Consider the following 115343-nt stretch of genomic DNA (forward strand, 5'->3'; position numbering starts at 1 on the left):
AACTTCCCCGCCGGAAGACCAAGGTTTCCTGTCCCATGCTAATCAGGGCAGGGTGAGTCGGCCCCTAAGGCGAGGCAGAAATGCGTAGTCGATGGGAAACAGGTTAATATTCCTGTACTTATGTATATTGCGATGGAGAGACGGAGAAGGCTAGGCTAGCACGGCGATGGTTGTCCGTGTTTAAGGTGGTAGGTTGAGAGCTTAGGTAAATCCGGGCCCTCTTAAGACCGAGAACTGATGACGAGTCCTCTTTTGGACGAAGTAGTTGATGCCATGCTTCCAGGAAAAACTTCTAAGCTTCAGATATACATGAACCGTACCCCAAACCGACACAGGTGGTCAGGTAGAGAATACCAAGGCGCTTGAGAGAACTCGGGTGAAGGAACTAGGCAAAATGGCACCGTAACTTCGGGAGAAGGTGCGCCGGTTAGTGTGAAGGATTTACTCCGTAAGCATTGATCGGTCGAAGATACCAGGTGGCTGCGACTGTTTATTAAAAACACAGCACTCTGCAAACACGAAAGTGGACGTATAGGGTGTGACGCCTGCCCGGTGCTGGAAGGTTAATTGATGGGGTTAGCGTAAGCGAAGCTCTTGATCGAAGCCCCAGTAAACGGCGGCCGTAACTATAACGGTCCTAAGGTAGCGAAATTCCTTGTCGGGTAAGTTCCGACCTGCACGAATGGCGTAACGATGGCCACACTGTCTCCACCCGAGACTCAGTGAAATTGAAATCGCAGTGAAGATGCTGTGTATCCGCGGCTAGACGGAAAGACCCCGTGAACCTTTACTATAGCTTCACAGTGAACTTTGAACCTACTTGTGTAGGATAGGTGGGAGGCTTTGAAACTAGGACGCCAGTTCTAGTGGAGCCAAACTTGAAATACCACCCTGGTATGTTTGAGGTTCTAACTCAGGTCCCTTATCGGGATCGAGGACACTGTGTGGTGGGTAGTTTGACTGGGGCGGTCTCCTCCCAAAGAGTAACGGAGGAGCACGAAGGTGTGCTCAGCATGGTCGGAAATCATGCGTAGAGTGTAAAGGCAAAAGCGCGCTTAACTGCGAGACAGACACGTCGAGCAGGTACGAAAGTAGGTCTTAGTGATCCGGTGGTTCTGTATGGAAGGGCCATCGCTCAACGGATAAAAGGTACTCCGGGGATAACAGGCTGATACCGCCCAAGAGTTCACATCGACGGCGGTGTTTGGCACCTCGATGTCGGCTCATCACATCCTGGGGCTGAAGCCGGTCCCAAGGGTATGGCTGTTCGCCATTTAAAGTGGTACGCGAGCTGGGTTTAGAACGTCGTGAGACAGTTCGGTCCCTATCTGCCGTGGACGTTTGAGATTTGAGAGGAGCTGCTCCTAGTACGAGAGGACCGGAGTGGACGAACCTCTGGTGTTCCGGTTGTCACGCCAGTGGCATTGCCGGGTAGCTATGTTCGGACGGGATAACCGCTGAAAGCATCTAAGCGGGAAGCCTCCCTCAAGATGAGATCTCACTGGGACATAAGTCCCCTAAAGAGCCGTTGAAGACTACGACGTTGATAGGTTGGGTGTGTAAGTGCTGTGAGGCATTGAGCTAACCAATACTAATTGCTCGTGAGGCTTGACCATATAACACCAAAGTGGTTTTGAGTGATAAAGAGAGACTGAGAAAACTCGTAAAGAGAAGGGTCAAACGGCATCATGAAAAGATCATAGAGACACAGATTACGACAGCATCAGCAATGATGTGGCTGGTTTGATACTTGGTTATCGCTATTTCAAAAAAAGCATTGTTAAAGATTCAAGCACGTATTGGCGTGTTGTGAGTGAACCTGCTGGATTAAGCCTAACGGCTTAACACAGACACTCAGAACGAACGCAACCCGTTTGCTTGACGATCATAGAGACGTTGAACCACCTGATCCCATCCCGAACTCAGAAGTGAAAAGCGTCATCGCCGATGGTAGTGTGGCATTCGCCATGTGAGAGTAGGTCGTCGTCAAGTTTTATTTAGAAAGCCCTGATTGCTCACGCAGTCAGGGTTTTTTTCGTCTGTAGGTTGGCCTTTAGGCCAACAATAATGCCACACAGCATACCTATATCGACTAACATGATACTTTTTGTCGGGATGAGTCCCGACTTACATCTCCTGTAGGTTGGCATTAGTGATAACTTCAGACCGACAATGTGTGTGCGTAATAAGCTCCGACCTGTATTGTTCTTCAAGAGCTACCAATCAACTTATCCTAATGAGCCTCTTTTTGTCGGCATCAATGCCGACCTACCTTTCAAACCGTTACTCCAGCTATTTGCTGTGCACATTCAGCCATACCGTCCAGTAAGTGTTTCTGCCAGAGGCTTTTAAAGGGCTTCTCTTTCGTTAAATTGATATTGTTTCAGTCAAAAAACATCTATATTCTGCATTCTCATACAATACTCAATACTTTTGATGACCCATATATTATGACACCTGAAATTTATATTAAGAGACAACTGACCGCCTCTTCTGTTGTGTATATAGAGACTTTACAAGCGCTTTGGAGTGGCTGCGGTGTTATCGTGAGATATTCTGTTTCAGGAGTAGAGGGAGTCTCTTCTGTGATTCTTAAACGTATAAAGGTTCCTGATCATATTTATCATCCTAAGGGGTGGGATTCGGAGTATGCAACTCAACGGAAAATTTATTCCTATCAGGTAGAAAAAAACTGGTATGAAAGTTGGTCAAAACTTTGTGATTCTAGCTGTTATATAGCGAAATGTTATGGTGTATTGAATCTAGATAAAACCAAAGAAGTATATATTCTGTTGGAGGATTTGGATTCCATTGGTTTTTCTAAAAGACATGCAGGCTTAAGTGTATCCGAGAGTTTGCCTTGCTTGCATTGGCTTGCCGCATTCCATGCTCGTTTTATTAGAGAGCGTCCTAATAAAGAATGGCCTGCTGGTTTATGGGAAAAGGGAACGTACTGGCATTTATCGACTCGGCAACCCGAATGGGAAAGTATGCAAGAAGGCGTATTTAAGACGGCCGCTCCACATATTGCTCATACACTAGATCAGGCACGTTTTCAGACACTCGTGCATGGAGATGCAAAAGTGGCTAATTTCTGTTTTTCTGATGATGGCTTGTGCGTGTCAGGTGTCGATTTCCAATACGTTGGAAAGGGAGTAGGCGTTCAAGATCTAGCGTATTTTTTAGGCAGTTGTTTAGATGAACAATCATTGCAGGAGCATTTAGATTATCTTTTAGATGTGTATTTTACTGAGTTATCTCGTTCTATCATTAGCACTGGTGAATCACCTGATTTTGCTGAAGCGGTCACTCAAGAATGGTTTCATCTTTTTCCAGTCGCCTGGGCCGATTTTCATCGATTTATATTAGGCTGGTCTCCTAAACATAAAAAAAATACACAGTTTAGTCGTAAATTAGCATTGAAGGGGTTATCTGAATGCACTTTATAACTAGTCAGTTTCAGTTTTCCATTCCAGTGTTCTGCTTTGTTGTGTGATCCATTGTTTCAGTTGATTTATTCCTGCTTCATTACGGCGGCTTGTTTTAAAGACAAAACTAAATTTATCGTTAGTTTTTAAAGAATGAATCGGGAGTGTAATTAAATTACCTTCGGAAGACTGCTCCTTAAGCATGTAGTCATTAATTAGTGTAATACCTTGATCGTATTTGGCTGCTTCATAGGCAAGCAGTAAGTGACTGAATTTTTGAAAGCGAACTTCTGACGGAAGTTCAACACCTTGTTCTTGAAACCAAAGTTTCCACTCTATTGCGTAACCCTTGTAGATACTATATGTTGTGATAAGCGGATATTTTAATAATAAAGAGGGTGTAGCAATCAATAACTCTTTTATTTTATTTATGTCATTTGTTCCTAGGTCAATTTGAATTTGAGCAAGCATAGCAGGACTACATGCTGGGAATAAGCGTTCTTCATATAAGGTTTCAAAGCTAAAACCTCGTTTTTGCTCTTCTGTTGTTACAAAACAATCAGCAATCCTATCTGATAGCTCTGGTGTAAAATGAGTCATTTCAATTGAGACGTCTAATAAGGGGTACTGCCTTTTAAAGTCATTCAGTCTAGGGATCAGCCATGAAATAGCAAAGGAGCTGTATAAAGCTAAGCGAATTTGAGTTTGTTCCTGTCCTTTTATTTGATTACTGGCGCGGCTGATAAGCTCAAGTGATGTGCTAATGCTGTCTAAATAGGCTTTACCCTCATGAGTCATGCTCAAGTTTCTTCCTTGCCTAATAAATAGACTTTCCCCCAAATAGTTTTCTAATAGTTTAATTTGATGGGAAACGGCGCTTTGGGTGAGATTAAGCTCTTCTGCGGCTTTGGAAAAACTGTTTAACCGAGCTACGGTTTCAAAGATAGGCAAAGATTTTAATGGCGGTAAAGACATACTATTTTAGTATCGAAATAATTAATGGCAGATGTGTTTTTATCATTATATTTTATGTTAACCGATCTTTATACTGTCTATCAATATAATGATACAAACAGTGTGGAGGGGCGTATGTCAGGTAAAACAGCAAGCAGTGCAATCTTATTACTTATACTTGGTAACTTTGCCGCAACACTTTGCGATGCTTTCATTAAAATGGCGGGAGCGGATGTCCCCGTTTTTCAATTTACTTTAATGCGATGCCTTTGCATGGTGCTTTGTCTCTTACCATTTTTAGGTCAGGTGAATTTGTCTAATCCATTAGAAGGAGTAAAGCTTCATTTTATTCGTGGCAGTATTTGGGTGCTTACGACTGTATTTCTTGTACTTGCTTTAGCGGAATTGCCTTTAGCTACAGCAAATTCGATTTTTTATACGGCGCCTTTATTAATAACCTTATTGGCGGCTGTCTTTTATAAAGAAAAGCTTACTGGTATGGTCATTTTGGCTGCTATTTTAGGTTTTATAGGAATCCTAGTTATCTTAAGGCCTACGGTAATCAGTACGGGGATGACCAGTGCATTATTGTTTGCTCTAGGATTGGCGGTAAGCAGTCTATTGATCAGGAAGCTACCTAAAGGTCAGTCTTTGTTCCATGGAATGTTGCTGACGCATCTATGTGCATTACCTTTTGCTGGTGGTTTGGCTTTATTTGAAGGTGCTGAGTGGGATTGGTCTTTAGCAGGCTTTGCTCTTATATCATCAATTTGCTCAATTCTGTATGGTATGTCTTGTTTGCTAGCTTATCGATTTGTTGCTTCTAGCGAAATTGCCAGTGCGGAGTACTCTGGACTGATTTTTGCTATGATTCTTGGATGGTTGCTGTTTGGTGAAAATATTGATCTATTTGTGGGTATTGGAGCCGTCTTTATCATTGCTCCATTAGCCTATATTAGTCATAGGGACAGTCGTAAAAGGCGTTTGTTACTGGCTCAGGAAACGTTTGTTTGATTTTTATGTGTCAGTAGGTTTATAGCGCTTTGAGTCATAATTGCTAGATCTTGATTATCAAGGTAAATACCGTCTATCAGTAATCGACACATACCGTGTAATGTTGCCCAAGTAGTTTGAGCTACCCTTAATGGTGGGTCTGTCTTGGGCAAAACCTCTTCTTTTTGTAATATCTCTACCCATTGAACCCAGAGTTTAAAGCTATTTTTAGATTCACTTTTTAATGAGTCAGTAATGTTTTCTGCTTTCCAAATATCACGGCCAAACATGAGGTCGTAAGTTTCTCTATGTTCTTCAGCAAACTGAATATAGGAATAAACATACTCTTTGAACAAAGTAAGACAATTACTCTTTTTGGGATTTATAATGTAGGTTGAAAGGTTTTTGCTTTGTAGCAGGAAGCCTTGTTCCGCAATGTTGCAGAGTAGTGCCGTTTTGTCTTTAAAGTGATGATAGGGTGCTGTTCTCGATACGCCAACCTGATCTGCTAGTTTTCGCATTGACAGTCCATCAACACCATCTTCTTTTAAAATTTTAGTGGCGGTAAGGACAAGCGATTGTTTGAGATCGCCATGATGGTAAGTCGATTTGGTATTTTTCATTTGCTAAATATATCAATTGATCTTGACGCCGTCAAAATTCAATATTAATCTTGACGGTGTCAAGACTTGTTTTTTTGTGTTTAAGTCGCCTAATAAAATAAAAAAGAGATTATTCCTATGACCCATTCCCAGTACCCTCATCTTTTTGAACCTTTGGATCTTGGTTTTACGCAGCTAAAAAACCGTGTGTTAATGGGGTCTATGCATTTGGGGTTGGAGGAAATGAAAAATGGCTTTGAACGAATGGCCGCTTTTTATGCTGAAAGGGCTCGTGGTGGAGTAGGGTTAATTGTTACCGGTGGTATTGGACCAAATTCTGAAGGAGGGGTACATGCGTCTGCCGCACAAATGTCTTCTTTGAAAGATGTCGAAAATCATCAGCAAATTACTCAGGCTGTACATGCAGAAGGTGGTAAAATCTGTATGCAAATATTGCACGCCGGACGCTATGCTTATAACCCTAAAGCCGTTGCCCCTTCTCCCATTAAAGCGCCGATTAATCCATTTGAACCAACCGAATTAACAACTGAGAATATAGAAAAACAACTACTTGCCTTTGAGAATAGCGCCAAACTAGCTCAAGAAGCTGGGTATGATGGTGTTGAGATAATGGGGTCAGAAGGCTATTTACTGAATCAATTTATTGTGGAACGCACCAATCAACGCCAAGATTCATGGGGAGGTACGTATGAAAATCGAATGCGTTTTCCTGTGGAAGTGGTGCGTCGTGTCCGTGAGGTGGTAGGTAATAACTTTATCATTATATATCGTCTTTCCATGTTAGACCTAGTTGAAGATGGAAGCTCTTTTGAGGAAATTATTGCTTTAGGTAAAGAGATAGAAGCCGCCGGTGTCTCTATAATAAATACGGGAATCGGCTGGCATGAAGCGCGTATACCAACTATTGCGACCAGTGTTCCTAGAGCGGCTTTTACCTGGGTTACGGCGAGAATGCGTAAAGAATTGACTGTACCTTTGATTACATCGAATCGAATTAATATGCCTGAAGTGGCTGAAGCTGTGCTGGCGAGAGGTGATGCGGATATGGTGTCAATGGCTAGACCTTTCTTAGCCGATCCTGAATTTGTTATTAAGGCCGAAGAACTGAGGGCGGATGAAATTAATACTTGTATTGGTTGTAATCAAGCTTGCTTAGATCATGTTTTTGCGAATAAATTAACCAGTTGCCTAGTGAATCCTCGGGCATGTCACGAAACAAAAATGGTGAGTATTCCTGCTGTAGTTAAGAAAAAGCTGGCGGTGATTGGGGCTGGGCCTGCAGGATTGGCTTTTGCAACAAATGCAGCAAAGCGCGGTCATGATGTTACTTTATTTGATGCCGCTACTGAGATTGGGGGGCAGTTTAATATTGCAAAACGTATCCCTGGAAAAGAAGAGTTCTATGAAACCTTACGTTACTATTCTCGACAAATTGAGTTGACTGGTGTGCATTTGTCATTGAATACGAAGGTGACGGTGGAAACGCTAAATCAGAGTGATTTTGATGAGGTCGTTCTCGCAACTGGGATTTTGCCTAATACTCCGGACATTGATGGAATCGATCATAAGAAAGTAATGAGTTATTTAGAGGTTATGCAAGGCGCTAACGTAGGTAACAAAGTCGCTGTAATTGGTGCAGGTGGTATAGGTTTTGATATCAGTGAAGTGTTATTGCATCGAGGGTCATCAACGAGTCAAACCATTGCCAGCTTTATGTCGGATTGGGGGGTGGATATGACTTTAGCGTCCCGTGGTGGTGTTACTTCGGTAGAGAGAAGTGAAATACCAAAGAGAGAGATCTTTTTATTGCAGCGCAAAACATCTAAAGTAGGTGGGAAATTAGGTAAAACGACGGGTTGGATTCATCGAGCGAATTTATTAAAAAAGGGGGTGAAAATGCATTCTGGTTGTGAATATCAAAAAATTGATGATGATGGATTGCATTTATTAATAAATGGCGAGGAAACCGTATTAAAGGTGGATAACGTGGTTGTTTGTGCAGGACAAAACGCCAATACGACCTTGATTGATGAGTTAACTAAGCCTTATCACTTGATCGGTGGTGCGGACATAGCAAAAGAGTTAGATGCAAAAAGAGCGATACATCAAGGGACAACGCTTGCACTGGAGATTTGATTCTTTCTTCTATTCAAAAGGCTAGAGTTACGGTATTTCCAACTCATTAGGTTGTGAAATGCCGTAACTTTTTACTTAGTAGGTTCTCCTGTCTTTAGCAAGACTAGAAGTTGCTCCCTTTTTTGGCTTTGTTGAATGGCAATATTAAGTTGATTATCATAATCTCGTTGCCAGTCATCGGCACGGCCTACTATGACGGACAAATCTCTCATACTGGCTTTAAGAACGACTAAAAAGGATTGAATGTTTTTCTCTTGATTTAACATAATATTTTTCAGGGAGTTTGCACTGCTGTGTCTTAGGTAGGTTTTAAGCTCTGCAGTATTGCCTGCAACTTGCTGCAGTATGGCATCTTGCTGGGTTATTCTTGCTTCAAGCGTCGCTATTTTTTCTTGAGATTCAAGTTCTTTCGTTTGAGTGGTACTGCTGCCTTTTATCAAGAATAGAGTTGTACTCACGGACGCCGCAACAGAAATTATAATAGTAAGTAAAAAAGCCAACATTAAGAATAGTTTTTTGAAACGCTTAAAGACACTTTTTTTAGACTTAATATCTAATGATTCCTCTACTGGCTTTGCGCTCGTTTTTTTATCTACCATGGTTGGATACCCCTCTCTTATGTCTTTAAAGTGTTTTCTAATTTAGTAAAAGGTAGGTTGTTTATTGAAAAACGATCACTAAGAAATATAAGTATAGGTGATGAATTTTTATTGGCCTTAATTTAGATGAAATTTTAATTGTGAGTCGGTATCGCTTTCCTCTTAAGAAGGGGTTTTGTTTTCGTTTTCTAACTCGTAAAATACATGGGAAAATATCATCTAGATGATTGAGTACATACCACAGTATTTTAGTAGGTTATATACTTGACTAAAATAGTAGGTTTTGATTGAATAGGCGACCATTAAATTGCTTAGCGGATGAACTATGCGCCTGACAACAAAAGGCCGATATGCGGTAACAGCCATGCTAGATCTTGCATTGCATACCAATAGTGGTCCAGTCTCTTTATCTGATATTTCACAGCGACAAGGCATTTCTCTTTCTTATTTAGAGCAATTGTTTGCTAAATTGCGTAAGCAAAGTTTAGTGACGAGTGTTAGAGGGCCTGGAGGCGGCTATCAATTAAGCCGTCCTAATCAAGATATTTTTGTTGCTCAAATCGTTGATGCTGTCAATGAATCAGTAGATGCAACAGGTTGTAGAGGCCGTAGTGATTGCCAATCGGGTGCTACCTGCTTGACGCATCATTTATGGTGCGACCTGAGTGATCAAATTCATGATTTCTTAAGTCAAATAAGTTTAGAGCAATTGGTATTGAGGCAAGATGTGCGCATTGTCGCAGAGCGTCAAAACCATGAGCAGTATAAAAACTCGAAAGAGTCCTTAAAAGACAAAATTGATGCATCAATAATTAATTAGAATTTATAAAAGTAGCAATGAAATAGGCAACACACCTTTTTGTTCTATTTAAAAAAGTGAGTTTTATGTTATGACTGAACAAATTGACAAAGCGCTTGAACGGGAATATGAAGCCGGTTTTGTGTCTGATATTGAATCAGAAACGTTTGAACCTGGGTTAAACGAAGACATCATTCGTCGTATTTCAGCTATGAAAAATGAACCGGAATGGATGCTTGAGTGGCGCTTAAAAGCGTTTCGCGTTTGGTTAGAAATGGAAGAGCCTGATTGGGCGCATATAAAGTATTCGAAAATAGACTTTCAATCTATTTCTTATTATTCAGCACCAAAAAGTATGAAGGATAAGCCTAAATCGCTTGATGAAGTGGATCCTGAATTGATTCGTACTTATGAAAAGCTAGGTATTCCTCTAATAGAGCAACAAATGCTTGCGGGTATTGCCGTTGATGCGGTGTTTGATTCTGTCTCAGTTGTAACAACATTTAGAGAGAAGTTGGAAGAAGCTGGCGTTATTTTCTGTCCAATATCTGAAGCGGTTCATCGCTTTCCTGATTTGGTTAAAAAATACCTTGGTACCGTTGTGCCTACAAAGGATAACTATTTTGCCGCTTTAAATTGTGCTGTGTTTACTGATGGCTCATTTGTTTATATTCCTAAAGGTACGCGTTGCCCAATGGAGTTGTCTACATATTTTCGTATAAACGAGCAGAATACTGGTCAATTTGAAAGAACGCTCATTGTTGCAGATGAGGGCAGCCATGTTAGTTACCTTGAAGGCTGTACGGCACCTCAACGAGATGAAAATCAGTTGCATGCGGCGGTTGTTGAACTGGTTGCCATGGACAATGCAGAAATCAAATATTCTACTGTACAAAACTGGTACCCAGGCGATGAAAATGGCAAAGGTGGTATTTACAACTTTGTAACAAAACGCGGGATCTGCCATGAGAGCGCAAAAATTTCTTGGACGCAAGTAGAAACTGGCTCTGCTGTTACTTGGAAGTACCCAAGCTGTATTTTGAAAGGTGATAATAGTGTTGGTGAGTTTTACTCGGTTGCACTAACTCGAAGTGCTCAACAAGCGGATACCGGAACGAAAATGATTCATATTGGTAAAAATACCAAGTCGACTATCATCTCGAAAGGGATCTCAGCTGGACGGAGTAATAATAGCTATCGAGGCTTGGTTCGAATGAATCCTGGCGCTCAAGGGGCACGTAACTTTACTCAGTGCGATTCCTTGTTAATAGGTGACCAATGTGGTGCGCACACTTTTCCTTATGTGGAAAGCCGCAACCCATCAGCGATTGTTGAGCACGAAGCGACAACCTCTAAAGTAAGTGACGAGCAAATGTTTTTGTGTCGTCAGCGCGGAATCGAGCCAGAAAAGGCCGTTTCAATGATTGTAAATGGCTTCTGTAAAGAAGTATTCAAAGAATTACCAATGGAATTTGCCGTCGAAGCGGGCAAGTTACTTGAAATCAGCCTTGAAGGCTCAGTAGGTTGAGGAACCCCAATATGTCTAATATCACACCAACGACAGAGAAAAGCATGCTTACGATTACTGATTTACATGCAAGTGTTGAAGAAAAAAACATTTTGAAGGGCCTAAACCTAGATGTTAAGCCAGGCGAAGTTCACGCAATAATGGGACCGAATGGCGCGGGTAAAAGTACAACAGGTTATGTACTGTCTGGCCGTGACGGCTATACAGTCGAAAAAGGTTCTGCCGTCTTAGATGGTGTAGAAATTCTTGAAATGGAAGCGGAAGAAAGAGCTCGTGCGGGTTTGTTTTTAGCATTTCAATATCCTGTTGAAATACCAGGCGTTAGTAATCTTGAATTTCTAAAGGCGTCTGTAGATGCGCAAAGAGAAGCGCGTGGTGAAGTGGCTTATACCTCAGCTGAGTTCCTTAAGTTAGCCAAAGAAGCCTGTAAGCAAGTTGATTTGCCTCTCGCTTTCTTGAAACGTGGTGTTAATGAAGGCTTCTCCGGCGGTGAGAAAAAACGTAACGAATTGATGCAAATGATTTTGTTGAAACCAAAACTTTGTATTCTGGATGAAACGGATTCTGGTTTGGATATCGATGCGATGCAAGTGGTAGCTAACGGTGTCAATAGCCAACGATCTCCTGATCGTAGCTTTATTATCGTCACCCACTATCAGCGCCTTTTAGATTACATTAAACCGGATTTTGTTCATGTTTTGTCTGATGGCAAAATTGTAAAAAGCGGTGATGCATCTCTTGCTAAAGAGCTTGAAGCAGAGGGTTATGCTTGGATACACAACGAACCTAAAGATGAATTGGAAGGTGATTTGCTATGAGTGTATGGCTAGAAAATGCCATCGCTCGTGCTAACTCGACCAGCGATTGGTTATCCCCCATTAGGTCTGTTTCTCTTGCTGCATTGAAAGATACTCCTTGGCCAACACGTAAAACGGAGGCCTGGAGATATACTTCGCTAAAATCTCTTGAGAGAGCAACGCTTTCGCCTTCACCGTCAGTAAATCAAGATACACCGGAGCAAATTGATGGCTTTGAAAGTTTCAATCTTGTATTTAGAAATGGTGAGTTTGATCTTGATTCATTAACTCAACCTCTGCCTGCTGGTTTAATGATTAGCTATTTACCTACGGCCTCAGAGGAAATGAAACAAGCCAGCTTAGATGAGTTTTCCCAGATTAAGCCTGGACGACATTTATTTGGCTTAATTAATGATGTGCTTGCGCAACATGTTGTGCGTATAGAAGTGGCGGAAGGGGTCTCTATATCTCAGGCGATTCGCATTACGTCATTGATAGGGCTTAATTCTGAATCGCATACGCGAGTGTTTGTAAAGTTAAATAAAGGCGCTAGTTTAACCGTTTCTGAGCATTATCAGGGTAATGTTGAGAGCTTAAATACGGGGTTTGTAGAATACGATATCTGTGCTGAAGCAAAGCTTGAACATTATCGTTTTGCACTGCAAACAGACAAAGCTATTAGCCTAGGCGGCTGCCACTTTAAATTGGGTGAGCGCGCGGACCTGAACAGTACTCTTGTAGGCTTTGGTAGTGATTTAAGTCGTGTTGATACTGATATTATCTACGATGGTGAGTTTGCTACTGCAAAATTGAATGCATTTTATCTATTGGATGGTAAAGAGTTATTTGATTTGCATGCGACGGTGGAGCATGCCGTACCAAATTGTACAACCTTAGAAAATGTTCGAGGCATAGTTGCCGATCGGGCAAAAGCGGTTTTCAATGGCCGAATTCATATTCATAGGCATGCACAGAAGACTTTGGCGGAGTTGAATAACCGCAACTTATTGTTATCCGATAAGGCGGAGATAAATACTAAGCCTGAGTTGGAAATTTATGCTGATGATGTGCGTTGTGCCCATGGTGCGACGGTAGCAGAGATTGATAAGCACGCTTTGTATTATCTTGAGTCACGCGGAATTTCACGCAGTAAGGCTCAAGTAATGTTGAACTTTGGTTTTATTAATGAGTTGATTGATCAAATGCCAAATCAAGTGTTGGCAGAGTGGATTCGTCCTCAAATACGTAACCGTTTTGCTGAAATGGAAGTTACTCGATAAATTATTGAGTGATTCACAGTTGTCAATTTAGATTTAGTGAGAAAAATATGAGTTTTGATGTTCTAGCTGTTCGTAAAGAGTTTCCTATTTTAACTAGAACGGTAAATGGGAAGCCTTTGGTATACCTTGATAATGCAGCTACGACTCATAAGCCTCAGTGTGTTATTGATGCGTTAGTGGATTATTATTCTACATGCAACTCTAATGTACATCGTGGCGCTCATAAGCTTGCCGATGAGGCGACACGTCGGTTTGAAGGAGCAAGAGATATCATTGCTCAATTTATTAACGCTCCTTCTCGTAATTCTGTTATCTGGACGAGCGGTACGACCGAGTCTATTAACATTGTCGCTAATGGTTTGTCCCAATTGCTACAAACTGGCGATGAAGTGGTTGTGACGTCGATGGAACATCATGCGAATTTAGTGACTTGGCAACAAGCTTGTGCGAAAAACGGTGCAAAGTTAAAGATTGTTCCTGTTAATGATTTGGGTGAGCTTGATGTTGTTGAGTATACAAAATTAGTTAGCCCTAAAACAAAGTTGGTTGCTTTTCCTCATGTCTCTAACGCGTTAGGAACGGTTAACCCGATTGTGGAATTAACTCAAATAGCGAAAGAAGTAGACGCACTGGTTCTTATTGATGGAGCTCAAGGCATTGCGCATGGTGATGTTGATGTTCAGGAAATTGGCTGTGATTTCTATGTGTTTTCTGGCCATAAGGTCTACGCCCCTATGGGAGTTGGGATTTTATGGGGTAAAGAACCCGTACTTGCGGAGTGGCCTGTCTGGCAAACGGGTGGCGAAATGATTTCAACGGTGAGTTTCACCGATGCAACTTGGAATACCTTGCCCTTTCGGTTAGAAGCTGGAACGCCTAATGTAGGCGATGCGATTGCTTTCGGGGAAGCCATTCGTTGGTTTTCGTCATTTGATTTAGCATCGCTACAAAAGCATGAAAAGGCGCTAATAGATTATGCGACGAAAAGAGCAAAAGAATTTGAAGGGTTAACCATTATTGGTGACGCCAGTAATAAAGTGGGGGTTTTAAGCTTTGTTTTAGATGCAGGGCATCCTGCTGATGTCGGCTTCTTATTAGACAAACAAGGAATCGCTATTCGTACTGGTGATCATTGTGCTCAACCTTTAATGAATCGTTTTAGCGTGCCAGGTACAGCAAGAGCATCCTTTGCTATTTATAATACCTTAGATGAAATTGATGTGTTTTTTGATGCGTTATGTAAAGTAAAAGCCATGTTGGCTTAGGAGAGAAATATGTCTGCAACGACATTTGATCCATCGGTTGATTTAGCTCAACCTGTTACCTTAACTCAGGCCGCAGAGCAGTATTTTGCAAAGAAGCTTGCTTCTCAAGCAGATAAACTCATTAGAGTGAGTACTAAAGTGAGTGGTTGTACGGGGTTTGCCTATGTACTTGATATGGTAGAGAGTATCGAAGACGGTGATCAGTTATTGCATTTTGGCGATGTGACTGTCGCGGTTGATATGAAGGCAATGGACTTAATAAAAGGTACTGAAATAGATCTTGTGCAGGAAGGTATCAATCACGTTATAAAATTCAATAACCCTAACGTTGTAGCTGAATGTGGCTGTGGCGAAAGCTTTAGTGTGAGTTAAAACAGCATGCAAAAAATGGTGGTTACCCAAACTGAATGTCCTGCACGAAGAGTGCCTAGTGGCATTCCTGCTGTTATACCTGAGGGGCAGTTTATTACCATTAACCAAGCGTTAGGTGGTAATTATACTGTGACTTGGCAGGGTAATATGCTGCGCATTGATGGGCTGGATGCGGCTGCAATTGGTCAAGAACCTGAAGTGCTTACTTTTACTCAATCTGGCTCAAGTGAGATTTCAGAGGATCAAGTTTGGCAAGCGTTGGATTCGATTTACGATCCTGAGATTCCAATCAGTTTGGTGTCCCTTGGCTTGATTTACGCCGTGAGTATTGAGCAAGGTACTCAAAAAGTGTCGGTAAAAATGACATTGACGGCTCCGGGGTGTGGTATGGGACCCGTCCTAGTAAGCGATGTAAAGTATCGTGTTACTAAAGTTCCTAATGTTGCGGATGTTGATGTTGAATTGGTTTTTGATCCACCATGGTCTCGAGATATGATGAGCGAAGAAGCTCAGCTCGAAGCAGGTTTGTTTTTCTAATTGTATTTTATAAAATACGGTTAAGAGAAGGTTATGTTTAAGCCTCGCTTGTTTTCAATCGAGGCTTTTTTATTTTTTAATGGGCGTGTTTTTGCTTGTTTATTGATGCTTCTAACTAGATAAGGATGAAGCATCTATTCATATATTGAGGTGTTATGTCTTTACCAACGAAAGAAGAGATCATTGAAGATTTAGAGTTTTTTGATGATTGGGAAGATAGATACAAATACATAATAGATCTTGGGAAAATGCTAACGCCTTTTGATCCTAGTTTACGGACAAATGAGAGGTTAGTTCGAGGTTGTCAAAGCAATGTCTGGATCGACTTTGATAAAGAGGGTGAGTCCCTTTTATTTAAAGTAGACAGTGACGCCATTATAGTGAAAGGCTTACTGGCATTAGTTATGGTGGCTTTTGACAAGAAAACGCCTGCAGAGATTGTGGTCTTTGATATTGATGGTTTCTTTGCTGAATTAGATTTAGAAAGCCATCTTAGTCCTACACGTGGTAATGGTTTGAAAGCCATCGTAGCGAAAATACAAGTTATTGCAAAAAACGCTAATCTATAGATTTTGACGGAGAAAACTTAATGGGAATGCCTATATATTTGGATTACTCTGCAACTACGCCGGTAGATCCTCGTGTGGCTAAAAGAATGTCTGACTGTTTGACTCTGGACGGTAACTTTGCGAACCCTGCATCTCGTTCCCATGCGTTTGGTTGGCGAGCAGAAGAAGCGGTGGAAGAGGCCCGTCAGCAGGTGGCTGATTTGATTGGGGCTGATGCGAGAGAAATTGTTTGGACGTCTGGCGCGACGGAAGCAAATAACTTGGCGTTGAAAGGGGTTGCCCATTCCTATTCTAAGCAAGGGAAGCATATTATTACTTCTCAAATTGAGCATAAAGCGGTTTTAGACCCTTGTAAGCAGCTTGAAAAAGAAGGCTTTGAAGTGACTTATTTAAAACCGGATTCTCAAGGTGTGATTTCTGTCGAAGCGGTGCAAGCCGTATTAAGAGAGGATACGATTTTAGTATCCTTAATGCATGCTAATAATGAAATTGGCGTTGTAACCGATATTGATAAAATAGGTGCCTTGACGCGGGCTAATGGCACTTTTTTTCATGTGGATGCAGCACAGTCAACGGGAAAGTTGGCTATTGATGTGAAAGCCATGCAAGTTGATTTAATGTCTTTAACGGCTCATAAAACGTATGGCCCAAAAGGGATCGGTGCCTTGTATGTTCGTCGAACCCCAAAGGTGAAAGTTGCAGCTCAAATACATGGTGGTGGTCATGAACGAGGTATGCGTTCAGGGACCTTAGCAACCCATCAGATTGTTGGTATGGGGGAGTCGTTTGCGATTGCTAAAGAAGAAATGGATTCTGATATTGCCAAGATCTCTGTGTTACGGCATCGGCTTTGGGAAAAAATACAAACATTACCCGATGTTCATCTGAATGGGCACCCCACTCAGAGCGTTGCTGGGGTTTTGAATGTAGGGTTTGCCGGTGTGGAGGGGGAATTATTGTTGATGTCACTGGCGGATATAGCGGTTTCTTCTGGCTCTGCTTGTACTTCGGCGAGTTTAGAGCCTTCTTATGTTTTAAGAGCAATTGGCTTATCAGATGAGTTAGCACACGGTTCATTGAGGGTATCTATAGGTCGATTTACTACGGAAGAGGATATTGATCGTGCGGCAGAAGTGATTGTTAATGCGGTCTCAGCGCTACGCCAATAGATAAGAATAGGCAGGATGATTCTATAAAAATGAATGAATAAAGAAAATGTACAGTAAGTTTGACATTTTCTATAAAGAATCTCCTGAAAAGCATACAACTTTAATAAATAGGTGCGTATAATCCACGCGCTTAACTTTTTTTGGTCTAAGCGGCTTATTAATGACTTTTTTGTTAAAGAGCCATTAAAGCGGCTTACTTTATATATTATTTTGGAGTTTAACATGGCGTTGGAACGTACTCTTTCTATCATCAAACCAGATGCAGTTGCTAAAAATGTTATCGGTGAAATCTACTCTCGTTTTGAGCGTTCTGGTCTTAAAATTGTTGAAGCTAAAATGGTTCAACTAGATGATGAACTAGCTGGTGGTTTTTATGCTGAGCATAAAGAACGTCCTTTCTACAAAGATCTAGTTGCATTCATGACTTCTGGTCCTGTTGTTGTTTCTGTTCTTGAGGGTGAAGGTGCTGTATTGCGTCACCGTGAATTGATGGGTGCGACTAACCCTGCTGAAGCGGCGGCGGGTACTTTACGTGCAGATTATGCGGCATCTATTGATGCGAATGCGGTTCATGGTTCTGATTCTGTTGAATCTGCAACTCGTGAAATTGCTTATTTCTTCGGTAAGTAATTGATTTGAGCTAATCTTCTTTAGTTCTACATATAAGAAATGGGCTGATGCTCATTTCTTATTAGAAGCTTCTGAAAAGATATTTCTTTTCAGAAGCTTTTTTCGTTTACACTTAATGTAATTTTGAACATGCGATGAATTGATTATGACAGATACAAATAAGGTAAACCTACTTGGTTTACCACCTAGAAAGTTAGTGGAATTTTTTGAATCTATTGGTGAGAAAAAGTTTCGGGCGACACAAGTATTGAAATGGATTCATCAAAAAGGTGCTGAGAGTTTTGATGAAATGACGGATGTTAGTAAAGCTTTGCGTGCGAAATTACAAGAGATTGCGGAGGTGAGAGCGCCAGAAATTGTCAGTCAAAATATTTCTCAAGATGGCACCCGAAAATGGATTATTCGTACCGAAGGTGGTGGTAATAATTGCGTAGAAACGGTTTTGATCCCAGATGGGGATAGAGCGACTTTGTGCGTTTCTTCTCAGGTTGGTTGTTCCTTGGATTGCAGTTTTTGTTCAACGGGCAAGCAAGGTTTTAATCGTAACCTAACACCGGCTGAAATTATTGGACAGGTGTGGATTGCGATAAAATCGTTTGGACCAATGGAGCCGAATGGGCCTCGACGTGTGACGAATGTTGTTATGATGGGGATGGGTGAGCCTTTGATGAACTTCGAGCCTGTTGTGGATGCGATGACATTGATGATGGATGATAACGCCTATGGTTTATCAAAACGCCGAGTGACATTGAGTACATCCGGTGTGGTGCCTAAAATGTATGAGTTAGCGAAAAGAACAGATGTTTCTTTGGCGGTTTCTTTACATGCCCCAAATAACGCTTTACGAGATGTCTTGGTGCCAATTAATAAGAAATACCCAATATCGGAATTGCTCGAGGCTTGCCAGCATTACTTAGACAGCCTACCGGATAAACGTCATATTACTATTGAGTATACTATGATGGCCGGGGTAAACGATCAGGAAGAACAAGCTTATGAGCTCGCTGAATTACTGAAAAATTTAGAGTGCAAAATCAATTTAATTCCATTTAATCCGTTTCCAAATTCTGGTTATGAAAAACCGTCTAACAATCAAACTCGCCGATTTCAAAAAATATTGGCCGATGATGGCTACACGGTTACCGTTAGGACGACTCGAGGTGAAGATATTGATGCCGCGTGCGGTCAATTAGTCGGAGATTTTCATGATAAAACGCGCCGTAGCCAAAAATACATTGAGCTTAGAGAAGTAAATTCTTAAATTTATTCGAGTATCTGAAAACCGTTTTAAAATAGAGACAAGGATGTCTGATGAAATCTTATATAAAGAAGACGCTATGGATAGCTGGGTGTGTTTTTTTGTTTGCGTGCTCCGTACAGCCTGTAGAAGAGCTGCAAAAAAAGATAGGGCTGTGCTGTCTTTAGCCCAGGAATATATTTTAAAAAATAGAATCGAAAAGGCGGCGGCTTTTCTTGATAAAATCGATGCTTCAGAAAAACAGACAGCTGAATTTTATCGGTTGAGATCACTATATTTATTGAAAGCTAATCGGTTAGAAGACGCTGAGGAATACCATAAAAAAAGTATTAAAAAATTTCCTCAAGATGTTTTTTTATTGAATAATTATGGTGTGCTTTTAGTTCGCTTAGGAGACTATGCAAAAGCGTGTGAGCTATTTGAAAAAACACTTAAAATAAGTCGCAACCGCTCGCAAAGCGGATTAATAAATTACTCTCGTTGCCTAATAAGTAAAGATGATGTAAAAAAGGCGAGCATACTGATAGATCAAGCAAAAGAATTAGGAAATTTACCCTATATAGGTTTGCTGACAGAGCTCAATCTTGTTTTAATACAAGGTAATAAATTTAAGGCGAGCCAAATAAACAAAATTATCCAGGCTAACACCAATTATGCTCAGATTAGCGAGTATAAAAAGGAATATGAATGTCTGTCGCGGCATATTAACGCCAGTGAAACTGACCTTACTTCATCTTTCTTACATTCGCCTTCTGCCTGCATAGTACCAAGGTACAAAACATAATGAATACTAATTTTTCTTCTGACGCCCTGACTGACGGTGATGGCGCAGGTATTGATATCGGTAATGAGCTGCTAATTAGACGCTTACATTTAAATTTAACGCAAGGGCAGATATCCGATCAATTAAAAATTCCTCTAAATCAAATACAAGCCTTAGAAAACAATCATTTTGATGTGTTTCGAAGTCCTGTGTTTGCTCGAGGCTATCTAAAAAACTACATCCGTGCCCTTGGATTGGATGAAGTGTATTTGTTATCTCATTTTGACACTCTCCAGAATAGTAAAAAAACCGTTCTAGAGCCTATTGATAAAGTTAAAAAACAAGCTCATTTAACGGATCCTATTGTTTTATTCATATCCGTTGTTTTAATTTCAGTGCTTGTGTTCTTAGTTTTTTGGTGGCCAACAATGGAAGCCGAAGACGCTCTTGAGATGACGATGGCAGAGGAAAACGTAACAATAGAAAATGACATTGTCGATGAGGATATTCTCTCACCTTCAGCCTCTGTTTCTGATACAGAGAGTGTTTCAGATAGTGAGTTACAAAAGGAATTAATTACAGAAAAGTTAACGATCAAATCGAGTGATAGTGTCGAAGAAAGTGCAAGCGATACGGATATTGTTACTGGACTTTCTGCAGAAACAAAAGCCCTTTTAAAAGAGGCTGGAGTGAGCGTTGATGCGGTCGCTTTAGAGACTCAGTCCATAACGAAGAACTCCGAACAAGCAAAAATAGACACACTTGCTCAGGAACAATCGCCTACAACAGACGTGACATATAGAGATGATGTGGTTGTTAACTTTAAACAAGATTGTTGGACTGAAGTTCGTAACCAATCGGGCAAAATTTTATTTTCTGGAATTAAAAAAGGTGGATCGACTCTTACCTTGTCTGGCTCATCGTCTTATCGTGTTGTATTGGGTTACGCTCCCGGTGTGAGTGAACTTCTTTTCAAAGGTAAGTCATTTGATTTTACTTCATTTATTCGTAAGGATTTGGCTCGCTTTGAGCTCAAATAGGAAACAGCATGCATTTTGAATCGCCTATTAAACGTCGTAAGTCTCGTCAAATAATGGTTGGCAACGTCGCTGTTGGTGGTGATGCGCCTATTAGTATACAAAGCATGACAAATACTGAAACATGTGATGTTGATGCTACCGTAGCTCAAATTAGGGCCATTGCTAACGCTGGCGCTGACATTGTCCGGGTTTCTATTCCTTCAATGGATGCGGCGGAAGCGTTTAAACATATCCGTAAGCAAATTAGCACACCTCTGGTTGCAGATATTCATTTCGACTATAAAATTGCCCTTAAAGTAGCTGAGTACGGTGTTGATTGCTTACGTATCAATCCTGGTAATATCGGGAACAAAGACCGTGTTCGAGCTGTTGTGGATAGTGCTCGTGATAAGAACATACCTATTCGCATTGGTATTAATGCCGGCTCTCTTGAAAAGGATTTACAGAAAAAATATGGTGAGCCAACACCTGATGCCTTAGTCGAATCCGCATTTAGACAAATTGACTATTTTGATGCATTTGATTTTCAAGAGTTTAAAATAAGCCTAAAAGCTTCTGATATTTTTATGACGGTGGAAGCGTATCGAAAAATAGCCTCTCAAATAGATAATCCTCTTCATTTAGGTATTACTGAGGCGGGTGGTTTACGCTCAGGAACGGTTAAGTCATCCATTGGTCTTGGACTTTTATTGATGGATGGTATTGGAGATACGTTACGAGTATCTTTAGCCGCTGACCCTGTGCAAGAAGTGAAGGTCGGTTGGGATATGCTGCGTAGTCTAAAGCTACGTAGTAGAGGTATTAACTTTATTGCTTGTCCAAGTTGCTCTCGTCAAAACTTTGATGTTATTAAGACAATGAACCAATTGGAAGAACGGTTAGAAGATATTACTATTCCAATGGATGTTGCGGTAATTGGTTGTGTTGTAAATGGTCCTGGAGAAGCAAAAGAAGTGGATTTGGGGTTAACTGGTGGCACGCCAAATAATTTAATTTACCTAGATGGTAAGCCTGATACAAAAGTAAAGAATCCCGAATTAGTTGATGAATTAGAAAGAATGATTCGTGAAAAAGCAGCTAAAAAAGAAGCTGAAGCAGCGAATCTCATTTTAAAAGTATAAGGAATAATGTTTTGAGTCGTAAAGTACAAGCTATTCGTGGAATGAATGATATTCTGCCTGGTCAGTCTTCAATTTGGTTGTACCTAGAGAAAACCGTTGCAGAAGTAGTTCACGGATACGGCTATCAACAAATTCGCTTTCCAATTGTAGAAAGTACTGATCTGTTTAAACGAGGTGTTGGGGAGACAACCGACATTGTTGAAAAGGAAATGTACACTTTTGATGATCGTAATGGGGAGTCTTTAACGCTGAGACCAGAAGGCACCGCGAGTTGTGTTCGTGCTGCAGATCAAGCTGGCTTACTGTATAACCAAGTACAGCGTTTATGGTATACCGGTCCTATGTTCCGTTATGAAAGACCTCAGAAAGGACGTTACCGTCAATTTCATCAAATAGGGGTGGAATCATTTGGTATATCTACTCCCGATATTGATGCTGAACTGATTATTCTTTCTGCTAGGTTATGGAAGAAGCTAGGGTTATTAGAGCATGTTGAATTACAGTTAAATACGATTGGTGTCGCCGCTGCTCGTGAGTCCTTTAAATTAGCATTAGTTGAATACTTATCTGAATACAAAGAAAAGTTAGATGCTGATAGCCAGCGTCGTTTAACAACTAATCCTTTAAGAATTTTAGATTCTAAAGATGAAGGTACACAATCGGTATTACAAAATGCACCGAGTTTAGAAGAGTTTATCGACGAAGAGTCTCGTTTACATTTTGAACGCCTAAAAAGCATTCTAATAGATAACGGCGTTCCTTTTACTATCAACCCTAGTCTGGTTCGTGGATTGGATTATTATGGTAAAACGGTATTTGAATGGGTTACAACTCATCTAGGCGCTCAGGCAACAGTATGTGCCGGTGGTCGTTATGATGGACTGGTTGAACAGCTAGGAGGACGATCTACACCTGGTGTTGGTTTTGCGATGGGGATTGAGCGTCTTGTTTTATTATTGGAAGTTCTGAACTTAATACCTGAAGTCGCAAAAGAAAAAATCGATGTGTTTTTAGTCAGTGTAGGAGAAACGGCTGAGCTAGCATCGTTTAAATTAGCAGAGCAATTAAAAGATACTAATGATCAGTGGGCGGTATTACGCCATTGCGGTGGTGGTAGCTTTAAAAGTCAAATGAAAAAGTCAGATAAGTCAGGCGCCCGTTTTACGTTGATTCTAGGGGAAGACGAACTTGTTAAAGGTATTTGTCAAATTAAAGACATGAGTACTGGCGAACAAATAGAATGTAGTTTAGATTCTGTTGCCAATTATCTTTCTCAACAATTTAGTAATTAATCTATAGAGTGAGTGACCCATATCTAATGAGGGTTATTTTATATAAAGGGGCCAACTGTGTCAGAGTTAAAAACAGAAGAAGAACAAATAGAAGCGTTTAAAGAGTGGTGGAAAAAGAATGGAACTTCATTAGTTCTTGCTGTTTCTATCGGTGTTGCTGGTTATTTTGGTTCGCAAGCTTGGTTTCAGAGTCAAGAAAATCATATATCTGAAGCGTCTGCTTTATATCAAAATATGATGGAAGCGGCGGCGGACTTAAGTGCTGAAAGCAATCAAAAAACCGTTACTTTTATCGCTAATCAATTGTCAGATGATTACTCTGATACTGGCTATGCTGCTTTTGGGCAACTTTATGTTGCACGTATTGAAGCGGAAAAAGGTGAGTTTGATAACGCTATATCCTCGTTAAAACAAGCTCAAGAAAAAACAGAAGATGTGTCTTTAAATGCTATTGCCAATTTACGTATTGCTCGTTTACTTCTTGAGAAACAAGATTATGATGCGGCTCTAACTCAAGTTGAAAAAGTTACTTATGAAGAGTTTACTGTACAAAAGCAAGAGTTGAAGGGCGATATTCTATTGGCTTCTGGTAAGAAAGAAGAAGCAAGAGTAGCCTATGAAGCGGCTAATAATGCCTTGGAAAGTGGGAGTTCTCACCCTCTACTTAATATTAAATTGCAGGATTTGGTGAAGAGCTAATGACGTTTAAAAAACTCATCTTTAGTATGACCATCTTTTCTGTATTTTTGCAAGGGTGCGCATTAACTCGCCCACCATTACCTGAGCCAGAGTCTATTCGAAATAAAGTAGACTTACGAACTGATTGGCGCAAAGGAGTTAATGGTGGTTTTGGGGAGTCGAGTGAACGTTTTACTATCGTTCCACAAGATGAATTCCTTTACTTTACGACTAAAACTGGGGTTGTTTATAAGTTAAGTAAAGAGACGGGTAAGCGTATAGAGTCTTTTGATACAGACCTTGATGTAAGTACTGGAGTGGCTCTAAATGGGGAAACTGTCTACTTAGGCACTTATGAAGCAGAGTTAGTAGCGGTGTCTCTGACGGATAAAAAAGTGTTATGGAAAAAGCTATTAACATCTGAAATTCTATCTGAACCGGCTCAAGTGGCGAATAAACTAGCCGTTCAAACCGCAGACGGTTGGCTAAGCTTATTAAATGCAAATGCTGGCGATACCCTTTGGCGTATTAAAGAGGACTTGCCTGCATTAACTGTTAGAGGTACAAGCTCTCCATTGATCGCCGATGGAAAGGTCGTAGCTGGTTTTTCTAGTGGTAAAATTAAAGCATTTGGCTTGTTAAATGGTGAACAACAGTGGGAATACGAAGTTGGTAAGCCTACAGGACGTTATGAAATAGAACGTTTGAGTGATGTTGATGGCCGTTTAGTTATTGTAAATGGTATTGTGTACGCTACGGCCTATAATGGTACAGTGACGGCCGTTAATTTATCTAATGGCCGATTATTGTGGCAACGTAGTATTCCTAGTGCATTAAGTGTCGCAATACAAGATAATGTACTTATCGTTGTAGATCTAGACAGCCGAGTGGTTGCTCTAAATGCACAAAATGGCTCAGAGTTATGGATCCAAGAGTCGCTAAAAGACAGAGACTTAGGTTCTCCTGCGTTTTTACGTGAACATGTTGCTGTTATAGATAGAGCTGGATATGTACATTTGTTAAACAGCAAGAGTGGTAAGATTGATGCAGTAAAACTTGCTGATCTAAATTTACCACCAGGCAGTCGAATGGTGTCGGATGGACAGCAATTGTTTATACTTACACGTAATGAACAAGTAACCGCACTTACTTACTAAAAAGTAGGTAATAGAACGGTATTTTTAAGTGGCGACTGCGTTACAAATGAAGCAGTGGCCACTTTTTATATTTTATAGGTAAAAGAATGATCCCAGTTATTGCATTGGTTGGTAGACCCAATGTTGGCAAGTCTACTCTGTTTAATCAGATGACTCGCTCTCGTGATGCCCTAGTAGCAGATTACCCAGGCTTAACCCGTGACCGTAAATACGGCGATGGCAAAGTGGGTGAACATGAATTTATCGTGATTGATACTGGTGGTATCAGTGGTGATGAAGTTGGTATCGATGAAAAAATGGCGCGTCAGTCATTGTTGGCTATCGAAGAAGCCGATGCCGTATTGTTTTTAGTGGATGGTCGTCATGGTCTAAACCCAGCAGATGAGATGATTGCGGATCATTTGCGTCGTTCAAATAAACCTATTTATTTAGTAGTAAATAAAACCGACGGTATAAATGAAGATATAGCGTTAGCTGACTTTTATTCTATGGGGCTTGGCGATCTACATCCTATTGCCGCTTCTCATGGTAAAGGGGTGCATGTTCTTGTTGATAAAGTATTGTTACCATTTGCTGAACGCATACAAGAAGCGCGAGATCAAATTGATATTGAGTCAAAAGGTATCCGTATAGGTGTCGTTGGCCGTCCGAATGTCGGTAAGTCCACCTTGGTAAACCGCATGCTTGGTGAAGACCGAGTCGTTGTGTTTGATATGCCTGGTACCACACGAGACAGTGTCTATATTCCTTATACTCGCTACGATAAAGAATATACCTTGATTGATACTGCAGGGGTTCGTCGTCGTAAGCACATAAAAGAAGCGGTAGAAAAATTTTCTATCGTAAAAACCCTAAAAGCCATTCAAGATGCTAATGTTGTTATCGTGGTTATTGATGCACAAGAAGACTTAGTAGAACAAGATTTGCACATGATTGGTTATGTCTTGGATGCAGGTCGTGGGGTTGTTATCGCTATTAATAAATGGGATGGCATGACAAAAGATGATCGTGAACATATTAAGAAAGAGGTTGAGCGCCGTTTAGGCTTTATCCCTTATGCGAAAGTGCATTATATCTCTGCGCTGCATGGTACGGCGGTTGGTGACCTGTATGACACCATCGAAGACACTTATGAGTCTTGTTATGCAAAATGGTCTACAAACCGTTTAACTCGTATTCTTGAAGATGCGGTTGCAGAACATCAGCCCCCTATGGTTAAAGGTCGCCGTATTAAACTTCGTTATGCACACCAAGGTGGTTCAAATCCTCCAAGGATTGTTGTGCATGGAAACCAAACAGGCTCATTACCTGGAAGTTATAAAAAGTTTTTAGAGAATAAATTTCGTCAAGTATTGCATATCATGGGGACGCCGATTTCGTTTGAATTCAAGTCTTCAGACAACCCTTTTGCTACGACTAAGAAATAATCTTATTAGTTAATGGATTGACATTATTAAGACACGAAAAACCACTCTTTTATAGTTAAGGGTGGTTTTTTTATGTTTGCTTATTCGCGTTGCCAGCCTCTTGCTCGGTTACTTGCTTCTTCTTAAAATCATTAAGAACGATTTCCAGTGCTTGAACGGCTATATGGGCCTCAATTTGATTCGTTTCTAAAAGATCAATTAAATCTACAGCGAGCTGAATGTGTTTGGGCGCTTTTTTAAGTGACATATTGTTTTCTACTATCAGGGAATTTAGGTTAATGTTTGGCGTGGTAGTTTAGCTTACGTTGAGCTTCATTTTTCAAAATGGTATCGGCGTTAAGAGAATTAATGGGGGTATGTGCATTCATAGGAATATCGCCATTTTTCTGTAAAGAGAGATAGCGCATTGCACATACACGCAAGAACGAGGTGAAGTTACCTAAATCATGGCCTGCGTCAATCGACTCATGATAAAGCCTAGTCACCATTTGGGGAATGTTCATTTCGTCTCGGGATGCAATTTCTTCGAGAATTGTCCAAAAGGAATTTTCAAGTCGAATACTGGTCACCATTCCATCAATACGTAAGGATCTGGTTGAACTTCCCCATAACTCAGGGTCGGCATTAATAAAAAGTTTGCACATATCGAAGCCTCTTATTGTTTTAGTGTGACTACTTGGCTGTTTTATAAACTATTTATAGGATTATGAAGAGTGTAAAGGTAATAGCGTCCTTTTGACAAATTTAAATAAAAAGTCTATTAACGCTATTACCTTAATTAGATGATGTTATGTCCCTAACAAATATTAGGCTTCTAAAAGGATGTAGAGCTGAGATAGCCAAGCAGGGTGTGCTGGCCAAGCAGGGGCGGTTACTAAGTTGCCATCAGTAATGGCTTGATCAACAGGAATATCTGCGTATTTGCCCTGTGCTGCTTCGACTTCATATCGACAGGCAGGATAAGCAGAGCAGGTTCTGCCTTTCAATACTCCCGCGGCACTTAGTAGTTGAGCGCCATGGCAGACGGCCGCTACGGGCTTATTGGCATCAAAAAAATGACGAATGTGTGATAAGACGGTTGGGTTGAGTCGTAAATACTCAGGGGCTCTGCCACCAGGAATCACTAATGCATCATAATCCTGAGGGTCAATTTCATCAAAGGTGGCATTCAATGCAAAGTTATGACCTACTTTTTCGCTATAAGTTTGATCACCTTCAAAGTCATGAATGGCTGTTTTGACACTTTCTCCAGCTTTTTTATCAGGACAAACCGCATCCACTTGATAGCCATTGGCAAGCAGGGCTTGAAAAGGCACCATAGTTTCATAGTCTTCAGTGAAATCACCGGTAATCATCAGGATTTTTTTATTTTTCATTGTCTCGTCCTATTGTTTAGTAATAATCAGGAACTTATTTGTAACAACAAAAGGATGTCAGTAGGTATTATTCTATTAATACATTGGAATGAAGTAAGTGAAAAAACTAAGAAAACGCCTCTTGTATAATATAAGAGGCGTATGCATTTTGTTATTTAAGCGGCGCTTTCCAGAATGGCTTGAGTGACTTTTAATGTGATGGCTTGATGTTCTCCCAATGCTACTGCTCCATGTTTTTCGAGGGAATTAAGGATGGTTGGGATAGCTTCGACGGCATCGATATTCGCATCTTTTAAATGAGTGGCCACACCTAATGAGTTATATAAGGCTTCAATTGCATCGACGGTATCTAGCGCTAGGGTATCAGACTCAGGTAAATCAAAGACATTTGCTCCCATTTGTTCTAACTTATCTTTCTTTACTTCAATTTGGTTACGCAGAAGTGATGGTTGTACTAAAGCAAGGGTGCGAGCATGGTCTACACCATAGTGAGCCGTGAGTTCATGACCAATCATATGGGTAGCCCAATCTTGCGGACCTCCTGTTCCAATTAATCCATTTAAGGCCTGATTTGCTGTCCACATAAGGTTATTACGCCATTTGGATGAATCTCTATGTTGGTAATCTTTTGCTAACCTAATTAGACTACGAAGCAGAACTTCCGCATAGCCTTCCTGTACCCATGAGTCTGTTTTGATGGTTAAGTATTGTTCACACACATGAACAAAAGCATCCACTATGCCATTGATTAATTGTCTCTCTGGTAACGTTTTGATTACATTTGGATCGAGTACTGCAAAAACGGGTAAGACGTTTGGATTCATAAATGCCAATTTATCTTGAGTTGATTTTTTAGTAATGACGGCCGCTGCATTGGATTCAGACCCAGTGGCAGGTAGCGTTAGGATAGTGCCTAGAGGAATGGCTTTTGTTACTTGATGTTTCCCTGTCAATATATCCCAGCCTTCGCCATCATAACAAATAGCTGCCGCAACGTACTTACTGCCATCAATTACGGAACCTCCACCGACAGCAAGAATAAAATCGGCATTTTCATTACGAGCCAAGGCAACAGCCTTATCAAGTGTTTCAATAGTCGGATTTGATTCAACGCCAGAAAACTCAAGCCAGACATGATTTTTTAAAGCGTTACTTACTTGGTCGTAAACACCGTTACTTTTAATTGAGCCCCCGCCATAGATAACCAATACTTTTTTATCGGTGGGAATCAAAGTTTCAATGCTCGAAATGCTGTTTTCGCCAAATTGGATCTGGGTCTTATTAGAATAACTAAAATTCATGAATATAAACTCCTTGAAAAACGGTTAGTTGTAGAAGGTCACAAAGCCTTACAAATAAAAAAATCACCCTAGTATGGTACAGAATAGTGAAACTTACTCTGTTAATGGGGGCTTTTTGTGTCTATTGAAGCATTCAATAAGTCATTAAATGTGTAAACAAGTTTTTATCGACTCAATTAGATGGTTCTATTCTGGGAAACGAAAATTCTAGACGACTAAGTAAGAACGTCTTGTTATTTGCTTATCTTAAGAGGAATGCTGTATACCTGAGTGTTTTTCTGGGATAATGCTTGGTATTCATCTAATCTAAACATCTATTTGTTACCGCTTATTCTGGTAAGCCCATCAAGAGCAAAATCATGATAAAAAAACACAAAACAGCCCCTGATCTATTCTCATACCCACAATACTGGGCTGAGTGCTACGGTGTGTCACCATTTCTACCGACTTCACGAGAAGAAATGGATCAATTAGGTTGGGACAGCTGTGATGTAATTATCGTAACGGGTGATGCCTATGTTGATCATCCAAGCTTCGGTATGGCCGTAATGGGTCGTTTATTGGAGCGACATGGTTATCGAGTAGGTATTATTGATCAGCCGGATTGGCGTAGTGCAGAAGACTTTAAGCGTTTAGGTGAACCGAACCTTTTCTTTGGTATTACTGCGGGTAACATGGACTCCATGATTAACCGTTATACAGCAGACTTAAAAGTGCGTAACGATGATGCTTACACGCCTTATGGTGCAGGAGGCAAACGTCCTGACCGTGCTGTTATTGTTTATTCTCAACGCTGTAAAGAAGCCTTCCATAAAGTACCTGTCATGATAGGTGGTATTGAAGCCAGCTTACGTCGTATTGCACAATATGATTATTGGAGTGATGAAGTTCGTCGTTCTGTGCTCATTGACTCAACAGCGGATATATTACTATACGGTAATGCTGAGCGAGCCATGGTCGAGGTCACGCACGCCATCGCGAATGGCCGCAAAATGTCTGAATTAACCGACATCCGTGGCACAACGATTATCCGTAATGCCCCTCCAGGAGGCTACACTGAGATAGATTCGACCCGCGTTGACTGGCCAGGCAAAGTTGAAAAAATTTACAGTCCCTATGAATACATTCCTGAAGGGAAATGCCAAGATGGTGAAGAAGATTCGGATGTGATGCCTATTCGAGTTATTCCAGCTCCTTTGCGTCGTGGTAATAAATTAGACCCAGCCAAAACCTATGTACGTTTACCGTCTTTTGAAAAAGTTTCGAAAGATCCTGTTCTATATGCCCATACATCGCGAATTTTGCATTTAGAGTCTAATCCTCATAATGCTCGAGCGTTAATTCAAAAGCACGGGAAAAAAGAGATTTGGGTTAATCCACCGCCAATTCCACTAGAAACGCCAGAAATGGACGGAGTGTTTGATTTACCTTATGCCCGAGTACCGCACCCTAAATACGGGAAAGCGCGAATTCCAGCCTATGATATGATTAAAACCTCCATAAATATTATGCGGGGTTGTTTTGGCGGCTGTACTTTCTGTTCTATTACGGAGCATGAAGGTCGCGTTATTCAAAGTCGTTCCCACGAATCGATCTTGAGTGAAATAGAAGACATCAAAGCAAAAGTGCCTGGTTTTACTGGTCATATCTCGGATCTTGGTGGTCCAACCTCAAATATGTACACATTGAACTGTAAAGATGATGAAATACAAGCGTCTTGCCGTAAGTTGTCTTGTGTCTTCCCTGTTATTTGTGAAAATCTAAATACGGATCATAGCCCAACTACAGAGCTGTATCGTAAAACGCGTGCGGTAGAAGGAGTACACACGGTTTCTATTGCGTCTGGGTTACGTTACGACCTAGCTGTAGAGGATCCTGAGTATGTACGAGAGTTAGTGACTCATCATGTTGGTGGCCTGTTAAAAATTGCGCCAGAACACTCTGAGAAAGACACGCTTTCTAAAATGATGAAGCCAGGTATGGGAACTTATGATACGTTTAAACGCATGTTCGAAAAGTATTCTAAAGAAGCCGGAAAAAAACAGTACTTGATTCCTTACTTTATTGCGGCGCATCCGGGCAGTAATGATGAAGACATGATGAATTTGGCATTGTGGCTGAAGAAGAATGACTTTAAACCGGATCAAGTGCAAACGTTTTATCCATCGCCTATGTCATTGGCAACCGCTATGTATCATTCAAATAAAAACCCATTGAAACCAGTTTCTTATAAAAGTGAAATGGTGCATAACACCAAAGACGCGGCCCAGCGTGTAACGCAAAAAGGCTTTTTACGTTATCATGATTCTAATAACTGGCCTGCCTTACGTAAAACCCTAAGAGAAATGGGACGCGAAGATTTAATTGGTAGCGGGAAAGATAAGTTAGTGCCTGCAGAAGAAGCCGATAACCGTCAGGGGCGTCGACCAGTGAAAGCCAAGCCTGGACAACAAACTGGTGCGTCACATTCCAGTAATCGACCAACCCGAGAAAACATTGAAGCGAGAGAAAGAGCGAAAAGAAAACAAGAAGCGGAAGAAAGAAGGAGAGCGGCTAATACGAGTTCGAGTAGTACGCCAAGTACCGTGAAAAGAAAACCCAAACCTAAATCAAAGGTTAAGCGTCGAACAACGGGCTAAGTTAAGTCCTTCCAAGTTAAATCAAAAGCCGAATAAGTATTATGTGTACTTATTCGGCTTTTTAATTTTCAGATGTTCTGTTATTCAGTTTGGTTTTGGGCCTGTAAATACTTTAGGATATTCTCAAAGGCGACCTTAAAATAGAGTTGGTAGCTATTGTGTTCCACATATCCTAAATGGGGGAGGGCAAGGACATTTTCTAGCTGAATTAGGGGCTCTATTGCTGGCGTTGCCGGCTCGATATCATAAACATCAATGGCGGCTCGCTTTGTCTGTACTCGAGTCAGTTCCTCTAAGAGCGCATTTTTCTCTATTAATTCCGCTCGGCTGGTATTTACCAATAAAGAATCCGCTTTCATAGATCGTAGATCGGATTGAGTAACACAACTTCTCGTTACTTCATTGAGTCGCAAATGTAAGGTGACAATATCCGATGCAGTAAAAAACGCGTCTTTTGATACCGCCGAGGAAAAACCATCTTGTACGGCTTTCTTCCTTGAAGGTTCTCTTCCCCATATGAGTACTTCCATCCCAAATGCTTTTGCATACTGAGCAATGCGTTGACCGATTTTTCCATACCCCCAAATACCTAATGTGAGTCCATTCAGTGTTCTTCCTAAACCTAGGATACCTGATTGCTGCCATTGCCCTTGCTGTAATCGGTCTGCATAAGAGGGGATATGACGAGACGCTGACATAATGAGTGCCCAGCATAATTCTGATGGAGCGACAGGCGAACCAATACCTTCAATTACGTCAACACCGTACTTTTTACAAAGCTCAACATCAATGTGATTACTGACTTTGCCCGTTTGACTGATGAGTTTTAATTGAGGAAGCCCAGCGAGAAGGGATTCCGTTATCAGGGTTCTCTCACGAATTAAAACGATAGCCTCTACATGTTGTAACTGCTCTATTAGCGTTTCTTCGGAGTAGCTAGCAGTGAGTACGGTTACATCATGGTCGGCTAATAGGGTAAAGCAATCTAACTGTCGAACCACATCTTGATAGTCGTCTAATATGGCTATTTTCATAGTAATGTTAACCTCTTTTTAGACCGTATTAAATATTCAGGGCCGTTTGTTATGTTTATTTTTTATTCATTATTCATTATTGAGCTGCTTAATCACTCTTTGCTTGAGCTGAGAACTAGAGATTCCCTTGGTTTCAGGTGCATAAATAACATGAACACCTATTGCGTTTAAGCGTGGTTCTAATGTATTCCAGCGGGGGAGTTATTCCAATTACCGCCACAAACAACCAGATCAACTTCTAAGCTTTGAATCCATTCTATCGCGTTATCTGTGTCATCCATCCTCGCTGCTACAAGGACAGTTTGGTCGACAAAATCTAAGGACTCAATAAACTGACGGCGTTCAGATTGTGTCAGAATAGGATGATAGCCCTTGGTTATTTTACTGAATTCATCGGGCGATATACCGACAGTAAGGTGGTCTCCCTGTTTTTTCGCATAATGCAAATAGTTCATATGACCGATATGAAATAAATCGAAATAGCCCAGAGCCAAAACCTTAGTTTTCTTTGATGTTAAGGGGGAATCGGTAAGTGTCGTGTGGTTAAGCTTGTTTTGAAAATGCGTTAATAACTTTCTTAAAAAAGTATCGTTTGGCTGTTTTTGAACTAGGGTTTCCAAAATTCGTAGGCATTTTTGTATGTTATTTTTGCCCCAATGTGCATATAAACGAGAGTAAGCATAACAGCGAGCTAGAGGAGAAAAGACCGGCATATTTTTGGCGCAAATAATAGTATCAAACCAGGGATCTTCTTCTTTCCACTCTTCACCATAGAGTGACTCTAAGAAAGGCTTGGGTTCTTTTAAATAATAGATTGAGCCGCTGGGGGAGGGTCTCGTTTCCAACTGAATTGCTGGGAAGTAAGTAATTCGGTTCCATTCGAAGGGAACATTTTTCATCCATAAACCAGAAATCGCTTTGCCGCTTTTTTCTTCTGTGCCAAAACCACATAAATCGATAACAATACCAGAGGAATGCTGAAAGCAGCGCGGATTGATTAAATCATAGGATCTTGATACTTCTCGCCAACCGTTTTCTTTTATAAGTTCAATGGCTTTTGGCATTTGTAACCAGTCAATACCAATATCAATGTCTTTATCGTTGGGCAATAGCTTCTCTGTACGTTCGAGACCTAGTAAGGTTCCGGCTGTTGGAAAAGCATAGATTCCAGCTTTATAAAAAGCCGCTAATACTTGCCATAATAGGTGTAAGGCTGCACCAGAATCAAAGTGTGGATTTATCTTATCCTTTTCTTTGAACTTTTGTTCATGAATAACATCGTGATTTTCGGAAGCCCATTTTGCCATCAATGCATTGTAGAAAAACTCAGCCGATTTAATCAATTTACCTGTTTGTCGATAGTGCTGGGCGAGTACAAAATGGGAATCTGCAATGTGTGGGTAATGGGTAATGATGGACGTTAATTCATCTAAATAACCATCACCTTCACCTTTTGTAATGGCAACTTGAGCCAAATATAAACGAATTAATATATGTTTAGGGTGTTGCTTAGTAAGAGATTGTAACAGCTCCTCCGCGGCATCAAGTTGCCCTTGCTCCATAAGCGATAAAGCGTATTGAAATTGTTTTGTAAATGGCATGTTTATGGAAATCTTTGATTTAAAAAGTGACTTAAACTCTAATCCCATTGAGATAGTAAAGTCTAGAATTAAACCAGATTTATTCTTTAGCAATAGTTCTTTTATATTAGATAATAAAACCGTTCTTTCAATTCTGTTATTCGCTTATTTAAAGAGAGGGCCGATTGGTTATTAAGTATTTAAGCGAGTTTGATATCAATAAAAAAACCAGATTCTTTAAAAAGCAATCTGGTTAAAAAGGAACCTTGGAAAAGAGGGGGAACGTTTCGCTAATTCAATAGGTGTTGCTAGAGGTTTTCATTGAACTGTCTTGTTGGCTTTTATCAAGTGAGTGAAGTAGATTAACTTTGTCTTGAATAATGTTATTCGGCAATTTACTTAAGCTCAGGTAAACTGTACCTCATGATGGTTTTGACTGTGTTATCCCAACGCATCAAACAATGAAAACTGCAGTGTAAAAGGTTCATAATGGCTGTTTCTGAACGTAAAGAATTCCCTTTCTCCGCCGTTGCTGGGCAAGATCAATTTAAATTAGCATTGATTCTAGCCGCTATAAATCCATTAATCGGTGGTGTATTAGTCAGTGGTCCTAGAGGGTCCGCTAAATCTACTTTGGCAAGAGGCATTGCCGGTATTTTACCTCAGGATGACAGTGGTGTTGATGCCGCGTTTACTACTTTACCTTTAGGTGCAAGTGAAGAGCGTTTGTTGGGGACGTTAGATCTACAACAGGTACTTAATGATAAAAAAGTTGCGTTTCATCCTGGGTTATTAAGTAAGGCTCATGGTGGTGTCTTATATGTAGATGAAGTAAATTTATTGGCGGACAATCTAGTTGATCAGTTATTAGATGTAGCCGCGAGTGGCGTTAATCGCGTTGAAAGAGATGGTATTAGCCATGAGCATGACGCTCGCTTTTTGTTGGTGGGTACAATGAACCCGGATGAAGGCGAGCTTAGGCCACAGCTGCAAGACCGATTTGGTTTAATGGTTCAGTTGACGAATCAATATACTCTTGATGAGCGTATGCAGATCGTGCAATTAAGGGAAAAATTTGATAATGATGCCGTGGTATTTTGTGAGGCATTTCGTTTTAAACAGAAAAATTTAAGACAAAGTATTCAAGTTGCACGTACTCAGCTTAAAAAAGTGACATGCAGTGATGCTATTCGTATGGAAATAGCTCAACGCTGTCATTTGGCTAGAGTAGATGGTGTACGTGCTGATATTGTCTGGGTTCGTGCGGCTATGGCTCACAGTGTGTGGCGTGGTTCGTCACAAGTGGGCCTTCAAGATGTAGACAAAGTAGAAGAGCTGGTATTGGCTCATAGGCGTCAAACGCCACCGTCTTCTGGTCAACCTCAACCCCCTTCAGAAAATCGTTCTCATAATCCTCCTCATAATGATTCAGCGGCTTCGAGTAGACGTCCAGCGGATTCTCATAAAGCAATGAATACTGCCCCAAAAGGCGAGTCTGATCAGGATCAAAAAGAAGGAGATTGGGGGTCAATGAACGTGCAGAGCTTTATAAGTGAGACATTAGTAAAGTGTTCAAGCAAAAATGAATTTGTGTCTTCAAAGAAGACGCTTAAGCCTCCGTTTTTTAATTTTAGCGATAAGCACTATGGAGGTAAAGAAAAAGGGCTATCAAGCGGAGGTCAAAGGCCTAACTTAATGCGTCAGGGGGATAGTGTTGATTGGTTTACGACTGTGATTAAAAGCCCTTATGAATGGCCTCCTAGGAAATTGCATTATCAATCTCGTAAATTAGGTCGAGCTATGTTGCATTTCATTTTATTGGATACTTCGGCATCGACGGTAGGACAGGCTTTTTTAAAACGTGGAAAAGAAGCGATTTTAGCGATTGCCGAACACGCGTATTTACGACGTGAAGAAATTGCTATTTTAGGATTTGGTAATAACCAAGTAGTGTCCCTGTTGCCAAAAATGAGAGCACCCAAAGAGCTTTCTGCTCAATTAAGCAAAATCCAAGCTGGTGGAGGAACTCCTTTAAAAATGGCACTAGTAAAAGCCAGTGAACAACTAATCCGATGGCAACGAAATCAACCGGAGCTACAAAGTCATGTGTATTTAGTGACAGACGGTAGAACGTCACTTGAGTCCATATCGACTCGTTTTCTTTCACCTTGCAGTGTCCTAGACACGGAAGTGATTCCTGTTAAACGTGGCCGCGCTGAGCAACTTGCTCATTGTCTTGGGGCCCAGTATTTTTTATTAAAGGCTTAATTCATGTCGGTTGCTGCTCCTATTTACTGTCCCGCTCTCTTTTTAACTGCGCCGGCCTCAAATCAAGGTAAAACAACGATTACAGCGGCACTCGCCCGCTACTTTTCTCAACGGGGAAAAATCGTTCGAGTATTTAAAACGGGCCCAGACTATCTTGATCCACAAATTCTCGCACAGGCATCCGGACAGCCAGTTGAGCAATTGGATATGTGGATGGCTGGCGAAGAATATTGCCAAAATAGCTTATATGAAGCCGCTAAAAATGCGGATTTGATTTTAGTAGAAGGGGCCATGGGGATGTTTGATGGTGAGCCCTCAAGCGCCGATTTGGCGGCACGTTTTGGTATTCCATTAGTGATTGTAATGGATGTGAAAGGTATGGCTCAAACAGCCGCCGCGATTGCTCATGGGCTCGCGACTTATCGTGATGATGTTACCGTAGCAGGCCTAATTGCGAATCGTTGTGGCAGTGAACGACATGCACAATTAATACGGGATGCATTGCCTGAGAATTTGCCATTACTGGCCAGTTTAAAAAGAAATGAAGAGATAAGCTTGCCTGAGCGTCACCTAGGGTTAGTTCAAGCGGCTGAAGTAAAAGAGGAACTGGAAACGCGTTTTAATAAGGCGATTCAATGGCTACAAGACACGCAAGATACGGATTTATTAACTTTGCCAACGGCGATTGCGTTTTATCCTGTGATGCTTGAAACCGAAAAAACCGAGCCCTTATTAGCGGATAAAGTGATTGGTATTGCCAGAGATGCGGCGTTTAGTTTTATTTACGATACAAACATCTTAGCTTTGGAGTCTCTGGGCGCTCGTTGTGTGTTTTTCTCACCGTTAAAAGATAAGCATTTACCAGAGGTCGATGCTTTATGGCTCCCGGGAGGTTATCCTGAATTGCATACGCGAGCTCTGTCTGAGAACCAATCTATGTTGATTGACATTCGAGTCTTCCATCAAGCAAATAAGCCTATTTTAGCTGAGTGTGGTGGTTTGCTTTATAGCTTGGAGAGTTTAACAGACTTAACGGGCCAAACCTTCCCTATGCTCGGTATTCTAGAGGGGCAAGGTGCGATGCGGGGGAAACGTGGTTGCCAAGGCATGCAAACAGCTTGTTTACCGCAAGGGGAGGTCAGGGCACACGCTCACCATCGTTCTCGAAGTGAAAATACTCCTGAGCCAATAGGCCACGGGCGACGTCAGCGGCATTCCGCACCAGGTGAACCTATTTTTCAACGTAAGGGGTTAACCGCCAGTTATCTGCATTTATATTTTCCTTCGAACCTTACTGCGATTGCGAAGATTTTTTCATCCGCCGCATCGATTGATCGTTAGGTGATTAATTAAATGTGGCCTGAAAGCAGTGATACACCAGCCGCCTTACGTACTGGTTTAACCACGGGATGTTGTGCGACGGCGTGTTGTGTGGCGGCGGCTAATAAGTTATTTACGGGAAAATCATTAAAGAAAGTAGAAGTGCTATTACCAAAAGGGTCAATTGTTCAATTGAATATTGATTCTATTATTGAGGGCGAGTTAGCCGCGAATACGGAGTCAGTTAGAGCTGCGACGATTAAAGATGCGGGAGATGACCCTGATGCCACTCATGGAGCAACCGTCTTTGTTGAGCTGACTCTAATAGATACTCAAGGTGTCTATTTCTCTGCGGCAAAAGGCGTGGGTACAGTTACTCGTACAGGGTTGTTACTGGACGTGGGGGAGCCTGCAATTAACCCCGTTCCCAGAAAAATGATGACAGAGCATCTTGAGTCCCTCGCGAAGCAATACCGCTATCTCGGCGGTTTCTCTGTGGCGGTAGGTGTGGAGAATGGTGAAAGTATTGCTTTGAAAACCATGAACCCTCGTTTAGGTATCCTTGGGGGCTTATCCATTCTTGGTACAACCGGTATTGTGAGGCCGTTTTCTTGTGCTGCCTATATTGCGTCCATCCATCAAGGCATTGATGTGGCGAAAGCAAATGGCATAGTGCATATTGCGGCAACGACCGGAAATGCCAGTGAAGCGGCGATACAAGCTCATTACGAACTCCCTGATATGGCGCTTATTGAAATGGGAGACTTTGTCGGTGCTGTGTTGAAGCAAGTGAAAAAAGTAGAGAGCTTACAACCTCAGCTTAGTAAAATAAGTTTTTGTGGTGGTTTTGGCAAAATAACTAAATTGGCGGCAGGCAATATGGATCTAAATAGTCGAGCATCGAGTATTGATCTCAATACATTGGCTGATTTAGCGTCAACTTTGGGGGCTCCGACAGCGCTGTTAGAGAGAATGAGAGCAGCGAATACCTCCACGGAGGCCTTGTCTTTTTGCGTCGCAGACAATATCCCTCTCGGCGATGCTATTTGTGCTAATGCGGTGGACTTTGCTCGTCGTTGGATTCCATTACATATGGAGCTTGAAGTTTTTGCGATAGACAGAAAAGGCCAATTCGTTGGATATGCTCAGAGCCAAGCTTATGTAGGTCCTGAAAGAGCATGTATTTCTAAAGAGGGTAAAACAAACCATGATGAAAACTGAAAAAGAAAAAATGCTCGCAGGTGAAATGTATATGCCTTGGGATGCTGAATTAACCAAAGACAGGATTCAGGCTAAAGAACACTGCTTTCAACTTAACCAAACCTCTCCAACTCAAACAATTGCCCGCCAAGATATTATTAGAGCGCTTTTTTCCATGACTGATGAGGCTTGGATAGAGTCTCCTTTTCACTGTGATTATGGTTATAACATTCGCTTTGGCAAGGGGTTTTATATAAATCACGGCTGTACCTTATTAGATGCCGCATTGATCACATTTGGAGATAATTGTTTATTGGCTCCAGGCGTGGTGATCTCAACAGCTGGGCATCCTCTTGATGCGACTGAGCGGGCGTCTGGTTTAGAGTTTGCAAAAGCCATTACTATTGGTAATGACGTTTGGTTTGGAGCCAATGTAACGGTTTGCCCTGGAGTCACTATCGGCAATAATGTGGTGATAGGTGCAGGTAGTGTCGTTACGAAAGACTTGCCATCGAACACTGTCTGTGTGGGGTCACCCGCTAAAGTTATACGGGAAATTGAATGACAATTTTATTATTAGGCGGTACTGCCGATGCTCGTTATGCCGCGGACGCTTTACATCAAGCCGGTCTGAAAATTATTTACAGTATTGCTGGGCTGGTTCGAGTCCCAAAAGTGGACTGCGCTCTATTAGTAGGTGGCTTTTCTAAGCGAGGAGGGTTATCCCATTACATTGAAAAAAATAATATTCGCGCGATTGTGGATATCACCCACCCTTATGCACAAAATATGAGCAATAAAGCGGTGTTAGCCGCTAAAAAACAGAATATTCCCTATTGGCGTCTAGATAGGGCTGCTTGGACGCCTTTAACTGGGGATAAGTGGACCGAGTACGCGAGTGATATAGAGCTCTCCGATATTTTAAAAAATACTAACAGGCCACTTTTGAGTGCGGGTCAAGTGGACTCGGAGCGGCTTTGGTCTTGGGCTGATCAAGCAAATATAGAGCGTATTTTTTGGCGAACAGCCGTTGCTCCTAAATTTGATATTCCTGCGAATGTAACCTGGTTAAAAGCCATCGGTCCATTTAGTTATGAGCAAGAACGGTCTCTCATAGAACAGTATAATATTGATGCCATTATTACTAAAAATAGTGGTGGTGAATCCACTTATGCCAAGTTGGTGGTCGCAAGAGATAAAGGGCTGCCGGTGTTTTTGCATCGCCGTCCTATTTTATTACCTGCAGAGCGTGAGTTTTATGATGTGGAAAGTTGTGTAAAAGCTTGCGTTGATGCCTTTGGTACGCCTAATAACTTTTTTGAGGGAGCAAGGTCTCAATGAGTTTTTCCTATGAAATTAATCCTCAGGCTATTGAGAAAGAGAGTTTTCGTCAAATACGTGAGCTGACTAAATTGTCTGAATTCTCTCTTGATGAGCAGCAAGTAGTGATGCGTATCGTACACAGTATGGGATTGCCCGACGTGTCAGAGGCCGTACGTTTTAGTCAAAATGCTTGTCAGTCCGGACGTATCGCATTAGCCAATAATTGCGCTATTTTATGTGATGTAGAAATGGTTAAGCAAGGTATTACCAAGCGTATGATAGAGAAAGAACCATTGTGCTTTCTAAATGATATACGTACCCCTATATTAGCAAAAACTCGTGGCGAGACACGCTCTATGGCGGCCTTGACTCTTTGGGAAGGGGCATTAGGTGGTAGTGTTGTTGTGATTGGGAATGCACCAACGGCGTTATTCAGATTATTAGAAATGATTCAGCAAGGTGCACCAAAGCCTGCTCTAATTATCGGGATGCCAGTTGGATTTGTTGGTGCAGCAGAATCTAAAGAGGCTTTATGGGAACGGCATCGAGAACTGGATATCGAATGCATTACCTTATTGGGACGTTGGGGGGAGTGCCGTTACATCAGCCACTTGTAATGCCTTATTACGTTGTAATATAGGGGAGTACTATTGATGAATACATTTATTGTGAATGGTGATCTTGCTCGTCACAATTTGACGATTCATATTATTGGCCTAGGTGTTCAGCAAGAGGCGGTTCTAAATTCGAAAGCGCAAATCGCGCTATTAGATGCTGATTGTATTATGGGTTCGGAACGGCAATTAGAAACCGTGGCTCGCTTTACCGCGGATGCCCAAGTAACGATTCTACCAAGCTTAAAAAACTTACTTGAGGTAATGGATGATCTCGTAAAAGAGGGCGTGCAAAGCCTAGTTGTATTAGCTTCTGGAGACCCTTTGTTTTTTGGAATTGGGCGTTGGTTTCGTCAAAGGTTTCACTTATCTCAATTGCACTTCTATCCTGCTATCTCCAGTATACAAGCGACGTGTCATGCTTTGGGGTTATCACTCCAGGATGTGACAGTAGTTAGTTTACATGGTCGGCCGTTAACAAATTTAAGGCGTTATTTACAGCCAAATAGGACTCTAGTCATATTGACGGATGGATTAAGTAATCCCCTTGCTATCGCTCAAGAGTGTCAACTTTCAGGTTTAGATTTATCCTTATTGACTGTGTGTGAAGATCTTGGTTATCTCTCTCAACGGGTACGATCTTTTTCTGTTCAAGAGTTAATTGATTTACCGCCTAAGGAAGACACAGAATCTTTGTCGAAACAAGATAATGTGGATTTCTCAGCGTTAAACATTGTGGTGTTAGAAACGTCTTCGCAAATTAGCTTCTATCCCTCTTCTATCGGAATTGAAGACCGCAAGTTTATAACCGATAAAGCCCAAGGGAAGGGCATGATTACTAAACGTGATGTGCGGGTGGCGATTTTGTCTTATTTGCAAACGGATGAGAATGATACTGTTTGGGATGTTGGCGCGGGGTGTGGTGGTGTTTCCGTTGAACTTAGTTATTGGAATGCCTCCGCTAAACTTTATTCCATTGAGCATCATCCTGAGCGACTAACGTGTTTGCATGCTAACAAAGAGCGCTTCGGTGTATCGAACATGACTGTTGTCCCTGCGAGTGCACCTGAAGGATTACACGAATTGCCCGATCCAAATAAGGTGTTTGTTGGTGGGAGTGATGGTCGTCTGGATGAGGTGCTGAATATTTCTTGGCAACGATTACCTTCGGATGGCATATTGGTCGCAACGGCGGTTACAGAAAACTCTAAGCGCATTTTATTGGACTTTGCGGAAAGAATACGTTCTTATCAAGGACATCATAATTTACCTCATGGGGAGACAATGTCTGTACAGTTCTCTATAGCGAAAGAAGAAGAGCTTTCTAATCAACGGGTTTATCGACCCTCTCTCCCTGTGACTCTTTTTAAGTTTAGTAAACGATAAGGAATCTTTGTGCCAGAGTTGTGTTTATCTGAATTAAGTCAAGCTGACATCGCATCACTACAGTCCAGTTTAGGTGTTGAACCTGTGGAGCAACAAACTGAGCGAGTTATGCCTTTATCGGATTCCGTTGGGTATCATGAAAAAATGAAAAAACCTAAAGGTCGTTTTATTGGTGTCGGAGTGGGTCCAGGTGACCCTGAATTGATTACCTTAAAAGCATTAAGGCGTATCCAATCTGCCATGACGGTGAGTTATTTAACGAATGCTAAGGGGTCATCTCAAGCAAAAGACATCGCTGTAGAAGCATTTGAGTCCGTTGATCATGACCAAGATCATATTGGAATTATGATGCCCATGTCGATGGATCGAAATTCCGCCAATTTAGCCTATGATGCCGGGGCATTTGCGATTCGAAAAGCATTGGATAAAGGTCAAGACGTGGTGTTTTTATGTGAAGGAGACCCTTTATTCTTTGGTTCTTTTGCGTATTTAATGGAACGGCTTGAAAACTCTTATGAATGTGAAGTAGTGCCTGGAGTCTCGTCCATTCATGCGGCGGCCTCAGCCCTAAAACACCCGTTAACCATGCAAAAAGAATCTTTTACTGTCGTTAGTGGTCGACATTCTGATGCTCAAATTGAGCAAGCATTAACACAACATGATTCCGTTGTGATAATGAAGGCAGGGCGTGAGCGGCCTCGTATATTGTCTTTACTGCGAATAACAGATCGTATTGAAGACGCGCAATATCTTGAGTATATAGGTCGTGAAAATGAATTGATTTGTAAGGATGTGGCTAACTTATCTGATGAAGTAGGCCCTTACTTTTCCTTATTTGTAATTACTCGCTCCGCTTTTAAGCGTGATGAACCCTAACGATCAAAATCTAATTAGAGTGAATAATTAGTTTTAACGGGCCCTTATGATTCGCATTATTGCTCTAACAGAACAAGGTTTGTTACTCGCAAACAAACTTGTTAATGAAGACCTTGTTGATGGCCGTGTCTGGTTTAAGCCCCAACCCTTTAAAAAGCAAGTACAAGAGGCTTTTTTAAAGGGTGAAAGACTGATCTTTATTTGTGCAACAGGGATTGTTGTTCGCACGCTAGCGCCCGTCCTGCAGAGTAAATTTCGAGATCCACCTGTACTAGTAATGGACGAACAAGGTGAGTTTATTATTCCATTACTATCTGGACATGAGGGCGGTGCGAATGACTGGGCCGAGGCTCTCAGCGGTAAACTTCATTCGAAGTGTGTGATTACTACGGCTAAGCCTTATACAAAACCTGTATACACTGTTGGTATGGGATGTGAACGTAATTGCCCGTTAGACTATCTAGAAAGCTTGTTCTTAGATTGCTTGTCTCAAGCTAATTTAACAATTGATCAAATTGACAGTATCCATAGTATTTCAATTAAAGCCAATGAGGTGAACTTAATTCATTTGTGTGAAAAACTTCAAAAACCATTTATCACTTGGGATGCTTTATCGTTAAGAAAGGTGGAGCCTTTGCTAGATAGTCGGTCAGACTATGTTTTTAGTGTAGTGGGTGTCTATGGTGTGGCAGAATCGGCGGCTTTATATGGTGCTCAACAACTAAAGGGTACAACACCTGAGTTGATGTTAAAAAAACAGAAAAACTCAAAAGCAACCTGTGCTATTGCTCGGAGCTTTTCTGCTACTCGATAAGTTCAGTGCGTGAGGGTTGTATCGAGTGTAAAGGTGAGCATGAATCTAGAAACGTATTTGCTTTCGTTGTAAAAATCCCAACAGGTTTTTATTGGCGATAATGGCACCAATAGCAATTAAGCTTAACGCGATGACAATATTAAAAGACCAAGGGTTTAACCCTGCCGCGGAAAGAATAAAGGACGATAACACCGGGGTACTGAAGCTTAATGAGGCCAATAACGTCTGGTTACCATACTTTAAACCTATGTCCCAAAGATAAAAGGCGCCACCAACAGGTCCCAGCCCAAGTAATACAACCCCTAACCATTGTGTCCATGTTAAATCCCATTGACCGGTCTCAAACTGAAGGTGAGATACAAGAGCCAGAAGGGCGACGCCTAAAGAAAGCCAACCAACATCTTCTACTTCATTATTTGATTTTGTTAGAAACCAAGAATATCCCGACCATATGCAAGCACAGATAATAGATAATAAATATCCCCAGATGAACTCATCTTCAATATTGATTTGATTGTCTTTTAAAATGATAAAAGCAATACCGAAGAATCCCAAAAAACCGCCAACCAAAGCACTGAGTCGTGAGGTTTTTGTGGCCACAAACAAGGTTAATAGTAATGGCCAAGAATAAACAATTAGGCTGACTTCAATAGCCGGTGCGAATTTTAATGCCATAAAATAGCAGAAATGAAAACCAAAGAGGCCAACGATGCCAATTAGCCATTGTTCAGCTGTTAGAGAAGGCAAAGTGAATAAAGGTTTATTTTGAATTAAGCGTTTTAAAATCATAATAAAAGCTGAAATCAGAAAACACATAGATAATAACTGAAAAGCAGGTATTGCTAGCGTTAAGGTACCCAACAAAGCTAGAAGTCCCCAAAGTACCAAAGCCAATACACCTAAAAAAGTAGACACAATAGAATCCTCAAAAATGAATAGATTGATTGTATCGATAGAAAATCAATTAAATAGTCTCAAAAGCCGATGTTGAAGTTGATAAAGCCGATATTTATTGTTGAGGATTTATTTGAATGAATGTACTGACATTTGTATAGGTATTGAAGGCTGCAATTATTTACCTGAGATTGCGTTTTTTAGAGTAGGTTTGTGGCGGTTGACCAAAATATTGACTAAAACGTCTCCCGAAAGTAGAGGCATCGCTAAAGCCTGTTAATTCCGCAATGATAGACAAGGGAGTGTCTGTATGAACTAAAAGTGCCTGTGCTTTTTCCATTCGTGCTTTCGTTAAATATTGCATTGGAGACATTCCTAGATTACGTTGAAAGACCGCTTTAAATTGGCTTAAACTTAAGCAAGCAAGATTTGCAAACTCGTTAAGAGTCCATTTATGGGAGAGATTTTGCTGTATTGCATGTAATACTTTTTCAATTCGGATGTCTTTATGATGGTCTAAGTTCTGCCTTTCTAGTAATAATTTAAACAAATCTAAGCTGTGTTGCTCTACTTCATGATTGACACGATGCTGTAATTGGCTGTCTAAAAAATAGAGGTAGGACTTTAATGGAGATGAAATAGAGAATACGTAGACAGTATTGTTTATAAAATGAAAAGGTAAATTTTCTAAGTCTGCAACAATAAAACGAGACGCTTCATCTGATTTAAAAGAATGATTTTGATCACGCTTAATGACACAACACTCTCCTAAACGAACCAAGCACACTTCCCCCTCTACGGCAATTTCAATAAACCCCTGTAGCGGTAATACTAATTGATGATACGCATGCTTGTGCTGACGCGGCGTTTTGGAGTAAGAGCGTATTGATAGTAAGTCTCTCATTTTTTGTTTAAATAACACCCTATTTGCTAATTAATATTCTTTTAATTATTTTTATTTCGTTGTAAATTTAATCTATTGAGAGATGAATCTCAATTGTTCGTTTTAGGGATAAGCAAGGAAGAATCATGGTTAAAAAATCATTAATCACAAAGATTGTGTTTGTGAATGTATTGATGGCAAATTCATTAGTAGCGTGTAGTGTTTTAGACACTCCATTATCATTTCAGGAGAGTGAGTTAGAAAGTATTCAGCTCTCTGATGGCTTTAGGCTAGAGTTACAAACGATACCTTGGGCGGCAAGAGAATTTCGCCAGTATCAAGATCAAGACGGTAATAAGGCCTTTGCGACCTATCGACAAGGTGGAAAATTACTTGCGACGGGTTTCTCTGATGAAAAACTGACTAAAGAGTTGGCTTTTTCTGAAGCGCTAAGGTTATGCCACGCTTATGCTAAAGTAGAAATCGGATGTAACATTGAGCATTTTGAAGCCAGTCTAGAAGAGCCTATAGATTTATCACTTTACCCTCCAGAAGTGATTGGTTTTCCTGATGTAACGCATTTTGATTATTATCAAAAACAAAGAGGGCATAAGGCAATAGCAGGTAATGCCAGTGGTATCCTAGGGGGGATTGCATCAACGGAACTGATGGCACAGAAAAAAGCCATTAATCAATGTCGAAGGAATACACACTTTTCAGCGCCTGACTGCTATATCATTGCCTCAGAATAGTATTTAGTTAGTCATTACTTACTATTAATGAGTCTTCTCTATTCTAGGATGAAGGCAAGCTTCTCCTAGATTTTTTATGCCTAAAAAGTATGACGGCCTTTCTTCATTCACTCATAAACACATAATGAAAATTATTATTAGATGCATTTTTCACTGTTGCTAAGCGTGTATACTTTATTTTTCTTCTTTTTTTAGCTAATAGGTTCATTGTTTTGAACGAATTACGTTTGTTTTTTTCCTATGCTTTACAGCATAAATACTCTTATTTATTGGGGGTTATATGTTTGTTTATTACCAATTTATTGGCCGTTACCATTCCAGTGTATTTAGGTGAAAGTGTCGATTTGCTTGATGGTAATGAAACCAGTGATTACGAAAGCTTGATCGAAAAAATCTACTGGGTTATTGGCTTTGCTTTCTGTGTAATGCTGAGTCGAACGGCGTCAAGGATGCTCTTTTTTAATCCGGGTCGGTTAGTAGAAAAAGACTTTAAAAATGATGCATTTAAAACATTAACTCAATCTCAACAACACTTCTATGGTAAACATCCCGTTGGAGGCCTAATCTCCATCGTTAATAATGATATTAATGGTATTAGAGCCATGGCCGGTGTTGGGATGATGAATGTGTTTAACATCTTCTTTACTCTTTCAATGACCCCAATAAAAATGTGGCAGATTTCCCCGAGTCTGATGCTGTATTGTCTTGCGCCTGTGTTGGTGTCTTTTTTAATTGTGAATTACGCCATCGCAACCATGAGGAAGTTGCTTTCCCAAAGAATGCGATATTTACAAAACTTATCGACTCAAACCGTTACCTTTTTAAATGGCGTAGAAGTCATTAAAGGCAATGCTATACAGCCGTGGGCCTTAGCTAAGTTTAATCGAAGTAATGATGATATCTTGGAGGTGTCCTTAAAGCAGCTACGCATTCGTACTTTCATTATGCCTATTCTTGAGTTCACTGAGTCCGTATTAAAGATCATTATCTTAGGCGTTGGTGGTTGGTATTTGGTTCAATCTGAACTCTCTCTAGGGGATATTACCGCCTTCCTTGCTTATGCCAGCTTGTTAGCCATGCCATTTATGTCGTTAGGCCGATTAATTTCTACTGTTCAGATGGGGATGGTGAGTTTAAAAAGTATGGGGAGAATTTTGAATCAAACGATTATAGATGAAAACACATTGTCGCCATCTGAAAAGGCATCGTTTGACCAACACATGTTATTTTCAAAAGGATTGTCCGTTAGAAACTTAAACTTTGCTTATCCTAAATCTATGGATGGAAACTCTGACAAAATATCAGAGAATAATGCGGATAAAAATAATGGTTTTGCGTTGAAAAATCTCTCTTTTGATATTAAACCGGGTGAAAAGGTCGCTATTTTGGGACGAGTAGGCAGTGGCAAAACGACCTTAGTTAATTGTTTGAACCGTTTTTATGAAACGCCTGAAAATAGTATTTTTATTGACGGGTATGATGTTACCCAACTGTCTCGAAAAGAACTACGTTCGGTTATTAGAACCATTACACAAGAGCCCTTTCTTTTTTCCGATACGTTAGAAAATAATATACGATTTGGATCGGAAGCGGCGAAAACTCGTTTAACTATGGACATGGCATTAGCACAAAGTGCCATGAAAAAAGATGTAAAAACCTTTCCTGATGGGGTCCAAACTTTAGTAGGTGAAAAAGGGATCTTATTATCTGGAGGTCAAAAACAGCGTATTAGTCTCGCAAGAGGCCTGTTTACACCGGCTAATCTTTTGGTATTAGATAATGTACTTTCTGCCGTAGATAACGACACAGAGCGTTTTTTATTAGATCAAATATTTAACCATGCACAGGCAAAAAGTTGTTTGATAGTGTCTCACCGTCAGGCTGTCTTAGAGCGAGTAGATAACATACTGTTATTAGAAAAGGGTGAAATTATTGCTACTGGGAGCCATGAAGAATTACTAAAAACATCGAATTTATACCGTGAAACTTGGCAGTTTCTCCAAACGGGCGCCCTTGAGGAGGAGAAAAATGTCTAAGTCTAAAAAAATCTCAACACTGTCATTAAAAGAATATTGGAATCAATTTTCACCCTTTATTTTACCTTATAAAAACCTTTATCTTTTGGGCTTTTTGCCCATCCCCATCTCAGTATTTTGCAGCGTGGCCTTTCCTTGGTTAATCATTCAAATTGTTGACGAACAGTTAGTAGGGCAAAAATGGGAAGGCATGGGATTTTGGCTGCTTTTAATTTCTTGTGTTTTAGTTGTGAATTATATTGCCAGCTCAAGCTATCTATACTTTGTTCAAAAAGCCGCGTTATTTAGTATGCGAGACATGCGATTAAATATGTTCGATCGCGTTCTTAATTTTCCTAGAAGCTATTTTGATAAGACCCCAATGGGTTCTGTTCTGACTCGTTTGACCAGCGACCTTGAGGCAATAAATGAATCCCTCGCATCGGGTGTACTCGCTATGGTGAGGGATGTTCTTATTACTGTGGCACTGTTGATTTTTCTCTCGACAATCAGCTGGCAGTTAACATTAGTTACCTTGATCATCGCACCGCCAATTTATTGGATAACGACTGTATTAAGACGCTTATTACATGAATCACAACTGTCGTCTCGACGGGTGCTTTCGCAAAGTACGGGCTATCTACAAGAAAGCTTACAAGGCATAAAAACAGTACAGCTGTATAATGCAGAAGCAGAAACTCAGAAACGTTTTAACCTCTTTACTTTGGCCTTCTATCGCTTCCAATCTCGCTCAAATCTAATCGATGCTGGGTTATTTGCCATCATAGAAGGTATTACTACGATTAGTATGGGGTTAATTATTTGGTATGGTGCCCATGAAATTTTAGCGGCGGCCTTATCTGTGGGGGTATTAATTGGTTTTATACAAACCCTGGATAAAATTTTTGTGCCAATAAGAGATTTTACCTCTCAAATTGCTTCTATTCAAAGAGCATTAGCCGCTTTGCAAAACATTCAATCTTTATACGATCAGCCATTAGAGACAGATAATAAAGAAGAGTCCTTATCTCAAGCTGATATGAGAGAAATGGAGTCACAGCTTGAGAGCTTTAATTCTTTAGCATTTGAAAATGTTCATTTTCGCTACTCAGAGTCAGGCTCTTATGTTTTAAAAGGCGTCACTTTCTCCTTAAATAAAGGCGATAAAATTGCCCTAGTGGGTAGTACTGGATCTGGCAAATCAACGATTCTGCGCCTGCTCACAAAAACCTATAGAGAATACGAAGGCAGCATTAGATTGAATGGTGTTGAGTTAAGAGACATACCTAAAAAGTTGGTCAATAATTTCTTTTCTCTTATGCAGCAAGAAGTGTATCTATTTAGTGAAAGCATTGCTTTTAATATAGGTTTACAGCGAGAAGGAATCACTGACGCAGGAATTAAAGAGGCGGCAAAATATGTTTATGCAGATGAGTTTATTGAAAAACTACCAAATGGTTATCAATTTATTTTATCGGCCAACGGTAGTAACTTGTCTGCAGGTCAATCCCAGTTAGTCGCATTTGCGCGAGCCATGGCCAGTGGCAGTGACCTTGTCTTATTAGATGAAGCTACCAGTTCCGTGGATTCCGTGACAGAGAATATGATTCAACGTGCAATAGACCATGTTTTTGCTGAAAAAACCGTTATTGCTATTGCCCATAGACTCAGCACCATTCAACATTCGGATCAAATTATCGTACTCGATCAAGGTGAAATTATTGAAAAGGGGACGCATGAATCTTTGATTAAAGAAGGAGGTTTCTATGCGAATTTGGTGGAAAGTGCCGATGAATAAGATTGCCCGATAAGGGCGCTAAAATGATCGTTGCCTGCTGCTGTTAGATAGGGTGGTATCAATAACATATCGGTAGGGCGGTGCTATTAATGGAATAGAACCTTTGAGGTCTGTTGATTATTGGCAAGTTGTTTTTTACTGGGCCTGTTTTAAAACGCTAGACTTTCAAATATAATGAAGGTTACTGAAGTGAGGACGACCTCACCGCTCTACTCTTTTTTTATAGGGACGACCCTATACTGACAGAGGGTAGAGTCATGTCTTGGTTTATTCTATTTATAGCAGGAATCCTTGAAGCTGGCTGGCTAGTTGGTATACAGAAATCCGAATCCTTTACTAAATTCCCCTATGTACTTATTGCGATTATCTCAATGGCATTTAGCCTGCTGTTGTTTTCAATGGCATTAAAAACCATCCCTATTAGTCATGCTTATCTTGTATGGTTGGCTGTAGGAGCAACAAGTATTTCTGTTATTAATCATTACTTCTTTGATCAACCCTTATCTCTTCAACAAATAGGCTGCTTTCTTTTAATATTTGTTGGTGTGGTGGGTTTGAAACTGTCTAAATAATGTTCTCTATTTCAAAAGGAAAATAGGTTATGTCTGGTGAAAAAAACTTACAAAAGCTGATCTCTTCTATGACTCCCGTGTTGTTAGATAAAGAATTTATTTACGGCACATTATCTGAGCCTTCATTGGAGTTGCTAACAAAATTAACGCCTATGGGAACCTTTCACGAAGAAGAGGGATTGACCGTTATTCTTGAAAAATCGATCGCTGATGAGTTCAATATCACTTATCAAGGCGTGTTTAAATGCATTACTTTAAATGTTCACTCTAGTCTTGATGCGGTTGGGTTAACGGCGGCCGTTGCTACAAAACTCACTGAGCTAAACATCAGTGCCAACGTTGTAGCCGCCTATTATCATGACCACATTTTTGTTGCCTTAAAGGATGCGGATAGCGCTTTACAGGGTCTAAAGGCGCTTTCATCTTTAGCTTGATTGTTGTTATAAGACACTAAATGAATATTCGATAGTCTAGCATTTGCTAGAGAAAGGCAGAAAACGCCCCCTTCTATGCATGTTAAGCAAGATGCGTTATTGTTTTTTTGATCAAACCCAGACAATATAAGTCTATAGATACAAATGTTTCACTTTATACTTATTTGATACTGTAGAATCTCAATATGGTCATTTGTGAAATTTAAACAATTAATAAAAGGATGAGGTGTATGTCTGATCGTATTCAAGAGGGTGGATTACAAGTCTCTGAATCATTGTGGAAGCTGGTAAATGAAGAAATAGCACCTAATACAGGTGTTGATCCATCTCATTTTTGGTTTCAATTTGAAGCCATCATTACTGATTTCATGCCTAGAAACAAAGCATTGCTTGAAAAACGTGATGATTTTCAATTGCAAATAGACCAATGGCATATTGATCGCAAAGGTCAGCCACACGATTCTGAGACGTATAAAGCCTTCTTAAAAGAAATAGGCTATCTGGTTGCAGAAGGTGCTGACTTTAAAATCCGTACTCAGAATGTTGATTCTGAGATCGCCTTACAAGCCGGTCCTCAATTAGTTGTACCAGTAAAAAATGCACGTTTTGCACTCAATGCCGCGAATGCGCGTTGGGGCAGCCTGTATGATGCACTTTATGGTACAGATGCTATTCCAGAAACAGAGGGTGCAGAAAAGAGTGCTTTTTATAATCCTGATCGCGGAGCAAAAGTCATTGAGTTTGCGCGTCAGCATTTAGACAATGCCGCTCCTTTAGTACAAGGTTCGCATAAAGATGCCGTGGCCTATAAAATTAAAAATGCGTCTCTAATTGTGATGTTAGCAAATGGCGATGAAGTGGCTTTGGCGGAACCTGAGAAATGTCTAGGTTTCAAAGGTGAGCCATTAGCTCCATCATCTATCCTACTGAAAAATAATGAATTGCACATTGAAATTCAAATAGATCATACTCATATGATTGGTCAAACAGATGCCGCAGGTGTAAAGGACTTATTAGTTGAAGCCGCCGTTACTACCATTATGGATTGTGAAGACTCTGTTGCGGCCGTGGATGCGGAAGATAAAGTAGAAGTGTACCGTAATTGGCTTGGGCTTATGCAAGGTACCTTGTCTGAATCCTTTAAAAAGGGTGATAAGACCATTACTCGTACATTAAATGAGGATCGTGTTTATACGGCATTGGATGGATCTGAATTATCTTTACATGGAAGAAGCCTGTTGTTCGTGCGTAATGTCGGGCATTTGATGACCAATCCAGCTATTTTAGATAAAGAGGGCAATGAAGTTCCTGAAGGCATTATGGATGGCATGATCACAGCTTTTGCGGCCATGCATGATTTAAAAGGACTTAGTAAGCTCAAAAATAGTCGTGCAGGCAGTGTTAATATTGTGAAACCTAAGATGCATGGACCTGAAGAAGTGGCTTTTACCGTCGAGTTATTTGAGCGAATTGAAAGCGCTTTGGGCCTGGCTAAAAACACGTTAAAAGTCGGTATTATGGATGAAGAACGACGCACAACCGTGAACTTGAAAGAATGCATTCGGGCTGCGTCAGAGCGCGTTGTCTTTATCAATACGGGTTTTTTAGATCGTACTGGTGATGAAATTCACACGTCTATGATGGCTGGGCCTTTTGTAGCGAAGTCTAAAATGAAGCAGCAAGCGTGGATTCAGGCTTATGAAGACTGGAACGTTGATGTAGGTATTGAGTGTGGCTTACCTGGTAAATCGCAAATTGGTAAAGGCATGTGGGCGATGCCCGATGAAATGGCGGCGATGCTAGAGCAAAAAATTGGTCATCCAAAATCGGGTGCGAATACGGCATGGGTTCCTTCTCCAAATGGCGCTGTTTTGCATAGCACACACTATCATATCGTCAATGTTGCACAGAGGCAGCGCGAACTGGCGAGCCGAGAACGAGCACGTTTAGATGATATTTTACATATTCCGTTGCTGAAAAAGGATGATGTATTAACGACTGAAGAAATTCAATTTGAATTGGATAATAATGCACAAGGCATTTTAGGCTATGTTGTGCGTTGGATTGATCAAGGCGTTGGCTGTTCGAAAGTTCCAGATATTAATAATGTTGGTTTGATGGAAGACAGAGCAACCTTAAGAATTTCTTCTCAGCATCTGGCTAATTGGTTGGAACACGGATTGTGTACAGAAGAACAAGTCATGACGTCTTTAAGGCGGATGGCTGAAATTGTCGATGGACAAAATGCTGCAGATGCACATTACGAAAAAATGTCTCCAACGTTTGATGGCATTGCATTTAAAGCGGCATGTGATTTGGTCTTTAAGGGGAAAGATCAGCCGTCGGGTTACACTGAACCGTTGTTGCATGCTTATCGGATAGAGAAAAAACAGGATTGATCAGTATTGTAAAAAAACGGGCTCATTTGAGCTCGTTTTTTTTGCCTGATGTTTCTTAAAAAACTTTTTTAAGGGAATTCATTTTAGGCTGTGTTGTTTGAACTTCACTTCTTATGACGTGTGTGTTCTAGCTGATAGGAAAGATTTATTAGAGTGATATGAACTATTAATTTTGTTTTTTTAATTGTTTTATTTAATATGTCTCTTGTTGAAGCGAGATCAAGAAAACACTCGTTACTTTCTTTTAGAATCGTTAACTCAATTGGAGAAACAATCATGACAACGTCTTTAATTAATACTGAAATTAAGCCATTTAACGCCTCTGCTTTTAAAGCGGGCAAATTCATCGAAGTGTCTGAAGCTGATTTAAAAGGCAAGTGGGCGGTATTCTTCTTTTACCCAGCTGACTTTACTTTTGTTTGCCCTACAGAGTTAGGTGACATTGCTGATCATTATGAAGAGTTCCAAAAGCGCGGAGTTGAAATCTATTCTGTATCAACGGATACGCATTTCACTCATAAAGCGTGGCATGATTCTTCTGATACCATTGGTAAAATTCAATACACAATGATTGGGGACCCTACTGGTGCTATCACACGTAACTTCCAAGTGATGCGTGAAGATCAAGGTTTGGCTGATCGAGGCACTTTCTTAGTGGATCCAGATGGAATTATTCAAGCAATGGAAATTACGGCTGAAGGTATTGGCCGTGACGCAGAAGATCTACTGCGTAAAGTAAAAGCGGCGCAATACGTTGCTGCTCACCCAGGTGAAGTATGCCCAGCTAAATGGAAAGAAGGAGAAGAGACACTAGCGCCTTCTTTGGATCTAGTCGGTAAAATCTAACGTTTCTAACCGTTAATGCGTGACAGAGCAGCCAACATGGAAAACATTCCGTGTTGGCTTTTTTGCGTTCAGAACTTTTTTCAATCGGTTTGCGTTTTAAATTTGGCTGTCTTTCGACTTCTCTTTAATGGCAATAGGTTTTTTGTATTCATATCATTAAAACTATCAATTTCATTATTTAGATTGTTTTTATTAATATGAATGTATTGATTAAGGCGTGAATTACTCTGCAGATTGAAATGAATTTGCGGAATTCGTTAACGACAAATGACAAACGACAGAATATGAGGAATAACACATGTTAGATGCAACGATTAAAACTCAATTAAACGCTTACTTAGAAAAATTAGTTAATCCGATTGATGTAAAAGTGAATGTGGATGAAAAGGCAAAATCTCAAGAGTTGTTAAGCCTTGCTGAGGATATCGCCTCTTTGTCAGAGAAGATTAACTTAACAAAAACAAATGATAGAGCTAAAAAAATACCTTCTATGAGCGTCGGGGCGACTGGGAGTGAGCCAAGAGTGACGTTTGCAGGTATTCCGATGGGGCATGAATTTACCTCATTAATTCTGGCATTATTGCAATCCGGTGGCCATCCTGCGAAAGAGGCGCAGGCTATTTTAGATCAAGTTAAAGCGTTGGACCGAGAATGTACCTTTGAAACCTACATTTCTTTATCTTGTCAGAATTGTCCTGAAGTGGTTCAAGCACTGAATTTGATGTCAATTCTCAACCCAAAGATCAAACACACTATGATTGATGGAGCGCTTTTTCAAAAAGAAGTGGAAGAGCGAAATATTTTGGCAGTACCCGCGGTTTACTTGAATGGTGAATTGCTCGGTCAAGGTCGTATGAGCCTAGAAGACATTGTTAATAAAGTTGATGATGAGGCCAGTGAAAAACAAGCGGCCAGTTTATCTGAAAAAGACGCCTATGATGTTTTAGTCGTGGGAGGAGGTCCTGCAGGTGCGGCCGCTGCGATTTATGCTGCACGTAAAGGTATCCGCACCGGTGTAGTGGCAGAACGCTTTGGTGGGCAAGTGAGCGATACGATGGCCATTGAGAACTTTATTTCTGTTAAGGCTACTGAGGGCCCTAAACTGGTCGCAAATCTTGAACAACATGTATTAGATTACGATGTGGATATTGTTAAAAATCAGCGAGCACAAAAAGTCATTCCTGCCGATCAATCGCGGAGCGGACTGATAGAAATTGAACTAGCAAGCGGTGCTAGATTAAAGAGTCGTTCGATAATTATTGCTACTGGTGCTCGATGGAGAGAAATGAATGTTCCTGGTGAGCAAGAATACCGTGGTCGCGGTGTGGCGTACTGCCCTCATTGTGATGGTCCTCTGTTTAAAGGGAAAAGAGTCTCTGTCATTGGTGGAGGTAATTCAGGTATTGAAGCGGCAATTGATCTAGCTGGTCTCGTAGAACATGTGACTGTGTTTGAATTTACTGACACGTTAAGAGCCGATGATGTCTTGATTCGTAAAGCCAATTCTTTGACGAATGTCACTATTATTAAGAATGCGATGACAACGGAAGTCATTGGGGATGGGAATCGTGTAACAGGCATGACTTATCAAGATCGTTTAACGGGTGATAATCATGAGATTGAATTAGCGGGTATTTTTGTACAAATCGGTTTATTGCCTAATACAGACTTTTTGAAAGGTGACATTGCATTAAGTAATCGAGGTGAAGTTGAAATTGATGCCAGAGGGGCAACATCTGTTGATGGTGTATTTGCTGCAGGAGATGCAACTACAGTGCCTTATAAGCAAATTATTATCGCGATGGGAGCTGGCGCAACCGCATCATTGGCTGCTTTCGATCACTTGATTCGTTTATCAGACTCAGGCTCTAGTCACTCGGAAGAGGCGGCCTAATACTGTTATTGAGTAACTTATTGAAAATATTGATAAGCAAAAAACATCGCTTATCAATATTTATTTTAATTTCCTAGGGTTATCTTAATCTTTATTTACCCCTTCAAAAAACATGTTTACAGTGAAGTCTTCAGTACCAATCTGAGAGCCATCAATGTTGAAATCAGCAAATTTAAGATCTACGCTACCTTCAAAACCTGCACGATAATCACCCCAAGGTGTCTTGCCCTCACCAATTAAAGTGGCATCGAATGTAATCGCTTTAGTAACACCGTGTAGTGTTAAATCACCTGTAACAGACACTTTGTCATCACCTAAACCTTTAATGTCTGAACTTTTAAATGTTGCTGTTGGGTATTTACCTGCGTCTAGAAAATCTGCGCTCATCACATGCTTGTCACGCTTCGCTTGGTTAGAATCGAAGCTTGTCGTATTAATGGTTACGTTGATGCTCGAATCATTTATATTGCTTTTGTCGTATTCAAATGTGCCTTCGAAATTATTAAAACGACCTTTAACCCAGCTAAATCCAAGGTGAGAGACTTTGACATCAATTTGAGAATGAGCCCCAGCTTTAGAATCGTCGATTACGTAGGTTGCTGCACTAGCGATGGTGCTACCAGCTATCATAGTGGCTAATAACGTACTTTTTAGTAGTGTTTTCATTATTTCTCCTTGACGCCCAACATGTTTTTCAATGTGGTGTCTTTATCTATTAAGTGATGTTTTAGAGCGGCTAAAGTATGTAAAGCGACAAGCACCATTAAAGCTAACGCCGTTAAGCGATGAACTTCGCCAGCGAGAGTGGCTTGGTTTTCAAATAGTTCTGCGGGGCCTGGAATGGTAAACCAGTCGAAGATTTCAAGCCCTTGTCCACCAGAAAACGAAATTAATAATCCAGTTATTAAAATCAAAAAAGTGATTAAATACAGAGATAAATGCGCTAATTTACTGGTTTTATTGATGAGATTTGAATTTGTTGTGGGAGGGTTAGGCGAGGCATTTAGCTTCTTCCAAACTACCCTGAATAGCATAAGTAAAAGAACGGCTACTCCTAAGGCTTCATGTATCTTTGGTGCAAGAGAATAAAAAGAATCATAGTAGGTGAGCCCCATCATATAATCGCCTAAAAAATATAGGCCAATAATGACGAATGCAAGAAGCCAATGGATAATTATGGTTATCCAACCAAACTGAGTGGTCGTGTTTTTGTAATGATTTATTAAATTCATAGCTTACCAAGTAATCATTTTTATAATGGATTATCTAAAAATACTGATGGCTAGTTTAAGTAAATTGGACGCTTTTGCATCACTCCGAGCTAAACTTGATTAATTGATTCAATATAATTGATTTATGTTGACGATTTACTGACGTTAGCTCAAAGGTAAAATTAGTTTGCTTTTGTTGATCGAATTTTCTGAGTGGCTAATTAGCTTATTGCTAAGGTCGAGTGTTATCGGTTGGTGTCTTAATAGACTAGCTAGGTCTGGGATAATGACATTTTGCTATTTTACAGGGCTGTCGCTTAAGGAAAGCGATAAATGACACACTTATTTATCCAATTGTGCTTTAAGAAATTCAATGAATTTTGTTTCTACTCTGGTAGGCGTTTTAGAAACCCTTCGAATGTACCCAATAGGGCGAGTGAAAAGAGGGTTATCAATATCTAGAAATGCCAAGCCACCAATGGCTAGTTGAGTTTGAGAGAGAAAAATAGGCATGGTGGTAATAATGTTTGAATGTCTAGCGACTTGAAATGCGACATCGACCGAATCCGTTTCTAAAGCAATATCTAGCTCCCTAAGTCCAAAACTTGCCAAAGCATGTTCCGTTTGAAACCTTAATAAGCTTCCAGGTGAGTGAAGAGCCCATCTTTGCGCTTCTAAAATTTCAGGAGTAATATTTTTGTAATGGGTTAAAGGGTGATTACTGCTGCAAAGAATACCGACTCTATCATTGATAAGGTCGGTTGCGATTAATTGATCTATCTGGTCGGCTAGACTGATAGGTCCAATGACAATATTGACTTGGCCTTGAATAAGTAAACTGCGTAGTTCATGCACCATACCGATACGTATTTTTGCATTAACTTCAGGATGCGCAGTTAAAAAACGGCCAAGTATTTCTGCAATTAAAGAATGGGCAATGGTGGGAGGCGTGCCAATATTAATCGTCCCTGTTTCACCCTTGTATATACTGTCAGCATAAGAGCTAGCTGTAGATTCTGCTGATTTGATAATCATCCCTTGTCGAGCAAGTTTTAAACCAAGTTCGTTGACTTTGGCAGAACGTTCCGAGCGGTCAAAAAGGGTTTCTCCTAGTCTTTCTTCAAGTTTTTTGATATTTCGACTGATGGCTGGTTGTGTCAGACCGAGTAAATCTGCCGCCGCTTGAAAGGATCCAGCTTCAACAATAGTAGCCAGTTGTATTAGGTGTCTAGGATCAATATTCATATCATTTTGTAATATATTGAATGTTATTAATCATTATACAATATGAAAGGTCTGGGTATACTAAAAATACAAAAATAATTAGCAGGTCGGATTTAGCATTATCTATTACAAGAATAGTTAATCATCTGGTCTAACTTTGAGGAAATTAAGATGTTATCTATGACCAAATCAGTATTAAGTGCAATCAGTATTTCTCTTATGGCCTTTTCTGGCGCGGCTTTAAGTGCTGACTACCCCTCAAAGCCGATAAGAGTGATTATTCCTTTTGCTGCTGGTGGTCAAGGTGATGTCTTTGCTCGATTGATTATTAATCGAATAGAAGAGTTGAAGCTTTTACCTCAACCTATGGTTGTCGTTAACGTACCTGGTGGTGGTGCTACTGTGGGGATCAGGAAGGCTCATTCCGCCAAAGCCGATGGTTATTCATTGATGTATATTCATCAAACATTGATGACCAATGAAATAAATGGCAAGTTAAAATTTAATTATCAAGACTTTACGCCTATCGCAGAGACAAATAATACGTGCTTGTTAACGGTTACAGCCGATGGCAGCGGGATTGATTCCGCTGAAGATTGGATATCTGCCGCAAAAGCGCAACCAAATGGTGTAAAAGAAGCTACCTTGATAGGCAGTGCTGCATTTTTTACAACTGAAATGCTCTCCAAAGAAGCTGGAGTAAAAATTGGTTATGTTAATGCGGGTGGTGGTTCTAAACGAATCGCTTCTATTTTAGGCAATCACACTAAAACTACCGTATTGGTCGCCACTCCGGTTGCAAAAAATCCTAAACTAAAAGGGCTCCTTTATTACGGGGCAGAAAGAAACTCACAATTGCCTGATACTCCGACAGCAATGGAACTTGGGTATGATGTTATTTCTTGTCTGAATAATGTTTGGTATGCCCCTAAAAATGTGCCTGAACAGGTTGTAACTACCCTTTCTAATGCCTTTGATACTGTCATGAAAGATGAGCAACTGATTAGCGATATTCACTCAAGAGGGCAAGAAGCGGGTTTCTTTACTGGAGAACAATTGCTGAACCGATTGGCGGATTCCTACATTCGTTTATCGGATGTTGTTAAGAAATAACCATTCTTTTTATCAATGACTGATTGTTTACTTGTATCAGTCATTGTTTTTCCTCTTTCTCAATTATCATTTGACTATGACAGGATGACTGACATGGCACAGGCACCAAATTACCTATTTATTATTACAGACCAGCATCGTGCGGATCATTTAGGTTGTTACGGTAATAAAATTGTCAAAACACCGAATATAGACAGCATTGCGAACCTGGGTACGCGCTTTGAAAAATTCTATGTTGCGAACCCTATTTGTATGTGTAATCGCGCGAGTATTATGACAGGGAGAATGCCAAGCCTACACGGTGTTCGCCATAATGGTATTCCACTCTCAAAAGATTCGACCACATTTGTTGAATTGCTTAAATGGAAAGGTTATCAAACCGCATTGATTGGTAAGTCTCATATACAAAATATGACAGGGTTACCGGCATCGATAAAACATGAACCGGTAGCAGGCTTGGTGCAACCGCCTAAAAATCTACGTGAAGCAAACAAAAGGCAGAGAACCGGTGAACCTTATGAACAAGAAAATAGACGACAATGGGAAAAAGATGAAACTTTTCGCACCAAGACCCCTTTTTATGGTTTCGATCACGTTAAAATTGCCAATGATCATGCCGATTTAGTAACGGGTGATTATTATGTTTGGTTAAAGAATCAATGCCCTGATGCGGATTTGCTAAGAGGTCAAGAGAATGCTATCCCTGATGATCGTTATGATGCTCCCCAAGCATGGCGTACTCGTATCCCTGAAGAACTTTATTCGACGACTTATATTGCGGCCGAATGTGAGGACTTTCTAGAAGCATGCGATAAAGATACCCCCTTTTTTTGACCATGTCGTTTCCTGATCCTCATCACCCTTTTACTCCACCAGGAAAATATTGGGACATGTATAACCCTGATGATATTCCTTTACCGCCCTCATTTGGTCTGGGAAATATTCCTCCTTTACAGGCATTAAGAAAGGCATTGAAAGAAAATCTTGGAGGACGCTCTCGACAAGATCCTTTTGCGGTTACTGAACGCGAAGCGAGAGAAATTACAGCGTTAACTTATGGCAGTATTACCATGATTGATGACGCTGTTGGTCGAGTTTTAAAGAAATTAAAAGAGCTGAAATTAGATGAAAATACGATAATTTGTTTTACTTCAGATCATGGTGATTACATGGGAGACCATGGAATGATGTTAAAGCTATTGATGCATTATCAAGGCCTGATTAGGACGCCTTTTATTTGGTTTGACCCAAGGGATAAGGCACAGGGGAAAGTCGATAGACAGCTTCGCAGTAGTATTGATATTGCCCCAACCATCCTAGAGCATTCGGGAATTCAGCCTTATATAGGCATTCAAGGGTATAATTTATTTTCTAATTCAATTAAAAGGCAAGGCCTGATTATCGAAGAAGACAGTCAGCGATCTATAATTGGCTTTGATAAACCTCAGCGAATCCGAACCTATGTGGAAGAGGGGTGGCGGATGTCGATACGGCATAATGAAAGCTGGAGTGAATTGTACGATTTAACGAATGATCCATTAGAAATAAATAATGTGTGGAATGATCCTAATTATAACGATCAAAAAAATCGTCTATTAGAGTCAATGATGAGAGAAACCATCGCTCTCCAAGATCGTTCACCATTACCAACATACCGAGCGTAGAGGTTAAGTATGAATAGGGTTAACACTGTCTCCGTGAGTGATTTTTTATGTGTGCTGTTATTTATGGCGACCGGAGGCTTGATACTACTTGGCTCGATGTCGCTTCCTGGTCCTGAGTATGATCCGTTAGGGCCTGCAGGCGTGCCCCAGTACATAGCTTATATTATGTTGTTTTTATCTAGCTTAAAGCTGATCTCCTTGATTAGATCGATGAAACGCTTTTCTCTGAGTCAAAATGTAGAGGCTAGAAAGAGGGGGCAATATGCGATTGCAATTGTATTTTTTATTAGTTTTTTCATTTATTTGCTGCTTCTAAATATCGGCGGCTTCTCTTTTTCTATGGTGACATTTGCTTTCTTGGTTTTATCTGGATTTAGTTTGATGAACTTTAATGTCAGTAAACTGCCTTTGATTGTGGCGGTTTCTGTGGTGTTAAGTTTTGGACTTACCTATATCTTTGCTGACATTTTGAATGTTGTATTACCAGACTAATAAAGGAGAAAAGGAATGGAATTACTAAATGCTTTTATTGCTATTGCCAACCCGGTGCCTTTGTTCTTTATTACGCTAGGTGTTTTCTTAGGTATCGTGGTGGGTGCTATCCCAGGTTTAGGTGGTGCGATGCTAATCGCTTTACTCTTACCCGTCACCTTCTACATGGACAGTTTACTTGCACTGATGTTGCTAGTTTCTATCTATGTTGGCTCCGTTAGCGGCGGGCTAATTACGGCCATTATGTTAAAAATGCCGGGCACTCCGTCTGCCGTGATGACGGTTATGGACGGTTATCCAATGACCCTGCAAGGTCGTGCTGGTAGGGCGTTGAGTTTAGGCATCATGGCTTCATTTTTTGGGGGGGTTATTTCTTGGCTTTTTCTGGCCTTATTAGCTCCGCCATTGGCTGATTTTGCTTTAAAATTTGGTCCCTATGAATTATTTACCTTGGTGCTTATGGCACTGGTTCTCATTGCTACAATTTCAGGAAAAGAGGTCATTAAAGGGTTATTGGTGGCTTTATTTGGTATGTCCGTTGCTATGGTGGGGACGGATTTCACATCTGGAGAAACACGGTTTTACTTTGAGATAGATGAGCTCGCAGCGGGCTTTCAACTGTTACCTGTATTGCTTGGTGTGTTTGTCATTAGCCAAATCATTGATGATGTAGTGAATGGGGAAAAGCAAGTCGCTCAATATAACGGTCTGCTTAATGAGTTTTTACCTAAAATAAGTGACCTTTCTAAACATGGGGTAAATACCATACGCTCCTCTTTTATTGGTACTTGGATTGGTATTTTACCAGGTGTAGGTAGTTCTATTGCGGCCATTGTCGCTTACAGTACCGCTCGCAGTATATCGAAAACGCCTGAGACATTTGGAACTGGAGAGGAAGCGGGAATTGTGGCGGCGGAGTCATCAAACAACGCATCAGTAAATGGAGCCTTGATTCCACTCATTACCCTTGGCATTCCTGGCAGTGTAATTGATTCTATATTGATTGGTGCTCTAGTGATTCATGACTTACAGCCTGGACCGTTATTATTTCAAAATAGCCCAGAAATTGCTTATGGTGTGATTGCAGCGGCTTTAGTTGCTAATTTGTTGATGGTTGTTGTCATGTTTCTTGGTGTTCGGCCTATTGCAAAAATTGCCGGTATCCCTAAAGGGTATTTGTACCCAGCCATAATTGTTTGTTGTGTTATTGGAATTTATTCCTTGTCTAATAACTTGTTTGACGTTTGGGTAATGGTTGGTTTTGGTATCTTAGGCTACTTTTTTCGTAAGGGAGGCTATCCAGTAGGACCGTTTGTATTAGGTTATATTTTAGCGCCCTTGGCGGAAAAAGAGTTGCGAACCGGTTTGATGCTTTATGATGGAAGTTTAGCACCTTTGTTTACTCGTCCTATTTCGCTCTTTTTTATTGTACTAACATTCATTTTGGTACTTTGGCCATTGATATATAAATGGAAAGCGGGTGCTAAATAACGCTTTTGGTTTTACCATACACCATAAAACCGTGTTTATAGAGGTTATAAACACGGTTTTATTTGAGCTATGTGATAGATTACTCTCCTAGAACAATTCCTTCACGTCTAGGATCTGCGCCTCCTAAAAGCTTACCTTCCTGTACTAATATACCTTGAATGCCTGAATTTAAATCACGGACATTGACTTTGAATCCCATGGCCGTTAATGGTGCTTCAAAGGACTCAGCGGAAGTGCCTTTCTCTAGATCATAAGTACCAAAGCGATTTAACATGTTTGGTAGACTAATTGCTGACTGTATGTCCATACCCCATTCCATGTGAGCGATTAAAGTTTTAGACACATAACCAATGATGCGTGATCCGCCAGGAGAACCGACGACTAGATAGGGGCGTCCTTCTTTCATTACAATGGTAGGAGACATAGATGAACGAGGGCGTTTACCCGGTTCTATGCGATTCGCAATAGGATAGCCATCTTGATGGCTCTTAAAGGAAAAGTCAGTTAACTCATTATTTAATAAAAAGCCGTTGCTCATTACATTTGAGCCAAAACCATTTTCAATGGTCGTCGTGACAGATACGGCATTGCCTTCGGCATCGACAATGGATATGTGGCTGGTAGAAGGAAGTTCAATGGATATGTCATCTGCTAAGGCAATAGGTTGTGCCCATTCAGGTTCGCCGGCCGATACTGAGTCGAGGGCTGTTCCTGGTGTAATTAGCTTGGCGCGACTTTCTAAGTAATCCGCGTCTAGTAAGCCAGCAGGCATAGGAACAAAGTCGGTATCCGCCATGTAGCGTCCACGATCAGCAAAGGCTAAACGAGAGGCATCCCCTATAATTTGCCATGCTTCGGTTGATTCGGCTCCCATGCTAGCCAGGTCAAAGTGACTGGTAATACCTAATATTTGACCAACTGTCAGTGCTCCAGAACTTGGTGGTCCCATGCCGCAAATGTCGAATTCCTTATATTCAAGACAGGTTGGCGCTCTTTCTTTTATGGTATAGCTAGTAAAATCAGTTTTTGATAATACTCCTGGGTTATCATCGATACCACGGACTTTTTTTACTATATCATCGGCAATATAGCCCGTATAAAATGCATTGGCGCCTTGGGTTGCAAGAGTGACTAAGGTATCGGCATATGCTTTATTTTTTAATAAGCGGCCTTCTTTTAGCGCATTACCATCTGAGTCAAAAAAATAGGCTCGTGTTTCAGGGTAGCGGCTAAGGCGACTTTTACTTCCTTCTATCGAGCTGGATAGGCGTTCAGATACAGGAAAACCATTGCGAGCCGTTTCTAATGCTGGTTGCAATAATTGATGCCATGATAAACGTCCGTATTTATCGTGTAAGCTCCCCATTAGTTTTACTGTGCCAGGTGTACCAACTGAACGACCACCAACAACAGCATCATAAAATTTTAAGGGTTTACCATTTTCATCTTGGAATAATTCAGGAGTGGCTTCGATAGGTGCTGTTTCACGACCGTCGAAGGTGGTTAGCTGTTTTGATTTAGCGTCGTAATAAACCACAAAGGCTCCGCCCCCAAGTCCTGATGATTGTGGCTCAACTAAACCAAGCATCATTTGCACAGCAACAAGAGCATCAATCGCAGATCCACCTGCTTTCAATACATCGTAACCCGCTTGAGTGGCTAATGGATTGGCCGCTGCTACCATGAATTTATCAGATTCAACAAGATTCTTTTCTATAATTCCGCTCGATGCCTCGGGGGAAACGGCATCCGCTGTCTGTGCGGCTGAAAATGAAACTGAAGACATACTTAGCATAAGACTGGTAAAGCTGATGCTAACGACTAACTTTTTTAAAGGTAATGCCATTTTACTCTTCCTTTTTCGTTTTTTGTTATCGTGTAATTGATCAAAGCACACTTTAATTAGATTGCAAAGAAAGAAAAAATGGCTAAAGAATGGATAGCATCTATGTAGGTCAGTTTAATGCGGAACTGATTTCTTGAGCCCATGCTTTGTTTGCTTGACTTTGAAATGTTTTCCAGTCTCCACGTAGCCAGCGCTGACGTCCCGGTTCTGCATAGAAAAGGTATAGTTGATCGCCAAAAAATTCCCATACAGAGCCATCTGTATTTATTAACCCTTCGCCTAAACTAAGTGCATTAGCGCAATATCCATTGTATTTTGGAATATAAGATGTGGGCGAGTCTGCAAATTTATTCGCGGAACTCTGACTGGCAAAATGCCATTCGGCGCCTTCCCAAACAACCGTATAACGCGATAGCCCTTTTGTTATTGGAGAGTGACCTTCATTTACGGTTTCATAATATGCTGTAGCATCGTGTCCTCCAATGGCCGTATTAGACCAGAGTCCTGTGCTCACAGGTTGGCCCGCGAAAGCCTGCCCAAGGAAAAGAGCGCTAAGGAACAAGGTAGATATTAAGGGAAATAATTTCATAACACTGTCCTTTTTTATTTGTCTGTGGATGGAAATGGTGTTTCTAGTACCGATTAAAATAGACATATTAAATACGGCTTTGCTCCTCCCAACCTAATAGACGTTAGTATTGATCAGGGTGCAGGAAGGGCGCCATGGCTAGAATCAGGGCTTCTGTATAGGTGCTGGTTCGTGTGGCATTGTTGTTAGTGAGTAACCCAATGGCCCCACCTTGTTGCTTTATATTGTGGGTGTGAAAGCGTTGATCCATTACATGGCCCAGCTCTTTACCATCAGCAAGGTCATTATAAATAGACCTAGGTAATGGTAAGCGGGCACTGCATCCAACGCTTTGTTTTTCGTGATGAAGAATGGCAACGTAGGCAAAGGTAGCTGGGCCATCTTCAAATAAATCTACACCGCCTTCAAATGCGATAAAGTAATCCATTCGATCTTCTGGTTTACTTTGTTGTTTACAAAATAAGGCTCTATTCAACGCCCCTTCACGGGTTGATTTTGACGTCATTGGTTGATCCGCCACTCCGGAGGGGGCTTTTATTCCTCGGCAATGCATTTTGTGTTCAGGGTAGAGTTGAGACATGGCTTTTTGAACCGCATTCACTTTTACCGGGTTCATTGAACCAACAACCACATTTAGAGTCTTCATCTTTTTAGAGCCTTTTATAGGTATTATTGATTACCTTTGATAACGCAGAAATAGTCAGTCTTCATTGTTCACTATTTCGGCCAGTGAGGTAAGAGGGAAATTGAAGGATATTTGAATTTGCCAGATATATCCTTTGTTGCATCAAATAAGGTAAATGGTTTTTCAATTTTGGCTCCTCTTATTGTACATAGTCGAAGGAGCCAAATTAACGAGAGTGATCTAAGGTCTATTAGTCGCTTTCCAGTTGCCATTTGGTAATAGCGTTTAAATAGTGTTCCATTCCATGATCCTCAATACCATCAAAGCCTTTTTCCTGAGCTGCGCTTATTGCTCCATCAAAATAATCGATAAAACGGAACCAATATCCTGGCTCTTGGTGAATGGTTTTTTCTTCAGAAATGTAAAAATAACGGCCTACATGACTGTAGCCCATCATCCTTGATGGGATTCGTGTCACGATATCGTTATTGTTATGAAAGCGGAAAAAACGGTCCTTGCATTCCATGTTGTAAATCTGAGCGGTATGGCGAGAGACAACTCTTGGTTGGCCAAATGTATAAACACTGGTAAAAGGCTCATCTAAATGGATAAATTTTGCGGCTGCAATGGTAGCCATTGCTCCACCTAAGCTGTGACCGGTAAAGAAAAGAGGACGTTTTTTGATTTTCTGTAGAAGGCAATAGGTTTTGTAAAGTGGGTACCAGACATCATCTAGGGAATGCCAAAAGCCTCGGTGGAATTCTCCGAATAACTCTTTGGTAGAAAAGGCATTCATATTATCTAACCAGTCGGCCATTTCATCAGTGCCTCTAAACGCCATACAGAGATAGTGTTCATGCTCTATCAAAATGGCTTGCGCACTCTTTTTATTCACACCAAAAACGGAAATGAATTTATGATCGTCTGCTTTGAGGTTCATTAGAATAGCGTCATTATCTGGTGTTGGATTGTCTGTAGAGGTTGAAAGGTAAGCTTCACTGGCTAGTCTTGCCATCCAGTAAGCATTGCCTGCATCCAATGAGGTTTTGTAGGGAGTGACTTTTTTCATTTTTATACTTCCTTATAAATAAAGTGATTAATATTGTAAATCAATGTGCTGATCAATAAATGATCATCTGTTTGATTTTAATAAATTATAGAAAGTAAAAAGAGTGAGTGGGGAAAAAGTAAAACATTATTTTCAAATGCTATTTTTTGTTATTCTCTTTATGGCTATTTAAATCACTCCATAAAGGGGTGGGAGTAATGAATTTACATTTGTTGATAGGGTTTTGTATGGATATGGCGGCTAGGCTTGAGCTTTTTATTGATATTGTTCAGCAAGGAAACTTTTCTAAAGGAGCGGCTTTACACAACATGGAGCGTTCTATTGTTTCAAAGCAAATAAAAGCATTAGAAGCCGATTTAGGTGTTCGCCTATTAAATCGCTCGACTCGTTCTTTATCTCTTACTGATGCAGGTAAAGAGATTTATAAACAAGCTGAAATAGTGCGTGATGCCTTAATAAATACAAGAAAAGTGGCAGAGTCTTTTCATTCGGAACCTAAAGGGGTTATTCGAGTGACTAGCTATACTGTATTTGGACAATTGTACCTTCGTAAAGCCATTAATATTTTTATGAAACGCTACCCTAAAACTTCAGTGGAATTGGTACTAGATGATAGGCGTTTGGATATCATAGGGGAACAATTTGATGTTACTTTTAGAATTGGTCCTTTAAAGGATTCGAGTTTTATCGTGAAAAAAATTGGCTCTATTAGCCCTGTTATTCTGGCATCTGAAACCTTTATTCAAGAGTATGGCTTACCTGAAACACTAGAGGAATTATTATTATTGCCCGCGATTAGTTATGCTAACAATGAGTTAAATTTAAATAAAATTACTATTAGTGAAACACCATCCAGTCAAAAAGTTGTTAAAAGGAATATGCTTTCTCGATTTAAAGCGAATGATGTGAAATCGCTTATTAGTGCCATTGAAGAGGGTATTGGGTATTCCATTGTGCCTTTATCAAATCTGGAAGGACCTATTAAAGAAAAAGGTCTCGTCCCCCTATTAACAGACTACAAATTAATAGCCGACGCGGATGGTATTTATGTTGCCTATCCTCATAGAAATCCTGCGCCAATGGTCAAGTTATTAATTGAAACCGTACAGGAAGTTATAGGAACGCCACCTATCTGGGAAACCTATATTGAAAATTATCTCTCCTATTATCAACAATAATGATTGTTTTTAATTATTTGATTAGTTACTGCATTCTCATCTAGAATACTAACTCAATTCTGTAAATACTTTATTTGTTTTACATGACCAATTCATCGTTTGTTCGTTTGCCTAAAATGGAAGTTTTGTATGTTTAAGAAACTATTAATAACATCGTCACTAATTGCTCTCTCAACGGTAGCCAGTGCTGACAGCTATCTTAGAGGCTCAATGGGGCAAACTGACTATGAAAACTGGGGATACAAAGATACCTCTTACGGTGTTTCTATCGCTGATAAATATAACGAATATATCGGTGCAGAGCTTTCTTACCACGATTTAGGTACTTTAGAAAATACTGTTTTTACCAGTGTGCAAACATTTGAGGTTGAGGGATTTAACCTTTCCGTCGTCGGTTTTATTCCAGTAAATGATCGATTGGATTTATTTGGTAAAGTGGGTGTCTTTAATTGGGATTCCACACTGAATAACGGTGCTGGCACAGTATTGAGAAAAGATGGGCGAGACGTCAGTGCTGGAATTGGCGCTGTGTATAGGTTCGGTGACTATCTTGGGGTTGCGTTAGAGTATCAACGATTTGAACTCGATTCTGTTTCAGCTGAAAACATATCACTTGGTTTAAATATCGAGTTTTAAATGTATTGTTCTGCTTTTGCCGCCTATTTTATTTGCAAGGCGGCGAAACGAACTACGTCATTCTCTATGTTTGCCGTGGCTTCAGCTCTGACGGCCTACTTGGTTCAAACTCTTCATACCTCGGCAGATCGGCATCTAGATCTTCCCAATTGGCTTTTGATGTAACAAAATTATGGGACATAGGACGTTCTGTTATATCAGAATCTATTAACCCTAATCGTATTCTTAGCTTAGATGGATTGTCATCATTTGAGCTATATATAGGAGAACCGCACAGGGAGCAAAAGTGTCGATGCCTTCCTGGTTTTGGTGAAAAGCGAGTTAACACTTCCTTCCCTGTTATCACGCTAAACTCGACGGTATTAATAAAGCCATTAGTAGCAAAGGCCGTACCGCTGTTTTTACGACAGAGTGAGCAATGACAATGAATGATATTACTGATTTTGCCGTTAATTTGAATTTGAACGGCTTTACATAAACACGCCCCTAAATACATACCTTTTCCTTCTTATTTTTCTGACTAGAATGAGTTTAGCATTATCGACGCTTTTCATATATTTCATCGACTGTAAAAAAGTCAATGAAATATGGTTAGCATTTTTTACTTACTGAAATTGTAGAATAGACTTTTAATGTATTTGATTTGTAGTAATATATAGCATTGTGTAGTTATATGTATTCTATAGGAAGCAATATGGGCATAGTAAAAATTTCAGATGATTTACATGATGAATTGCGCAAATACAGTAACGTCATGTCTCGATCAATCAACTCTCAGGCAGAGTTTTGGCTGAAAATGGGGCGCTTAGCAGAGCTAAATCCAACCCTAACGTTTCATGAAATTCTTAAGCAAGAGTTACTAAGAGAGCAAGCCGTTTTTGATCATTCTGACTCAGAATTGAAAAAGTTAGAGGTGGTAAATGAGTGACTGGATTAAGACGGAGTCTGAAATCGAATTGATGAGGCAATCTGGAAAACTATTAGCACAGGTTTTTCAGATGTTAGATGAGTTTATTGTTGAAGGGGTTACGACCATGGACATTAACAACAAGGTAGAAGATTTTATTATTAATGAATTATCGGCTCGTCCTGCGAGTAAAGGGCAGTATGGGTACGAATACACTTTAAATTCGTCGGTAAATGATGTGGTTTGCCATGGAGTGCCGAATGTTTCACACCCTTTAAAAAGTCGGGATATCGTTAATATTGATATTACTCTGGAGAAAAATGGCTACATCAGTGATTCTAGTAAAATGTATGTGTTATCTAATGCGAGTGCCCAAGCAAAGCGTTTGGTTAAAACAACCTATGAAGCCATGTGGAAAGGGATTCGTGTGGTAAAGCCTGGCGCAACGTTAGGAGATGTCGGTTACGCCATTCAAAAACATGCGGAGTTAGCGGGTTTTAGTATCGTTCGTGAATATTGCGGCCATGGTATTGGGAAAGAAATGCATGAAGAGCCCCAAGTTCTGCATTATGGACGCCCTAATTCAGGCGTGGTCTTAGAGGCTGGAATGACTTTTACCATTGAGCCTATGGTGAACCAAGGAAGTGCCAAAACCAAACTTAAAAAAGACAACTGGACTGTAGTAACTAAAGACAAAAAGTTATCCGCTCAGTGGGAGCACACGATTTTAGTAACGGCGACAGGTTATGACGTGTTGACATTGAGAGAGGAGGAAGCTGAGACAGGTCCATTCATCTCAATGTAGGAACATTGTTTTTTTATTAGAGTCAGTCTTAAACGATCACTACCAAGCTTAAGTTCATTGCAAATATCGTCAAGAAAAGAGCTTGATGACATCACACATAGTAAAGCCATTATTGAATTATAATTGGCTTGTCTGCTTTAATATCGGTAAATGGCTCATTTTATTTGAGTAACAACGATTCACGACACCTCTTTACTAACACTAGGAAAATACATGCAGTACGATTGGATTCTATTTGATGCGGATGAGACCTTGTTTCATTTTGATGCGTTCGCAGGGTTGCAGAAAGCCTTTAGTGAGTATGGTGTAGATTTTACTGAAAGTGATTTTGAGGAATACCAAAGTAAAAACAAACCCCTTTGGGTGCAGTATCAAAATGATGAAATTGATGCTGAAACTTTGAAACAACGTCGCTTTGAACTTTGGGCCAAGCGTTTGAATGTCAGTGAAAAGGCGCTTAATTCGGCGTTTCTACTCGCAATGGCGGAGGTGTGTACACCATTGGATGGTGTGATTGATTTGCTAGACTGTCTTAAAGACCAAGCAAAATTAGCCATTATTACTAATGGCTTTACGGATCTACAAAAAGTGCGTTTAGAAAAAAATGGTTTACAAACGACCTTTGAATTTTTAGCGATTTCAGAGCAGGTGGGAGCCGCTAAACCGAGTAAAAGAATTTTTGATTATGCCTTTGATAAAATGGGAAGGCCAGCGAAAGAAAAAGTGCTTATGGTTGGGGATACATTAAAGTCAGATATATTAGGTGGCTTGAATGCGGGTATGGATACGTGTTGGTATAACCCTCATCAATATGAAAATACTGAAGGCATTACACCGACTTTTGAAGTTTCTTCCCACCAAGCGTTAAAAGAACGTCTTATTCAGGCATAATAGCGGCTATTTGATTTTGATAATGGATGTGACGTTTGCAAACTTTAGCACAACTCAAAAAAGGTGAGTTAACAGGTACTACTCACCTTCAATTAGCCGAAAGCTTAACGCAATTTCCGCGAGAAATTTTTACCTTAGCAGATACTCTAGAAGTTCTGGATTTATCGAATAACCAGTTAACAGAATTGCCGGCGGATTTATCGCGTTTAAGTAAATTACGTATTCTATTTTGTTCAAATAACCAGTTTACCCGCTTACCTGATGGGTTAGGGGTGTGTGAATCTTTAGAAATGGTTGGTTTTAAACACAATCAAATCAATGAGGTACCTGATACATCCTTACCTGAAAATTTACGTTGGTTAATTTTGACGGATAATTGTATTAAAACATTGCCTGAAAGCTTAGGCGATTTAGAGCGCTTACAAAAATTGGCGTTGTCTGGAAATCAATTAACGCACTTACCGAACGCTATTGCGCGTTGTAAAAATTTAGAATTGCTTAGAATAGCGTCTAATCAACTCGCCGAATTTCCCTATCTGTTATTCAGTTTACCGCGTTTGGCTTGGCTGGCTTTTGCTAATAACCCGTTTTGTGATGCAAGAGATGAGCATACAGAGTTTAAAACTCTTAAAAGTAGCCAATTTGAATGGCAAGAAGTGCTTGGTCAAGGCGCTTCAGGGGTGATTTCGCGAGCCATTAATTTAGTACCAAGTGAATCGCTGGCCAGTGAAGTGGCCATAAAAGTGTTTAAAGGAGAGGTGACGAGCGATGGCTCGCCAGAAGATGAACTGGATGCCTGTTTATCCGCAGGGGAACATCCAAACTTAGTGACACCATTAGCGAAAATATTCGACAACTCTATGTCAGCCCTGGTAATGTCTTTGATTCCATCTAACTACAGCAACCTTGGTCAACCACCCAGCCTTGAAACCTGTACCCGTGATACGTTCACTCAGGGTCAGTCTTTTTCCATTGAGCAGATTCAAAATATCCTCAATCAAGTGGACAGTGTGATGGCTCATTTAAAATCTAAGCGCATTAGCCATGGGGACCTGTATGCTCATAATATGCTGCTTCATCCTGATGGTCATTTGCTGTTTGGTGATTTTGGTGCCGCCTCAAAATACGATTGTCTCCCTATATACCAGCAACATGGTATCCAACGCATTGAACAAAGAGCCATGACGCATTTTATTGAAGACATGCTGGGCTTGTGTATAGAAGACGATAAACAGACAGATACCTATTATGACTTAAAGCGTCGCATGTTTAATATTCGTTGATTATTTGGTTCATGGTTAATGATTAAAATGTTATGTGAGCGTTACTCATGTGGGTGTTAGTGCATTTCATTCGCGGCAAGAGTAAAGCGCTGTACAATAACGAGAATTCTTTATTGAAAACGGTTGTTCTATGAGTAAGTTGTTTGTAATCGGTATGGGACCTGGTGATCTAAATTTGGTGGCTCCGAAGGCATTATCGGCATTAAAAGCCAGCTCAGACATGGTGGCTTACGGTTATTATTTAGATTTATTAGGGGATATTTGTGAAGGTAAACAGCATCATGACTTGCCTCTAGGGGAAGAGATTGGGCGTGCTCGTTTGGCTCTGGATTTGGCGGCCTCAGGAAAAACAACTGCACTTATTTCCAGCGGTGATATTGGTATTTATGCCATGGCAACATTGGTGTTTGAATTATTGGATCAAGTATTACAGGGCAAAGAATCGCATCCTGAATGGTTGGATGTAGAGATAGAGGTTGTTCCTGGCATATCCGCAATGCAAGCGGGAGCCAGTCGTGTTGGGGCTATGTTAGGACATGATTTTTGCACTATCTCTTTATCGGATTTATTAACCCCTTGGGAAACTATTGATAAGCGCATTCATGCGGCAGGGGCTGGCGATTTTGTTGTGTCTTTTTATAATCCCGTGTCACGCAAAAGAAATTGGCAGTTAAATCATGCTCGTGATGTGTTATTGCAATATCGACCGGCCTCAACCCCCGTTATGATTGGCCGACAGCTGACTCGCCCAGAAGAAGAAATTACCTTTACTACTTTGGGCGAACTGGATGCCGCACAGGTTGATATGTTTACCATGGTGAGTGTCGGTAACTGTGAGACTCGACATATTATGAATGGCGATAAACACTGGATCTATACACCTCGCGGTTACTCGAAGAAGCTATAAGTCAATACTTGGCTTTAAAAGAAAAAGGGTTTAATTAAGCGGCGTTAAGCAGAGAGAGTAAGTACAAAATGAAAGTATACTTTATCGGTGCTGGGCCGGGTGATCCAGATTTAATGACTGTCAAAGCTGTGAAGACATTGAACCTTTGTCCTATTGTTTTGTATGCCGGTTCCTTGATTCCTAGAGAAGTCGTCGAAGGGGTTGAAGGATCGGCTGAGAGCATTATGGATACGGCGCAAATGAATCTCGATGAAACCACGGCGGTCATCGAAAAGGCCTTTAAAGAAGATAAAAATGTTGCCCGATTGCACTCTGGCGACCCTTCCTTATATGGGGCAACAGGTGAACAGATGCGACGTTTAGACCAACTGGGAATTGAATACGAGATTATTCCTGGGGTCAGTGCGGTTGCGGCATCAGCGGCGATGTTAAAAAAAGAATTAACCTTGTCAGGAGTTTCTCAGACCGTCATCATGACGCGTTATGAAGGTAAAACCCCATTCCCAGAGAGAGAGCGCTTGCCTGCCTTGGCTCAAAGTGGAGCGACGTTAGCCATCCATTTAGGGGTGACGCGCATTCATAAGATTGTTGATGAATTGATCCCTTATTATGGTGCTGATTGTCCGGTAGCGGTTTGTTACCGTACTAGTTGGCCAGATCAAGATTATGTTACTGGAACCTTGTCTGACATAGTGCAAAAAGTACGAGAGAAGAAATTCACTCGGACGAGTTTGATTTTGGTTGGGCATGTGTTGGATACCGAAGAGTTTGACGAGTCCTATTTGTACGATAAGGATCAGGCACATATATACCGTAAAGTGAAACATAAGAAAAAAGCCTAAAAGACACTAAACTCGTCAGGCATGGCAGATTAAAGACAGACATAACACACAATAATGGTGTGATTTAACCTATTCAATTCATTGAAATTTAAGAGTAGACAGCATGCAACTAAATAAAATTCCAACAACGATTGTTACTGGTTTTCTGGGGAGCGGTAAAACCACTTTATTATCTAACGTATTAAAGCAGGCGGCCGGTAAACGCATTGCCGTGATTGTGAATGAGTTTGGTGAACTGGACATTGATTCTGAACTGTTACGCTCTTGCCCATTAGACTGTGAAGAAGGTTCTGAGACGCGCTCGGAAGAAGGCTTTTATGAACTGGCGAATGGTTGTATTTGTTGCACCGTAGAAGAAGAGTTTTTACCGGTTATGAAGCAGCTGGTCGAGCGTCGTGATGATATTGATCATATTTTAATTGAAACCAGTGGTTTGGCTTTACCTAAGCCATTGGTGCAAGCATTTAATTGGCCTGGTATAAAAGAATATTGCACTGTGGATGCGGTCATCACGGTAGTGGATGGGCCTGCGGTAGCGGCAGGGCGTTTCGCTCATGATGCTGATAAAGTTCAAGCTCAACGTCTTGCTGATGAAAGTTTAGATCATGATCCAAGTTTACAAGAGTTACTCGATGATCAGCTGAGTGCGGCGGATCTTGTTGTTGTGAGTAAGAATGACTTACTTACGGACACTGAAAAAGCGGCCGTGGCGGAAATTATTGCCCATAAAGTACCCGCTAAAGTGAAAACGGCTTACATTGACCATGGTGTCGCTCCATTAGATATGTTGCTAGGTATGGAGTCAGCGACCGAAGCGCACATTAATCATATCCATAATCATCACGATCATCATCATGCTCATGGTGCAGAGCACGATCATGCCCATGATCATTTCGATTCTTTTGTTTTGTCGTTAGGGGAGGTCGATTCAAATGTGTTGCAAGCCGTATTAAATCAACTTGTAACAGAGAACAATATTTATCGAGTTAAAGGCTTTGCGGCGGTTGCAGGAAAACCAATGCGTCAGGTATTTCAGGTCGTTGGCGAGCGTCTAGAGCGCCATTTTGATCGTTTATGGACACCAGAAGAAGAGCGTAAAACGCAATTGGTGTTTATTGGTAAGGGGCTGAATAAAGTAGAAATTGAAGCCGCATTAGCAACGGCGATCGCAAACTAGGATTGTACTAAATGCATCTATTGGCAGCGAAACCAGGTGGCTTTGTTGATGATGAGGGGATTATCGACCTAGATCAAACGTCTGGCGATATTGTTCTTTTATCAGCTTCGGACAGTGTGTTGAATGCCTGCGCGTTAGCAATGGACGACATTAACCAAGCGGATTCTGAGTATCTCTTACCGAGCATTCGATTAGCCAATTGGATGCAATTATTAAAGCCTGCCGCCTATGATTTGTACGAAGATAGCGTATTAGAGCAGGCTAAGTTGGTTGTCGTTTCTCTGCTGGGTGGGGCGCACTATTGGCCCTATGGTTTTGAGCGTTTGGTGGCATGGTCAAAAGCCAAACCAGGACGTAGTTTGATTTTGGTTCCCGGTGATGATGCGTTAGATAACTCGCTTTTTGAGGCTTCTACAGTGACCACGAAAGTAGCAATGGATGTATGGCGCTATTTACGAGAAGGTGGCACGCGGAATACTCGCTCTTTATTACTGTTTCTTGCCTATCAATTAAATCCGCAGGCGTTGATTGAGTTATCAAATCCTGATGCTACATTGCACTACGACTCTCCAGCACCACTGCCTGCCTGTTTCGTCTATCACAAATCGCACTCTAGCAGTATTCAGGAGTGGCAAGCCGATCATGGTTTACGGCAAGCAGACGGCGTATTGTTGTTTTATCGCAGTCATGTTCAAAGTGGTAATACTCAGATGTTTGATGATCTGATGACTGTTTTTGCCTCTCAGGGGCTAAGCGTTATTACCTTAGCAATCCGGTCCTTAAAAGATGACATATCTCTGTCTATGGTTAACGAGGTGATTAATCGACTGTCTATTAAGGTGGTTTTAAACGCAACCGGTTTTGCCAGTAATCGAGTCGGAAGCCCTGATTTAGCGTCAGAACCGACGGACTTTCAATCCTCTTTTGATCGTGCTATTCCGGTATTGCAATTAATTTTATCCAGTAGTACGGAGGAAGATTGGTTAAGTCAGTTTCAGGGATTACGCAGTCGTGATATGGCCATGCAGGTGGTTTTGCCAGAAATGGATGGACGTATTGTGACCCGAGCCGTGAGTTTTAAGCAACATGCCGCTTACCATGAGCAAGGGCAAATTAATCTAGTTCAGTATGGAATGCATAAAGAGCGGGCTGAATTTGTCGCTGAACTGGCTAAAGCCTATTGCCGATTAAGTGAGAAAAACAATTCACAAAAACGCATTGCGTTAATATTGGCCAATTATCCTACAAAAGACGGCCGTATTGGTAATGGTGTGGGCTTAGATACGCCGGCCTCGACAATCAATATCCTATCGGCTCTGGAAGGTGCGGGTTACCCGATAGAAAATATTCCAGCGACCGGAAATGCTCTAATAGAAGAGCTGTTAGGTTCGATTACTAATAACCCAAATACGCTCCATGAAAGAGGCTGTTGGCAAAGTCTATCACTAAAGGATTATCAGCGTTATTTTGAGGCGTTGCCTGTTGCATCTCAACGGGCGGTTTTAGAACGCTGGGGACAGGCAGAAGACGACCATAAATGTCGTATGCAAAATGGTGAAGCGCGAATTATGTTGGCGGGGATTCGTCTCGGAGAAACCTTTGTGGGGATTCAACCTGCCCGGGGTTTTAATTTGGATCTGGCGGCAAATTATCATGATCCAGACTTGATACCACCTCACAGTTATTTAGCCTATTATTTTTGGTTACGGCATGTGTACCAAGTTGATGCCATTGTGCATGTGGGTAAGCACGGGAATCTAGAGTGGCTTCCAGGTAAAGGTGCGGCGCTGTCTGATCACTGTTGGCCGGATATCGTATTGGGTCCAATGCCACACTTTTATCCTTTTATTGTCAATGATCCGGGAGAGGGGGCTCAGGCAAAGCGTCGGGCGCAGGCGGTCATTATTGATCATCTTATGCCTCCTATGACAAGAGCGGAAACCTATGGCGAGTTGTTAGAGCTAGAAGGGCTAGTTGATGAATATTATCAAGCTCTGGGAATGGATGTTCGTCGAGAGAAATGGTTAAAAGAACAAATTTTAATGCTGGTGGAAAGTACTCATTTATTAGAAGAGATTGCCTTAGAGAAAGGCGCGGATGAGTGTCTTGTGTTGGAGAGTCTTGATACTTACTTATGTGAAATCAAAGAAGCACAAATTCGTCAGGGGCTACATATTTTAGGGCAACTACCAGAGGCTGAAAAACTGGCCGACACGCTAGTCGCATTATTACGATTACCCCGTGGAAGTACTTCAGAAAGCCAAGGCATTCTTCATAGTCTCGTTTCTGACTTGGGACTAATGGAAAAAGAACATGTGTTTGATCCTATGACGTCTTTGGCGACCCCTTGGTTGGGTGAACGACCTGATTGTTTGCAAGAATTAAGTGACGTAGCGTGGCGAACCAGTGCGGACACTAAAGAGCGGTTAGAATGGTTTGCGGAAACGCTTTGCCTTAAGTATTTAATTCAAGATGAAAGTGATGCATCATGGTTTTCAACTTTGCCTTTGACCATGCGCCTTCTTGAGCATGCCAAGCGCCGTTTGATGCCCTCATTAGTCAAAAGCGCTGTAGATGAATTACAGGCTTTATTGACCGGATTAAGTGGCGGCTTTATTCCTCCTGGTCCGAGTGGGGCTCCCACCCGTGGACGTTTAGATACTTTACCGACGGGACGTAATTTCTTTTCAGTTGATAATCGAGCGATACCTTCTCCTGCAGCTTGGGCTTTAGGGGAAAAATCGGCACAAGCGCTAATTGAACGGTATTTGCAAGAACATGGAGATTACCCAACTGAAGTTGGTTTATCGGTTTGGGGGACGGCCACCATGCGAACTGGCGGAGATGATATTGCTCAGGCTTTTGCCTTGATGGGCGTTCGTCCCATTTGGGCGCCTGGGTCAAATCGAGTGTCTGACTTTGAAGTCTTACCTTGCATGCTATTAGGGCGTCCAAGAGTTGACGTTACTTTAAGGGTTTCTGGATTCTTTCGTGATGCGTTTCCTAATGTGATGCGATTGTTTGATGCTGCTGTTCAGGCGATTGCTGATTTTATTGAGCCAGGTTCGGGAAATGTCATTCAACAGCATATTGCGGATCGTAAAACCCTTTTGATGACTCAAGGAATGGGGGATTCTGATGCTCAGCGACAAGCCAGTTATCGAGTGTTCGGAAGCAAACCTGGTGCTTATGGCGCAGGGTTACAAGGTCTAATTGATGAACGTTGCTGGGATTCAAAAGAAGACTTGGCTGAAGCGTATTTGAATTGGGGGGGTATGCTTATGACGGTAAAGCGGGTGATGGCGTTTTAGCTAGAAGTGCTTTATCTGACCGATTGTCTCGTCTGGATTTAGTGATGCAAAATCAAGATAATAGAGAGCATGATATTCTAGATTCAGATGACTACTATCAATTCCAAGGTGGAATGACCAATGCGGTTACCGTGTTAAAAGGAGACGCTCCGGACGTATTCCATAATGATCACTCCAATCCGTCTGTGCCTAAAATTCGCACCTTAAAAGAAGAGCTGAATCGAGTGATACGGACCCGGGTTCTTAATCCAAAATGGATCGATGCTATGCAAGAGCATGGTTATAAGGGGGCGTTTGAAATGGCTGCAACAGTAGATTATTTATTTGCTTATGATGCCACGACAGATTTGGTTGCAAATTATCAATATGAGCAAGTCTGCGATAGGCTACTGTTTAATGAGAAAAATCGAAACTTCTTAGAAAAAAATAATCCTCATGCATTAGAAGAAATGGCAGAGCGTTTACTTGAAGCGTGTCAGCGGGGGATGTGGACTGAGAGTGATGCAAAACAAGAGGCATTGCAGAATTTGCTATTAGATATTGATCATCAGCAAGAGCAAGTTCATCAAGACTAATAAGAACACCCTTTCTATAGTTTGAAAATTAACGCTTCTAAAAGAAGTGAATAATAAGAGACAGATATGATGAATCAAGACAATATAAAAAAAGGCATTATGATTTGTGGCCACGGTAGCCGCGATAAAGATGCGGAAAGAGAATTTGGGTTGGTCGCGGCGGGATTAAAAAAACGCTTCCCTAGCTTACCGGTTGAATATGGCTTTTTAGAGTTCTCTGCACCGAATATCCACATGGGATTAAATCGTCTCGTTGAGCAAGGTGTGAAAGAGATTTATGCCGTTCCGGGAATGCTTTTTGCGGCTACTCATGCAAAGAATGATATACCGTCTGTTTTGACAACTTATGAAGAAAAAAACAAAAACTTAACCGTCACTTATGGGCGTGAGTTGGGTCTTCAAGAAGATATGATCACTGCATTTCAGGCGCGTATTTATGAGTCATTGGGTCTTGATCCAGCGAATCCACCGGAGAGCTTGTATGATACTTTATTGGTTGTAGTTGGTCGTGGGACATCGGATACTCATGCGAATGCAGAAGCGGCTAAATTGACTCGTATTGTTAATGAAAATATGGGTTTTGGCTGGGCTGATACCGTCTATTCGGGAGTTACTTATCCTTCTGTAGGGGCGGGTTTAGATAAGCTGTTGAAGTTGGGTTATAAGCGCGTTGTTATTGCTCCTTATTTTTTATTCACAGGTCGTTTAATTAAGCGGATTCAAGGGTATGTTGAAAAAGTGGCGCAGGAAAATCCAAGTGTTGAGTTTATTCAAACCCCTTACTTGAGTGACCATAGTAAAGTGATTGACGCGTTTGAAAATCGCGTTAATGAAATTATGACTGGAGCTTTGGCGATGCAGGGCGAGACGTTAATGAGCTCATTTAAGCGTCGACTTGCCGCCGGTGAAGTGGATGTTCATCACCATCATGCTGAGTTTACGGACCCGCAAGACGATACTCAGGGCTTGTCTGCATCCGATCACGCCCATGATCACGAGCATTCACACAGCCATGATCATTCTCATGGTCACGAGCATTCACACAGCCATGATCATTCTCATGGTCACGAGCATTCACACAGCCATGATCACTCTCATAGTCACGAGCATTCGCACAGTCATGGTGTTTATAAACATATAGGTCATCCAGAAGGACCAAGAACCATGATTGGTGAAGGCATTTGCTGCTGCTTTATGGGACAGTTCACAGAGGAAATTTTAGCCGAGGAAAGAGATAAGATTGAAGCAGATTGTAATAAAACGGCTTTTGCCCATAAATAAAATGGCTTTTAAATTAATATCTCTTAAAATAAAAAAATTTGTTAAAACGCGTTGTTTGTTGCTACTTTAAACGAGCGTTTAATTATTATTAGGTTTTTAAATGATTGAAAATCCTCTTTCTTTGATGAGTTCAAGTTACGGTATAATTGTACACCGTGACTTTAAACCGCTGTACGTTGATGAGCAATGTGCTTTTCTTTATGGTTTTGAGTCATCGAAAGAACTTGAAGCATTCGATTCATTGCTATTATTAATTGACGAAAGTGATCGCTCTGTAGCGCAACAGATGTATAAAGAAATCATGTCTGGAAAGAGGAAACCTCAAGTTCAAAGCTATAAAAACCTAGACAGGTACGGTGCTGTTAAACACATTTTGAGCATTGATCATATCGTCGACTGGGAAGGAGAACCGGCTTTACAAGTGTCTATTATTGATATGACACCTCAAGTAGAGGCTGAAAATCGGTTAAGAGCCAGTGAGCAAAGGTTTCGAGATCTAGTAGAAGGCTCAATTCAAGGTATGGTTATCCACAGTAATTTTAAGCCACTTTTTGTTAATCAGGCTTATGTGGATATGCTGGGGTACGATACGATAGAAGAGCTTCTGAGCTTGCCTTCTATTGAAATATTTTTTGTGGGTGAGGATGTTTATCGTGCTTCAAAAAGAGCAAAGAACATTCTTGATGGCAGAACAGATAAGCAAAGGACTCGTCATTTTAGTCGTAAGAAAAATGGTGATGTGATTTGTGTTGAACTGGTCGAAAGAGTGATTATCTGGGATGAAAAAGAAGTGATTCAAACCGTATTAATTGATGTTACTGAACAGGTATTGCTTGAAAAACAATTAATTGAAACGGCAAACACAGATGGTTTAACAGAACTGCATAATCACCGGTTTTTAATTGATTCCTTTGAGGCTTTTTTTTCCTCTACTGATACATCCATGATCGCTTGTATTTTATTAGACCTTGACCGCTTTAAAGTCATTAATGATACCTATGGTCATTTGATTGGTGATGATGTTTTACGACGCTTTGCTTCTATTTTAAAGGAAGTTGTCGGTAGTTTAGGTATTGTGGGTCGTTATGGAGGAGAAGAGTTTTTAGTGTTACTCCCCAAACTAGGTATTGAAGAGGCGATTAGCATCGCGAACCAAATTTGTGAAAAAACGCGTACAAGCCCGTTATCTTCTGATAAAGGCGATATTTATTTCACAGTAAGTGCGGGTGCAGTACAGCAAAAGGAAAGCGACCAATCAGTACATCAAATAATTGATCGTGCCGATCAGGGGTTGTATCAAGCAAAATTAAACGGTCGTGATCAAGTCGTTGTTATGGATTAGATCCCCTTAAAGATAATATATCGATTTATTGGAATATCAAATGTCAAAAAAAGTGTATTGCATTGCTCAATTTAAGCCAAAGCTTGGAAAGGAAAAAGAGTTATTCTCCGTATTACAATCTTTGGAGCCAAATACATTACGGGAAGAGGGCTGTTTACAATATATCGTTACTCGCCATATTTTGAGTCCATTTGCGGAAGGTCAGAGTTTTCCTATTGTATTTAACGAAATATGGGCGGATATGGCGGCCTTTGAAGCTCATTGTCAGAGAAAAGAGGTTATGAATTTCTTTGAAACGTATTGTGCTGCTGAGGATGGCCTTGCAGAAGACTGGAATGTTAGTGTGTATTCTGATGAGCCAGAGCAATATGATGCTCCCGTAATAGAAGCATAAATACCGTTTTCATAAACTCATTTTAATGAGAAAAACCATTCTAGATTATTTAAGTTGAGGATTTCATGAGCAAAGTGCATTTTATCGGTGGCGAAAAAGGCGGTGTTGGTAAGTCCATGACGTCAAGATTGCTAGCTCAATATTATATTGACAAAGAGGTTCCATTTTTAGGGTTTGACTGTGATTCTTCCCATGGTACTTTTTCTCGTTTTTATTCTGAGTTTGCTTCTCCCGTTATTGTCGGTGAGGAAGACAGCCTTGACGGAATGTTAATGGCTATTGAAGAAAATCCAGAGCATGATCTGATCATTGATTTGGCCGCGCAAACCTCCCAATCTTTAGGAAAATGGATTGAAGAGACTGACGTCTTTGAGTTATTAGATGAGATGGGTTGTCAAGTGTATCTTTGGCATGTAATGGATGACGGGGCGGACTCGGTCACATTATTGGACATCCTTTTAGATAAATACACCAAATCTGGTGTTGCTTTTGTCGTGGTTCAAAATCTAGGCCGAGGAGACAATTTTACTCGCTTTCATAAATCGGCGACTTATCAAAAAGCCGTTGATAGAGAAGCTGAGTTCTTCGAACTGGCTAAATTACAAACTAAACTGACTCAAAAAATTGACTTTAATAATTCAAGTTTCTGGGCTGTGGCAAATGATAGACGTTTAATGAATATTGCTGAAAGGCAACGTATGAAAATTTGGTTAAAGCATGGTTATACCCAATTAGATATGTTGTTAAAAGAGTAAGCTTGTTTTCCCTACTACGGGTTTTTGTCTAAAAGCCCGTTTATTCTCTTCTGCTATTTGTCTCTTATTGCCTAGCAATAGGTGCGTTTAGTGAACCATTATTCTCATTTCATAAAACTGTCACCAGCTTGACATATTCTTCAATTAGATTTATTGCCAGCCTAAGTGCATGCGGCTGCCACTTACTAATTTAATTCTGTTTGGAGTAATGAGAGATGACCATAAAAAGCAATTTTGAAATTGGTTTTGACGAGTTTGATGAAATGGTTCGTCCAGCACCTGCTGTTGTCGATTTTGATACGATTACTGAAGCGGCTATGTCACGCCGTTCATTTCTAGGTGGTGGGGTTGCTTTTGGCGCAAGTGCATTTGTTATGGGGTCAACGGCCTTGTCAGTCACTAATGCTGTTGCAGCGGATCATAAACAGAGTCGATTAGCTTTTGAAATGGTTAAAGCGAATACGCTTGATACTGTGACCGTGCCAAAAGGGTATAGTTGGCAAGTCGTGGCTTCATGGGGGGATCCGCTTTGGTCGAAAGCTCCAAGTCTTGATACATCAACGGGTGGTACAGGTGAATCCCAAGAGATGGCTTTTGGTGATCACAATGATGGCATGGCACTCTTTAGACATAATGGTAAAACTATCCTCGCGGTTAACAATGAATACACGAATTACAATACTTTATTAGCAAATCGTGAAGGTGGTATTCCAACAACTTCGGATGATATTCGTAAATCGAAAGCCGCTCATGGCGTGTCTGTTGTTGAAGTCAGCCAAACGGAAGGTAAATGGCATATTGTTAAAGACTCTAAATACAATCGTCGTATTACTGCTGAGACAGAAATGTCCATAACCGGCCCTGCTCGTGGTCATAAATTGATGCAGACGGCTGCAGACCCAAAAGGAGAGGTCGCAAAAGGGACTTGGAATAATTGTGGTAATGGACAAACGCCATGGGGCACGTATTTAACCTGTGAAGAAAATTTCAACGGCTATTTTTCATCAAGTGATAAAGATTATAAGGTAAGTCCAGAACTAAGCCGTTATGGTGTTAATGTGAAGGACAGTGGTTATAGATGGGCTATGGCAGATGATCGTTTTGATCTGGTTAAAACCCCAAATGAACCAAACCGCTTTGGTTATATCGTTGAAATTGATCCAACTGACCCAAATTCTATGCCGAAAAAGCGTACAGCATTAGGTCGCTTTAAACATGAAAACGCGGAAGTGACAGTGGCAGCAAATGGCCACGTGGTTGTTTATTTAGGCGATGATGAGCGAGGCGAGTTTTTATACCGCTTTGTTTCTGAAGGTAAGTATACGGTGGGTGGTGATCATTCAGAATTGCTTGCTAAAGGTACTTTATTTGTTGCGAAATTCCATGAAAATCATAAAGGTGAATGGCTGCCCCTAACTCCTGAAACCACATCCATGACGGAAGCTGAAATTGCTATCCATACTCGTTTGGCCGCTTCAAAGGTTGGTGCGACAACAATGGATCGCCCTGAGTGGGTCGCTGCGAATCCTAACAAGGTAGAAGCTTATTGCTGCTTAACGAATAATAAGAATCGTGGACTGAAGACTAATGCTGGTGGTGATGCAACGCCTCCTACAGGACCAAATCCAAGGGTGAAAAATAATTTTGGACAAATCGTTCGTTGGAAACCTACGAATGAAGATCATACTTCGAACGCTTTTGATTGGGATTTGTTTTTGTTAGCAGGTAACCCCGCCGTTTATGATGATGCTAATGCTGGTTCAAGCAATATCAATCAGGATAATATGTTTAATTCTCCAGATGGTCTTAAATTCGATTCAAAAGGCTTGTTATGGATTCAGACTGATGGAAACTATTCAAATAAAGAGGGATTTGCTGGTCAAGGCAACAATCAAATGCTGGTTGCGGATACTGAGACAGGCGAGATTCGCCGCTTTTTAGTGGGACCAAAAGAATGTGAAATTACCGGTTCTGCTTGGAGTGCGGATAAAAAGACAATGTTTATCAGCGTTCAGCATCCAGGTGAGAAAGGCAATTCTAACTGGCCTGATGGAGGTAACTCAGCCCCTCGTTCCAGCGTCATAGCGATTTCTCGTGATGACGGTTCTGTTATTGGATAACGGTATAGTTGTTTTAAAATGCCACTTCTGAGTAATTAGAAGTGGCATTTTTTATGGTAAAAAGAAAAAGAAGCGACTATTTTATTATACGGTGTATTTGTATTCTATGCAGGTGTATTAAGTCAGAAGGGGTCCTGCTTAGTGAGTTTATACTATGGTCAAGAGTTATAACTATAGTGTATAGTTTATATGTCTTAAGCGTTGTGTTAGTCGTGTCGATTAAAAGATTACTTTGGGTATAAAAGACATTTCATTTTAGCTTTATATCTGTTAAGTATATTGATTTAGAAAGGTTTATCTGAAAAATAACAACTTTTACATTTTAGGGAGAGTCGGTTGCAACTCGCTTTCACTCGTTCATTGTTTGGTAAACAAGCGATTGCTACATTTCTTGTGGCGGTAATACTCAGTCTTGTTGTAAGTGCCATAACATTTTCTTCAAACTTAAGCTCAAGTCGTGAAGCGATTACGCAAGAATTTAATGCGTTGTTATCCGTTATTGAAAAGCCTGCTGTTCAAGCTGCATTCAGGATTGATGAGGTGCTTGCTCAACAACAAATAGATGGGTTAATGCAAAATAAGTACCTATTAAAAGCGGAAATGTTAGATGAAGACGGTAAAATTTTTGCTTCCAGCTCAAGACATGCTCAACATTCTCGTTTTTATACAGAAATGGCGAATTGGTTGCTACCTGAGATTGATCAATTTGAGCTGGTTTTAAGGTTTGAAGATCGTAGTGTCATGCTAGGTAAAATAATACTAACGGCTGACAGAGAATCTCTAATCGAAGAAGTGTTACAAAAAAACATTTTATTATTGATTAGTTCATTAATAAAAGACATTTTTTTGGCTTCCATCATATCCTTGTTTTTCTATTATCTAGTTACCAACCCGTTACAAATTTTAACCGCAACGTTGAGTGACTCAAGCCGAAAATCTATGAATACATTGCCTGCTTTATCTCCTCCTGGCCATGAGAATGATGAGTTAGGTGAGTTAAGTCGAGTGTTTACTAATGTCTGGCAAAAACTATCAGATACCCATGTTGCACTTGAATACAATATTATTCATACAAAAGCGATAATTTCACATGCTGGTGATGCTATTTTTTTAGTGGAAGAGGATGGCCGAATCTGCTTAGTGAATAAGGCTAGCGAAAAACTCATTGGGCGTTCAGAAGAAAGGTTGCTAGGTTGCTATATGGAAGAATTCCATACAGAAAAAGACTGGGAGTACTTTAATGACCTTTTGCTTTCTTTAGGGCTTGACCAGCCTCTGACATTGGAAACACATTACCTTTCAGACAACGGCATAAAAATACCCGTTGAAATACGATTAATTAAATATAAATTACAGCATAAAGTGGAAGTGCTTCTATTAGTACGTGATATTTCTGCTCGTAAAGAAGCTGAAAATAGAATCAATCGCTTGGCTTTTTATGACCCTCTTACTCAGTTGCCTAACCGAAGGTATTTACTTGATAAACTAGATAGTTTTAATCAGTCCACAAATGAAGTTAAGAGAACTGGGGCATTGTTCTTTTTAGATTTGGATAGGTTTAAAAATATCAATGATTCTCTTGGCCATAATGTGGGTGATAATTTATTACGTTTAGTTGCCACTGATTTGGAAGGTGTGACTCGCAATGAGATGGTAACAGCTCGCCTTGGTGGTGATGAGTTCGTTATGTTATGGCCAAATATTGAAGGGAGTGAGGAGTTTGTATCTGAAAAAGTGGGGCATTTTGCTCAAGAAATCATTAATGTTTGTTCTCTGCCTAAGAAAGTTGGTTTTCATGAGTTACATATTACCGTAAGTATCGGTATCACGATGTTTAATGATGTTGAATACGATTCCACTCTCTTACTAAAACAAGCGGATACTGCCTTATATAAAGCTAAAGATGCAGGTAGAAATACGTATCGTTTCTATTCTCCAGAAATGCAAGCAATGAGTGATGAAAGGATGTTAATGGATAAGGCTATGCATGATGCCATTGATAACAAAGAATTCGAATTGTATTTTCAACCTCAAAATTCATTTGATGGTTCATGTATTGGTGCTGAGGTGCTAATACGTTGGCCACGAGTCGATGGCTCTTTTACTCCACCTGGTGTGTTTATTCCATTAGCAGAAGAAATCGGTTTAATAACGGGTATTGGTGATTGGGTAATGGAGGAATCATTTAGGCAGCTTTCCATTTGGATAAAGGAAGGATTTTGGCAATCTCATTGGAAGTTATCAATTAATGTGAGCGCCATTCAATTTCAACAGGCTGAGTTTCTTGTTGCTCTAGAAATGCTACTTACGAAATATGCACTATCAGCAAAACTTATTGATTTAGAAATCACGGAAAGTATGTTGTTAGGAGACTTAACAGTTAGTCGTAAAAAGATGAATAAGATAAGGGAGCTGGGAGTATTTTTATCAATTGATGATTTCGGTACAGGCTATTCGTCCTTAAAATACCTGAAGACCCTGCCTATTAATCGATTGAAAATCGATCAGTCTTTTGTCAGGGATTTATTGATTGATAGCAGTGATGCCGCCATAATTGCCGCGATTATTGCCATGGCAAAGGCGCTGGATATAGAAGTTATTGCCGAAGGTGTTGAAACAGAGGAACATTACTGCGAATTACAACATATGGGATGCGATCGTTTCCAGGGGTATTATTTTGGTCGACCGATGCCTGCTGTTGAGTTTGTGAAAAATTTCTCTGTTACTTCCGATCCAACTAAATATATTTAACTAGATATTGATAAAAAGAGTATAGGCGTGATGGTTAAAAAAATTGTATTTGCTCTTTTGTCTTCGTTTGTAGTATTTGCTAACGCTGAGTCTGAGATTCTTCCATTTAAGGATGATACGACTCCGAATGAAAGCTCTTTTGTGAATGATAGTTTAATACCTGCGTTAAATAATTTAGGTGATGAGCCTGAACGGCCTCCTACGATTAGTGAACGAGCTAAATTATCTGATGGTTTATTGGAGCAGAGGGTTCGTAGAGAGAGCGCAACGACATCAAATCCATTTGTGATTACTCCCCATAGACCCAACTATTTTTTACCTTTAGCTTATACCCATGATCCGAATTCTCGTAACCAATCTGAAGACAGCCTTTCTGAAGAAAGTTTAGACAGCCTTGAATTTAAATTTCAAATTAGTTTAAAGTTTCCCGTGTCGACCAATGTGTTAAATACGAATACCAGTTTGTGGTTTGCCTACACCCAACAGGCTTATTGGCAAGCATATAACTCAGAAATTTCAGCTCCCTTCCGAGATACCAATCACGAACCTGAAGTATTTCTTCTTTATCAAGTGAAGGAAGCGGGTGGCTTTACGCCTAAGTACGTTAGTTTTGGTATTAATCATCAATCAAATGGTCGAGTAGAGCCTTTTTCTCGGTCTTGGAATCGCATTTTTGCAGAGTTTCTTTTCGAACATGAAAATACGGTATTATCGATCAAACCTTGGTACCGTTTACCTGAAAGTCGTGAAGATGATGATAATCCTAATATTGAGAAATACTTGGGGTATGGTGAGTTAAATCTGGTTCATGTTATCGATGACTATAGTATTGATTTGATGTTAAGAAATAACTTACGTACGGATAATAAAGGCGCTATACAGTTAGGCTTTACTTTCCCTGCCTGGGGGAAAATACGAGGTTACGTGCAATATTTTAATGGTTATGGGCAATCCTTATTGGACTACAATAACAAAACGCAAAGCCTAGGTATTGGTGTCACTCTTACCGATTGGCTGTGATGAACGCTTTTTTTAGTTTTTCATAAAACGGTCATTTTTCTGTCTCTTTTTAGTCATTATTTTCTTCTAACCTGACTAAAGAATGAATATGAGACAGTAGCTATGGCGGTATTAAAGCGAATCCACCACTTAGATGTTTTAGCCTTTTATTGGTGTATGGCTCGTAAACGTAGGGTATTTTTTACCAATGTTAGCCGTAAAGTATCATTTACAGCGGACGGGCCTTTTTATGCTCTGATTGCTGCACTTTTATATTTTTATGATCAATCTCAGTGGTTGATTGCTTTATTGAGTGCCTTCTTATTAGAAAGGTGTTTGTATTTTTTAGCAAAAAACAGTTTTAAGCGCCATCGCCCAGCCGAAGCATTAGATAATTTCAAAAGTTTTATTCGCCCATCCGATCACTTTTCTTTTCCATCAGGACATACTTCTGGTGCCTTTCTTATTGCGTATTTTTTGTCTGAATGGATCCCAGAATTGAATGTATGCTGGTATTTTTGGGCATTAAATATTGCATTTTCTAGAGTTTTTTTAGGGGTTCATTTTCCTACCGATACTGTGATGGGCGCGGTGCTTGGTTCTGGTTGCGCATTTATTGCTATTGGAGTTTTAATCGGATGAAGATATTGTATGGTGTGCAAGCGACGGGTAATGGTCATATTTCAAGGGCGAGAGCGTTAGCGCCATTATTGAATAAATTAGGAGTAGACGTCACTTATCTATTCTCAGGCAGAGAGCCGAAAGACTTTTTTGACATGGAGATCTTTGGTGATTATAAAGTTAAGACGGGGTTAACGTTCCAATCTAATAATGGTTCATTGAATCTCTTTGATACCTTAAGCAAAGCTCAGTTAGCTCAATTTGTGAAAGATGTGACGTCTTTAGATTTAAGTGAGTATGATTTATTGGTCTCTGACTTTGAGCCTATTGTTTCATGGGCCGCAAAAGTGAATAAGAGAGAGTGCATTGGAATAGGGCATCAATATGCCTTTTTGTTTGATATTCCAAGGCATAGAAGTTTGTTTGGGGCATTTCTATTTAAATGGTTTGCCCCTGCAAGTAAGCAAGTTGGGCTTCATTGGAGTCCTTTTAATTACCCTATTCTTCCTCCGATAGTAATGAAGCATGCGGCTACTGAAACGGTTGACCCTAAAAAAGTACTGGTCTATCTACCTTTTGAATCATCTACTGTAATGATAGATACATTGAGAGCGGTAAAGGAATATGAGTTTTTAATGCATTGTAAAGACATTAAACCTGGTCAATACGATAATGTGACTGTGCATCCATTTGGACTTGAGTTATTTCAAAAAAACTTGCACCAATGCCAATCCGTATTATGTAACGCGGGTTTTGAATTAAACTCAGAAGCATTAAAATTGGGAAGGAGAATTTTGGTGAAGCCTTTGCATGGACAAGTTGAACAGCATTCGAATGCTATTGCTTTAGATGTTTTAGGGTTAGCACAAACGACGAATGTTTTAACGGCCGAAGTTATACATTCTTGGTTGGAAACATTAAAACCAATACAAATAGATTACCCTGATACCGCGAGTTATTTAGCTGATTGGTTAGCTGATGGTGCACAAAAACCGATACCTAGCATGGCGAAAGAGCTGTGGTCTCAAGTTGATGGGATTGATTATGAGGAACTTGATTTATTTGTTACCTCTACTTAATACCGTTTAAAATTAACGCATTTTGATCATAAAAAAAGCAAGGGTTATACGTTCTTATCTATATCTAGCAAGGTGACTTATTCTTAATACGACGGAATAGAATATTTTTTGTCGGCTAGACGCCATCAATGAGCATAATAAGGTGAATTCAAAGGGGATTCGACTGTACAATGTGGAAAAGACTCAGATCATTTTATTGATTTGACGTTGTGCCATATTACAGCTTTGTTAGGATATTTATTATGCAAACAGCGACAGCCACTCTGAACTCCCTTTCTGTTGTACCGACTGCTGAAGCCTTGAAGGTTAGAGATGCTTTAATTAAGCATGGGTTGGAAACCCCCATGATTGATAATGGCTTAACTACGGAAGAGAAATATCAACGTATTAAGCATGCGTTTGAAGATGTCGTAACAACGTTAGGTCTGGATTTATCTGATGACAGTTTAGCTGAAACCCCCCATCGTATTGCAAAAATGTACGTCAAAGAAATTTTCTCAGGATTAGATTACGGACAATTCCCTAAAATTACCGTTATCGATAATAAGATGAAAGTAGATGAGATGGTAAAAGTTTGCGATATTAGCTTTACCAGTACTTGCGAACATCATTTCGTTACCATTGATGGTCTGGCTAAAGTTGCGTATCTACCAAAAAATAAAATTATAGGCTTATCTAAGATAAATCGTATTGTTCGTTTTTTTGCTCAACGTCCGCAAGTGCAAGAACGTCTTACTCAGCAAATTTTAGTTACGCTGCAGGCAATGCTTGAAACGGATAATGTGGCGGTTAGTATTGTGGCAACACATTATTGTGTCAAAGCGAGAGGTGTTATGGATGCGAGCTCATCAACACAGACAACGGCCTTAGGGGGATTGTTTAAGTCTAGTGATAAAACTAGAGCCGAGTTTTTAGCGAAATAAACCATTTAAATACGTACTTTTTTGGCAGGTTAGCGATCTTTTTCTGATTTCATTCTATGGCTTGATAATTGCTTTATATAAATCAATGAGATAATTAAGTTGATTAAATCCATTGGATGGGGTAATTATTCTTATATAAAACTCATGAATAGTGTAAATAAATATAAAATGATGTGCCGGATAGGCTCAAGCCTGAGCAGTCATAATAAGAGGGCTAAGAGGTATGAAAGTAAATTGGAAAGAGTACGATTCGAATGATTTTTTTGATGAACTTATTACTGAATCACAGGAGCCAAGAGCGCCGTCCAAGAAGTTAGTCAATTACTTGTCGTCTCTAGAAGTGGATGAACTAGAAAAAAGGCGATTAATGGCTGAAGCCACTATTCAAGAAATGGGGGTTAGTTTTACGGTTTACACTGAGGAAGGCAACATCGATAGGGCTTGGCCTTTTGATATTATACCAAGAACAATTTCTGCTGCTGATTGGAAAATAGCTGAAGCAGGTTTAAAGCAAAGGCTTACTGCACTTAATCTCTTCATAAACGATCTATACCATGATCAAAATGTCATTAAAGATGGCATCATTCCTGAACATATTATTAAAGACTCTAAAAACTTCCGTCCAGAGTGTGTCGGGATCTCGCCTCCTTTTGGTGTTTGGGCTCATATTTGTGGCACTGATTTAGTGCGTGCTGGTGAAGGCCAGTTTTATGTCTTAGAGGATAATTTACGGGTTCCATCTGGTGTGTCGTACATGCTAGAAAATAGAGCCATAACAAAAAGAGTCTTACCAGAGCTTTTTGAAAACGATACTATTTTGCCAATCGATGACTATACGTCTAAGTTGTTTGATATGTTGGCGGCACTTTCCCCAAGAAATATAGAAGTACCTGAGATAGTGGTATTGACTCCCGGTATTTTTAACTCGGCCTATTTCGAACATGCCTTTTTAGCTCAACAAATGGGTGCAGAGTTGGTAGAAGGTAGTGATCTGTTTGTCGGTGACGATGATTGCGTTTATATGAAAACCATTGCTGGTCCAGAGCGTGTTGATGTTATTTATCGACGTATTGATGATCTCTTTATTGATCCGGAAGCGTTTGATCCTAACTCTGTATTAGGGGTTCCAGGGTTAATGAGAGCATGGCAAAAAGGCAATGTCGCGTTGGCTAATGCACCTGGTGCCGGTGTTGCTGACGATAAAGTGGTTTATGCCTATGTCCCTGAAATTATAAAATATTATTTAAATGAAGAACCAATTCTTGCAAATGTAGAAACGTTTTTATGTGATGATCCTGAGCAGCGAGAATATGTTTTAGATAATCTTGATAAACTCGTTATCAAACCCGCCAATGAGTCTGGTGGGTATGGCATGCTTGTCGGGCCGCACTCTACTAAGAAAGATCAAGCTTTATTTGCAGACTTGATTAAGTCGAATCCTCGAAATTATATTGCGCAACCAACATTAAAGTTATCAACATCACCTACACTTATAAGTAAAGGCGTTATTGAACCAAGGCATTTAGATTTACGACCATTTATATTACAAAGTAAAGACACTTATGTGACCACTGGTGGCTTAACTCGTGTAGCGATGAAAAAAGGCTCCCTTGTGGTGAATTCTTCTCAAGGCGGTGGTAGTAAAGATACTTGGATTGTTGACTTGGAGGCTGAATAAGATGTTATCACGAGTAGCTGAACGTATTTATTGGAGTGCACGCTACATTGAGCGTGTCGAGAACATTGCTCGCTTAGTGAGCGTGTATGACAACATGTTATATGACCTTCCAAAAGGGGTCGATATTAGTTGGTATAACCTTGTCGAGATCAATGGTAGTACAGAGTTATTTCATGAGAGATATAAGGTTCAGGACGAAAAAAATGTTCTGAAATTTATGTTAGAAGATGCTACTAACTCAAGTTCTATGTTGTCATCGATAAAAATGGTACGTGAAAATATACGTACCACGCGAGATGTTGTACCTGAAGCCACATGGGAACTGATTAATGAGCTTGATATTTATGCCCGTCAAAATATTAAAAAGGGGATAAATCGTTCAGATAGACATACTTTTCTGAATCGAATCATTGAAGGTTGCCAAACTATTAATGGTTTGTTGGCTGGAACGATGAGCCGTGATGCTACTTGGCAATTTGTCCTGTTAGGTCGAAATGTTGAGCGTTCTGATATGACCACTCGGGTATTAGATGCGGCTGTTTCTTTAATGCTACAACATCAAGAAGAGGAACGATTAGCGCTAGCTCAAGTGTTATGGTCAAAAGTCTTGAAGTCTCAAGGGGCTTACTTAAATTATCGTCGCACCGTTCGTACTTCTATCAGTGGTGCTAAAGTAGCTAAATTTCTGCTAAATGATCCTTATTTTCCTCGTAGTGTTAGCTTTTGTTTTAGCGAAATGTTGGTTGCTGTTAATAAGCTACCCCATGGAGAATCTGTACTAGACTCGTTAAAAGTACTCAAAGAAATGGATTTTGAAGTGACGACCTCTGACGACCTTGACGAAGAGTTTCGTAATTATTTGAACGAGTTACAGATTGGTATTATTCAGCTCAGTAGTAATATTACTGAGAGTTGGTTTTCATTTGATAAAGAAGGAGAAGCGGCTTGACCATTCGTGTTGCTCTACAGCACAAGACTGAGTATAAATTTGACCGCCATGTAAACGTAGCACCCCATATTTTACGTTTACGACCAGCACCTCATTCTCGTACTCATATACACAGTTACTCACTCAAAGTAACACCTGAAGATCACTTTTTAAATTGGCAACAAGACCCTTTCGGGAATTTTCAATCAAGACTTGTGTTCCCAGAAAAAACGGACACATTAACCTTTGAAGTGGAAGTGATTGCCGACATGACGGTGATTAATCCATTTGATTTCTTTGTTGAAAAATATGCTGAAAACTATCCGTTCTCATATGATGAACAGTTGCAAAAAGAGCTAAAGCCCTACTTAGAAATAACGGAGTCGGGACCATTACTAAAGGAGTATGCTGCAAGTATTCCCAGAGAGGAAATGCCAATCAACGATTTCTTAGTTATGGTGAATACTAAGTTATCTCAAGATATTGGCTATGGTATTCGTCTTGAACCGGGAGTACAAACCAGCGACGAAACCCTTGAGCTGGCTAAAGGGTCTTGTCGTGATACTTCTTGGTTGTTAATTCAGTTATTTAGACATTGTGGATTGGCGGCCCGTTTTGCTTCTGGTTATTTAGTGCAATTAACATCTGATGTAAAAGCTTTAGATGGCCCATCGGGACCGGAAGAAGATTTCACCGATCTACATGCATGGTGTGAAGTCTTTTTGCCTGGTGCCGGCTGGGTTGGACTTGATCCGACCTCAGGCTTGTTTGCTGGAGAAGGACACATTCCTTTGGCTTGTACGCCGGACCCTGTGTCAGCTGCCCCGATTACTGGCTTTACAGATAAGTGCGAAACAGAGTTCAGTTATTCTAACGTCGTGACTCGTATACTTGAAGATCCTCGTGTTACAAAACCTTACTCCGATGGTGACTGGCTAGACATTAAAGCATTAGGTGATGCGGTTGATGAAGAGCTAACGGCTGGTGATGTACGCTTAACCATGGGGGGGAACCAACGTTTGTTTCTATTGATGACATGGACTCAGCTCAATGGAATACAGAGGCACTTGGTAAAGATAAACTGAAGCTGGCGAAAGACCTTTTATTGCGTTTGAAAAAAAGGTTCGCGCCAGAAGGCATGTTGCATTACGGGCAGGGTAAATGGTATCCGGGGGAAGAAGTTCCTCGTTGGGCCTTAGGGTGTTTTTGGCGTCTTGATGACAAGCCTCTTTGGCATAATACTGATTTACTTGCTCGTGTGGATAAAGATTATAAACACGATGCGGCGGATGCGAAGCGGTTCGGCCAAGCATTATGTGAAGTATTGAAGCTGAATGATGCGTATTTAAAGCCGGCTTATGAAGATACTTTACATTACTTATGGATGGAGCAATCACTGCCTGAAAATGTAGACCCAACGAAAGCCGATTTAAGCGACAGTTTAGATAGGCGCCGATTGGCAAAATTATTAACGCGTGGTTTAAATACGCCGACAGGTTTTGTGTTGCCTTTGCAACCACTAGAAGTGGGCTCAGGTTGGGAAACCTCTGACTGGCCTATGAGGCGTGATGTGTTGACCTTGATTCCAGGGGACTCGCCGTTAGGATATCGCTTGCCTTTGAATTCATTACCTGCCGTCACAGAAGAGGAGATAAAACCGGAAAGAGATCCTTTTGAGCCTCGACAACCCTTGGTGTCAACTGTTCCTCCTGCTCGTGATCCTCGTTCTATGATGTCTTCTTTGAGAAAATCTAATGAAGAAGTTGATGTTAATGAAGTCAAACAAGCTAAAGAAAAAAACCATAGAGAGGTTATTCGAACAGCATTATGTATTGAGCCTCGTGAAGGTAAATTGCATGTGTTTTTGCCTCCTGTTCAACAGTTAGAGCATTATGTTGAATTGTTGCATGCCCTTGAAACTGTGGCGGCTAAATTATCTTTACCACTTATTATTGAAGGTTATGAGCCACCAAGGGACCCTCGGTTACAACGCTTTCAAATCACGCCTGACCCAGGTGTTATCGAGGTCAATATTCATCCTGCGTCAAACTGGGATGAAATGGTGCATAACACAGAGCTCTTATATGAAGAAGCGCGTCAATGTCGTTTAGGAACTGAGAAGTTCATGATTGATGGTCGTCATACGGGAACCGGAGGAGGTAACCATATTACCTTAGGTGGCTTATCTCCAGCAGATAGTCCTATCTTAAGGAAGCCTGATTTGTTACGCAGTTTGGTTACTTTTTGGCAACACCATCCTGGGCTATCGTACCTGTTCTCTGGTATGTTTATTGGTCCAACGAGCCAAGCGCCACGTCCTGATGAAGGTCGTGATGAAATGATGTATGAAATGGAAATCGCTTTCCAAGAAATGCCTGATGGCTTTGTTAAGGAGCCATGGCTTGCAGATCGCTTAATGCGTAATTTGTTAATTGATATTACTGGCAATACACACCGCTCAGAATTTTGTATTGATAAACTCTATGCATCAGGAACCGCGAGTGGTCGACAAGGGCTTTTAGAGTTCCGTGGTTTTGAAATGCCACCGCATCCACATATGTCTTTGGTGCAGATACTCCTATTACGTTGCCTAGTCGCTCGTTTTTGGAAAGAACCTTATAAGAAACCGTTAGTTCGTTGGGGAACCTCTTTGCACGACAAGTTTATGTTGCCGCACTTTGTGTGGAGTGACATAAAAGAAGTGGTTAAGGATCTTCAGCAGCATGGTTATCCATTTAAACTGGAGTGGTTAGCGGCTTTTGAAGAGTTTCGTTTTCCTCACTATGGTCGTTTACAAGTAGATGATATAGAACTTGAACTGCGTTGGGCTATTGAACCATGGCATGTACTCGGTGAAGAAATCTCTATGACGGGAACCTCTCGATATGTTGATTCCTCTGTTGAACGTCTGCAAGTTAAATTGACAGGCTTAACAGAAGGTCGTCATGTTTTGTCTTGTAATGGGCGAAGAGTCCCGATTAAATCAACAGGGACTCATGGTGAATTTGTTGGCGCCGTGCGTTATAAAGCTTGGGCGCCACCATCGGCTCTTCATCCAACGTTAGGTGTTGATACACCACTTGTATTTGATGTGATTGATACTTGGAACGGTATGTCGATTGGCGGGTGTACTTATCATATCTCTCATCCAGGTGGACGTAGTTATGAAACCTTGCCAGTTAATGCAAATGAAGCGGAAGCCCGTCGAGTGAATCGTTTTTGGGATAATGGCTTTACTCAAGGTCGTTTTAACGCACCGGAAGAGTTTGAAGCGTTAGGGCATTTTTACCCAAATAAAACCGCTTCAAAACCAATGGCTCCTCCAGCAGAGGAACCAACGGGAGAATACCCACATACACTTGACCTCAGGAAACGGTATAATGCGCTTTAATTTCTTTTATTGAGCAAATACTGGCAAATGCAAGCTATGCAAATACAATCACAAACAAGCTCTCTTACTGAGCCCAATGAACTTAAGGCCGAATTATCATGGTACCCTCTATCTGAGGGTACTTATGATGAAGCGTTTACTGAAAGTCGTACACCTCGGCCTCATTGGCAATCTCTATTTGAGAGTATTTCAACGCTTGGAAAGGAGGGCTTAAGCGATAGAGAGCGTCGAGCTCAGCGAATCCTTAGGGATGATGGTGCAACTTATAATTTAGCCGCTGAACCCATGTCCCCAAAAATTTGGGGGTTAGACCCAATCCCTCTTATTTTAAATGATAAGGATTGGTTGCAGATTGAATCGTCTTTAATTGAACGGTCGTCTTTGTTTGACCTGATTCTAAAAGACATATATGGGCCTCGTAACTTAATAAAAGATGGCATCATTCCGCCAGAAGTTATTTATGGGCATCCTGGGTTCTTACGTGCTTGCCAAGGTATGTCGGTCCCTGGAAACCATAACCTACTCTTGCATGCTGTTGATATGGTACGTACTCAAAATGGTCGTTTTTGTGTCATTGGTGATCGTACACAAGCGCCAAGTGGTGCTGGTTATGCCCTTGAGAATAGAACCGTATTATCCAGAGTCATGCCAAGTATCTTTAGAGGAAGTAATGCGCATCGGTTAGCTTATTACTTTCAAGCTTTACGGAATATGTTGGCGAAGTTGGTTGCAGATAAAACGGACGACCCTCGCATAGTTATCATGACATCAGGAGCGTATAGTAGCTCCTATTTTGAACAGGCTTTATTGGCCAATTATCTAGGCTATTCATTAGTTCAGGGGCGAGATTTAACGGTCCGTAATGGTCATGTATGGTTAAAGTCTCTTCAAGGCCTTGAGAAAGTGGATGTGATCTTACGACGCGTGGACGATGCCTTTTGTGATCAGGCTGAATTAAGGTCTGACTCGTTTATGGGGGTGCCTGGCATTTTAGAGGCAATCCGCTCTGGTAATGTCGTTATGGCAAACCCGTTAGGGTCAGGCATATTGGAAACACCAGCTTTATTAAAATACTTACCAAAAATAAGTCAATATTTTTTGGGGCAAGACTTATCGATGGAATCGGTTCAGACTTGGTGGTGTGGCGATGCAGATGATTTTAAATTTGTAAAAGAAAACTTACGTAATTTAATCATTAAGCCAGCGATTAGAAGTGCATCCGCACCAAGCGTATATGGTCGACAGTTATCGAACCTTGAAGAAAGTCAGCTATTAGCACGGATTAAGCAAGCGCCACATCGATACACGGCTCAAAGCTATTTAGCCGCCTCTCATACACCTTCTTGGCAAAATGACGAAATTTGCTCAAGGCCTTCTATCCTTCGTACTTTCACTGTCTCAAATGAGGACAGTTATAGTGTTATGTCGGGCGGTTTGACAAGAGTGTGTGCAGGAGAAAATGACACCATTGTCACCAATTATAATGGGTCGATGAGTAAAGACACTTGGGTCATGTCTGATGAATCCAGAAATGATTTAACGCTTGTTAATAAACAGGAAGCACCGCATGGAATACATCATTCCAACTTACCTAGTCGAGTAGTAGAAAACCTATTTTGGATGGGGCGCTATTCTGAACGAGCTGAGATGACAATGCGCTTATTAAGAACCGTCTTTTCTCAAATGAATGGGGTGGACTCGTTACCAAAAGAGTGCCGTGATGTGCTTTTTAAGGCGGTATCCGTTCAAACGGGTTGTATTCCGGGATTTTGTGAAGAGTCGGAGGCGTTATTAAACAATCCTGAGCCTGAGTTTGTTGCTATTGTTGCTGATGGCACACGCATAGGTTCGGTTAAATCAAACCTGTTAGCACTATTGACCTGTGCTGAAGAAATAAAAGAGATGCTTTCAGCAGATACCCGAAAAATCATCAACAATCTTCGAGATTACTTGTTTGAATTGGATCGTGCGTACATCAATGGTTTACCTGAAGCTCCTGAAGAATCGTTGGACAGTTTAGTTACTTGCTTATTGGCTCTTTCAGGTTTGAATCATGAAAGTATGTTGCGTGGTATTGATTGGAAGTTTCAGGAAATTGGTAGACGAACGGAAAGGGCAATTCAGACCGCGACTTTATTAAGATCGACCTTGACGGTTTCCTTATCACAATTAAACCAGCAACAAGTACTCGAGTCTGTTTTACTTAGTGTCGAAGCGCTAATTTCATTTCGAAGAAGGTATCGAACACAAGTAGAAGTCGAGTATGGATTAGATCTACTTATGTTAGATGAGACCAACCCAAGGTCTTTATATTATCAAATTAATCAATTACAAAATTTGGTGAACGAGTTACCTAGAAGTAAAACCGCGTTGAGAGACATGAGTGCAGAAGTTCGTCTTATTATGCAATCATTAAATGACATCCAATTAGCGAACCTAGATGCGTTATCGGTTGTTGATCCAGTGACAGATCAAAGAGAAAAATTAAATCAGCTGATGATGGAATTAGAAGAAAACCTTGTGTTATTTACGTCAAAAATCAGTGATAAATATTTTGATCATAAAACAAGTGGACCACAAAAGCTTGTGAGTACCGAGTGGGGAAATGATGTATGAGGTATCGAGTTCGTCATATTACAGAGTATAAATACGTTACCCCCGTGTCTTTATGCTACAACGTTGCTCATTTATTACCTCGTGACACCCTGACTCAACGTTGTTTAAAGAGCTCTATTCAAGTACACCCAGAGCCGATTAGCCAGCAGGAGAGAACGGATTACTTTGGTAATAAATCATTTTATTTTTCGGTGCAAGATGCACATAAAAAACTGGTAATCGACGTGGTTAGTGAACTTAAAATAGCCACAAATATTGTATTGCCTAACTTAAATCAAGGACCAACATGTAAGGAGTACCTTGATTTGTTAGCGGTGTCTAAATCCCCAGATTTTCTAGAGTCCAGAGAGTTTTTGTTGGATTCACCAATGATTCGTGCTTCTGCATCTTTAGCGGATTATGCTCGTGAGGTATTTCAAGACGATGAACCATTATTGTTAGCGTTAAGAAAGTTCACAACTAAAATTTTTACGGAATTCAAGTTCGATCCCAATGTCACGACCGTTGCGACTCCCCTTGATCAAGTACTCAAATTAAAAGGCGGCGTGTGCCAGGATTTTGCGCATCTTGCGATTGGTTGTTTAAGATCTTTAGGTTTCCCGACTCGCTATATGAGTGGGTATCTTGAAACTTTGCCACCACCTGGTAAGGAAAAATTAATTGGAGCGGATGCCTCCCATGCTTGGTTCTCAGTTTTTTTGCCGGATCTTGGTTGGGTTGAATTTGATCCAACTAATGATGTTATGCCTACGACACAGCATTTGGTTACTGCTTGGGGGCGGGATTATTCAGATGTGACCCCTTTACAAGGCGTGATTTTTGATGGTGGGGAGGGGCAAACCTTGTCTGTATCCGTTGATGTGCAAAGGCTTGCCGCTTTAAATTAACCTATTCTTGAACGTCTACTGGACACATTCCTGTATTTGATCTGGTAGGCTTTGATGCAACGTAAATTGTCCTTTTAGATTCTCTATGAACATTATTTAGTGAGTTGTCATGACGTCTCCCAGTCAAGCCTATAAGAAACTTATTCAACAAGATAAAATCGACTTTGATGAAAGTCAGCAAGATGCCTTGAGTGCCTTAGATCAATTATTTAATCAGCTAACACGGGGCAGGGAAATGGCTATTGGTGCTCAATCCTCGTCTAATGCATTAGGCGTATACATGTGGGGGCAAGTTGGTCGAGGTAAGACATTACTCATGAATTTGTTCTATCAGTCGTTGCCTGAGGGATTAGGGAAACGTCTGCACTTTCATCATTTCATGGCGGATTTACATAAAGATTTGAATCGAACACAGGGCGTGAGTGATCCATTAAAAGTCATTGCTAAAAAAATGGCTCAAGAGGTAAAGGTCATTTGCTTCGATGAGTTCTTTGTTTCGGATATTGCTGATGCCATGTTACTTGGTGGTTTGATAGAGGCGTTATTTGAACATGGTGTGTATCTAGTCGCGACATCCAATATTCCGGTTGTGAACTTGTTTCAAAATCAGCTACAAAAAGAACGTTTTAAACCGACTATTGAATTATTGAATAGGCATTTACAGAGTTTTGAATTATCTGGCGAGGTGGATTACCGTTATCGCTTACCTCTTGACCAAGCTATTTATTTTGTAGAGAAAGAAGTACTGCAACAAGAGATTATTTCTCGCTTATTTCTAGCAGATGATTGTAAGCAGCAAGAGATACAGGTCAACGGCCGTGATATTTTTGTCTTAGCTAGCTCAAAACAAAGCGTGTGGTTTGACTTTGTCGGCCTGTGTGAAGGGCCTCGATCATCAAATGACTATATAGAATTGGCAAAACGTTATCGGCATATGGTCGTATCGGGCATACCGGAATTAAGTAATGAACCTTATGAACGGATTAAAGCAAGAGGCACGGAAGATGGTGCTGTTGGCTCAGGGGTAACTGGGGCTCGACAAATAACTCTGGGAGTAAATGATGACGCTGTCCGACGGTTCATTAGTTTAGTTGATGAATGTTATGACCAAAGAGTTGTGATGTATTTTCAGGCGGATGTGCCTCTTGATGCACTTTATTGTAATGGTGCTTTACAGTTTGAATTTAGAAGGACCTTAAGTAGAATAACAGAGATGCAAACGGCGTCCTATTTATTCATGCTATAAAAAAAGCCTCTTAGTGACTTTACTAGGAGGCTTCCTTCTTATCTTTCGTTCTTTATTTTAGAGCCTGAGTTCACCTAACTTTCATCGTAGCTTAGTAATTTCCGGCTTTAAAAAACATGGTTTCTCCAGAACTGTCATCTACGCCATCATTATCTGTCATAGCATACGCTTGACCTTTGGTATCAATGGCAAACCCTTCTAACTTATCTGTTATAAAGCCATTAAGTGAGGCTAAATCAGGAATAAAATCGCGAACCATTTGTTTTTTAACAAGAGGTAATTGACCACCTAATTTAGCAGGAACCATTTCAGATTTGGCGATTTTATAAAGACGCTTGATTTTTGCGGCAGAGCCTATTTGATTGTCACGTTCAACTACGTAAACAGAGTCACCGTAGGCGGTAATTTCAGATAACCCAATCCAACCTTTATTGGAGGCTTCGGTAGGATAAGCAACGGCTCCCCACTCTTTGGTTTTAGTATTGTAAGAAACTAATTTTACTCTATTATCCGCATCGTCCTTCCATTGACGTTGGATAGCAATCCATAAAGTATCACCTATACGAGTGATACCTTCAGCACCAAAGCGCTTTTCGACGGCAAGGAGTTCACCAGGAAAGGAGACTTCTTGTTTAATCTCACCCTTCGAATTGACATTATATAGGGCATGTGGAGTCAGCTTATCTGTACGACCTTCTGATGCAATCCAAAATCCTCCTTTCCCGTCCAGTGTAATGCCTTCTTGGTCTAATTTCTGTGCTGGCATACCATGACGAGTGACGGCTGTTGCTTTAATGATACGGGCAGGCGTTTGATTGGCGTCAATGGTAAAAATTTGAGGCTGGCTACTGTAAAAACTGTCATTCACGGCATAAAAAATACCTTCTTTTTTATCATCCGCCACTAAACCAGATAAAGCCCCCCAACCAATAGGGCGGTTATCTTGCATCATTGATTCTATTTGAGGATATAAAGACGCTTGATCAGCCAATTTATAAAGCATGACATGGGCTCTTACACCACCGTCTTTAATTAGATCTGTTTCATTCGCACTAACAATTAAATTACGCTCTGGAATAGCTATTGCAGACTCTGGTGATAACCCGGAAGGTAATAGTTGAATAAATTCCGGTTCGCCTCCGGTATCTTTATACACACCAATAATAGAGGATCGTTCAGCAAGAACAAATATATAGGTGTCTTCTCCAAAGGTAGCGACCTCTAACCCTTCAGGTTCTACACCTTTGTTGCCTGAACGTTTTTCAGGGTAATGACCTGCCATTGCCACACGGAATTCAAAATCGAGCCCTGACTCATACATGATTCGTCCGTCTTTGTGAAAAATAGTAAAGCTACGAGACCCTCCTTCAAAATCACCTTCATTGGCGGTGACGAAACGGTCATTATCAATCCATTTGACTGAATCTGGCTCACGTTTTCTATTTAGCTGTACTCCGTCAAACGTGAGTGCTCTTTCCTCTTTTAAATCTACATTATATAGATCGACACTACCTGCTGAGAAATGGTTGAGGGTTTTTCCTGTATTACCATCAATGATGGCTATGTGATTATTTTCTTGCAAGGTTACTACGATTTCATTGAGTTCATTAATGGCAACAAACTCAGGTTCAGGATCTGAAGGTGCAATTTCAGATAACCCTGTTAAATTAATGATTTTTTGATTATTACAAGCTAATTCGCCATCTTTGACTGGCGTGATGATCAAGCTTCCTGCAGGGTATTGTGGTAGCGCTCCGTCGTTTAAGTCTTCGTCTCTTTCATTCTCAATGGCAGTCGCCACAAAAGACATGTCTGGGGAGACGGCTACAGAATCAGGTTGTCCTCCTAAATCACAGCGAGAGGTCACTGTTTGGTCTGCTAAATTCACTGCCGCTAAGTATCCGCTTGGTACTGTGTAGCTAACGGATGTATTTACACCAGTAATGGCGTGTGTTTGAGTCATGCTAACGGATGTAGGCTCTCCTCCGAGCGAAATAAACCCTGCCGCTTTAGGGTTATTTTCATCTGTAATATTAATAAAGCCTAAACCTCCTAATGGGCTATCAGTGTAAATAACGGTTAGGCCATCTTTTGAAGCGGTAATGATTTCAGCAGACGTTTCTTGGTCTTTTTTTGCATCAGAGGGGAGGTTATTGGCTGTTGACCAAGATGAAATGCGTTGGAAATAATCTGCTTGAGCAAAAGTAGATACACTAATTGCGCTGATTAAAAGAGCAATGTGTTTCTTTGATAGCATCTGTTTCATTACTTTCAAACCTTTTATGTGAATAAAGTGAGTTTGAAGCATAGAAAAAGTATGTTTCGTTTTTATGAATTAGAGAGAAATAAAAAACCAACGCACACTTTGGGTTGATGTTTGTTGGCTTTATCGTGGCGCTCTATTTTATTTACTTTAATTTGTGAGCTCGTAGAGGGTTCTCTTGAGTTTGCATGTATTCGTAGAACCTCATGGTGTAACCACATGATAACGGCTCTTCAATTTGATTCATCAGTAGGTGATTCTTTGCGTCGACATTAGGAATGCCATTAAAGCTGATAATATCAAAGCTACTCGGTTGAAGAATTGATATAAGTTTATTAAAAATTTCGCAGTTCGTTGGTGTTAGATCAAGATTGGTTTCAAAGCTCACATAGGAGCTTTCTTCTTGAGGTGTAATATGCATAGTCGCATAGAAACCATCTTTAAGCGCATTCATAGAATAGCCAAAAGGTTCAAAGACAAAGTCGTTAATTTCAAAGCCAGGAAGAATGTCTTCAAAATTCATTAGGGTACGAATGGTTTGAGCATCTTGACCTTCGCTGCGTAAATAGTTAGCGACAGGACCTTGAATATGATACATCAGCAGTTCATAGGTGTAATCATTATCATCAGGAACATAAGGTTTATCCAGGTGATAAATGTAATTATGATGTGTATCTAGGTTACCTAATTGGTAAGCGACACCGGACATCCTTTTTTGTAAGGAGCTGATGTCTTCGGCAAAGGAGGATTTTTGTAGATGTGATTGGTACTCATTTTTACGTTGGAAAATAACAGATAGAATTTGATCTTTTTCAAAAATGTCCATAAAGGTTTTTACAGACTCAACGAGCGTGGTTGTACCACAAGTCAGCATAACAAAGTGGTGTTCCCATACAAACAAGCTAGATTCGGACAGCAAGTAAGCATCGCATTTATCGTTTGAAATGTTTGAAAGAATTGTGGCGTTACATGTAGCGACCATTTTTTCCCAAAATGGCTGCCCTAGAGAGCGAAGAGAAGGCGCATTTTCAGCAACAACGACTTCTACCTTTTTTTCCGAACCTTCAAAGAACATCAAATCTTTTACCCTCCAATTTACAGCACCTTTGGCGGTGAATAGCACCGCACTCTTAAAGGTGGCTATTGTAGCGGTAAATACTAAAATCTAAAAAGAAAATGTACTAAAAATCAAAAAAGCTTATTTTCAATATACGCTATGTATTGCCTAAAGTCTTATTTGTAACCGAAGTTCGAATATTGTGTCGTTTTGTAAATAAAGATTGTATTATTCTTGAAGGTATTGATTTTTAAGTAACTTTCAGAGGGATTATAATGTCGAGCTTGAATGAAAAAAACGTAATAGCAGGGAAAGCGTCACGTATAATCTTGCTTGCATGTTTAACTTCTGTTGGTATTGGGCAGTCATTTATTTTTACCTCTCTTCCTCCAATTGGTCGAGAAATAGGGCTCTCCGATGTGCGCATTAGTAGCATTATTACTATCGGTGCGATTTTCTTCGTTATCGGTGCGTTTCTTTGGGGAGGGATAATTGCTCGTATAGGGAGAATGAAGTCCATACTTTTTGGTATGTCTTCATATGTCATTACCTTAGGCTTTACAGGGTTTGTATTACAACAGTCTTTATTAAAAAGCTTGCCTGCAGAGACTACCTATTACCTTTTAATCTGTTTAAGAATTGTATTTGGTTTGGGTATTTCGGGAATAGTTCCAGCCATTCAAACATATTTAGTTCTCCATGGTGATCCGAATAAACGCAGTTCTACCATAGCATCCATAGGTGCTTCCTTTAGTATTGGGATGATTTTAGGCCCAGCACTTGCTTCTTTTGCGAGTAGTATTAGTTTAACTGCTCCCTTTTATTTAATTGCTGCGTTCGCTGTATTGTTATTTTTATTGGTCTTTCTTATTGTAAAAGATACGACACACGTCAAAGTTATGATCAAACCGAAAAGCATTAATTGGCTCAAACATCCTGCTTTACCTTTTTTAATTATGTCGACTCTGGTTATTTTAGGTATTACTGGTATCCAACAAATTATGGGATTTTTATTGCAAGACCGGTTTGGTTGGAGTGCCGTAGAAACGACGACTCAATTAGGCTATGCCATGATGGTGATGTCATTAATGAGTATTCTTGTGCAGATGGTGTTGGTACCGAAGTTTGAACTTGGGCCTACTATGTTGATTTATTTAGGTGTGCTCTTTGCCGTAATTGCGCAAGTTTGCTTTATTACTATGCAATCGTATTTTGGTATTGTTCTTGCTATGGGATTATTTGGTATTTGTTGTGGATTCCTATTTCCAGGGGTAATTACTGCACAAACGATATTAGCTGAAAATGATGAGCAAAGTCGGTTAGCGAGCGTGAACGCTTCCCTACAAGGTGTAGGTGGTGCGTCGGGACCCATTTTAATGGCGTCTTTATATCAGATAAACTCAACCATTCCGTTTGTTTTTCTCGGCATAGCTTACCTTATTTTGTTTATGGCTTTTTTGCATTATAAAGTGAGAATTCACCATAAAATAGCGTAAATGTACGGACTTGAATACGATTAAGCTGTTCTCTATGCGACATGCCCAACGCGTTTACTAAATCGAATTAGAAGCAATTCAATGTGCTGCATGCATGGTGTTTATTTGGCTTAGTGCGACTATTTATTCATTTGTGAAACCATCTCATCTTTCAGAATTGGTGATGACAATAGAAAAAATCCTAATCGAATGGATTTTTATGCTCTACAGATTTTCGCCTGCTTAACTATCCTGTTTGATTTTCCTAATTTAATTTCAATCCTCAGTTTTAAAGTGAGCTAGGCTTTTTTTATGAAGTGTTTTGTTCTATGACTAAAAATTAGATTAATGATATGGAATGAAGTCTATGCTGGTGCTATTTTGAAATTACACTGATATTTCGCTAAAAAAAGCATTGTCAAAACGGAAAATTGTATGTGAGAATGTCATAAGTTTCCTATTGGAAATTAAATTCATTTTTAGGGAAGGCTAAGACCTACCTAAGGATTTTTATTATTAGGCAAATTGAATATGACAACTCTTGTTGCCATATTCAATGAATTTAAGTGAGAGAACATCATGGCAATAAGTTTATTTGATTTGTTTAAAATTGGTATTGGTCCATCAAGCTCCCATACAGTTGGTCCAATGATTGCTGCAAATGAATTTGCTCAGTTTTTATCAAATGAGAATATATTGGATGATGTTTTTAGAATTGAATGTGAATTGTATGGTTCATTAGGAGCAACAGGTAAGGGTCATGGTACTGGAAAGGCGGTATTGATGGGGTTAGAAGGAGATTGGCCTGAGAGTATCGACCCAAAATCAGTTGATGTACGAGTTGAAGCAATCCACACCAATCATGCTTTGCTCTTGCTTGGTCATAAATCGTTAACTTTCCACCCAGAAACAGACCTAATCTTTCATAAAATCAAACGCTTAGATTTTCATGCTAACGGTATGACATTGCGTGCATTTAATAATGAATTGAATTTAATTGTTGAAAAAACCTACTACTCGGTAGGTGGCGGCTTTATCGTTAAAGAGAATTCAAAAGGTGACGTTGAGCTGGTAGAAGACAGCACCGAGTTACCTTATGAGTTTAATAGTGCGGTGGAACTACTGGATTTATGCAAACGGCATGACTTGAGTATGGCTGAACTCATGCTAGAAAATGAAAAAGTATGGCGCTCTGAAGCGGAAATTAAAACGGGCATTCTTAATATTTGGAGTGTAATGCAGGAATGCGTTGAAAACGGCAAGGCAAATGAAGGCATATTGCCTGGTGGTTTAAAAGTAAAGCGGAGAGCAGCGAGTTTATTTGCGGATTTAAGTAATAAAAATAGAATGGATATGATTACTCCGTCTCTAGGCGCTATGGATTGGGTAAATTTATATGCACTCGCTGTAAATGAAGAAAATGCTGGTGGAGGGCGTGTCGTAACGGCGCCAACCAATGGCGCCGCAGGAATTATACCAGCCGTTTTACATTACTATTGGGACTTCTGCCCTCGCTCTAGCGAGCAAGGGATTATTGACTTCATGTTAACTGCTGCGGCAATTGGCATGCTGTTTAAGAAAAACGCGTCTATATCTGGTGCCGAGGTCGGCTGTCAAGGTGAAGTTGGTTCGGCTTGTGCTATGGCCGCGGCTGGATTAGCTGCCGCAACAGGCGGTACGCCTGAACAAATAGAAAATGCCGCTGAAATAGGAATGGAGCATAATTTAGGACTAACTTGCGACCCAATTGGTGGTTTAGTTCAAGTGCCTTGTATCGAGCGCAATGCGATGGCATCCGTAAAAGCAATTAATTCGGCTTCATTAGCTCTAAGAGGTAATGGGTCCCACTATGTCTCTCTAGACAAGGTGATTAAAACGATGAAAGATACTGGACTTGATATGAGTGAAAAGTATAAAGAAACTTCTAGAGGTGGATTAGCGGTTAATGTAATCGAGTGTTAGTTCTGTAAAACAAACTATTCTTTGCTTTCAAGGAAGAAGGTACTAGATTAGTAACTATTGATTTACAAAAGTTAAAATTCTAAAGGGTTTTTATATCTGTTGGTGCATAGTAGAATGGCGCCGTTTTTACAGTTTTATGACGAAATTGTAGTAGATTTATGAATTTCAGGTGTGGCTTGGACGTGCCGTAAATGAAGCTAATTCAAATTAGTTTCAAGCCTGAATACATTTAAACCTCAAAAAATAGTAGAGACCGTATGGATCTTTCAAAAAATCAAAAGATGAACTCTTCAGGCTTTGGCTTTCCAGATATTATGCGTCTGATGATTGCTGTTGCTTTTGTCATAGCCGTTGGCCTGTATGCCAGTTCAAATGGTGCGGCCGTATCTAATGTTTCTATTCTTGCCATTGCGGCGGCTATCGGCGCTTATATGGCATTGAATATTGGTGCTAATGATGTTGCCAATAATGTCGGACCTGCGGTAGGTTCCAAAGCTCTTTCAATGACTGGAGCAATACTCATCGCGGCTGTGTTTGAAGCTGCTGGGGCCCTTATTGCTGGGGGCAGTGTTGTTGGAACGATAAAGAAAGGTATTATCAATCCAAACGCTATAGCGGATGCTGAAACCTTTATTTGGATTATGATGGCGGCATTACTTGCTGGCGCATTATGGCTTAATTTGGCTACTTATGTAGGAGCGCCTGTATCCACTACACATTCTATTGTTGGTGGTGTTTTAGGTGCAGGTATTGCTGCTGGTGGTTGGGATATTGCTAACTGGGGGCAAATGGCGGCCATTGCAGCAAGTTGGGTGATTTCTCCTTTGTTTGGGGGGGTTATTGCGGCCTCTTTTCTAATCTATATCAAGCGCAGTGTGACTTATCAGACAGATATGATTACAGCCGCTCGTAAAGTTGTGCCTCTTTTAATTGCGTTAATGGTTTGGGCTTTTTCAACTTACTTGATAATGAAAGGCTTGAAAAAACTGTGGAAAACGGATCTCGTAACGGCGGCTATGATGGGGTTTGGTATTGCCATTGTTGCTTATTTTCTTGTTCGTCCTTTTATTGAAAAAGCCGCTGACAGTTTGAAAAACACCAAAAACTCTGTAAATGATTTATTTACTATCCCATTAATTATATCGGCCGCTCTGTTGAGTTTTGCCCATGGTGCCAATGACGTAGCGAATGCAATTGGACCTCTTGCGGCGATTAATGATGCTTTGATTACGGGGTCTGTTGCATCTAAAGCGGCAATACCTCTATGGGTTATGCTTGTTGGTGGTATAGGCATCGCTGTAGGTTTAGCTCTATATGGGCCTAAACTTATAAAAACGGTAGGTTCGGAAATTACCGAGTTGGATAAAATTCGTGCTTTTTGTATTGCAATGGCCGCTGCGATTACCGTAATTATAGCTTCTCAGTTAGGGCTTCCAGTTAGCTCTACTCATATTGCTGTTGGTGGTATTTTCGGAGTGGGCTTTTTACGAGAATACGTCAAAGCGTCTTATCACAAAAAGCTTGCTTCAATAATTTCTCATTCTGAAGATGCTGGTCATGATGCTGTACAAACAAGTGAATTTGTCGCACGCTTTAAGTCAGAGTCAGTAGAGGGGAAAAGGGCGCTGTTGCGTGAATTAAAAGACTTAGCCGATATGTCTCCTATTTCTAAGCGTGAACGTAAAGGGCTAAAAAAAGCCACAAAGAAAGAGTTGGTGAAACGATCTGCATTGCTTAAAATTGCGGCGGCTTGGATTATTACTGTACCAACTTCTGCCATTTTATCGGCTATGATTTTTTATATGTTATTAGGTTTCAGTGTTAGTAATAATTAATCATAATTTGTAAGTGACGGTAGAGTATTGTATTTTTAAAGCCAGTGTAGCGATCTACACTGGCTTTTTGTTTTATTTTAAAGGCTTAACGGCCAGTATTGAGATCGTTTTATTTTTATTGGTTGATTGTGATGACTGAATAGAAAAAATTAGCGTTCCTATTCTGTTGGTAGAAAAACAGCTTTATAGTAATCAAAACTCTTTAGTAGAGTAACAGGCGTTAATTAATACAAAGGCACGGTTCTTTCAAATAATATTTATTTTAATATTTTGATTAATGTAACTTTTGGGCAGATTTATGACGACAATTACCATAATTGTTCTACTTGCACTTTTTGGTGGTTTTATTGGTTTTGTAATCATGTTGCAAGTGAAAGAGCAGGCTCGTCTTGAAAAGCTTCGTAAGGCGTCTCTTTTGAATAACCAAGCCAGGCAAATACGTCGATACCTTGATGACTTTCCACCACAATACCAACCAAAGGATTTAAGGCTTTGGCTCTTTTCGTGTCTTGTCTCGGTTTTTGATGAACTTTTATCGTTGCAGCCAGATGAATCACTAAAACGCAGGCGGGCTCATGCTGCTGAAGAGATGCAAGAATTTCGTGATAGCAAACAAAAAAGGAAAGCTCGGGCGGTTAATGATGAATTGCAAGTTATAGAGCTAAAGCGTTTGTTTGATTCGTTTGATAACTTCTTAAATGTATCAAAAGAACAGAAAAAAATTGATTCAGATTCGGCGTTTAAATATAGGTCGTTACTGGCTTTTTTTAGATATAAAGTGAGTGCTGATCATAAAGGCTATTTAGCGCGACAAGCCTTTTTAATGAATAAATTTGATGATGCCATTGGTTTATACAAGCAAGCGGTTGATGAGCTAGATCCAATTAAGGAAGTTCCTGAAGCGGATGAGGCAAGGAAAAAGTTCCAAGGGTATGCCGATGAGATCGAAAGTGATCTATTGTTGCAACAGCAAGAACAGGCGCTTTTAGGGGATGATGAAGAGGACGACACGGATGATGAATGGAATAAATTTATCGGAGGTTCGGAATTTGAGAAGAAAAAGTATTTTTGATCTGTGTTGTTAATTCTCGGTTTTATTTTGTAAATTACTTTTTCATATAGGAACAGTTGTGAATCTATCATTGCTTTCGGTATTTATACCGACATTCTTTTTTGTCTCTATTACTCCAGGTATGTGTATGACCTTAGCCATGACAATGGGGATGACGATAGGGGTACGTCGAGCCTTGTGGATGATGCTCGGTGAACTGTGTGGCGTTGCTTTAGTTGCTATTTCTTCTGCTATAGGCGTTGCGGCGTTGCTACTTAATTACCCAAGTGCATTTGTTGTATTTAAATACGTAGGTGGTGCTTATTTAGCATATATTGGCATTCAAATGTGGCGCTCAAAAGGCAAAATGGCGATTAAGTCTTCTGCAGCCGATGGCGCCCCCGCTTCTCGGGTTGAATTAGCAAGCCAAGGGTTTATGACTGCAATTGCTAACCCTAAAGGTTGGGCTTTTTTTGTTGCTTTATTGCCTCCTTTTCTATCAACTGAACAATCATTATTCAGTCAACTCAGTATTCTAGTGGCTATTATTTTAACACTAGAATTTGTTTGTTTATTGATTTATGCAACCGGCGGCAGAACACTGCGTACCTTGCTACAGAAAAGTGGTAACGTAAAATTAATGAATAGAATCGCAGGGACACTAATGTTAGGAGTGGGGGTCTGGTTAGCTCTTGGATAAACGGTGACATTTACATAATATGTAAGATGACTCTTTAAAAATTAAAGCATTGGCTACAATGCTAGTCGATACTGGGGTGTTAATTAGTCGCATTTTTACTCCGTGTTTTGTTTCTAGTAGACTTTTTTCTTTTTGTGAATTTTTTCCCCATTCCATTCATTCCTGAAAAGCTCACTTGTTCAACCTCATGGATGAGTTGACTAAGTCCTGTAATTAATGGGGTCATGAAATGATGGTAACTGATTCTTTTCTCACTAATAGCTTCCAGTTGTGATTCCCAATGGGCCGTCATATCAGGTAATACCATTTGTTTGGGTAAGCTATCTACTAATTGCCTCCCAATGGTTGTCGCATGGATCTCTTTGCCTTTTTTCGTTAAAAATTGGCGTTTAAAGAGTAATTCTATGATTCCTGCCCGTGTGGCTTCTGTACCAAGACCATCCGTCTCGCGTAATACTTTTTTAATCTCAGAATCGGTTACATAACGAGCGATCCCTGTCATAGCTGAAAGCAAAGTTGCATCGGTAAAATGTTTAGGAGGGCTTGTTGTTTTTTCGTCAAGTCTTCCATTAAGGCATTGAACTTGATCCCCTTTTAATACATTTGGTAAGTTTGTATTAGAAAACTCATTTTCTTTGTCGAGCGTATTTTTTACGGGAAAAAGAGCTTTCCAGCCTTCATGTAGTGTGTCTTTTTGCTTTGATATGAATAAACCTCCTGAGACATCATGGTTAATTTGTTTCTCGGCATATTCAAAATTTGGATAAAATTGAATTAAATATTGCCGAGCGATGAGTTCATATATACCGTTTTCGTTTTTAGTGAGGCGACTGGCATCCATTGATTTAGAGGTTGGGATGATTGCATGATGGGCACTAATTTTGTCATCGTTCCAAGCTTTACTTCTGAGTGATAAATTGGCATTTTTAGCGGCTAAAGACAAGTTTGGGGAGGTTTTTGCAATGGATTGTATGACTGTAGACTTGTCATCTAGATGCCCTGTTGGTAGATAGCGGCAATCAGAGCGAGGGTAGGTCACAAGTTTATGTCGTTCATAGAGCTGTTGGCAAATATCAAGAGTTTGCTGTGCATTTAAATTAAAGCGTTTTGATGCATCAATTTGTAAGGCCGATAAATTATAAGGAAGAGGGGGGCTGCTTTTTATTCTCTGTTTTGACCAAGGTAACCGTACCTTTCTTCCCTGTTACTCTATTGACAACATTCTGGGCCAGTTTTTTTGATAGCACTCTGCCATCTTCGTCCATATAAGGGGAGCATGCTTCACTGGGTTTCCATTTTGCTTGGTATTGTTCTTTTTTAGCGGTTGCTAAAGTGATAAATACTTCATAGAAAGGCTTGGGTATAAACTTTTCAATTTCTTGATCTCTATGGACTACCAATCCTAGAATAGGTGTTTGAACCCGACCAATAGATAGAACGCCACTATAGCCTGACTTTTGTCCTTGTAAAGTACATAGACGTGTCATATTTATTCCGTATAGCCAATCAGCGCGAGCGCG

93 protein-coding genes, 2 rRNA genes and 4 pseudogenes (1 of these 99 running past the window's edge) are annotated in these 115343 nt (G+C 40.5%); 77 read left to right on the forward strand and 22 right to left on the reverse strand.

The window, feature by feature from the left end; genetic code table 11:
* The 3 genes from O1D97_RS16185 to O1D97_RS16195 form a co-directional block, all read left to right on the forward strand.
* A 23S ribosomal RNA gene (locus tag O1D97_RS16185) occupies positions 1-1616 on the forward strand; the annotation flags it as partial.
* Between the two features lie 261 nt (positions 1617-1877).
* A 5S ribosomal RNA gene (gene rrf, locus O1D97_RS16190) occupies positions 1878-1992 on the forward strand.
* Between the two features lie 458 nt (positions 1993-2450).
* Complete coding sequence (locus tag O1D97_RS16195) at positions 2451-3449, forward strand: oxidoreductase family protein (protein ID WP_269127206.1); 999 nt, start codon at positions 2451-2453, stop codon at positions 3447-3449.
* Here O1D97_RS16195 and O1D97_RS16200 read toward each other — a convergent pair whose 3' ends face one another.
* On the reverse strand, positions 3450-4403 hold the full coding sequence (locus O1D97_RS16200) for a LysR family transcriptional regulator (RefSeq protein ID WP_269127207.1): 954 nt from the start codon (positions 4401-4403) through the stop codon (positions 3450-3452).
* Between the two features lie 114 nt (positions 4404-4517).
* Between O1D97_RS16200 and O1D97_RS16205 the strand changes: the two genes are divergently transcribed.
* Entirely contained in the window at positions 4518-5396 is an 879-nt protein-coding gene (locus tag O1D97_RS16205; protein ID WP_269127208.1) for a DMT family transporter, read from the forward strand.
* Here the strand turns inward: O1D97_RS16205 and O1D97_RS16210 are convergent.
* Positions 5378-5998 carry a TetR/AcrR family transcriptional regulator gene (locus O1D97_RS16210; RefSeq protein ID WP_269127209.1) on the reverse strand — a complete coding sequence of 207 codons (621 nt, stop codon included), beginning with the start codon at positions 5996-5998 and terminating at the stop codon, positions 5378-5380. The two genes, O1D97_RS16205 and O1D97_RS16210, sit on opposite strands and share 19 nt — an antisense overlap.
* A gap of 117 nt (positions 5999-6115) precedes the next feature.
* On the opposite strand from O1D97_RS16210, the gene O1D97_RS16215 reads away from it, so the two are divergent.
* Positions 6116-8134 carry an NADPH-dependent 2,4-dienoyl-CoA reductase gene (locus O1D97_RS16215; protein ID WP_269127210.1) on the forward strand — a complete coding sequence of 673 codons (2019 nt, stop codon included), beginning with the start codon at positions 6116-6118 and terminating at the stop codon, positions 8132-8134.
* A gap of 71 nt (positions 8135-8205) precedes the next feature.
* Here the strand turns inward: O1D97_RS16215 and O1D97_RS16220 are convergent, their stop codons facing one another.
* Entirely contained in the window at positions 8206-8733 is a 528-nt protein-coding gene (locus O1D97_RS16220) for a hypothetical protein (protein WP_269127211.1), read from the reverse strand.
* A gap of 325 nt (positions 8734-9058) precedes the next feature.
* Here O1D97_RS16220 and iscR point away from each other — a divergent pair, with 325 nt between their 5' ends.
* From iscR to der, 18 genes are all read left to right on the forward strand, one after another.
* A complete protein-coding gene (gene iscR / locus O1D97_RS16225) occupies positions 9059-9553 on the forward strand; it encodes a Fe-S cluster assembly transcriptional regulator IscR (protein ID WP_269127212.1) in 495 nt (164 codons plus the stop codon).
* A gap of 70 nt (positions 9554-9623) precedes the next feature.
* Positions 9624-11060, forward strand: coding sequence for a Fe-S cluster assembly protein SufB (sufB, locus tag O1D97_RS16230; protein WP_269127213.1), 1437 nt, complete (start codon positions 9624-9626; stop codon positions 11058-11060).
* Positions 11061-11104: 44 nt separating this feature from the next.
* Entirely contained in the window at positions 11105-11878 is a 774-nt protein-coding gene (gene sufC / locus O1D97_RS16235) for a Fe-S cluster assembly ATPase SufC (protein ID WP_269127425.1), read from the forward strand.
* Positions 11875-13137 carry a Fe-S cluster assembly protein SufD gene (sufD, locus tag O1D97_RS16240; protein WP_269127214.1) on the forward strand — a complete coding sequence of 421 codons (1263 nt, stop codon included), beginning with the start codon at positions 11875-11877 and terminating at the stop codon, positions 13135-13137. Before sufC ends, sufD begins: the two co-directional genes overlap by 4 nt.
* Before the next feature lie 47 nt (positions 13138-13184).
* The gene (locus O1D97_RS16245) at positions 13185-14402 is read left to right on the forward strand and encodes an aminotransferase class V-fold PLP-dependent enzyme (protein ID WP_269127215.1); all 1218 of its coding nucleotides are present in this window, start codon (positions 13185-13187) and stop codon (positions 14400-14402) included.
* A gap of 9 nt (positions 14403-14411) precedes the next feature.
* Entirely contained in the window at positions 14412-14774 is a 363-nt protein-coding gene (locus O1D97_RS16250; protein ID WP_269127216.1) for a HesB/IscA family protein, read from the forward strand.
* Positions 14775-14780: 6 nt separating this feature from the next.
* On the forward strand, positions 14781-15311 hold the full coding sequence (sufT, locus tag O1D97_RS16255) for a putative Fe-S cluster assembly protein SufT (RefSeq protein ID WP_269127217.1): 531 nt from the start codon (positions 14781-14783) through the stop codon (positions 15309-15311).
* Positions 15312-15466: 155 nt separating this feature from the next.
* On the forward strand, positions 15467-15880 hold the full coding sequence (locus O1D97_RS16260) for a SufE family protein (RefSeq protein ID WP_269127218.1): 414 nt from the start codon (positions 15467-15469) through the stop codon (positions 15878-15880).
* 20 nt (positions 15881-15900) lie between these two features.
* Positions 15901-17049 carry an IscS subfamily cysteine desulfurase gene (locus O1D97_RS16265; RefSeq protein ID WP_269127219.1) on the forward strand — a complete coding sequence of 383 codons (1149 nt, stop codon included), beginning with the start codon at positions 15901-15903 and terminating at the stop codon, positions 17047-17049.
* Between the two features lie 222 nt (positions 17050-17271).
* Complete coding sequence (gene ndk, locus O1D97_RS16270) at positions 17272-17679, forward strand: nucleoside-diphosphate kinase (protein ID WP_269127220.1); 408 nt, start codon at positions 17272-17274, stop codon at positions 17677-17679.
* Positions 17680-17824: 145 nt separating this feature from the next.
* Positions 17825-18940, forward strand: a complete 1116-nt coding sequence (gene rlmN, locus O1D97_RS16275; RefSeq protein WP_269127221.1) for a dual-specificity RNA methyltransferase RlmN — start codon at positions 17825-17827, stop codon at positions 18938-18940.
* Positions 18941-18983: 43 nt separating this feature from the next.
* The gene (locus tag O1D97_RS16280) at positions 18984-19721 is read left to right on the forward strand and encodes a tetratricopeptide repeat protein (protein WP_269127222.1); all 738 of its coding nucleotides are present in this window, start codon (positions 18984-18986) and stop codon (positions 19719-19721) included.
* A complete protein-coding gene (locus O1D97_RS16285) occupies positions 19721-20740 on the forward strand; it encodes a helix-turn-helix domain-containing protein (RefSeq protein ID WP_269127223.1) in 1020 nt (339 codons plus the stop codon). The genes O1D97_RS16280 and O1D97_RS16285 overlap by 1 nt, the downstream gene beginning before the upstream one ends.
* Before the next feature lie 8 nt (positions 20741-20748).
* Positions 20749-21861, forward strand: coding sequence for a flavodoxin-dependent (E)-4-hydroxy-3-methylbut-2-enyl-diphosphate synthase (gene ispG / locus O1D97_RS16290; protein ID WP_269127224.1), 1113 nt, complete (start codon positions 20749-20751; stop codon positions 21859-21861).
* 11 nt (positions 21862-21872) lie between these two features.
* Positions 21873-23153 carry a histidine--tRNA ligase gene (gene hisS, locus O1D97_RS16295; RefSeq protein WP_269127225.1) on the forward strand — a complete coding sequence of 427 codons (1281 nt, stop codon included), beginning with the start codon at positions 21873-21875 and terminating at the stop codon, positions 23151-23153.
* A gap of 57 nt (positions 23154-23210) precedes the next feature.
* On the forward strand, positions 23211-23852 hold the full coding sequence (locus tag O1D97_RS16300; protein ID WP_269127226.1) for a YfgM family protein: 642 nt from the start codon (positions 23211-23213) through the stop codon (positions 23850-23852).
* Positions 23852-24988 (forward strand): outer membrane protein assembly factor BamB, encoded by a 1137-nt coding sequence (gene bamB, locus O1D97_RS16305; RefSeq protein ID WP_269127227.1) that lies wholly within the window; start codon positions 23852-23854, stop codon positions 24986-24988. The genes O1D97_RS16300 and bamB overlap by 1 nt, the downstream gene beginning before the upstream one ends.
* An 86-nt stretch (positions 24989-25074) precedes the next feature.
* Positions 25075-26415 (forward strand): ribosome biogenesis GTPase Der, encoded by a 1341-nt coding sequence (der, locus tag O1D97_RS16310; RefSeq protein ID WP_269127228.1) that lies wholly within the window; start codon positions 25075-25077, stop codon positions 26413-26415.
* A gap of 70 nt (positions 26416-26485) precedes the next feature.
* Here the strand turns inward: der and O1D97_RS16315 are convergent, their stop codons facing one another.
* The 4 genes from O1D97_RS16315 to O1D97_RS16330 all read right to left on the reverse strand — a co-directional run bounded on the left by O1D97_RS16315 (position 26486) and on the right by O1D97_RS16330 (position 29092).
* Entirely contained in the window at positions 26486-26662 is a 177-nt protein-coding gene (locus O1D97_RS16315; RefSeq protein WP_269127229.1) for a YbaM family protein, read from the reverse strand.
* Positions 26663-26690: 28 nt separating this feature from the next.
* Positions 26691-27059 carry a ribbon-helix-helix domain-containing protein gene (locus tag O1D97_RS16320; protein WP_269127230.1) on the reverse strand — a complete coding sequence of 123 codons (369 nt, stop codon included), beginning with the start codon at positions 27057-27059 and terminating at the stop codon, positions 26691-26693.
* Positions 27060-27221: 162 nt separating this feature from the next.
* Complete coding sequence (locus O1D97_RS16325) at positions 27222-27791, reverse strand: DJ-1/PfpI family protein (RefSeq protein WP_269127231.1); 570 nt, start codon at positions 27789-27791, stop codon at positions 27222-27224.
* 155 nt (positions 27792-27946) lie between these two features.
* Complete coding sequence (locus tag O1D97_RS16330; RefSeq protein ID WP_269127232.1) at positions 27947-29092, reverse strand: iron-containing alcohol dehydrogenase; 1146 nt, start codon at positions 29090-29092, stop codon at positions 27947-27949.
* Positions 29093-29451: 359 nt separating this feature from the next.
* On the opposite strand from O1D97_RS16330, the gene O1D97_RS16335 reads away from it, so the two are divergent.
* Positions 29452-31731 (forward strand): YgiQ family radical SAM protein, encoded by a 2280-nt coding sequence (locus O1D97_RS16335; RefSeq protein WP_269127233.1) that lies wholly within the window; start codon positions 29452-29454, stop codon positions 31729-31731.
* An 80-nt stretch (positions 31732-31811) separates the two neighbouring features.
* On the opposite strand, the gene O1D97_RS16340 is transcribed toward O1D97_RS16335, so the two are convergent.
* On the reverse strand, positions 31812-32765 hold the full coding sequence (locus tag O1D97_RS16340) for a D-2-hydroxyacid dehydrogenase family protein (RefSeq protein ID WP_269127234.1): 954 nt from the start codon (positions 32763-32765) through the stop codon (positions 31812-31814).
* 179 nt (positions 32766-32944) lie between these two features.
* On the reverse strand, positions 32945-34366 hold the full coding sequence (locus tag O1D97_RS16345) for an adenylyltransferase/cytidyltransferase family protein (protein ID WP_269127235.1): 1422 nt from the start codon (positions 34364-34366) through the stop codon (positions 32945-32947).
* A 468-nt stretch (positions 34367-34834) separates the two neighbouring features.
* Between O1D97_RS16345 and O1D97_RS16350 the strand changes: the two genes are divergently transcribed.
* The 9 genes and pseudogenes from O1D97_RS16350 (at position 34835) to O1D97_RS16390 (ending at position 44146) form a co-directional block, all read left to right on the forward strand.
* The gene (locus O1D97_RS16350; RefSeq protein ID WP_269127236.1) at positions 34835-36613 is read left to right on the forward strand and encodes an ATP-binding protein; all 1779 of its coding nucleotides are present in this window, start codon (positions 34835-34837) and stop codon (positions 36611-36613) included.
* 3 nt (positions 36614-36616) lie between these two features.
* Complete coding sequence (locus O1D97_RS16355) at positions 36617-37954, forward strand: cobyrinic acid a,c-diamide synthase CobB (protein ID WP_269127237.1); 1338 nt, start codon at positions 36617-36619, stop codon at positions 37952-37954.
* A gap of 12 nt (positions 37955-37966) precedes the next feature.
* Positions 37967-39154, forward strand: a complete 1188-nt coding sequence (locus tag O1D97_RS16360) for a cobalt-precorrin-5B (C(1))-methyltransferase (protein WP_269127238.1) — start codon at positions 37967-37969, stop codon at positions 39152-39154.
* On the forward strand, positions 39141-39698 hold the full coding sequence (locus O1D97_RS16365) for a sugar O-acetyltransferase (protein WP_330221501.1): 558 nt from the start codon (positions 39141-39143) through the stop codon (positions 39696-39698). Before O1D97_RS16360 ends, O1D97_RS16365 begins: the two co-directional genes overlap by 14 nt.
* Positions 39695-40474 (forward strand): precorrin-6A/cobalt-precorrin-6A reductase, encoded by a 780-nt coding sequence (locus O1D97_RS16370; RefSeq protein WP_269127239.1) that lies wholly within the window; start codon positions 39695-39697, stop codon positions 40472-40474. The genes O1D97_RS16365 and O1D97_RS16370 overlap by 4 nt, the downstream gene beginning before the upstream one ends.
* Positions 40471-41110, forward strand: a pseudogene (locus O1D97_RS16375) (precorrin-8X methylmutase). Before O1D97_RS16370 ends, O1D97_RS16375 begins: the two are co-directional and overlap by 4 nt.
* Positions 41110-42456 (forward strand): precorrin-6y C5,15-methyltransferase (decarboxylating) subunit CbiE, encoded by a 1347-nt coding sequence (cbiE, locus tag O1D97_RS16380; protein WP_269127240.1) that lies wholly within the window; start codon positions 41110-41112, stop codon positions 42454-42456. Before O1D97_RS16375 ends, cbiE begins: the two are co-directional and overlap by 1 nt.
* Before the next feature lie 144 nt (positions 42457-42600).
* Positions 42601-43332, forward strand: a complete 732-nt coding sequence (gene cobI, locus O1D97_RS16385) for a precorrin-2 C(20)-methyltransferase (protein ID WP_269127427.1) — start codon at positions 42601-42603, stop codon at positions 43330-43332.
* Positions 43333-43378: 46 nt separating this feature from the next.
* Complete coding sequence (locus O1D97_RS16390; RefSeq protein ID WP_269127241.1) at positions 43379-44146, forward strand: cobalamin biosynthesis protein; 768 nt, start codon at positions 43379-43381, stop codon at positions 44144-44146.
* Positions 44147-44191: 45 nt separating this feature from the next.
* Here the strand turns inward: O1D97_RS16390 and O1D97_RS16395 are convergent, their stop codons facing one another.
* A complete protein-coding gene (locus tag O1D97_RS16395; RefSeq protein WP_269127242.1) occupies positions 44192-45061 on the reverse strand; it encodes a DMT family transporter in 870 nt (289 codons plus the stop codon).
* Positions 45062-45221: 160 nt separating this feature from the next.
* On the reverse strand, positions 45222-45944 hold the full coding sequence (locus O1D97_RS16400; protein WP_269127243.1) for a helix-turn-helix domain-containing protein: 723 nt from the start codon (positions 45942-45944) through the stop codon (positions 45222-45224).
* A gap of 125 nt (positions 45945-46069) precedes the next feature.
* Between O1D97_RS16400 and O1D97_RS16405 the strand changes: the two genes are divergently transcribed.
* The 8 genes from O1D97_RS16405 (at position 46070) to ahpF (ending at position 56633) form a co-directional block, all read left to right on the forward strand.
* Positions 46070-46675 carry a hypothetical protein gene (locus O1D97_RS16405; RefSeq protein WP_269127244.1) on the forward strand — a complete coding sequence of 202 codons (606 nt, stop codon included), beginning with the start codon at positions 46070-46072 and terminating at the stop codon, positions 46673-46675.
* Positions 46676-46887: 212 nt separating this feature from the next.
* Positions 46888-48711, forward strand: a complete 1824-nt coding sequence (locus O1D97_RS16410) for an ABC transporter ATP-binding protein (RefSeq protein ID WP_269127245.1) — start codon at positions 46888-46890, stop codon at positions 48709-48711.
* Positions 48704-50488 (forward strand): ABC transporter ATP-binding protein, encoded by a 1785-nt coding sequence (locus O1D97_RS16415; RefSeq protein ID WP_269127246.1) that lies wholly within the window; start codon positions 48704-48706, stop codon positions 50486-50488. The genes O1D97_RS16410 and O1D97_RS16415 overlap by 8 nt, the downstream gene beginning before the upstream one ends.
* A gap of 257 nt (positions 50489-50745) precedes the next feature.
* Positions 50746-51060 (forward strand): DMT family transporter, encoded by a 315-nt coding sequence (locus tag O1D97_RS16420; protein ID WP_269127247.1) that lies wholly within the window; start codon positions 50746-50748, stop codon positions 51058-51060.
* 29 nt (positions 51061-51089) lie between these two features.
* Entirely contained in the window at positions 51090-51494 is a 405-nt protein-coding gene (locus O1D97_RS16425) for an ACT domain-containing protein (RefSeq protein ID WP_269127248.1), read from the forward strand.
* A gap of 230 nt (positions 51495-51724) precedes the next feature.
* Positions 51725-53893 (forward strand): malate synthase G, encoded by a 2169-nt coding sequence (locus O1D97_RS16430; protein WP_269127249.1) that lies wholly within the window; start codon positions 51725-51727, stop codon positions 53891-53893.
* A 276-nt stretch (positions 53894-54169) separates the two neighbouring features.
* Positions 54170-54739: an alkyl hydroperoxide reductase subunit C gene (gene ahpC / locus O1D97_RS16435; protein ID WP_269127250.1), complete on the forward strand. Its 570-nt coding sequence runs from the start codon at positions 54170-54172 to the stop codon at positions 54737-54739.
* A 298-nt stretch (positions 54740-55037) separates the two neighbouring features.
* Positions 55038-56633: an alkyl hydroperoxide reductase subunit F gene (gene ahpF / locus O1D97_RS16440; RefSeq protein WP_269127251.1), complete on the forward strand. Its 1596-nt coding sequence runs from the start codon at positions 55038-55040 to the stop codon at positions 56631-56633.
* 84 nt (positions 56634-56717) lie between these two features.
* Here ahpF and O1D97_RS16445 read toward each other — a convergent pair whose 3' ends face one another.
* From O1D97_RS16445 to O1D97_RS16455, 3 genes are all read right to left on the reverse strand, one after another.
* A complete protein-coding gene (locus O1D97_RS16445; RefSeq protein ID WP_269127252.1) occupies positions 56718-57299 on the reverse strand; it encodes a YceI family protein in 582 nt (193 codons plus the stop codon).
* Complete coding sequence (locus O1D97_RS16450; RefSeq protein WP_269127253.1) at positions 57299-57865, reverse strand: cytochrome b; 567 nt, start codon at positions 57863-57865, stop codon at positions 57299-57301. Before O1D97_RS16450 ends, O1D97_RS16445 begins: the two co-directional genes overlap by 1 nt.
* A 321-nt stretch (positions 57866-58186) precedes the next feature.
* Positions 58187-59089: a LysR family transcriptional regulator gene (locus O1D97_RS16455; RefSeq protein WP_269127254.1), complete on the reverse strand. Its 903-nt coding sequence runs from the start codon at positions 59087-59089 to the stop codon at positions 58187-58189.
* Between the two features lie 159 nt (positions 59090-59248).
* Here O1D97_RS16455 and O1D97_RS16460 point away from each other — a divergent pair, with 159 nt between their 5' ends.
* From O1D97_RS16460 to O1D97_RS16475, 5 genes are all read left to right on the forward strand, one after another.
* Entirely contained in the window at positions 59249-60181 is a 933-nt protein-coding gene (locus tag O1D97_RS16460) for a tripartite tricarboxylate transporter substrate binding protein (RefSeq protein WP_269127255.1), read from the forward strand.
* A 93-nt stretch (positions 60182-60274) separates the two neighbouring features.
* A complete protein-coding gene (locus O1D97_RS19680; RefSeq protein WP_330221502.1) occupies positions 60275-61015 on the forward strand; it encodes a sulfatase-like hydrolase/transferase in 741 nt (246 codons plus the stop codon).
* A gap of 2 nt (positions 61016-61017) precedes the next feature.
* Positions 61018-61845, forward strand: a complete 828-nt coding sequence (locus O1D97_RS19685; protein ID WP_330221507.1) for a sulfatase family protein — start codon at positions 61018-61020, stop codon at positions 61843-61845.
* 9 nt (positions 61846-61854) lie between these two features.
* A complete protein-coding gene (locus tag O1D97_RS16470; protein WP_269127256.1) occupies positions 61855-62337 on the forward strand; it encodes a tripartite tricarboxylate transporter TctB family protein in 483 nt (160 codons plus the stop codon).
* 15 nt (positions 62338-62352) lie between these two features.
* Positions 62353-63828, forward strand: coding sequence for a tripartite tricarboxylate transporter permease (locus O1D97_RS16475; RefSeq protein WP_269127257.1), 1476 nt, complete (start codon positions 62353-62355; stop codon positions 63826-63828).
* A gap of 79 nt (positions 63829-63907) precedes the next feature.
* Here O1D97_RS16475 and ggt read toward each other — a convergent pair whose 3' ends face one another.
* The 4 genes from ggt to O1D97_RS16495 form a co-directional block, all read right to left on the reverse strand.
* A complete protein-coding gene (gene ggt / locus O1D97_RS16480; protein ID WP_269127258.1) occupies positions 63908-65674 on the reverse strand; it encodes a gamma-glutamyltransferase in 1767 nt (588 codons plus the stop codon).
* 109 nt (positions 65675-65783) lie between these two features.
* Positions 65784-66263: a YHS domain-containing (seleno)protein gene (locus O1D97_RS16485; protein ID WP_269127259.1), complete on the reverse strand. Its 480-nt coding sequence runs from the start codon at positions 66261-66263 to the stop codon at positions 65784-65786.
* 103 nt (positions 66264-66366) lie between these two features.
* Positions 66367-66909, reverse strand: a complete 543-nt coding sequence (gene yjjX / locus O1D97_RS16490) for an inosine/xanthosine triphosphatase (protein ID WP_269127260.1) — start codon at positions 66907-66909, stop codon at positions 66367-66369.
* 229 nt (positions 66910-67138) lie between these two features.
* Entirely contained in the window at positions 67139-67957 is an 819-nt protein-coding gene (locus tag O1D97_RS16495; RefSeq protein ID WP_269127261.1) for a lipase family protein, read from the reverse strand.
* 197 nt (positions 67958-68154) lie between these two features.
* Between O1D97_RS16495 and O1D97_RS16500 the strand changes: the two genes are divergently transcribed.
* Positions 68155-69135 carry a LysR family transcriptional regulator gene (locus O1D97_RS16500; RefSeq protein ID WP_269127262.1) on the forward strand — a complete coding sequence of 327 codons (981 nt, stop codon included), beginning with the start codon at positions 68155-68157 and terminating at the stop codon, positions 69133-69135.
* A gap of 129 nt (positions 69136-69264) precedes the next feature.
* Positions 69265-69771: an outer membrane beta-barrel protein gene (locus tag O1D97_RS16505; protein ID WP_269127263.1), complete on the forward strand. Its 507-nt coding sequence runs from the start codon at positions 69265-69267 to the stop codon at positions 69769-69771.
* A gap of 64 nt (positions 69772-69835) precedes the next feature.
* Here O1D97_RS16505 and O1D97_RS16510 read toward each other — a convergent pair whose 3' ends face one another.
* A complete protein-coding gene (locus O1D97_RS16510; RefSeq protein ID WP_269127264.1) occupies positions 69836-70267 on the reverse strand; it encodes a GFA family protein in 432 nt (143 codons plus the stop codon).
* A gap of 198 nt (positions 70268-70465) precedes the next feature.
* Between O1D97_RS16510 and O1D97_RS16515 the strand changes: the two genes are divergently transcribed.
* From O1D97_RS16515 to zapE, 24 genes and pseudogenes are all read left to right on the forward strand, one after another.
* Positions 70466-70699 carry a ParD-like family protein gene (locus O1D97_RS16515; RefSeq protein ID WP_269127265.1) on the forward strand — a complete coding sequence of 78 codons (234 nt, stop codon included), beginning with the start codon at positions 70466-70468 and terminating at the stop codon, positions 70697-70699.
* On the forward strand, positions 70692-71483 hold the full coding sequence (map, locus tag O1D97_RS16520; protein ID WP_269127266.1) for a type I methionyl aminopeptidase: 792 nt from the start codon (positions 70692-70694) through the stop codon (positions 71481-71483). Before O1D97_RS16515 ends, map begins: the two co-directional genes overlap by 8 nt.
* 213 nt (positions 71484-71696) lie before the next feature.
* Positions 71697-72374, forward strand: a complete 678-nt coding sequence (gene yjjG, locus O1D97_RS16525) for a pyrimidine 5'-nucleotidase (RefSeq protein ID WP_269127267.1) — start codon at positions 71697-71699, stop codon at positions 72372-72374.
* A gap of 35 nt (positions 72375-72409) precedes the next feature.
* Positions 72410-73657 (forward strand): leucine-rich repeat-containing protein kinase family protein, encoded by a 1248-nt coding sequence (locus tag O1D97_RS16530; RefSeq protein ID WP_269127268.1) that lies wholly within the window; start codon positions 72410-72412, stop codon positions 73655-73657.
* Positions 73658-73787: 130 nt separating this feature from the next.
* Positions 73788-74564, forward strand: a complete 777-nt coding sequence (cobJ, locus tag O1D97_RS16535) for a precorrin-3B C(17)-methyltransferase (protein WP_269127269.1) — start codon at positions 73788-73790, stop codon at positions 74562-74564.
* A 68-nt stretch (positions 74565-74632) separates the two neighbouring features.
* A complete protein-coding gene (gene cobM / locus O1D97_RS16540; RefSeq protein ID WP_269127270.1) occupies positions 74633-75406 on the forward strand; it encodes a precorrin-4 C(11)-methyltransferase in 774 nt (257 codons plus the stop codon).
* 103 nt (positions 75407-75509) lie between these two features.
* Entirely contained in the window at positions 75510-76583 is a 1074-nt protein-coding gene (cobW, locus tag O1D97_RS16545; RefSeq protein ID WP_269127271.1) for a cobalamin biosynthesis protein CobW, read from the forward strand.
* A gap of 11 nt (positions 76584-76594) precedes the next feature.
* Positions 76595-80469 (forward strand): annotated as a pseudogene (gene cobN / locus O1D97_RS16550) (cobaltochelatase subunit CobN).
* 66 nt (positions 80470-80535) lie between these two features.
* Entirely contained in the window at positions 80536-81750 is a 1215-nt protein-coding gene (locus O1D97_RS16555) for a sirohydrochlorin chelatase (RefSeq protein WP_269127272.1), read from the forward strand.
* Positions 81751-81850: 100 nt separating this feature from the next.
* Entirely contained in the window at positions 81851-83092 is a 1242-nt protein-coding gene (locus O1D97_RS16560) for a sensor domain-containing diguanylate cyclase (RefSeq protein ID WP_269127273.1), read from the forward strand.
* A gap of 40 nt (positions 83093-83132) precedes the next feature.
* The gene (locus O1D97_RS16565) at positions 83133-83486 is read left to right on the forward strand and encodes a putative quinol monooxygenase (protein ID WP_269127274.1); all 354 of its coding nucleotides are present in this window, start codon (positions 83133-83135) and stop codon (positions 83484-83486) included.
* Positions 83487-83551: 65 nt separating this feature from the next.
* Positions 83552-84241: a P-loop NTPase family protein gene (locus tag O1D97_RS16570; RefSeq protein ID WP_269127275.1), complete on the forward strand. Its 690-nt coding sequence runs from the start codon at positions 83552-83554 to the stop codon at positions 84239-84241.
* A gap of 215 nt (positions 84242-84456) precedes the next feature.
* Positions 84457-86361, forward strand: coding sequence for a PhoX family protein (locus O1D97_RS16575; RefSeq protein WP_269127276.1), 1905 nt, complete (start codon positions 84457-84459; stop codon positions 86359-86361).
* A gap of 336 nt (positions 86362-86697) precedes the next feature.
* A complete protein-coding gene (locus O1D97_RS16580) occupies positions 86698-89112 on the forward strand; it encodes an EAL domain-containing protein (protein WP_269127277.1) in 2415 nt (804 codons plus the stop codon).
* Positions 89113-89142: 30 nt separating this feature from the next.
* Positions 89143-90132, forward strand: a complete 990-nt coding sequence (locus O1D97_RS16585) for a phospholipase A (protein ID WP_269127278.1) — start codon at positions 89143-89145, stop codon at positions 90130-90132.
* A 102-nt stretch (positions 90133-90234) separates the two neighbouring features.
* On the forward strand, positions 90235-90753 hold the full coding sequence (locus tag O1D97_RS16590) for a phosphatase PAP2 family protein (RefSeq protein ID WP_269127279.1): 519 nt from the start codon (positions 90235-90237) through the stop codon (positions 90751-90753).
* Positions 90750-91811 carry an MJ1255/VC2487 family glycosyltransferase gene (locus tag O1D97_RS16595; RefSeq protein ID WP_269127280.1) on the forward strand — a complete coding sequence of 354 codons (1062 nt, stop codon included), beginning with the start codon at positions 90750-90752 and terminating at the stop codon, positions 91809-91811. The genes O1D97_RS16590 and O1D97_RS16595 overlap by 4 nt, the downstream gene beginning before the upstream one ends.
* Before the next feature lie 242 nt (positions 91812-92053).
* Entirely contained in the window at positions 92054-92734 is a 681-nt protein-coding gene (folE, locus tag O1D97_RS16600; protein ID WP_269127281.1) for a GTP cyclohydrolase I FolE, read from the forward strand.
* Between the two features lie 223 nt (positions 92735-92957).
* Entirely contained in the window at positions 92958-94412 is a 1455-nt protein-coding gene (locus tag O1D97_RS16605) for a circularly permuted type 2 ATP-grasp protein (RefSeq protein WP_269127282.1), read from the forward strand.
* Position 94413: 1 nt separating this feature from the next.
* Positions 94414-95361: an alpha-E domain-containing protein gene (locus O1D97_RS16610; RefSeq protein WP_269127283.1), complete on the forward strand. Its 948-nt coding sequence runs from the start codon at positions 94414-94416 to the stop codon at positions 95359-95361.
* A pseudogene (locus O1D97_RS16615) lies at positions 95358-98731 on the forward strand (transglutaminase family protein). The gene O1D97_RS16610 and the pseudogene O1D97_RS16615 overlap by 4 nt, the downstream one beginning before the upstream one ends.
* Positions 98732-98767: 36 nt before the next feature.
* The gene (locus O1D97_RS16620) at positions 98768-101347 is read left to right on the forward strand and encodes a circularly permuted type 2 ATP-grasp protein (RefSeq protein ID WP_269127284.1); all 2580 of its coding nucleotides are present in this window, start codon (positions 98768-98770) and stop codon (positions 101345-101347) included.
* Positions 101344-102234 carry a transglutaminase family protein gene (locus O1D97_RS16625; RefSeq protein WP_269127285.1) on the forward strand — a complete coding sequence of 297 codons (891 nt, stop codon included), beginning with the start codon at positions 101344-101346 and terminating at the stop codon, positions 102232-102234. The genes O1D97_RS16620 and O1D97_RS16625 overlap by 4 nt, the downstream gene beginning before the upstream one ends.
* Before the next feature lie 109 nt (positions 102235-102343).
* Positions 102344-103480: a cell division protein ZapE gene (zapE, locus tag O1D97_RS16630; protein WP_269127286.1), complete on the forward strand. Its 1137-nt coding sequence runs from the start codon at positions 102344-102346 to the stop codon at positions 103478-103480.
* Between the two features lie 91 nt (positions 103481-103571).
* On the opposite strand, the gene O1D97_RS16635 is transcribed toward zapE, so the two are convergent.
* Together O1D97_RS16635 and O1D97_RS16640 are read right to left on the reverse strand one after the other, a co-directional pair.
* Positions 103572-105746, reverse strand: a complete 2175-nt coding sequence (locus tag O1D97_RS16635) for an esterase-like activity of phytase family protein (protein ID WP_269127287.1) — start codon at positions 105744-105746, stop codon at positions 103572-103574.
* A gap of 142 nt (positions 105747-105888) precedes the next feature.
* Complete coding sequence (locus O1D97_RS16640; RefSeq protein ID WP_269127288.1) at positions 105889-106866, reverse strand: adenosylmethionine decarboxylase; 978 nt, start codon at positions 106864-106866, stop codon at positions 105889-105891.
* 209 nt (positions 106867-107075) lie between these two features.
* On the opposite strand from O1D97_RS16640, the gene O1D97_RS16645 reads away from it, so the two are divergent.
* The 5 genes from O1D97_RS16645 to O1D97_RS16665 all read left to right on the forward strand — a co-directional run bounded on the left by O1D97_RS16645 (position 107076) and on the right by O1D97_RS16665 (position 113823).
* Complete coding sequence (locus tag O1D97_RS16645) at positions 107076-108296, forward strand: MFS transporter (RefSeq protein ID WP_269127289.1); 1221 nt, start codon at positions 107076-107078, stop codon at positions 108294-108296.
* A gap of 558 nt (positions 108297-108854) precedes the next feature.
* Positions 108855-110237 (forward strand): L-serine ammonia-lyase, encoded by a 1383-nt coding sequence (locus O1D97_RS16650; RefSeq protein ID WP_269127290.1) that lies wholly within the window; start codon positions 108855-108857, stop codon positions 110235-110237.
* Positions 110238-110494: 257 nt separating this feature from the next.
* Positions 110495-112072 carry an inorganic phosphate transporter gene (locus O1D97_RS16655; protein ID WP_269127291.1) on the forward strand — a complete coding sequence of 526 codons (1578 nt, stop codon included), beginning with the start codon at positions 110495-110497 and terminating at the stop codon, positions 112070-112072.
* Between the two features lie 298 nt (positions 112073-112370).
* Positions 112371-113144, forward strand: coding sequence for a hypothetical protein (locus O1D97_RS16660; protein WP_269127292.1), 774 nt, complete (start codon positions 112371-112373; stop codon positions 113142-113144).
* A gap of 58 nt (positions 113145-113202) precedes the next feature.
* Positions 113203-113823: a LysE family translocator gene (locus O1D97_RS16665; protein ID WP_269127293.1), complete on the forward strand. Its 621-nt coding sequence runs from the start codon at positions 113203-113205 to the stop codon at positions 113821-113823.
* A gap of 79 nt (positions 113824-113902) precedes the next feature.
* Here the strand turns inward: O1D97_RS16665 and O1D97_RS16670 are convergent.
* Positions 113903-115343 (reverse strand): annotated as a pseudogene (locus O1D97_RS16670) (DNA topoisomerase 3) (it continues 84 nt past the right edge of the window).

The organism is Marinomonas phaeophyticola, from assembly GCF_026966905.1.
Classification (GTDB): domain Bacteria; phylum Pseudomonadota; class Gammaproteobacteria; order Pseudomonadales; family Marinomonadaceae; genus Marinomonas; species Marinomonas phaeophyticola.

Coding starts and splice junctions, on each gene's coding strand:
- O1D97_RS16625 (WP_269127285.1), top strand. CDS start 101,344: ATGAGGTATCGAGTTCGTCATATTACAGAGTATAAATACGTTACCCCC.
- O1D97_RS16330 (WP_269127232.1), bottom strand. CDS start 29,092: ATGAATTTTAGTTATTCTAATAAGACCCAGATCCAATTTGGCGAAAAC.
- O1D97_RS16405 (WP_269127244.1), top strand. CDS start 46,070: ATGGTTAAAAAATCATTAATCACAAAGATTGTGTTTGTGAATGTATTG.
- O1D97_RS16610 (WP_269127283.1), top strand. CDS start 94,414: ATGTTATCACGAGTAGCTGAACGTATTTATTGGAGTGCACGCTACATT.
- O1D97_RS16500 (WP_269127262.1), top strand. CDS start 68,155: ATGAATTTACATTTGTTGATAGGGTTTTGTATGGATATGGCGGCTAGG.
- O1D97_RS16340 (WP_269127234.1), bottom strand. CDS start 32,765: ATGAAAATAGCCATATTAGACGACTATCAAGATGTGGTTCGACAGTTA.
- O1D97_RS16250 (WP_269127216.1), top strand. CDS start 14,412: ATGTCTGCAACGACATTTGATCCATCGGTTGATTTAGCTCAACCTGTT.
- ahpF (WP_269127251.1), top strand. CDS start 55,038: ATGTTAGATGCAACGATTAAAACTCAATTAAACGCTTACTTAGAAAAA.
- O1D97_RS16560 (WP_269127273.1), top strand. CDS start 81,851: ATGATTGAAAATCCTCTTTCTTTGATGAGTTCAAGTTACGGTATAATT.
- O1D97_RS16420 (WP_269127247.1), top strand. CDS start 50,746: ATGTCTTGGTTTATTCTATTTATAGCAGGAATCCTTGAAGCTGGCTGG.
- O1D97_RS16655 (WP_269127291.1), top strand. CDS start 110,495: ATGGATCTTTCAAAAAATCAAAAGATGAACTCTTCAGGCTTTGGCTTT.
- O1D97_RS16390 (WP_269127241.1), top strand. CDS start 43,379: ATGATTCGCATTATTGCTCTAACAGAACAAGGTTTGTTACTCGCAAAC.
- O1D97_RS16320 (WP_269127230.1), bottom strand. CDS start 27,059: ATGTGCAAACTTTTTATTAATGCCGACCCTGAGTTATGGGGAAGTTCA.
- O1D97_RS16650 (WP_269127290.1), top strand. CDS start 108,855: ATGGCAATAAGTTTATTTGATTTGTTTAAAATTGGTATTGGTCCATCA.
- O1D97_RS16605 (WP_269127282.1), top strand. CDS start 92,958: ATGAAAGTAAATTGGAAAGAGTACGATTCGAATGATTTTTTTGATGAA.
- O1D97_RS16415 (WP_269127246.1), top strand. CDS start 48,704: ATGTCTAAGTCTAAAAAAATCTCAACACTGTCATTAAAAGAATATTGG.
- yjjX (WP_269127260.1), bottom strand. CDS start 66,909: ATGAAGACTCTAAATGTGGTTGTTGGTTCAATGAACCCGGTAAAAGTG.
- rlmN (WP_269127221.1), top strand. CDS start 17,825: ATGACAGATACAAATAAGGTAAACCTACTTGGTTTACCACCTAGAAAG.
- O1D97_RS16400 (WP_269127243.1), bottom strand. CDS start 45,944: ATGAGAGACTTACTATCAATACGCTCTTACTCCAAAACGCCGCGTCAG.
- O1D97_RS16335 (WP_269127233.1), top strand. CDS start 29,452: ATGATAAAAAAACACAAAACAGCCCCTGATCTATTCTCATACCCACAA.
- O1D97_RS16485 (WP_269127259.1), bottom strand. CDS start 66,263: ATGAAATTATTTCCCTTAATATCTACCTTGTTCCTTAGCGCTCTTTTC.
- O1D97_RS16505 (WP_269127263.1), top strand. CDS start 69,265: ATGTTTAAGAAACTATTAATAACATCGTCACTAATTGCTCTCTCAACG.
- O1D97_RS16210 (WP_269127209.1), bottom strand. CDS start 5,998: ATGAAAAATACCAAATCGACTTACCATCATGGCGATCTCAAACAATCG.
- O1D97_RS16635 (WP_269127287.1), bottom strand. CDS start 105,746: ATGAAACAGATGCTATCAAAGAAACACATTGCTCTTTTAATCAGCGCA.
- zapE (WP_269127286.1), top strand. CDS start 102,344: ATGACGTCTCCCAGTCAAGCCTATAAGAAACTTATTCAACAAGATAAA.
- O1D97_RS16350 (WP_269127236.1), top strand. CDS start 34,835: ATGGCTGTTTCTGAACGTAAAGAATTCCCTTTCTCCGCCGTTGCTGGG.
- ggt (WP_269127258.1), bottom strand. CDS start 65,674: ATGGCATTACCTTTAAAAAAGTTAGTCGTTAGCATCAGCTTTACCAGT.
- O1D97_RS16430 (WP_269127249.1), top strand. CDS start 51,725: ATGTCTGATCGTATTCAAGAGGGTGGATTACAAGTCTCTGAATCATTG.
- O1D97_RS16590 (WP_269127279.1), top strand. CDS start 90,235: ATGGCGGTATTAAAGCGAATCCACCACTTAGATGTTTTAGCCTTTTAT.
- O1D97_RS16370 (WP_269127239.1), top strand. CDS start 39,695: ATGACAATTTTATTATTAGGCGGTACTGCCGATGCTCGTTATGCCGCG.
- map (WP_269127266.1), top strand. CDS start 70,692: ATGAGTGACTGGATTAAGACGGAGTCTGAAATCGAATTGATGAGGCAA.
- sufT (WP_269127217.1), top strand. CDS start 14,781: ATGCAAAAAATGGTGGTTACCCAAACTGAATGTCCTGCACGAAGAGTG.
- iscR (WP_269127212.1), top strand. CDS start 9,059: ATGCGCCTGACAACAAAAGGCCGATATGCGGTAACAGCCATGCTAGAT.
- O1D97_RS16585 (WP_269127278.1), top strand. CDS start 89,143: ATGGTTAAAAAAATTGTATTTGCTCTTTTGTCTTCGTTTGTAGTATTT.
- O1D97_RS16470 (WP_269127256.1), top strand. CDS start 61,855: ATGAATAGGGTTAACACTGTCTCCGTGAGTGATTTTTTATGTGTGCTG.
- O1D97_RS19680 (WP_330221502.1), top strand. CDS start 60,275: ATGGCACAGGCACCAAATTACCTATTTATTATTACAGACCAGCATCGT.
- ispG (WP_269127224.1), top strand. CDS start 20,749: ATGCATTTTGAATCGCCTATTAAACGTCGTAAGTCTCGTCAAATAATG.
- O1D97_RS16360 (WP_269127238.1), top strand. CDS start 37,967: ATGTGGCCTGAAAGCAGTGATACACCAGCCGCCTTACGTACTGGTTTA.
- cobJ (WP_269127269.1), top strand. CDS start 73,788: ATGAGTAAGTTGTTTGTAATCGGTATGGGACCTGGTGATCTAAATTTG.
- O1D97_RS16365 (WP_330221501.1), top strand. CDS start 39,141: ATGATGAAAACTGAAAAAGAAAAAATGCTCGCAGGTGAAATGTATATG.
- O1D97_RS16570 (WP_269127275.1), top strand. CDS start 83,552: ATGAGCAAAGTGCATTTTATCGGTGGCGAAAAAGGCGGTGTTGGTAAG.
- O1D97_RS16325 (WP_269127231.1), bottom strand. CDS start 27,791: ATGAAAAATAAAAAAATCCTGATGATTACCGGTGATTTCACTGAAGAC.
- O1D97_RS16495 (WP_269127261.1), bottom strand. CDS start 67,957: ATGAAAAAAGTCACTCCCTACAAAACCTCATTGGATGCAGGCAATGCT.
- O1D97_RS16265 (WP_269127219.1), top strand. CDS start 15,901: ATGGGAATGCCTATATATTTGGATTACTCTGCAACTACGCCGGTAGAT.
- cbiE (WP_269127240.1), top strand. CDS start 41,110: ATGAATACATTTATTGTGAATGGTGATCTTGCTCGTCACAATTTGACG.
- O1D97_RS16220 (WP_269127211.1), bottom strand. CDS start 8,733: ATGGTAGATAAAAAAACGAGCGCAAAGCCAGTAGAGGAATCATTAGAT.
- O1D97_RS16215 (WP_269127210.1), top strand. CDS start 6,116: ATGACCCATTCCCAGTACCCTCATCTTTTTGAACCTTTGGATCTTGGT.
- O1D97_RS16645 (WP_269127289.1), top strand. CDS start 107,076: ATGTCGAGCTTGAATGAAAAAAACGTAATAGCAGGGAAAGCGTCACGT.
- O1D97_RS16460 (WP_269127255.1), top strand. CDS start 59,249: ATGACCAAATCAGTATTAAGTGCAATCAGTATTTCTCTTATGGCCTTT.
- O1D97_RS16515 (WP_269127265.1), top strand. CDS start 70,466: ATGGGCATAGTAAAAATTTCAGATGATTTACATGATGAATTGCGCAAA.
- O1D97_RS16565 (WP_269127274.1), top strand. CDS start 83,133: ATGTCAAAAAAAGTGTATTGCATTGCTCAATTTAAGCCAAAGCTTGGA.
- O1D97_RS16575 (WP_269127276.1), top strand. CDS start 84,457: ATGACCATAAAAAGCAATTTTGAAATTGGTTTTGACGAGTTTGATGAA.
- O1D97_RS16510 (WP_269127264.1), bottom strand. CDS start 70,267: ATGTATTTAGGGGCGTGTTTATGTAAAGCCGTTCAAATTCAAATTAAC.
- O1D97_RS16345 (WP_269127235.1), bottom strand. CDS start 34,366: ATGCCATTTACAAAACAATTTCAATACGCTTTATCGCTTATGGAGCAA.
- O1D97_RS16195 (WP_269127206.1), top strand. CDS start 2,451: ATGACACCTGAAATTTATATTAAGAGACAACTGACCGCCTCTTCTGTT.
- O1D97_RS16280 (WP_269127222.1), top strand. CDS start 18,984: ATGTCTGATGAAATCTTATATAAAGAAGACGCTATGGATAGCTGGGTG.
- cobM (WP_269127270.1), top strand. CDS start 74,633: ATGAAAGTATACTTTATCGGTGCTGGGCCGGGTGATCCAGATTTAATG.
- O1D97_RS16450 (WP_269127253.1), bottom strand. CDS start 57,865: ATGAATTTAATAAATCATTACAAAAACACGACCACTCAGTTTGGTTGG.
- O1D97_RS16355 (WP_269127237.1), top strand. CDS start 36,617: ATGTCGGTTGCTGCTCCTATTTACTGTCCCGCTCTCTTTTTAACTGCG.
- ndk (WP_269127220.1), top strand. CDS start 17,272: ATGGCGTTGGAACGTACTCTTTCTATCATCAAACCAGATGCAGTTGCT.
- folE (WP_269127281.1), top strand. CDS start 92,054: ATGCAAACAGCGACAGCCACTCTGAACTCCCTTTCTGTTGTACCGACT.
- O1D97_RS16445 (WP_269127252.1), bottom strand. CDS start 57,299: ATGAAAACACTACTAAAAAGTACGTTATTAGCCACTATGATAGCTGGT.
- O1D97_RS16620 (WP_269127284.1), top strand. CDS start 98,768: ATGCAAATACAATCACAAACAAGCTCTCTTACTGAGCCCAATGAACTT.
- der (WP_269127228.1), top strand. CDS start 25,075: ATGATCCCAGTTATTGCATTGGTTGGTAGACCCAATGTTGGCAAGTCT.
- O1D97_RS16205 (WP_269127208.1), top strand. CDS start 4,518: ATGTCAGGTAAAACAGCAAGCAGTGCAATCTTATTACTTATACTTGGT.
- bamB (WP_269127227.1), top strand. CDS start 23,852: ATGACGTTTAAAAAACTCATCTTTAGTATGACCATCTTTTCTGTATTT.
- O1D97_RS16315 (WP_269127229.1), bottom strand. CDS start 26,662: ATGTCACTTAAAAAAGCGCCCAAACACATTCAGCTCGCTGTAGATTTA.
- yjjG (WP_269127267.1), top strand. CDS start 71,697: ATGCAGTACGATTGGATTCTATTTGATGCGGATGAGACCTTGTTTCAT.
- cobI (WP_269127427.1), top strand. CDS start 42,601: ATGAAAAAACCTAAAGGTCGTTTTATTGGTGTCGGAGTGGGTCCAGGT.
- O1D97_RS19685 (WP_330221507.1), top strand. CDS start 61,018: ATGTCGTTTCCTGATCCTCATCACCCTTTTACTCCACCAGGAAAATAT.
- cobW (WP_269127271.1), top strand. CDS start 75,510: ATGCAACTAAATAAAATTCCAACAACGATTGTTACTGGTTTTCTGGGG.
- O1D97_RS16595 (WP_269127280.1), top strand. CDS start 90,750: ATGAAGATATTGTATGGTGTGCAAGCGACGGGTAATGGTCATATTTCA.
- sufD (WP_269127214.1), top strand. CDS start 11,875: ATGAGTGTATGGCTAGAAAATGCCATCGCTCGTGCTAACTCGACCAGC.
- O1D97_RS16660 (WP_269127292.1), top strand. CDS start 112,371: ATGACGACAATTACCATAATTGTTCTACTTGCACTTTTTGGTGGTTTT.
- O1D97_RS16200 (WP_269127207.1), bottom strand. CDS start 4,403: ATGTCTTTACCGCCATTAAAATCTTTGCCTATCTTTGAAACCGTAGCT.
- O1D97_RS16260 (WP_269127218.1), top strand. CDS start 15,467: ATGTCTTTACCAACGAAAGAAGAGATCATTGAAGATTTAGAGTTTTTT.
- O1D97_RS16285 (WP_269127223.1), top strand. CDS start 19,721: ATGAATACTAATTTTTCTTCTGACGCCCTGACTGACGGTGATGGCGCA.
- O1D97_RS16425 (WP_269127248.1), top strand. CDS start 51,090: ATGTCTGGTGAAAAAAACTTACAAAAGCTGATCTCTTCTATGACTCCC.
- O1D97_RS16475 (WP_269127257.1), top strand. CDS start 62,353: ATGGAATTACTAAATGCTTTTATTGCTATTGCCAACCCGGTGCCTTTG.
- sufB (WP_269127213.1), top strand. CDS start 9,624: ATGACTGAACAAATTGACAAAGCGCTTGAACGGGAATATGAAGCCGGT.
- ahpC (WP_269127250.1), top strand. CDS start 54,170: ATGACAACGTCTTTAATTAATACTGAAATTAAGCCATTTAACGCCTCT.
- O1D97_RS16245 (WP_269127215.1), top strand. CDS start 13,185: ATGAGTTTTGATGTTCTAGCTGTTCGTAAAGAGTTTCCTATTTTAACT.
- O1D97_RS16555 (WP_269127272.1), top strand. CDS start 80,536: ATGATGAATCAAGACAATATAAAAAAAGGCATTATGATTTGTGGCCAC.
- sufC (WP_269127425.1), top strand. CDS start 11,105: ATGCTTACGATTACTGATTTACATGCAAGTGTTGAAGAAAAAAACATT.
- O1D97_RS16455 (WP_269127254.1), bottom strand. CDS start 59,089: ATGAATATTGATCCTAGACACCTAATACAACTGGCTACTATTGTTGAA.